Below are 115343 nucleotides of genomic sequence, written 5' to 3'. Positions count from 1 at the left end.
CCTTGTCGGGTAAGTTCCGACCTGCACGAATGGCGTAACGATGGCCACGCTGTCTCCACCCGAGACTCAGTGAAATTGAAATCGCTGTGAAGATGCAGTGTACCCGCGGCTAGACGGAAAGACCCCGTGAACCTTTACTACAGCTTTGCACTGGACTTTGATGATAACTGTGTAGGATAGGTGGGAGGCTATGAAGTGCGGACGCCAGTTCGCATGGAGCCGACCTTGAAATACCACCCTGTTATTATTGAGGTTCTAACTTGGGCCAGTAATCCTGGTTGAGGACAGTGTATGGTGGGTAGTTTGACTGGGGCGGTCTCCTCCCAAAGAGTAACGGAGGAGCACAAAGGTACCCTCGGTACGGTCGGACATCGTACCAAGAGTGTAAAGGCAAAAGGGTGCTTGACTGCGAGAGTGACGGCTCGAGCAGGTACGAAAGTAGGTCTTAGTGATCCGGTGGTTCTGAATGGAAGGGCCATCGCTCAACGGATAAAAGGTACTCCGGGGATAACAGGCTGATACCGCCCAAGAGTTCATATCGACGGCGGTGTTTGGCACCTCGATGTCGGCTCATCACATCCTGGGGCTGAAGCAGGTCCCAAGGGTATGGCTGTTCGCCATTTAAAGTGGTACGCGAGCTGGGTTTAGAACGTCGTGAGACAGTTCGGTCCCTATCTGCCGTGGGCGTAGGAAAATTGAGAGGAGCTGCTCCTAGTACGAGAGGACCGGAGTGGACGAACCTCTGGTGTACCGGTTGTGACGCCAGTTGCATTGCCGGGTAGCTAAGTTCGGACGGGATAACCGCTGAAAGCATCTAAGCGGGAAGCCTCCCTCAAGATGAGTTTTCCCATGAAGCCCGTTGAAGACTACGACGTTGATAGGCGAGGTGTGGAAGCGCAGTAATGTGTGAAGCTAACTCGTACTAATTGGCTGATTGTCTTGACCATATAACCTGAATTGCTTCGGAATATGGCAACAAAAGATTAGAGCCGAAAGGCAACTTGTGTTACCCTTACTTCTTTACCAGCCTGACTGGCAAGACAGTTAATCCTGTCAACCCCAGTTTAGGATAACCAGTTTTCCTGGCGACCATAGCGGTCTGGAACCACCTGACTCCATCTCGAACTCAGAAGTGAAACAGACCCGCGCCGATGATAGTGTGAGGTGTCCTCATGCGAAAGTAGGTCATTGCCAGGGCTTTATTCCAAAGCGGCCTTTGTGCCGCTTTTTTTATTTGTGCTTTTTGAATCGTTTGAATGTTGTTTTGGGAACAATGCGAAGTATTGCATCTGATTATCCATTAAGAGTTCAATCTAGACTCTCACACATGACTGCAAGTACTCGCAAATACCGGTCATTGACTCCAACTGAGATGATATAATCCGGCAATCCACTTGAGTGGGTCGAGATCACTAAGTAACTAATAGTGATCCGCTAAGCTTCATCATCTAAATCAATAAGAACCATTCTCAATTGTAGAATTTGTGGTATGCTAACAACCCTTGAAATATGCCAATATTGTAATAATATTCTTCTCGTAAGTTATAAGTAAATAAAGTAAAATTAATTACCATTACAAGGAAGTAGAGTAGTATGTTAGTTAGTCGAGTTTATGAATTCATTGAAGCTATAAAAAAAATTAAACATAGCTTAGACAATGTAGACAAAGAATTACTGCATGCTTTTCAAGAAAAATTTCCTTCTCGTTTAGACTCTGCTGCAAAAACATTACCAACTTCAGAGTCACTTGTTACTGAAGAAGAAATTCAATGGCTTCAAGAGCGTTTTGCTCAACGTTGGGATGCAATAGCGGATAAACCGGATGACTATACTTTTGATCCTCGAGGAAAAAATGCTCCTTGGGTTTTGCTCGCCAAAGAATTAGCACAATCTCTTAAAAAACCTTATTTAATGATCTTAATACCAAAACTCAGTACTATTGATCCGGAGAAATTTTCTCGTTTAGAGCAGGATCAAGATCCTCGATCTATTTATTTATCTGACGATGGTAAAACCTGGCACAGAATTCAGGGTCTTTTTGAAAGATTGCAACAACCTTCCGCCGTATTTTCGACCTACGACTTGAAGAAAATTAAACCTAGAGCATTAACATTAAGAGAAATGTTTAGAATCCGCTCTAAAAAAGGGGAAGAGTTAGCTAAAGAGATTCATAACGAGACTTATGCAAATTTTTGGGATTATATCATTCGACGTGTTGCTCCGACTTGGCAACAGAAAGGAAAATGCCCGGACCATTTATTGCCACAATTACTAGAAGTAGTCGAGCTCTACTTTAGTGCAAAAGCTAGCAATCAAGATTTGCAGGAATTTAAGAAAAAACTGAAGAACTTGATTATCGATTTAGAAACCTGCCCACTGGAAGATATCAATCATTTCTATGGGATAGAAATTTATGGCAAAGAACATAATCATTATCTTGTCGATGTTTTACTCGATTGCTTTGAGGAATCATGTTCTCTAGAAGAAAAACTTGCAGACGTAGCACGATGGCTTTGTCGCTATGATCCTACGTTAGTGAGTAAATGTAAAAATTTAATACCCGTATACAAAATATTAAAAGTAGGAGAATATTTTGATGTCACGCACTTAAGTCAGCTTCTAGCAAAACTTGATTCGAATGTTGTAGGTATTACACCCAAAGTTCAAGAGCTTATAGCTAAAATTTCTACAACTGGAGTAATCCCTAACGGGGCAATTTCTAAAGAAATTATTCTGGAAATAAGAAAACTTTATGCATTGCGTTGGCAATCGATTAAAGATACACCCAATGACTACTTGAGAAAATCAAACGAGGAAAATCGTTCATGGATTCGATTAGCTCAGTATTTAGCTGGGGCTGGTTATATTGAGCCAAATTATTATAAGTTATTAATTCCAACATTAACTCTTGATATCGATCCTATTACTCGAGAAATTCAAACTAATTATCCATTGACACGTTTTATTTTGTCAGAAGACGAAAAAGAGTTGATTTATTTGCCTAATTGTATAGGACAACACCAATCAAATGGAACCTTTTATCATTTTTCTGGTAATCGATTTCGTACATTAACTAGCAAAGAATTGGAGCGTCTTCCGTTCGCGGAGTCACAATTCTATGAATATTATGCACAATTTATTGCTACTGAAGAAGAATGTTTGCCGATTAAACGGTCAACAGTTATGGCTCTCAAAGATTTAGTCAATGGGACTTTAAATCCTTATGCTTTGCGATTAGGTCATAACATCACAAAAGATCAAGAAAGAATTGCTGAAGAGGCTTATTTTAAATTCTTTGAGGTACTAAATAATTTACCGAGTGATGAATTAGCTAGACTTTATGCGCATACTGTTATTTGGCGAGGACAAAAACGAAGTGTTCATGAGATTCTTAAAGAAGTTCAATTAAACGAAACTCCCAAAAAGTTCGAACATGAGAATACAGGTCGTCCAGACAACCCAGACTCCACTAAAGTAGAGAGTATGATTGAAAGAAATAGCTCAAATCATCAAGAGGTTGTGACAGAACCTAAAGTAGTCATAGCACCGCCAAAACAACGTGAATGTATTGCTCTGGCATCACAGTATTTTCTAAAATTAGTTTGCGACTATGCTCCTGATACACTCTTTACCTCCGATATTCATAATATTTCCTTGGCAGCACTTGAGGAAATGCGACTTTGCTCCGCACAACGAGTCTTTCGTGATTGGGACAATATTGATGATAAAGAAGCAACTAGACGTGCTCTAACCATTCTTGTAGCCTTAATTACCCATAATTTCAGCTACCTGGTTGGGACAAGCACTTCACTACAGTTTTGGGATCAGAAAAACAGCATTACTGCCACTGGCAAAGAGCTTTTTAAAGCATTAGAGTATGCTTTAGAGAATGGAGATTTTAGTAAAATTCGTTTTATCTATACCTATAGAATACGGAATATCGTTGCCAAAGCATTGGCGCAAAAAGATATTATTACCAGTTTTACCCGCTATGAAGACACGTTGGATTGGTTAAAGTCAATCAAAGATGAATCCATGTTTGATCCTAAAAATCAGGTTTACTTTGACCCTGAAATTTTATTAGCAGTGTTAACCCCGTTAGCTGAAAAATTTAATGAAAAATCAAGGCTATTGATCGAGGGATTTCTTGATCAATTAGTGAAGACACGCATGCAGTCGGAAAATCAGTATTTGCAGTGGGTTCGAATTAATGTTGAGTTTAATAAATTACTCAACAACAAGGGATTACCGCTAAAAACTCGCGACTCAATGCTCTCAGCATTAAGATCAAATAACCAGGCTTTAAATAGTAGCGATTTGAATTCAACATTTGTTCGTTTTCTGACCCAGCGCTTGGCAAGTATTGCTATGCGTAAGACAAAACGGCAGGGTATATTTGACACTAACCCAGGGCAATTTGGAGCAAACTATCATCAAGCCAAAGAATACTTTGAACAATATGTTTCCACGGTAGTTGCCAGTGGCACAAATGAACTCAGTATTTCTGAGATAGTGAATCAGTTAAAAACTAAAAGCATGATTATAAGTAACGGGGTAATGATGCAGTATTTAGAGTCTATTACCAAATCTATCCCTATACTGCATTCAGGCCAGGATCTTATGTCCACAGAGCCAGTCACATTAGGGCTAACCCGGTTATTTTAAAAATTGAGTAGTAATTTTAAGAAAATTGTCATAGCGTTTTAAAGGAATCTGGCCAGATTCTAACGCCGAAATTATTGCACAACCAGGTGTATCATGGTGATTACAGTTACGAAATTTGCAATTCTTACTGTAGTGCTTTAGTTCGCGGTAGCCATCAACGATTTCATTCAAAGGCATATGCCATAAACCTAATTCTCGCACTCCAGGTGAGTCAATTAACGCTCCTCCATTTGGAAGATGGTACAACCGAGAGTTGCGGGTAGTATGGCAACCCAATTCAGAGATTAACGAAATCTCAGCAGTTTGAATATTGGCTTCATGCGGCAAGATGCCAGCAATCAACGAAGATTTACCCACACCGGATTGACCGACGAAGACACTGATATGATGATTCAATGCCTCTTGTAACCGTAAATAAGATTCTGAATCATTCTGACAGGTAAATAAGAGTGTATAGCCCAAGGGCTCATAAAATGCTTCTAAGTCCGTGCGAATTGATTTACAAGCCAAGTCGACTTTATTAAGAACGATGCATATTTTTAATTTTAAAGATTCGGCCATGACCAAATAACTATCAAGTAAAGGCCAAGATAATTCAGGTTTGGCAGCAACAACCACCATAATTTGGGTGATATTAGCGGCAATTGGTTTAAAGTCTCCACGTTTATCAGGGCGTCCTAACATAGAATCTCGAGGAAAACGACTAAGTACAACACCTTGACCAGTACCCTCGGGTTGCCAAATGATACGATCACCGGCAACCAAAGAATCAATATTGGGACGAATTGAACAATGAATGCGATTTCCTGAGTTATCTTCAATTTCAGCATGGCGACTAAATCGCGTGAGCACTAAGCCAGTAAGGCAGGATTCATTAGTGATTTCTGCGCTGGAAAGATAGTTTGCCTGTATTTTTTGAATACGTGCTGATTGCTGTTTATTAACTCGCCTTTTACTCATGATTTAAAAATAGTCTATAATTGCCAAGGCTTATACAAGTCTTAAGATTCTTTGTTTAATTTTACCATATAAGCGGAGCTCTTTTATAATTCCTACTAATCAGCAATAAAATCGAGTTCAAGAAATACTAATTATAAGGCGACAAGTTTCATGAAAGTTTACCTGGTTGGAGGAGCTGTACGTGATCAATTACTGGGTTATCCAGTAAAAGAGCGTGATTGGGTGGTTGTTGGTGCAACTCCCGAACAAATGCTTCAACTAGGCTATCAGCAAGTTGGCCGTGATTTCCCTGTATTCTTACACCCTCAAACAAAAGAAGAATATGCGTTGGCTCGAATGGAGCGTAAATCGGCCCCAGGATACTATGGCTTCAAATGCGATTTTAATCCCAATGTTTCTTTAGAAGATGATTTATTGCGTAGGGATTTAACCATTAATGCTATGGCCATGGATACCAATGGCCATTTAATTGATCCTTACAATGGCGAGACTGATTTAAAAGAAAAACTGTTAAGACATGTTTCTCCTGCTTTTATTGAAGATCCAGTACGTGTCCTTCGAGTTGCCCGCTTTGCCGCACGCTATCATCATTTAGGATTTAAATTGGCTGATGAGACAAGAGCTTTGATGTACCTGATGGTAAAACGCGGGGAGTTAAATCATCTGGTCGCTGAACGTGTGTGGCAAGAGTGGTTTCGAAGTTTTGAAGAGAAAAATCCAGAAGTATTCATTAGTACTCTAAGGGCTTGCGGGGCGCTCAAAGTCATTTTGCCTGAACTTGATGTTCTTTTCGGAATACCTGGCCATAAAAAATATCATCCCGAAGTGGATAGTGGCATGCATACACTAATGGTACTCGAAAAAGCGGTCACTCTATCCGCTGATCCAATGGTACGATTTGCGGCACTTGTTCATGATTTAGGAAAAGGAGCTACGCCAATGAACGAGTGGCCACGACAAGTTCAGCATGAAATAAAAGGTGTAGAGATTATCAGGAATTTATGCACTCGTTTGCGAATTCCAGCTGATTATCGTAAGTTTGCAGAAACGGTGTCTCGCTTCCATTTAAATATCCACCGTTTTTTTGAGCTAAGGCCACAGACAAGAATTAAGGTCCTTGAGCAAACCGATGCGTTTAGGCGTCCTCAATTATTTGAAAAACTACTGCTTGTGTGCGAGGCCGATGCGAAAGGACGAGGATCAGCAAAAAATGAGTATAAACAAGCCGAAAATTGGCGCCATTTATTGAAAGAATGTGCGAAAATATCTGCGCAAACATTTATAGCCCAGGGATATGAAGGGGAAGCGATTAAAAAAGCATTGCATCAACAGCGTGTTGCTTGTGCTGAACAATTGGAACTTAAATATGAAGAACAACGATAACTTAATCTGGATTGATTTGGAAATGACTGGTCTTGATCCAGAAAAAGATCACATTATAGAAATTGCAACAATAGTGACAGATCCACACTTAACAATTTTAGGAGAAGGTCCAGTATTTGCTATCCATCAAGAAGAGGCATTACTTGCAGGAATGGATGATTGGAATACGAAACAACATAATCAATCGGGACTGGTTAAGCGCGTTAGAGAATCGTCAATTGATGAAGCGCAAGCTGAGCAGAAAACAATTGAGTTTCTAAAAAAATATGTGGATAAAGGCAAATCGCCAATGTGTGGCAATAGTATTTGTCAGGATAGACGATTTTTATACAAGTACATGCCTGAGTTAGCGGCTTATTTTCATTACCGTAATCTGGATGTGAGTACTTTAAAGGAATTGGTTAAACGTTGGCATCCTAAGTTAATCAATGGGGTAACCAAGGAGTCTAAACATTTAGCGCTTGATGATATTAAAGATTCGATTATCGAACTTGAATACTATCGTCAACATTTTATTAACATACCGAGTAGAGAGTCATGATTGAACGGGAACAGTTAGTATTACCAGAGGGTGCAGATAAATTATTACTTCATTCTTGCTGCGCCCCTTGCTCTGGTGAAGTGATGGAGGCCTTGCTTGCTTCTAAAATTGATTTTTCCATTTTCTTTTACAATCCCAATATTCATCCCGTGCAAGAATATGAAATTCGAAAACAGGAAAACATAGAATTTGCTAAAAAGCATAATATTCCTTTTATTGATGCTGATTACGACAAAGATAATTGGTTTACCCGAATCAAAGGATTAGAGTGGGAACCTGAACGAGGAAAACGCTGCACAGCATGTTTTGACATGCGATTTGAGCGTACGGCTTTATACGCTTATGAACACGGATTTCCAGTAATCAGTAGTTCTTTAGGTATTTCGCGATGGAAAGACATGAATCAAATTAATGATTCTGGTATTCGTGCGGCAAGCCGTTATCCTAATATTGTTTACTGGACTTATAATTGGCGAAAAAACGGTGGATCAGAGCGCATGTACCAGATTGCCAAACGCGAAAATTTTTACAAGCAAGAATACTGTGGTTGTGTTTATTCGTTACGTGATACTAATCTTTGGCGTAAAAAGAATGAGCGAGAAAGGATTAAAATAGGGATAAATTACTATAGTGATGATGAAAACAACGCAACGCAGTCTTCTGATAATCGGGAGTCGGAATGATTTTTCATCAGAATGAGCAGGATGACTGTAACCACGGTCATCACCATGATCATGAACATGGTCATTCGCACCACCATAATATCTCACAATTTAATAGTGCTTTTTTAATTGCGATTATCGCCAATGGATTATTTGTAATCTGTCAGGTGATTTTTGCCTACCTTGCAAATTCGACCAGTTTGTTGGCTGATGCTGTGCATAATTTAGGTGATGTGCTTAGTTTAATTTTGGCCTGGATAGCCAATGGATTATTAAAACGCTTGCCCACTAACCATACCACCTATGGTATGAAAAAAACCTCTATTCTGGCGGCACTGGCAAACGGAGTCTTGTTGGTATTTACTTGCGGTATTATTGCCACCGAAGCAATGTATAAATTGTTTTCACCCACAGAAGTTCATGCCGTTTCTGTCATTATCGTTGCCAGTATAGGTATATTGGTGAATGGGGCGACTGCTGCTTTATTTTTGCGTGGAACAGACGATTTAAACATTCGTGGTGCCTTTCTGCATTTACTCTATGATGCCCTAATCTCTGTTGGTGTAGTCCTTTCAGCGACGATCCTCTACTTCACCGGTTGGTTATGGATTGACCCGGTGGTTGGTTTATTAATTGCCTTTCTAATTCTTAAAGGTACCTGGTCGTTATTTACGGATAGCTTTCATTTAATAATCGATGCAGTACCTCGAGGCATTTCCTGGATGGAAGTACGTGATTCATTGCAAGCTGAGCCGGGTGTTAAAGAAGTACATGACCTACATATATGGGCATTAAGTACTAAAGAGAATGCATTGTCAGTGCATTTATATATGCCAGATACGCCAATGAGTGATGAAGCAAGATTAGCATTGGTTAAGATGTTACGCAAAAAACATCAGATTCATCACGCAACTATTCAAGTAGAAGGTAATCTATCGTTTTGTGAAGATGCCTGTAAACCCATTCTTGATTGAGGATGGGCTTACAGGATTCTATTATTTAATTAAACTTGCAGACTCGTCTTCGGTTAGTTTCTTTTCAAGTCGGTCAGCAGCTACATAACTATCGTGAAGAATATCACGATAGAATGTCCGAGTAGATTCTTTCTGGCCAGTACGAGGGTTATCAAGCGCTTCTCGAGAAAGTTTTTGAATACCATTGTAAAGTACATACTTATCTTGCTCATTTTGATCTACCTTTTTTTCGAAGGCGTCAATTAATTTGTATATTTCAGCTACACGGTGAGGAACTCTTATTGATTTATTATCAATCTGAATGTTAACTCCCCCGCGTAAGAACCCAATTCCTCCTAAATCCCAGGTTGAGGTTTTGATATGGGTTTTTATTGCTTCTAAACCATTTTCATAGCGCTGAGGAGATATACTTTTCTCTTCCTTATAGTACATTTCAAGGGATTTTGGTGCAGTTTGAAGCCGTTGCTCAAAATAGCTGGTTAACTTTGACGAGTTCTTTACAGCCTCTTGTAATGCTCGTTGCGTATTAAGGTGTTTTTCACGATTTTTATTCAATGCTTGTAGCTCAAGATCTCTATTCTCTGCATAAATTTTCTCAATAACCAAGGGATTTAACGTTTTATTGGCTAAATTACTTGCCAGGTTCTCTTTGTAACTGGTTGGATAGTCTTCAGCTACTTCATAAATTAAAGAAAAAATATAACTCACTTCATCATCAAATACATAAGATTGTGGATAAGAGGGTTGTTTATTTTCAAGAAAGAGAACAGCAAACTGTTCATTTTTTTCTTTTTGAAGTTCAGCTTGTGCTACTAGCTCGGCTAAAATATTTCCTAAAAAGTCACCTGCTCCCCCTCTAACAAATGCTTCTCCTTTGGCGCCAAAACATAATTTACTAAGTTTTTTGATTAATTGAGGGAAATTACTATCTCGAAGGCAAATAATTTCTTTGGCTAAATCTTCTCTTTCTTTTTTGGCGAGAGCAGACAGTTGTCCATAAAATGCAGTATCTATTTCTTCTTGTATTAGATAAGCAGCTTTATTTTCCGCTTCTTTAAATTTCTCAATGCTAGGCATTATTAGTCTCAATATAGTCAGTATCAATCTATTATAGGCAATAATGCTTAAGTGAAGATTAACTGTCGTGAGGGTGAACTTATACCGAGCAGAATTTTCTTAAACCGTTCACCCTGTATTCACAGCGCCTACTTCGGGTAGCTTTTTTTCTTTGAAAATGGACCTGCTGCATGAAATTTTGCTCGCAAATTATGTAGGGGCCATCAGTACACTTTATCCGACCTGATCACTTGTGGTGAATGATATATAAGGTAGTGTAAGTCTTATTTAGTTTTCTTGGTTTTTTTATCCAACAAAAAGGTTAGTCCTAACTCTGCCAGATAAGCTACCACACTCATTGTCTTAAGATTTTTTCCCTTCACTGCTTTGGAAGTCATCACACGCCTAATGATAAGCTGGATTAGTTTTAGCCGAATAAGATTAAGTATTGTTCTATAAATCATACAAATTTCCTTTTTTTACTTCTATTTAAAAGTTAGTCGACTAACGAAGGTAAATCAAATAATAGGAATTCTGCATCATCCAGTGATGAAATATTGATGTCCTTATTTAAGATGGCAACCCCGTCACCCGGATACACCTGATAATCATTAAGGATAAGCCTCCCACTTATTAGTTGAAGCCATCCACAGCGATTGTTTATAAATTCGTAATGGATTGAGTGGCTGGTGAAAAGATGGGCGCTGAATATCTTAACATCCTGATTGATTTTTATCATATTATTAAGATTTTCTTTTGACCCAATTAATAGCAATTCATTATGCAACTGCGGGATTGCTTTTTGTTGGTAAGTTGGCTTTAGATTTTTCTTTTCCGGTAAAATCCAAATCTGCAAAAAATGCACACTTTTTTTAAAGGAGTGATTGAATTCACTATGCTCTACCCCTGTGCCGGCAGACATGCATTGAATTTCTCCAGGACGAATAATCGACCCTGTGCCCATGCTATCTTTATGTTCCAGGGAGCCCTTAACAACGTAGGAAATAATTTCCATATCTTTATGAGGATGCCGTCCAAAACCTTTACCGGGTTTAACGGTATCCTCATTAATAACTCTTAGACAACTAAATCCCATGAACTCTGGCTCATAGTATCCGCCGAATGAAAATGTATGAAAGCTATTAAGCCAGTCAATTTTAGTATGTCCTCGAGCACTTCCATTTCTGATGACTATCATAGGAATACACATCTAAGAAAAAATTAATTTAAATATAGTACAACTTAACACGAATTCCTGATTGGCAAACTAAAGCAGTATTCATGCTGCTTTAGTTTGGGAAAAATTAAAGCACCCACTAAACAGAGACTTGATTGATAGTTAGTGTTAACCCTTGTCGATAGGCTTCGCAAGCTCCGGCTTGATCATTCAGCCGTTCCAGTAATTTGCCAAGTTCCAAATAGGATGCTGCTTCTGGGGTTATACTAAGACTTTTTTCAAAATAATGTCGTGCTTTACCCCATAGGTTGTTTCTAAGACTCAAGCGTCCAAGACAAAGGTATAAGGCCGCTGAATCTGGGTTTTTCTTCACCAGCGACTCTGCAAAAATTAACGGCTTATCCCCCAAATTTAATTGACCATAGAGGGTAATTAATTTTTCATCAAATTGTTTTCTCAAACAATGGCGAAGAATGGGTTCAGCTTTCACATCCTCATGCCGTTCAAGCAAAAAATTGCAGTAAATAGCCATAAGTTCAGCATTATCTCGTAAATCTTTAGGTAAACTTGCCACCATCTTGTTGAGAGCTTCTGGTTCTGTAAGCTCCGTCATTGCCTCTAGATAGGCTTGATGACGTAATAAGTCAAATCCCTTTTCTGAAAGCACATGGTTCTTTTTTAATGCTGGCAATAAAGCAATGAGTTGTGGCCAATCTTTAACCTCTTTATAAAGTCGCATTAATAACTTAAGGACATAAGGGTGATTAGGTGCTAAATCTTGTAAATGTCTTAAAGTGGCGAGGGCTTGTTCCCATTGCTTATTGGCCAGCTGCAACTGCGCTTGAGTGAGCTCGACAGCAATTTTAGCATCAGGCATGGATTGCTGGGCTTCGCGTAAATAATCATCACGCAGTTTATTATCACCCATCTCTTGTGCGGCGCGAGCGGCGGTTAGGTAATTTAATAAAGGAGAATCAGTATCAGGAAGTGCCTTGATTAAATGGTTTTTAGCTTGAGCCCAATGCCCCTCACTGAATTCAATCAATCCTCGTTGAGTTTTTGCTTGTGCTTTTTGTACACGACGTTTTGCTTGCCATCGACGAAAAGTTGCGGGACTTTTGCTAATTTTGCTTAAAATTAAAAGAACAGCGTGCAGTATGAAAAAGACTAGAATGAGGCCTAAAATAGCCACCCATAAACTGGTTTCTATTGTCCAGTGGTTAATAGCAATCAATAAATAGCCCGGGTCTCGGTTTAACTGCACACCTATCCATACTGAGACAAGTAAAACTATAAAAATTAGTAGGACACGTATCATTGGGAAAGCTCTCCTTCTTTGAGAGAAGACGCGCTCGATTGGACGTTTTTATTTTTTATCAATTGATTAAGTAAAGGCAATGCCTTATCCAATTTTGGCTTGGCCAGGATTAATTTTTGTTGTTGCAGATTTTGTAACTGTTGAATAATGGCTTGAGTTGCAGGAGCTTTTTCATCAAAAACCCGTTTTATAGTTTTAATGGTCTTCGTTAATGCCAATTGATAGACCTCAGGATTATTTTGTAACAAGGCCCATTCTGCTTCTTCCAAGTTTAAGCGAATGGTCTCTTCTAACAGACTGTGTTGCAATGGAGATAACAAAGGCTCAACGGCTTCATCGTGACGGCGAATGACAATTAAATTTCCCAAAGAGTTAATACTTTCACGTAATTGCTCACGCCATTGTGAAGTTTGCCCTGGCGTTGTCTTAGTTTGGGCCTTCGCTAAGGGCTGTTTTAAAGGTAATGCTGACACGTTATTTTGAATGGCGTCAATTTGACTGAGTAAGCCTGCAATATCTAATTTAGGCTGTGTCTTTAAATGGCTAATTTCTTGCGCAATAGCTTGCCTGATAGCAAAAACAGGCTGTTCAGACAAAGCGGACAGGAGAGCATCTGCTTGTTGTAAAAGACCAATAGTTGTTTGCTGATCATTGCTCCACTGAGCATTCATTTGCGCTAATTCTAAATAGTAGCGCGCCTTTAATAAAAGCCAATCTTCTTTTTGGTATAAACGTTGTTGCATTGCCGTACGTAACTCTTGGTCCAGAGCCTTAAGATGACTTTGCAATTCAGATTGCGATTTATCAAGTGATTCAACACTAGCTCCTATCGATTGTGTATCCAATTGCTGTTGCTTCAGGTTGTTCAATTTTGTGCTTAACGTGTGTGCTTCTTGAGTGGCTTGGGCTGCAAGTTGTTTATTGGTCTGCAATGAATAAACCGCACAGATCAAAGCAATTATCGCGAGTGCAGACGATAAAATAGCAATGGCTAAAAGTAGCTTGGAAAAATGGGGTACAATAGCCGTTTTGGTTTCTACCGAGGGCGCTATTTTCTTAGGGGCATCTGGATTGGGTTTGGGGGACGGCTTTTTAGTTTGTTCTTCTTTATTATTCGCCATGAACTAATCCTTGGTTAAATTGATGCAGACTTTGTAAAATGGTCTCAGGACTACTTACTACAATGTGCTGAATTCCTAATGACGCAGCGGCCTTTGCCAAACGCTCACTAATAACTAAACAAGGCGTATGACAAAGCCAATCATGGGCTGCACGACCAAACATCGTAAAAATATTTTGCATCGCTTGTTGGCTTGTAAACAGTATAATATCCACAGCGTTTTCCTGCCACAATGAAGAAACAAACTGAGGATTAAACTTGGGCATTATCCGTTTATAAACGTTAATTCCAGTGATTTTGGCCCCCCGAGCTGCTAACGTTTGTTCAATATCAACTCTACCTTCTTCTCCTTTAAATAAAAGCACAGTTTTGTGACCTACATCTTGTAAACAATCCAGCAGAAGTAAGGATTCGCTCGTGGATTGTGTTGGAATAAAATCCACAGGAATATTATATGCTTCCAGTGCTGCAGCTGTAGCGTGTCCTACAGCAATGACTTTAAGGGCCTCTGGCCATTTAATGTTATAATTCTTTAATGTGTCAAGTGCATAATTTACCGCATTTGCACTAATAAAAATTGCAAAAACAGCATCATTAAGGGCGGGCCGTGAAAAAGCAACAGGCTCAATCGCTAGAGCAGGACATTCAATCGAGATCCCTCCCGCCTCTACAATTGCCGCACTTAGCGCTTTAGCCTGTGCTAAGGGGCGTGTGTTCAAAACGGACAAACCCTGTAAGCAATAACTCATGATACTTTAGAAAGTAGTTTATTTGCACCCTTGCTAAGCAGCGCTTGGGCGCAATTATCAGCCATGCGCATTGATTCTGATTGACCTCCATGTTGATTATCCTCAATCATAATCGTGCCATCCGTACTCATTACGCGGGCACGTAAGAGTATTTGATCATTAGAGTGTGGTTTGCAATAGACTGCAAGTGGAACATGACAGTTGCCGCCCAACAGAGCATTTACATAGCGTTCTGCCTGAACACAAAGTGCTGAGAGTGTGTCATTTAAAGGGGAAAGATATTGTTGTAAAACGACATCATCCTGTCGGCATTCAATTCCAAGAGCTCCTTGTCCACAAGCCGGCAACATAATATCCTCGCTGAGAATTTCGCTGATGCTATCTTCCATACCCAGGCGCTCAAGTCCTGCAAGTGCAAGTATAATAGCGTCATACTCACCATTTTGTAATTTTTCTAATCGCGTATTCACGTTGCCGCGTAATGGTTTTATGACTAAATCAGGTCGTGCTGCCAATAATTGAGATTGGCGTCTTAAGCTGGTAGTTCCCACGACTGCTTTGTGAGGCAAGTTTTGTAATTTACAATGATTCTTAGAGATAAGCGCATCGGTAGGGCTATGCCGTTTGCTGATTATCGGCAGGCATAGACCTTCGGGAAAAGTAGCCGGCACATCTTTCATAGAATGAACAGCAATGTCTGCCTGTTTATCAAGCAGGGCCTGTTCAAGCTCTTTAACAAAAAGACCTTTGCCTCCTGCAGCCTGAAGCTTATCCTTTAGGAATTTATCACCGGAGGTTAACATGGGTACAAGTTCTACATGCACAGGGTGAATTTCTTGAATTTTTTTGGCAATAAAATTAGCTTGCCATAATGCCAAAGGGCTTTTTCTTGTAGCAATACGTATGGTATCCACTTTAACTTCCAATAATATTTTGCAAATCATAACATTATTCAGGAAGAGGCGAGATACTGCAATTTGAAATCAATGGACTCTTACGATATCGGAAATCCATGCTAGTAATTAAGAGTAATCATGGATGGGCATCTACATATTCAAAAATGTGTTTTGTAAGCTCTCGATTTTTCCCTTCTCTATTTTGGCAACTATCTCTCTATTTTTATTAGCCATGTCAAAATGATCTCCACGATGTATGCTGTATTTCAGAGTTAAGTGATTTAAATTTTATCAACCTGGATCGTGTAATACAAATAAATGATTTCTCTCTCATTTGGAGAATGCTTTCTCTAGCATGTTGTTTTAATACCATTATAAAATGGAACAGATTAAGGGATTAAACAGCAATAAAAATGAAGAATTTCAAAAAAATTGTGAGCTATCTCGATAGTTCTATGCAGCGAAGTTTGTCGAATTCCGCGCATCAACTTGTGGCAGTCGGTGCAATTGCGTTTTTTGGATTTCCGCTATTTTATTGGATTTGGGCCGTACTGTTCCCCCAATATTATGAAACGGTGGGCTTTCGTTTTGTTGGGAGTATGCTTGGTTTAGGGCTTATGTTAACGCCGTACTGGCCCGCTGCATGCAAACCTTATTTACCGGGTTATTGGTTTTTAACCATTCTTTATACACTCTCGTTCTTTTTTGCTTACTCTTTTCTCATGAATCAAGCAAGTGACATATCGGCGATGTCATTGCTCTGCAGTGTCTTTTTATTGGTGTTGCTAGTTGATTTATTGAGCCTTACTGTATTGCTATTGCTAGGATGGGGATTAGCACTTATTTGTTATTATTTAATGTCATCCCAACTTTATTTTGGGAAAGAACATCTTGAAATGGCGATTGTGTTATTTTTTGTCATTATTGCTGGCTCTACAGTAAATTATAAAACAGCAATGCTACAGCAACAGCGTTTAGCGGGTATGGCTGCTGCTGCTGGAATGATCGCGCATGAATTGCGTACACCGTTGCTTGGGATAAAAAGTGGTGCAAAAGCGATGGCTCATTACTTGCCCCATCTATTTAGGGGGTATTACTTAGCCAAAGAGCATGGATTATTAAGTTCTTCAATTAGGGAGACCAGGTTACAGCAATTGGAAGAGGTGAGTGAGCGAATTATCAGCGAAATTAATTATGCAAATACGATAATTGACATGTTATTGGTAAAAGCAGGAAGGGAAAACTCATTACTAAACTGTGCTTTGGAAGTATGTTCGATGGCCGAATGTTTAAAAGAAGCATTGGCCCGTTACCCTTTTAAATCAATGCAAGAACGTTCCTTAGTGAATTCACAGGGTGATTTTATTTTTACAGGTTCAAAATTGTTAATGCAACATATTCTCTTTAATCTTTTAAAGAATGCTTTATATATCATTGCCACGGCACAAAAAGGAGAAATTACCATCTGGACAGAAAATGGCGAGAGATACAATACGCTTTATTTTAAAGATTCTGCTAAGGGAATGTCTTCACAACAACTCTCAAAATTATTTAATCATTTCTATACAACCACCTTCATGGGCACGGGGTTAGGATTATCGTTTTGTAAATTAGTTATGAATCGTTTTGGTGGTGATATTCGTTGCGAATCGGTTGAAGGAAAATACACTCAGTTTGCGCTATTTTTTCCAGTCATTTGAATCTGTTTTATTTGGGAAAATTAGTCACTCATGTTATTTTATATTCAGTATACATCATAGACTCGCAATTCTTTGTAAAAAATAATTTTTAAAACTCAATGTTTTATATTGTTAATCAATGGCTTAGAGTTAACTGCTTAAAAATTCTGTAAGTTTTAGAATGTACTTATCGGTTTTAATGCTTAAGTAAGGCAATGTTTTTGCTATAAGGAAACGAGGCTCAGGAGGAGCTATGCAACATTTTTCAATACCAACCTGCTACTTTCCAAGTACGGCCCTATTTATTGATGATAGCCGTGATTTTTTATTAAATTTTGTGCTTCAGTTAGATGAAGGGCTTGCGTATCGCGTTTTTGATTCTCCATTTGATGCTTTGGATTATATTCATAAAAAAAATTGTGAATTGGTTATGCTCAGTCAGCGTTGTTTAAGCGAGTATACAGAAGCTAACAATTGTCCCTTGACTAATCACACCATCAATCTCAATTTGAGTGCTATTCATGCCGAAATCTATAATCCACGTCGTTTTTCTGAAATTTCAGTAGTGGTTGTTGATTATGCAATGCCTGGTATGGATGGCATCGAGTTTTGTCGTAAAATTGGTAACACAAATATCAAAAAAATTCTGTTGACCGGTCAAGCTGATGAGAAACTCGCAATTGAAGCATTTAACGAAGGACTAATTCATCGTTTTATTCAAAAAAGCGACCCACATGCTGCTGAATTGATTACCAGAAGTATTTATGATTTGCAGCTTCAATATTTTCAGTCAATGTCCGACATGATTGTGCGTATGTTATCTGTAACATCACCAAGCTGTTTGCATGATAACAAATTTGCTGAATTTTTCCGACAACTTCGCTTGGAAAAAGGGATTGTAGAATATTATTTGGCAGACAATTCTGGTAGTTTTCTGTTATTGGATGATGATGCGAATGCTAGTTTTCTTATTGTCAAAAATGAAGCGGACATGCGTTTACATTACGATCTTGCATTAGACAATGGTGCTAGTGAAGACGTTCTTGATCAACTCGCCGGCGCTGAAAAAATCCCTTGTTTTTGGCAGGAAGCAACACGCCCCCCCGAATGGAATGATTGGGCTGCTTGCTTAATACCCGCCCATCGCTTTGTGTCTGAAGAGACTTATTTTTATGCCTATACTCAAGGACCGGCTCTATTTGATGTACATCAGGATAAAATAGTCTCTTATCATCAACATTTAGAAGAAATTGATGCCGAAGAATTGTTACTAACCTAGGAACGTTATAATTTCCACTGTTGTTGTTTTTAAATCCTGCCATTGCGAACTTAGTGAAGCAATCCAGTCAAAGCCCATCAAGCTCGATACTAGATTGCTTCGTGATGCTAGCAAAAACAGTATCTCGCTTTAGGACCCAAACAACTAAAGATTGTGAAATAAAGGAAGATCCCGTCCATGTTTTTTAATAGCCAATAAGCAATCTACTATTTTGCTCAGTTCATCCTGTTGATGATTCGTATTGACCGATAAACGGATAAGAGCATTGTTTTTGGGCGTTGCAGGTGAGCAAAACACCGCTCCATGGATATTTACTTTCTCAAGCTCATTACGTAGCCAAATCGTATTAGCCTCATTACCGGTATGAAGTGGAACAATTTGTGAATCACTTCCTCCCAAATAAAATCCGGCGTTTTCTAAAGATGAACGCAAGAATAGAGCATTAGCGTGTAGTTTTTCACGTCGCCATTCTTCTTTAGCAATGATTGCAATGGATGCATGAAAACCTGCCAAATCATGTGGTAGAAGTGTAGAACTAAAAATAGTTGGCAATGCGGTATAGCGAATTAATTCAATCAAATTGCTGTTGGCAAGAATAATGCCCCCACGCCCTGATAACGCTTTAGCAAGACTGGCAGTAATAATGTCTACGTCGTTTTCTAAACCTAAGGAAGCAACCAAACCGCTGCCTTGGGGTCCATGCGTCCCTAAAGAATGAGACTCATCAACAATCAGCAGGCAATTGTATTTCTTTGCTAATTTTGTATATTCTTTTAGAGGGCTGATGGTGCCGGTTGTGCTATAGATTGAATCGACTGCAATAATTCCAGAACCATACCGCTTCAAACGTTTTTCCAGCGATGCGACTGAATTGTGTTGAAAAGGAATTGGTTTGGCATTCGCAGCTTTGACTCCCTCCCAAAACGACATATGGGCATAAAAATCTAAATAGACTGGCAAATCACGAGGAGCCAGGGCCTGGATTAAACCTATATTCGCACACCAACCCGATTGGGCTAACAAACATGACGGATAGCCAGTGAAATTAGCAAACTTCTGTTCGCAGTCAGCGAGTAAACTATCATCCGTTAAGAAAACAGGCGACTGCATCTGACCATTACCATAAGCCATCATGGCAGCGATTTGTGCCTTTATCAATTTATTATGGCGGCTGATATGTAAATAGTCATTGCTTGTAAGCATCAGCGCATCGGGTGAGGGTGTTTTACCTTTAAGAATATGTTGACCTTGCCAGGATTGTTGAACTCTGCCTTCAAAATATTGCTGCATGGCATGTAGAATGAAAGGAGGAAAATCATCATTGTGTCTATCAGACATTCTTTGGGTACAACTGAAAGCGTGTTGTCTATTGTACTCTACCATCTAGTAGCCAATCCTGCATGCGACCGATGTAATTAAATCGCGGTGGTAACTTTTTATTATTAATATGGTTATAACAAGCTCAGCGTGCGCCGTCAATTCTGTGAAATTTTTATTAAAATTAATGCGGAGAAGATATTTTTTGTAGATGAGCTTTTTACTAGATGAAGCTCTGTGGTAGTTTCCTCAATTTTAGTATGCTGTTTGGATTTACACGAGCTTACTAGTACGAGGAATTAATGGATGAGCAATTATTTTGCAAATAAAGTGATTTGGATTACTGGAGCTTCTTCTGGAATAGGAGAAGCGTTAGCTTTGGCACTTGCTCAAGAAAATACTTGCTTAGTTCTATCTGCTCGTCGTGAAGAGGAGCTGTCTCGTGTTGCAAAAATGTGTCAGGAGAAAAAGGCTGAAACTTTGGTTTTACCCATGGATCTGTCTTCATTCGATACCTTTGAGGCCTGTACACAACTTGTTTTAGAGACATTTAAACGCATCGATATTTTGATACTTAACGCCGGTATTAGTGGTTATGGACGTGTGGTTAAAGTCCCTTTCTGGGCAGAACAAGAATTATTTAATGTTAATTTTTTATCAACGATCGCTTTAACTAAAGCAGTGTTACCCAGTATGTTGGACAATAAAAAAGGGCAAATTATAGCGATCGCGAGTGCCTTGGCGTATATAGAATATCCTGAGCGTGCACCGTATGCCGCGTCTAAACATGCAATGCTTGGCTATTTTCATTCATTAGGATTCGAAGTTGAGGGCCATGGACTGCACGTTGGCGTCGTGTGTCCGGGTTTTGTTAAAACATCTCTTGGTAAAAAAGCATTTAATGAACAAGGCAAACCTTGTAATGTAGAAAATCCAGGGCAAAAAGAAGGTTTGGCTGTCGATGTTTGTGCACAAAAGATAATTAAATCAATCAAAAAAAGGAAGAGAGAAGTTTACATTGGGCGCTATGAGCCTTGGGTAATACGATTACGCCGTCATTTTCCCAGGGTCTATTTTTCGATGCTTTCGTTTATTTGGAGACATTGGCAGAAAAAATTAAAGGAAAAAATCTAACAGTCAAAATTATTTCCATTCAGCAATTTTTCGCATGATAAGCCCTGCACCGTAAAGAACTACCCCTGTTAATAATAAGCATCCAATTCGAACAATTGTCGGTGTTGATGAGGCATCGTAAAGCAGGGCTTTACCCGCCGCAAAGCTTAAAACTAATAATGCAGAACGAGCCATCACTCTGTCTTTACGGTAAAACGCGAAAGAAATGACCAGTATTGCATAAAATAGCCATGAGGCTGAAACAGCAAGTGAACCATAATCAGTCATCAGCCTATAAAGTCCTGTTATTCCTAATAAGTGCGCAGAACCCAGTAATAAATACTCAAACTCTTCCCTATTGAGTGATTTCTTATTATTCAGAAAGAGGAGTGCCCAGATACTAAAAAATGCGGCAAATGAAACAATGAGCCATGATAGGTCAAACCCTGTTAAAAGGTTAGATAGCATACATAAGTATTCAATAGCTAAAATAGCAAAAATGGCTAAGCTTGGGATAAAAAAAGCCCGACTTTTAGTGGTCTGCGGTATCAATAAAGAGCCGAGAAGAATGAGCACAAATAGCCAGGGCCGCACATCAACTGGTAAAAGTTCAAGATAAATGGAATGAAAGGCAACCAGAGTGACAAACGCAAGAATCACTGATTGACTGTTTAAACTCTGCGTCGGGAACCATTTTTTGGCGGAGAGATAAAGGCTTAATAAAAATCCGGCAAACAGTAAAGAAATCCAGGGTGCTAAATGGGGATAACTGCGATCAATAAAATAATATTCCATAACGTAAAAAATAATAAGCACGGGGAAGAAACTCCAGGCTTCAGTTTCGGTGAGATATTGTTTGGTTGTTTGCGTATAAAAATAAGTACCCAGCGAAAATATAAGAAAATGCAAAGCAAGAATCACAGCAATGAGGATATTTGCATCCAAACCAAAACCGACAATACTCGAGGCTAAAATCGCTAAATAGGCGGCGAGCATCGTTAAAGTTCTTGAGTGAACCCAAATTGAAATGGTTGCAAAGGTTAAAGAGCAGACGACAAAATAATACAAGGAAAAAATTGCTGTGGTCTCAAGACCAAGCACAATTGGGGCGATATACGCGCCTACTGCTGTCACAATGGCATATAAGTCATGTTTAATCTTGATGTATAACCAGATGCACAATATTGAAATAAGTACCGTAAGCGCAATAGCTGTTTGAAATAATATTAATGAATAGAGGCGGTACGCAGCAAAAGTAGCGAGGTAAAGAATGATAATACCTGCAGCAGGTAACAGACTCGCATAGCTTCTATCCGTAGGCAAGAGCATATAGCCCGCTCCTATTAACGCAAGGCCAAGCAAATGGGCGAGACCAATTTGTCTGGCAGGTGTTAGCCAGCCAGAATCCATCGTTAATTTAACAATAAAACCAGCAGCTACAATAAAGCAAATAATGGCTATAATTCCTAGCCAATTGCCTGGCTTGACCGCTTGTTTCTCTTTCGGGGGTGTTGTTGCAGTAGAGGGGACTATTTCCGCTGTCCATTGCGATTGATCTGATTCTTTATGTAATTGAGCCTCAAGAGTTGAGACACGAGTCTCAAGTGATTTTAATTGTGCTTCAAGATTCTCTGTATCCATCTTTTCCTCAAAACAACATCGTTAATTAGGACTCAATATCCATAATGGTTTTTTTTTCACACCAGTCTAGGTGTCACAAAATCAAGTTATGGTAAGTGACAAATTAAAAAATGAAAAGATTCATGTGATGCGTTAAAAAAATAAATAATACAATAGACTAACTGGAAATGCGGGTAGCTTGTCGGTATGATTTTTAAATTCAAAGGAAAAAAGGTTAAATTATGCGTCTTAGTGTATTAGTTTTTCTTCTTGTTGGTTTCGCAAACACTTATGCGACTGAAGATTTTGATCGTCAGCAAATTGAGCAACGTATTCAACCTGTCGGGCAGGTGCGATTACAAGAACAAAAAACTACCGCTCCTGCTGTAACTGCAAACCCCGAAGAAACTAAAGCTGATGCGGCCAAAAAAGAGGAACCTCCCGGGCAAGCAATCTATGAAAAGTTCTGTAGTGTTTGCCATCGAGATGGGGTCGCCGGAGCACCTAAAATTCACGATGCCGCAGCTTGGAAGCCTCGTCTAGACGCAAAAAAGCTTGATGGGCTAACTGCTTCCGCAATTAAAGGACTTAATGCTATGCCACCCAAAGGAACTTGCATGGAGTGTAGCGATGCAGATATTAAAAATGCAATTCAATTTATGTTGCCACAATCATGATCAAATTGACGTATAAGCAGCAGCAAATCGCTTTGTTTCTAGTGAGTGCAATCGTCCTTGGTTGTTCATTCTATTTTCAATATGTCAAAGGACTTGTGCCTTGCCCTTTATGTCTAATGCAACGATTCTGTGTTTTTTGGTTAGTAGTAGTCGGTTTTGTTGGCATCTTCTGGAATTCTCTGAAAGCAGTTAAATGGTTGTCAATTCTGCAAATTATAGTTGCTCTTGGCGGGTTATTTTTTGCCACTCGACAGTTATGGTTACAGTCATTGCCGAGTAATCAAACTCCAGCATGTATGCCTGAACTGGGTGTTCTCATTCGTTATTTTCCCTGGAGTGACGTGTTGCATGCTTTATTTTGGGGAGCGGGGGATTGTGCTGAGGTTTCCTGGCGATGGCTTGGATTGTCAATGCCTGCCTGGTCTGCCTTATATTTCTTGTTTATGCTTCTTACCTCAGCATGGAACTTGTGGAAGCTGCCAAAACTAGCGCAGATCTCCACATAATCTATAAATTTACTGGTAAATAAACAACCCCTTGGCTATCATCACATCCCATTAAAGTTTTTGCCAGTCAAGTTATGACAAATCGATTTAGTTGTGAAGTTTTAAAACGTCATGCTCACTCAAAGGCACGGGTAACCCGTGTCAGTACTCCCCATGGCTATTTTATTACTCCTGCTTTTATGCCAGTGGGAACTCGAGCAGGCGTTAACAATATGATGCCTCATGAATTATTACAGGCTGGCAGTCAGATTATTTTGGGAGGTAATACCTATCACATGCTTTGTGCTCCCGGAATGAAAGTTATAGAGGAAGCGGGAGGCATGCATCCTTTTATGGGATGGCATGGGCCAATGCTAACTGATAGCGGGGGTTTTCAGGTATTTAGTTTGTCTAAAAATAAAGAAATTTGTGTTATCGATGAAGAAGGAGCCCATTTTAAGCTGCCAGGTTCTGAACGATTGATTCACATGACTCCTGAAATGTCTCTGGAAACGCAGAAAATCATTGGTGCAGATATCATTATGGCATTTGATCAATGTACCCCTGATCACTGTTCTCGCGATGAAGTGCAACTTATAATGACCCGTACTCATCGATGGTTGAAACAATCCGTTGCCTACCATCAGCAATTTCCCACCTCACGCTATGGTGCCGTGCAAGCCCTATTTGGCATTATTCAAGGTGGTGTATACGAAGATTTACGCCGCGAGAGTGCAGCATTTATTGCTTCCATGAATACAGATGGTCTCGCTATTGGTGGTGAAACAATTGGTTTTAACATGGAAACGACGGTAGAAGTGATTCGTTGGGTGAGAGAGTTTTTACCAGAAAATAAACCTCGCTATACCATGGGTGTTGGTATGTCACCTCAGGATTTACTTGATGTTGTAGCCGAAGGAATTGATATATTCGATTGTGTTGCGCCAACGCGTAATGCTCGCCATGGTGCTCTATATTGTGGTGAAGTAGTCAAGACTGGTAATTGGCTTAAATTTGAAAGTCCTTACGAGAATGAACGTATTCAAATTAAAAAGGCATGTTTTGCACACGATCTACAGCCGATTATGGCAAGTTGTTCTTGCTACACATGCAAGCATTATTCGCGTTCTTTTTTGCACCATTTATGCAAACAGAAATCCAATTTGTTTACCGCATTGGCAAGTATACATAATATCCATGTAATGCATGATGTTTGTGCTAAAATGCGCGATTTAGTCATGGCCTAATTTTAGATACAGGAGATTTTAATGATTGTAATTTCTACTTCAAAAGGTGATATACACTTACAGCTTGATGAAGAAAATACTCCAGAAACTGCGCAAAATTTTCTTAATTATGTGCGAAGTGGATTCTATAACGACACTATTTTCCATCGTGTCATTGATGGTTTCATGATTCAGGGGGGAGGCTTAACTGCTGATATGACGCAAAAACCTACTGAATCTGCCATTAAAAATGAAGCAAAATCCGCAAAACCCAACAAACGAGGCACCATTGCTATGGCTAGAACAATGGATCCTCATTCCGCAACATCACAGTTTTTTATTAACGTTGCTGATAATGCATTCCTCAATTTTACCGGTGAACATGCGCAAGGTTATGGCTATTGTGTTTTCGGAGAAGTTGTGGAAGGGATGGATGTGGTTGATGCGATAGTCAAGGTAAAAACGGGGCAACGCATGGGACATGCGGATGTACCTGTAGAAGCGGTAGTTATTCATGAAATTCGTGAAGTTTAAATTAAACTTCGAAAAAAGGCAGTCAACTGACTGCTTTTTTTAACGACGATGTCGTTTTCTTAAGCTCTTTGAGTAGTCAAATTTTGGCATTTCAATCTGATAAGAAATAGCAATCACCCTTGCCGTAAAAATAGAAATAAGGGTAATAATGACATTGATATTTTTAGGAACATTGAAATGCGCTAGTACAATAAATAATAACGCGCCAGCTAATGCGATCGTGGCATAGAGTTCTCTACGTAAGACCAAGGGTATATCATTGCAAAGAATATCTCGTAGCATCCCCCCACAAATCCCTGTAAGCATACCACTTATAATAGCTATACCCGGGGAGTAGCCATTCGCTAATACTTTTTGAGCACCAATAATCACAAAAGCGGATAAGCCTAACGCGTCTAGAATTAGGAAAACCTTCATAATGCGTACTAAAGAGTGCGCAATAAAGATAGTTAAAAATGCAAAACCAGAGGTATAAAGAATATACTCTGGATGAGCTACCCAAGTGAGAGGATGCGTATTAAAAAGAACATCTCTCACTGTTCCGCCGCCCAGAGCTGCAATGCAAGCAATCAGCATTACACCAAAAAAATCCATTTTTTTCCTTCCAGCAGCAATCGCACCTGTAATTGCTTCTACACAAATGCCCATGATAAAGAGATAATGTAACAACATAATTGTGCACTGCGCTAAAAAAGCGCAATCATACCACTTTTTATCGGTTTGGCGAAATAGCAAGCTTATGCTGGCTTTTAATAATGGTAAGACCCATAATTAACAGGATAGGAGGAGAGCTTTAAATGGGTAATGAACATCACGAACATACATTTCTCGAAGCGGTTGATAGTGACACAAGAGATAATATTTTACGTTTGGATCAAAAGTTAAAAGGATTGCAAGCAGAGATTACAGCAAAAATTGATGCATTGGCTTCCCTAGCGGATGGACCTTCTAATGAACGTAAGCAACAATTACTTACTCTTGCAGATGAAGTAGACAAAGCTATCGTTGGAATTCAGCGGTTAGTTCATTTAGTAATTTCGGATGAATTTTCACCGAGTGAATTTAATGAACTTAATCATGAAAAAATTGAAGCTTTGCGAGAAATGTTTAAGGAAAGTGCTGATAAAATTTCACTTATCAAAGAGAAGTTTTGACCGATAATCATTTCTTTTTTTTACTTGGGCTGACATTGACTCGATTTCGACCCGCAGCTTTCGCTGCATAAAGTGCTTTGTCAGCGGCATTAATTCATTCATCGCCGGTTTGTCCGTCGTAGGGTGAGGTTGCCACACCAAAAGAGGCTGTTACTGAAAGGACTGAGGCCCCATAAATGATTGGAGCGACTGAGAGGGCGCTTCGTAATTGCTCAGCACGCTCAAGGGCCAGATTTTTTTCTACTTTGGGTAGAACTAATAGAAATTCTTCTCCGCCATAATGACAATAGTCATCATTAGGGCAAGCATGTTGCTTTAGCAAATTGCCAAAAATCCGCAATACCTCGTCACCGGCAAGATGTCCGAATTGATCATTAACTTTTTTGAAATGATCAAGATCGCCCATAATAATGCTGATAGGGTAATTATTGTGGTAGGAAAGTATTAATTCCTTATCTAGAGTTTCCTAAGATAGCGGCGATTGTATAGATCTGTTAAGGCATCATGGATAGATTGATCAAATAATCTTTCTTGTAGAGCCTGCAATTCACGTTCTGCACGAATACGCTCGCTTACATCCATTATCAACCCAATTAATACTTTTCTGTTGCTACATCCCAGAGGACCTAGTTGATGAATTTCTTCGGCACTATAACCAAATATTTCATTAAATTTAGCATTGGAATAACTAAATTTATTATTTTCTACAATGACGATGCCTACCAAAGACTGGCTGACTAAACCATGAAATTTTGCTTCAGACTCGCGTAAGGCGCCAGTTATTTTTTTATTTTCATGCAATGCCTCTTCCAATTCAGCAGTACGAGTTCGCACCTGTTCTCTAATTGCAGTCTGAAACAAACTAAAATCTAAGCGAGGTTAACACCCTTAGCGACTCGCAAAACCAATCCGTTCTCAATGGCACAGAAAAAAGTTAAACTGTCGTCCTCATTTGCTTTTTGAATAGAACGAACGTAATTGTGCCTTCGATCATAACTACTGATAAGAAGAAAAGGACTAATTCCATATCTGGCTGCTCAACACCTTTATAAAACTCCCGAACAGCCTCCCTTGCATTTGTTAAGTTAGAGTTAGCCTGACGTATGGAATTTTTGTTTCCCATAGTCTCGACCTATTGAAATAATTTGCTGTACTCTGGAGTATAGATGGATTGTCTTGTAATCGTTCTAAGTGTCTTCCTGTTGCTCAAGATAGGATTCGATGTACCTCTTAGAGCGTTGTTGTATATTTTTAAGGATAAAAAAGGACATGAATAGAAAAAGTACTCTAATTCTCATTTTTGGATTTCTTTTTTCTCAATGGCTATATGGCAGCGCGCCTACACTAACAATTGGACAACAAATCGATACAATTGTTGCGAATAACATGCAACAGCATGGTATTCCTGGATTAGCTATCGCTGTATTGAAAGATGGGAAGCCTTTGTTGATGAAGGGCTATGGTTATGCAGATGTTCAACAAAAACAACTAGTTACCCTCAAAACGCTGTTTGCGATTGGTTCAATTTCTAAAGTACTGACAGCATTTGCATTGATGAGTTTGGTGCAAGAGGGCAAAATTAATCTTGATGATTCAGTACTGAAATATATTCCTAAAGCCCCACCTCAGTGGCAAGCGGTCACGATTCGCCAATTACTTTCGCATACCAGTGGAATCCCACAACATCAAGGGCCACATCTTCCTTGGGGGCAAATATGGACTATGATGGCTAATAAACCTATGGAGTTCACCCCTGGCACAGCAGTGAAATATAATAACTTCGGCTATATTGTGTTGGGAAGAGTTATTGAAAATGTCAGTCAACAGTCACTAGACATTTACTTAAACCAAACCATTTTTACTCCTCTTATAATGAGAAATACAGGTTTTCCTGCTAATTTATTTCCACCCGGACTGGCTACTGGTTATCGCGTTAATGCAGGTGAGGTGCCTATGCCTAATCCTAATAAGAAACCCTGGTTACAAATGTGGAGTTCTGGAGGTATTGTTTCAACAATTAGTGATATGGCCAAATGGGACAGGGCGATGTCAGCGGGTAAAATTTTGAGTGTTTCGAGTTATCGTCAAATGTGGAGTCCGGTATTTTTAAAAAATGGTCAGCCTGCAGGTCATAAGAATTGGGCCTGGTCTTTGGGGTGGCAAGTTTCCTATACTTCAGATGAGTTAGTGGCAGCAAAAAATGGGGCTATAAGAGGGTATAGTAGCTGGATAGTTCGTCATATTGATAATCATCTAAGCATCATTATTTTAACAAATACCAATAAAGTACCTTTAAAACGTATTGCAAGACAAATTTTTAAGCAAATTAAGCTAACAAAAAATTCTGTTAAATGAATAAGTTAATTGAATTAGCTGTAGACATTGAAAAATTTTTCTTTGTACTTGGTTTTATTTTTTTAAACTGCCGGTTATGCTGTGCACCCCTAGGCAGTATTCATGGTGAATTTTGATTTTTTTACTCTTCGTCGCAAGAAATAATGAGGACAGATCATGAATTTTACGTCTTGGTACTATCCTTCTCTTGCCGCTTTATGCCTTTATGGCGCTTGGGGATATTGGGGGACAAGGGCTTCGAATTTTATCAACCCTCTTTCAATTACTTTTTATTCCAGTTTAGGGGTTCTGATTTCAGGTGTTATTGCTTTATTCCTACTGGATTTTAAGCTCGAACTTTCTCCACGAGGAACTCTCTACGGCTTTCTAAATGGATTGGCCAATGGTATTGCCTGTATTTTTTTCATTGCAGCGCTACGCAAGGGGCCAGCTATGCCCGTCGTTTTGATTACCTCCATGTATCCTTTAATTACGCTACTGCTATGCATGCTTTTCTTAAAACAAGGGATCACTTTGAAACAAGGGTTAGGGATGATTTTTGCTATTGCTGCATTGATTTTATTTGCAACAGAGTAGTTGAATTTGAGAAAAAAGTGATTATTGTGTATAATCCAACGCCGAAATGACAGGCAAGATAATCAGGAATTTATTTTAATCTTGCATTGAATTGATCATTTAAAGAAAAAACATTTTAGTATTTCAATTTTTAAAATTTTAGTGCACACTACTGTGAGCCTTAATATGTTGCTTTAAATGATTTTAAGTCCAAACTAACAGAAGGGTCTTTGAATGAAAAAATTAGCAATAGTAATAGGTTGTTTCATGCCTCTATTATCGTTCGCTACTACTGTGGACAGCGACAGAAACTTGGATACCTTCCAGGAATTATGCGCCAAGGAAAAAGATCCCCTTAAACGTCAAAATTATTGCCATATTCTTGATCAACAAAGCCATTCACAAGCGACTCTTGCTGATAACAGCCCAGAAACTATGGTTGTTTAGAATGTAAAAGGCATCTGAATGAAGTAACGTTAGATGCCTTGGCTTAAAGATTGTCATCTATTGTTTTTACCTCTGTAATTGATTTAACTGTATCCAGAATTGCTTGTTTGTTAATGACAGAATCTGCCTGACCTGTTAAATAGACATGTCCGTTTTGCGTTTTTATATCAATAGTCCAAGCAGAAAAATTCTTATCAAGAATATTTTTCCGAATAAGCGTGCCTTTAATTTTTGCCGTTAAGTAGAGGTCGGCTAACGACTGATGGTTATCTTTAACGAAGAGGTTGTCCACATTTACCGCTGTTACACCTGCGGTAGATTCGGCGAGGGTTACGATATTTTCAAAATCTTTATCTGAATCTACTTCGCCTGAGAGGTAAATAGTACCATTAGAAACCTTCATTGTTACTTTGCTCATAGTATTCCTGAATTATCTTAGGTGGCGGCATAACTGGCACCATGTGATGGGGCGTTTGGCTTGCATAAATTTTAGCGAATTTAACAGAGATATTTTGCCAACTGGCTGTTCGAGTTTTGTTAGCAAAAGCCACAAACGTCAAGCTAATGCAAATAATGGCAAGGACAAGTTTAATCGTGATTAATTTATCCATGCTTCTCCTCCATGAGTTAATCCATTAGCCTTATTCCTTTGGCCTAGTGTTTAAGGATAGACAAGAAACCTTAATTCTTCAAATGAGTGGTACAGGCTATTTAGTTTCTCTAGCAAAAAATGTGCTCAGTTTTTCGCTACAATATTCCCCTATTTTATAAAAATCATCGACATGGGTAGTAAATAGCTCTCTTGCTACTAAGCTAGAGGAGTGGCTTGCTAAAGAATAGATAAAAAAAACATCATTTAATTGGGTACTTAAAGAGAGACCAAGGGGGTATTGATGCTTAATTTGCTTAGAATAGTACAATTCATCATAACGCCGCGGAACATAAAGCGTTGGCCATTCATTTTGGGTACATTGACGAAACCAGGTGGGGTGATAGCTTTTGTCAAAATACCACAGTCTATTGCTGAATAGATTGAATTCCAAAGCAGGAGTTGAGGAAAATGTAATGAGTTCCCCCTGCTCGCTAACCCGCGAAATCGCGATATGGTTTATTTCATGAAGCCCCAATACGTCTCTAAAAATGCTAAATAATTCACTTCTAAATGCGAAAAGTAATTCAAGAAATTTGGGATGGGGAGTGACTCGTATGTAATCTTTTTCCATGAGTAGACTTTATGGGGCTCCATGCTAGTAACGAAACTGCTTAACAGAAGAGAGTGCTAAATCAATGATTTGCTTGGATTGTTCTTCATTAGCATTAATCTGGCTAACGTTGTTGATTAAATCTAAAAGAAAATCCGCGACCTCATCTCCCAGGCGGGGAGTATTATATAGATTAGTCGCCTGAGTGAAAATATAGTGTAATAAATTCTTGGAAATAGTAATTTTTTCACTGACGAAACCCGCGTCTCCATGACTGTCCCCAAAAAGTAGCCAGCCGGGAGAAACTTGAAGCTTCGACGCAATTTCTACTAACTTTAAAGGCTCGGGAATAGTTTCTCCGCGTAAATATTTACGACAAATTTGCACGGAATGTCCGGTAATTTCAGCCAGTTTATGAATACATACCCCTGATGTGGAGCGTTGGGAGTTAAAGCCTGCCGCCAACATGGCATCTCGAAGTCGATTAGCAAACTGCTTTGTTAAGTCAACCTTTTCCATTGAAGCCAGCTGTAAAATACTTTTTATAAGTGTAACAAAGGCATCGTATCACTGTAAATAATTATTACTTTTGGAAACTTTAAGTTTCCAATGGAAATTAAAAGTTGACATTTAAGAAAGATTTGTAATAATAATCAAGGAAACACAGACATGTTTCACCTAATACGGTGATTCGAATCTATCTCTGATGGAACAGTGGGTAGACAAGAATCCTGCATGGAAGAAAGTGGTATTGCCGTAGTAGGTCTAACCTCGCAGATCATGGCTTGATCAGATTTATTCTATTCAAGCCATTCCTTGAGTAAAAATCATTAGAATGATCCAGCAATTAAACATTGCTTTGTAATTGCAGCTTTTATATAATCATCGCCTATTCGTTGAAAGAACGAATAATAGGCACGTAGCTCAGTGGTAGAGCACCACCTTGACATGGTGGTGGTCGGTGGTTCGATCCCACTCGTGCCTACCAAGAATTAACCCTGCCAAGCAGGGTTTTTTTTTGTCGCAGAATGACGTCTATATTATAAGGCTAGATATCGATAGCCATTGCAACTATGATTGATAAATTTTATCTGCCTGAGGGATAGAGATAACATGCCAAACATTAAATTGCCTGATGGAAGCGTAAAACATTTTGAACATCCAGTTTCTGTTCATGATGTTGCTCTAAGTATTAGTCCAGGATTAGCCAAAGCAGCCTTAGCTGGTAAAGTTAATAACAAATTGGTTGATACAGGCTACCTTATCCAGGGTGACAGTGATTTGGTTATTATTACCGAGAAACAAGAACCAGAGAGTCTTGAAGTAATACGTCATTCTACTGCTCATTTATTAGCCCAGGCTGTGAAACTTCTGTTCCCAAGCGCCCAAGTGACAATTGGTCCTGTCGTTGAAGATGGTTTTTATTATGATTTTGCCTTTGCTCGTTCATTTACTCCAGAAGATTTGGAACAAATAGAAGCCAAAATGTATGAGTTGGCAAAAGCCGATTATCCTGTTACGCGTCGAGAACTGCCTCGGGATGAAGCGATTGCGTATTTTCGTAGTTTGGGAGAAGAATACAAGGCAAAGATTATTGCTGATATTCCTGAGGGTGAGGTGCTATCTCTTTATAAACAAGGAGACTTTGAAGATCTTTGCCGAGGCCCGCATGTTCCGTCCACAGGCCATTTGAAAGCCTTTAAATTAACCAAGCTAGCGGGTGCTTATTGGCGCGGTGATTCAAATAATGAAATGTTACAGCGTATTTACGGTACGGCTTGGATTGATAAGAAATCACTCGCCGCTTATCTACATCGCTTAGAAGAAGCTGAGAAACGTGATCACCGTAAATTAGGAAAGGCACTGGATCTTTTCCACTTCCAGGAAATTGCTCCAGGTATGGTGTTTTGGCATCCAAAAGGTTGGACGATTTATCAAATTCTCGAGCAGTATATGCGAAGTAGACTGGTTGATTTTGGTTATCAGGAAATTAAAACTCCACAATTAGTTGATAAAGCGTTATGGGAAAAATCAGGGCACTGGGCTAATTTCCGCGAAGAAATGTTTGTCACAGAAACTGAAAATCGTGAGTATGCAGTAAAACCAATGAACTGCCCTTGCCATATTCAAATTTTTAATCAAGGACTAAGAAGCTACCGTGATTTACCAATGCGGTTATCTGAATTTGGTAATTGTCACCGTTGTGAGCCTTCTGGTTCTTTACACGGCTTAATGCGTGTACGCAATATGGTTCAAGATGATGCGCATATTTTTTGTACTGAGGAACAAATTCAATCTGAAGTAGCCATGATGTTGGAATTGGTCCAGTCTGTTTATGCTGATTTTGGTTTTACACAAATAAAATATCGTCTGGCTCTGCGTCCTGAGAAGCGGGTTGGCGGTGATGCTGTTTGGGATAAGGCAGAAAATGCTTTGAAACATGCTATGCTTGGAAGAGGAATTGAATGGGTTGATGCTCCGGGTGAGGGGGCTTTCTACGGTCCCAAAATAGAATGCTCCTTGTCGGATAGTCTTGGTCGAATTTGGCAATGTGGTACTATTCAAGTTGATTTTTCAATGCCAGAGAGATTAGACGCTCAATATGTGGCTGAAGACGGTAGTCGAAAAATCCCCGTGATGTTACATCGAGCAATTTTAGGATCGTTCGAACGTTTTATGGGAATTTTAATCGAGCATTATGCAGGAAAATTCCCATTATGGTTATCGCCAGTCCAGGTAATGGTTCTCACTATTAGTGAAAAACAGCATGATTTTGGCCAAAAAGTAACCCAAATTTTACAAAAGCAGGGTGTTCGCGCAAATTTTGACTTGAGAAATGAAAAAATTGGCTTTAAAATTCGCGAGCATACTTTGCAAAAAGTTCCCTATTTACTGGTTATCGGCGATAAAGAGGTCGAAAATAATTCAGTATCTGTTCGTACACGAGAAGGTGCGGACCTGGGAGTGATGAATATTGATACAATTTGTGATACCTTACAACGCGAAATTAACGCAAAAGGTATTTAACCACTTGGAGGACTGAACTATTAGTGCATCAAATAAGCGTGATAGCGATCGCGCGCGAGTTAATGAACAGATCAATGTACCTGAGGTACGCTTAATTGATGTCGATGGCAATCAGGTGGGAATTGTATCAACGCGAGAAGCTTTGCGTGCGGCAGAAGAAGGGGGATTTGATCTTGTTGAGATTTCACCAACAGCCAAGCCGCCTGTTTGCCGCATTATGGATTATGGTAAATTTCTCTTTGAATTGAGTAAAAAGCAAGCTGAAGCAAAGAAAAAGCAAAAGCAAATTCAAGTTAAAGAGCTGAAATTCCGTCCAACGACGGAAGATGGGGATTATCAGGTCAAGCTACGCAACCTGATTCGTTTCCTAAATCATGGTGACAAGGTCAAAGTAACGCTCCGTTTTCGTGGGCGAGAAATGGCGCATCAAGAAATTGGTATGAAAATCATGGAGCGTCTGCTGCAAGACACAGCTGAATATGGTGTCGTTGAGCAACAAGCGAAACGTGAGGGTCGTCAATTATTGATGGTGTTGGCACCTAAAAAGAAATAGGTCTGTTAATCGTTGGCAAAATAAGCAACTGACCTAAGACCTTGAGTAGTTGTGAATATTGGCATTGGCCAATAGATAGCTACATTTATTGTTAGTAGCAGAACAAATGCGGAGTACTATGTTATGCCTAAATTAAAGTCACATCGTGGAGCGCAAAAACGCTTCCGTAAGACAGCAAGTGGTTCTGTCAAGCGCCGAGGTGCTTATAGAAACCATATCCTCACCAAAAAATCGACTAAACAAAAGCGCCATCTTCGTGTTGGTTCTTGCACGTTGAAAGAATGCGATGCACGTTTAGCTAGACGTATGTTGCACGGTAGTTAAGGGGAGGATTAGAAATGCCAAGAGTTAAACGTGGTGTGACGGCTAAAGCACGTCATAAGAAAATTTTAGATCAAGCCAAAGGTTATTACGGTGCCCGTAGTCGCACCTACCGTGTTGCTAAACAAGCGGTTATCAAAGCAGGTCAATACGCTTATCGTGACCGTCGTCAGAAAAAGCGTCAATTCCGTGCATTGTGGATCACTCGTATCAATGCTCAAGCACGTGAGTGCGGATTATCTTATAGTCGTTTGATTGCTGGCTTGAAAAAAGCTGCGATTGAGTTGGATCGTAAGGTATTAGCGGATATGGCTGTGTATGATAAGCCAGCGTTTGCAGCAATAGCTGAAAAAGCGAAAGCAGCACTTGCATAGTAAGTTAGTATCGTGATAACTAAGAGCTTTAGCAAACCATAATTTAAGCCTTGCAAATTAAGTTAATACAAGTTTGAATTAACCAAAATCCAGGTTTTTATGGTTTGTCCTTTGCTCTAACAAGGAGGCTGTAGCCTCCTTTTCTACATGTAGGTTTAAATCATGCAAGATATCATCCTATTACAGCAACAAGCTGCCGATGCAATTGTACAAGCGAAAGATATTTCTGTTTTAGAAGCAATCCGAGTAGATTACTTGGGAAAAAAAGGACAGCTAACAGAGATTCTGAAAAGCTTGGCGAACTTGTCTGCTGAGGAGAAGCCCAAGGTAGGTCAATTAGTTAACCAAGCTAAACGTGAGATAAGTAATCTCATTGAAGAGAAAATGCTGCAACTTAAAGAAGAGCAATTGCAGAAAAAGCTTGATGCTGAACGCATCGATGTAACCTTGCCTGGACGTCAGGCTAAAAGTGGCTCTTTACACCCTGTTACCCAAGTTAAACAACGAATCACTGATTATTTTAGCCGATTGGGCTTTGATATTGTTACAGGCCCTGAAATCGAAACCGAATTTTATAATTTTGAAGCGTTAAATATCCCAGGTCATCATCCTGCTCGAGCAATGCATGACACTTTTTATTTCGGCGATGGCCGTTTGTTGCGAACCCATACTTCACCTGTGCAAATTAGAGTCATGGAGAATCGCAACCCCCCATTACGTTTAATTGCACCTGGACGTGTTTACCGTTGTGACTCAGACGTCACCCATACTCCAATGTTTCATCAGGTTGAAGGTTTATTAATTGATAAAGAATCTACTCTTTCTGATTTAAAAGGATTATTACAAGATTTCTTTGCCTATTTCTTTGGCCGCGAGCTTGCTTTGCGATTTAGACCTTCTTATTTTCCCTTCACAGAGCCATCTGCAGAAGTGGATATTGAATGTACGCAATGTTTTGGCAAAGGGTGTCGTTCATGCAAGTTTACTGGATGGTTGGAAGTGTTAGGATGTGGCATGGTTCATCCTAATGTATTGCAAGCAGTTAATATTTCTCCTGACGAATATCAAGGCTGGGCTTTTGGTATGGGAATGGACAGACTAGCTATGCTTTACTTCGGCATTGATGACTTGCGCATGATGTTTGAGAATGATGTAACCTTTTTAAAACAGTTTTAATAGATTTGCCATACAGCTAAATGGATCATGGTGTGGAACGTCACCATGACGGCAAGAAATGCGCTCCTATGGTAATTGTCTTTTGATATTAGACGGGTATTTACAATGAAAGTTAGTGAATTATGGTTACGTGAATGGGTCAACCCCTCTTTAGACGAGCAGCAATTGGCAGCACTCTTGACCATGGCAGGTTTAGAGGTCGACGCAGTAAATCCCGTTGCAGGTAAATTTAATAATGTTATCGTAGGGCAAGTAACAAGCACAAAGCCACATCCACAAGCCGATAAATTAACCTTGTGCGAAGTGAATACTGGCACTGGTCAGCCATTAAAAGTCGTCTGTGGTGCCTCTAATGTGCGCCCAGGGTTAAAAGTTGCATTGGCGCAAATCGGAGCGCATTTACCTGGTGATTTAACAATCAAAGAATCCATGCTTAAAGGCGAATTATCACAAGGTATGCTGTGCTCAACAACCGAGTTGGGTTTAACCGAGCAATCGGATGGCATAATGGAGCTAGATGACAATGCGCCCGTTGGGATGGATATAAGAACTTATCTTAATTTAAATGATTGGGTCTTTGATATTGATTTAACACCTAATCGTGCAGATTGTTTTAGCGTATTAGGGGTTGCCCGAGAGGTTGCGGCAATTACTCAAACACCCCTTAAAACAATGCCAAATGAAGTTGTACAACCTGCGTCTGATGAACAGCGCTCTATTAAATTGCAAGCTCCTGAAGCATGTCCACAATATTATGGCCGGGTGATTCGTGATATTAATCCCGAAGCGATTACACCGGTATGGATGATTGAGCGTTTGCGCCGTGCAGGCGTTCGTCCTATACATCCTGTTGTTGATGTGACGAATTATGTCATGCTTGAACTGGGCCAGCCTATGCATGCTTTCGATTTAAATGCGTTGCAAGGAGACATTATTGTTCGAATGGCCAAGGCAAAAGAAACCTTAACTCTGCTTGATGGTCAGGAGGTCGACTTACATGAGCGAGTGTTAGTTATTGCCGATAATCAGCAACCGCTAGCAATGGCAGGCGTTATGGGTGGGGAACATAGTGCTGTTCAAGAGCAAACTACCGCAGTTTTTCTTGAGAGTGCGTTCTTCAGTCCATTAACGATTGCAGGGGTCGCAAGAAGTTATGGCCTATGCACTGACTCGTCTCAGCGTTTTGAGCGCGGGGTTGATCCGCAATTGCAATCTATTGCTTTAGAGAGAGCAACTGCGTTATTGCTTGATATTGTGGGGGGGATTGCAGGGCCTGTATGCTCTGCCTCTAAATCAGAAGCGTTACCTGCACAAAACACCGTTTTATTTAATCCTTCCAGAGTTACACAAGTGACGGGTTTGACAATTGACGATGCGACAATGATTGGCATGCTTGAACGCTTAGGCATGCAAATCGATAAAAGCACAACCCCCTGGAAAGTTAAAATTCCATCACATCGGTTTGATATCAGTCTTGATGTTGATTTGGTGGAAGAAATTGCTCGTCTAAATGGTTATGATCAACTACCAGGCAGTAAAATGATTGCTGCAGTGCAAGCAGGTCGCATAAACCCGACCGAATTACTAGGAGCACGAGTTGCTCAATTATTTATTTCCCGTGGATATCACGAAACAATTAGTTATAGCTTTGTCGATCCTGAATTACAGGAAGCGCTTTATCCACAACAAGCTGCCATGCAATTGCTCAATCCTATCTCTTCTGAATTGTCACAGATGCGTGTTGGAATGTGGCCGGGTTTATTAGCTTCAATGATTTATAATATTCACCGCCAACAAACAGCCATTAAGTTTTTTGAGTCAGGGGTTATTTTTGAGCTTAAAGATGGGGAGTTGCATGAGCATCCTTGCATTGCTGGATTGCTCACTGGTGAATATGGAACATTAAATTGGGGTGAAAAGTCAGGAAAATTTGATTTTTATGATTTAAAAGGTGATCTTGAAGCTCTCTTTGCCTTGTTACAAATAGAGGATGTTAGCTTTACAGCAGCTCAACACGCTGCGTTACATCCTGGTAAATCAGCAAAAATTATAATTGCTAATCAAGAAACAGGCTGGTGTGGGGTCTTACACCCACGTATTGCAGACGCTCTTGATATTCACGATGATGTTGTTATGTTTGAACTGCGCTTAAATCCATTAATCAGCGAAACCACATCTCGGTATCAACAAATATCAAAATTCCCACAAATACGCAGAGATCTTTCTTTGCTGGTGGACAATGAAATTACTGCCGCACAAATTGAGGGTGCCGTGCGTGAAGTTGTTGAGGCGAATTACCTTAAGTCATTTGATGTGTTTGATGTATATATGGGTGAATCTATCCCTGAAGGCAAAAAAAGTCTGGCTATTGCATTGACTTTGCAGGATGATAAACGAACTATGGTCGATACAGAGATCAATACAATAATCAGTGCTATACTCAAAGCACTAAATGAAAAATTTGCCATAATATTGAGGGACTAATCGTGAATGCACTAAGTAAAGCAATGATTGCAGAAACTTTATGTAATGAATTGGGTCTCGGTAAGTCGGACGCCAGAGACATGGTAGAGCAGTTTTTTGAAACATTAAAGCATTCTTTAGAGAATGGTAAGCATGTTAAGTTGTCGGGGTTTGGCAATTTTACCTTGCGTGATAAACCCCAACGTCCGGGAAGAAATCCAAAAACAGGACAGGCTATTCCTGTCGTAGCAAGACGTGTGGTGACTTTTAAACCAGGTCTTAAATTAAAAACCAAGATCGAAGAACGGAGTAAGTAGTTCGTTGGCGCATTATATTAAGCATATTTTTTTATGCACGAATCAAAAGATGGCCGGGAAGCAATGCTGTGCAAATACGGGTGGGGAGCCTTTCTTTGAACATATGAAGGCACGATTATTGGAACTTGATTTGCATGGTCCTGGCAAAATAAGAATAAGTAAGTCAGGATGCCTTGGTCGCTGCAGTGAAGGACCTTGTGTGGTGATTTACCCTGAAGGTATATGGTATACTTACGCGACTATGGCTGATATAGATGAAATAATAGACAGTCATTTGGTAGCTGGTAATACAGTAGAGCATTTGCTAATCCCTGGTTAAGTATCAAAAAAACTTAAATTAGTTGAATGTTTTATTAACTGGTTTAAGCTGAAAGCATTATAGATTGTCCCTCTATATAGATGTTTTTTAGCCTTCCAACTTAAAAAATGCCGAAGAATCTAAAAAGCTTGCAAGAAATTATAGTATTGCACTTGTAGGTTCTTCAGGTTTTAGTTAAAATCGCCCGTCTGATTGAAAGATTACCAATAAAGGCGGTACGGAGTTATTAATGAAAACATTTAGCGCCAAGACACACGAAGTCAAACGCGACTGGTTTGTGATCGATGCTAGCGACAAAGTTTTAGGTCGACTTGCTACTGAGATTGCTCGTCGTTTACGTGGCAAACACAAAGCTGAATATACACCACACGTTGATACAGGTGATTATATTATTGTAACCAATGCGGAAAAAGTAACTGTTACTGGCCGTAAATTCAAAGAAAAGATGTATTATCATCACTCTGGCTTTCCAGGTGGTATAAAAGAAACATCTTTCGATAAGTTGCAAGCAAAGAATCCTGTACGAATTATTGAACTCGCAGTAAAAGGAATGCTTCCCAAGAATCCTTTAGGTCGAGAAATGTATCGTAAACTGAAAGTTTATGCTGGTAATGAGCATCCACATACAGCTCAGCAACCCAAGCAACTTGAGATTGAGGAATAAGTATTATGGCTGAAAAACAGCAATACTACGGCACAGGTCGTAGAAAAAGTTCAACGGCTAGAGTTTTCTTACGTCCAGGTAAAGGCGAAATTAAAATTAATAATCGCACCTTGGAAGAATATTTCGGTCGCGAAACATCATGCATGATTGTACGTCAACCTTTAGAAACTGTTGATGTTCTCGGTAAATTTGATATCTACGCTACTGTTGTTGGTGGTGGAATCTCTGGCCAAGCTGGTGCTATACGTTTAGGTATTGCTCGAGCATTAGTGGCTTATGATGAGATTGATTTAGCTGAAGATGCTGAACCTAGCCAAACTTCATTCCGTAGAAAATTACGTGCACGTGGTTTATTAACTCGCGATTCAAGACGCGTGGAAAGAAAAAAGGTTGGTTTGCACAAAGCACGTCGTGCAACTCAATACTCAAAACGCTAATACGATTTCGATTAGTAAAAGCCCCGCACCAGCGGGGTTTTTTTGTGCGTTTAAAACAGAGATTGCAGGAAAAAGTATGTCGGTTTGTCCATCCTGCATTCACGTTCGTCCTATCCTTGCCCTAGTCTCCTCTACTTGTCCCTCCTCTATATCCTGCTTCCTACTACATGTCTGGTTGTTCTTTCCCCGTATCTTGATTGTTCTTTCCCCGTGTCTTGTCTGTCCTGTCTCGTGTCCTGCTTGTCCATCCTCCATGCGATCCCTACGTGCCTCGGCTTGTCCGAGGCATCCAGAAGCATATACATAAATTTTTCCTATAAATTATCTCACACAGGATTAATATCAACTTACTAAAATATGAACTTAAAATTTAAAACACTAATCAGATGTCTCGAGCAAGCTAGAGACACGTAACATATTTGTTGGTTATTTGGCCTAATCCACCCTGGTTATTTAGATTTTTTTTCGTCAGAAAATAGCCTTTCGTTTTCAAATGCCTAATTCTTTGTTATAACTGAATTAATTTTCTTGTGTTAGCAATTTAGCGGGAATGGAACTAAGGGATGAACCAGGACGATATGAATGTGATTGATGAAAACGATCCCAACCAAAATGATACTCCTACCGAAGAGGAAATTGACGAACAACGGCGTAAATTCTTACTTACAACGACTGGCATTTTAGGTGGTGTTGGTGTTGCTTGTGCATTAACTCCTTTTATTTCTTCATGGTTGCCGAGTGCTCAAGCAGAGGCCGCGGGTGCGCCTGTGCAGGTTGATTTAAGCAAGATGGAGCCAGGCCAACAAGTTACAGTTGAATGGAGGGGTAAGCCGGTATGGATTATCAAGCGCAGTAAAGAAATGTTAGCTACTTTAAAAGGAGCGGAAGAACAACTCCGTGACCCTGAGTCTTTGGTTGAACAACAGCCTGTTTATGCTAAAAATCGCTACCGCTCAATAAATCCTGAATATTTGGTGTTAGTAGGGATTTGTACTCACTTGGGATGTTCCCCAAAATATTTTCCCGAAGTGAATGAGCTTGGCCCAGATTGGGCTGGTGGATTCTATTGCCCATGTCACGGTTCGACCTTTGATTTGGCCGGAAGAGTATTTAAGGGAGTTCCTGCGCCGATTAATTTACAAGTACCACCGTATTACTTTGCGAGTGAACATGTGATTGTAATTGGCGAAGAAAAGAAACAAGGATAATCCAAGATGAGTCGATTGCTAAATTGGATAGATACACGCTTTCCATTAATGAGTACCTGGCGAGAACACCTCAGTGAGTACTATGCACCAAAAAATTTTAATTTTTATTATTTTTTCGGATCACTGGCGCTGCTTGTGTTAGTAAACCAGTTAGTTACCGGTTTATGGCTTACTATGTTTTACACGCCAACTGCCGAGCAGGCGTTTAACTCCATTGAATACATTATGCGAGATGTAAATTTCGGATGGTTATTACGCTATATGCATTCTACCGGTGCGTCAGCCTTTTTTATTGTGATTTATTTGCATATGTTTAGAGCACTGCTTTACGGTTCATATCAGAAACCTAGAGAGCTAATTTGGCTTATCGGTGTAGTAATTTTTCTGTTATTAATGGCTGAGGCTTTTTTTGGTTATCTATTACCCTGGGGACAAATGTCCTTTTGGGGAGCTCAGGTTATCACTTCGCTGTTTGGTGCTATTCCTTGGGTCGGTGATAGTGTTGCAACTTGGTTGCGAGGTGATTTCAACGTGGCAAATGCAACACTACAGCGCTTTTTTGCATTACATGTTGTGGGTGTACCTCTCTTGATGTTGCTACTTGTATTTTTACATTTAGTAGCTTTGCACAAAGTCGGATCAAATAATCCTGAAGGCATAGAAATTAAAAAACATGTCGATGCGAATGGTAGACCACTGGATGGCATCCCCTTTCATCCTTATTACACGGTAAAAGACTTTGTTGGAGTTATCGTTTTTTTAATTATCTTTTTCTCCGTCGTCTTTTTTATACCGGAGATGGGAGGTTATTTTTTAGAGTATGCTAATTTTGTACCCGCAAATCCCATGGTAACTCCTGAACATATCGCTCCGGTATGGTACTTAACACCATTCTACGCCATGCTAAGGGCTATTCCTGACAAACTGTTCGGTGTAATAACAATGGGCGCCGCAATAGTAGTCTTATTCTTTATCCCCTGGCTAGATAAAAGCCCGGTACGTTCAATGCGTTATAAGGGAATTTATTCCAGGTTGGCTTTAGCAGCGTTTGTTATCAGTTTTATTATGCTGGGCTGGCTTGGGACGGTCATTATGACACCCTGGAAGCAGGTGTTGGCGCGTATTTTTACGGCAGTGTATTTTGCTTATTTCGTATTCATGCCGTTTTATACTCGCTATGAAGCTCATAAAATAGTACCTGAGAGGATACCAGCATGACTAGAAAACAGCTTTTATCCTTTCTCATAGGATTCATAATCGTTTCGCTGACGCATGCGTCTACAATGATTGAAATGTTGCCAGTCAATATTGATGTGCGAGATTCGGCAAAATTACAACGTGGGGCGAGAATCTATATGAACTACTGCTCAGGTTGTCATTCGTTACGTTTTATGCGCTATAACCGTATGGCAGAGGATTTAGGTTTAACAACCTTCACAGGTGAAATTGATAGGGATTTATTATTCAATAATCTTGTTTTTACAACCGCAAAAATTCATGATCCAATTCAAATAAGTATGGCAGCCACGGATGCATTGCAATGGTTTGGAATTGTTCCACCTGATTTATCATTAACTGCGCGAGAGCGGGGGCCTGAATGGATTTATACCTATTTAAAAAGCTTTTATGAGGATAAAAAACGCCCCTTCGGTACCAATAATCTGTTAATTCCTGATGTAGCTATGCCAAATATTTTAGAACCGCTACTTGGTCGAGTAATTGCTGTTCGCGAAAAAACGAATCCAAAATCGCCGATAGCTCATTTGCTGTTAATTGAGCCGGGCGAAATGAATCCACGTGAATTCGATAGTATGCTGGAAGATTTGGTCACATTTTTGACTTATGTCGCTGAACCCGTAAAATTAATTCGTTATCGTCTTGGTGTTATTGTAATTGTATTCCTGTGTATTTTTTTTCTGGTTGCTTATCAACTAAAACGAGTCTATTGGAAAAAAATCCATTAAAATTATTAATTTGCAGTGGTATCAAAATAGAACTTAGGTGTAAACACTAAAGCCATGGGTTCTAAAAAACATAACAATTTTCTGAATTAGAAAATTGTCTGAATCTATAATCACAGGGTGGATTTTTGTGGTAAAATAATGCCCTTTGACATACTGCAAGTATGAATTGAACGATTGATGAGGAGTTTGCTGATGGCTATTGTGGCAAAGCGCACGATTATGTCTTTATATTCCGATAATGATGATATTTACAGTCATCAGGTTCGTATAGTTTTAGCAGAGAAGGGAGTGAACGTTGAAATTCTTCATGCTAAACAAGGTGAAGCGCCCAATGATTTGCTAGCAGTTAATCCTTACGGCTCCATTCCTACCCTTTTAGATAGAGAATTAGTTCTGTATGAAGCTCGTATTATCATGGAATATTTAGATGAGCGTTTTCCTCATCCTCCCTTATTACCTGTTTATCCTGTTGCTCGTGCAGAAGCCCGCAAAATGATGCATCGCATTGAACAAGATTGGTACTGTTTATTGCAAAACATTAAAGCAGGTCATGAAATTGAACAATCAAGAGAATACTTACTTGAGAGTCTTACAAGTCTTGAGCCCATTTTTGCTGATAAACCTTATTTCTTAAGTGATGAGTTTTCTCTGCTCGATTGCGCTCTTGCTCCTTTATTGTGGCGCTTACCCCAACTAGGTGTAGAAGTTCCTGCAAAATCCAAAAGCTTGCAAGCTTATATGCAGCGCTTATTTAAACGTGATTCTTTTCAAGCCAGCTTGACTGAGGCTGAGAGGCAATTAAGAGCGGCTTAATGATGAAAATGACCTCGAACAAGCCCTATTTAATTCGTGCTATCTATGACTGGATTGTCGATAATGACTTGACCCCGCATATTTTGGTCAATGCAACTTATCCTGGAGTTCAGGTACCGCAAGAATATGTGAATAATGGACGCATCGTTTTAAACATTTCACCTAAAGCATGTCGTGGATTACATCTTGAGAATGACAGGATCGTATTTACAGCACGTTTTTCAGGTCATAGCATGCAAATTTTTATTGCTCCTGCTGCAGTTTTGGCAGTCTATGCCAAGGAAAATGGTCAGGGAATGGAATTCCCTGAAGAAGCTCATGAGCCTCCTCCACCAGCTTCATCAGGTCCAGAGACAAAAGGAAAAAAACCTGCATTAACCCTTGTAAAAAAAGAATAGAGCTTTGAGCATCGGGAATACATTTAACGAGTAATATAGCATTTAATGTATCCACGAGTACCCAATTACCTACATCAAGGCATTGTTTAGGGAGCATAAAAGCTATGACTACTGCAAAGATTTCTCTGTATCAGGTCAAGCATATTCGGTCATGTGAACAATTAGCCATTACGGATTTAGGTTTATCTGAAGATGAGTTAATGGAGCGTGCGGGTCACAGTGCTTTTCGTACATTAACTAAACTTTACCCCTCTGTACGCAACATTGCTGTGTTTTGTGGTAGTGGTAACAATGCCGGTGACGGATATGTATTAGCACGTTTGGCTCAGGAAAAAGGCTACACAGTAGTTATTCATCAATATAAAACAGTAGAAGAATTACCTCCAGCGGCACGTCATGCTTCATTAACTGCAATTGCTGCTGGCGTTAACTGTCAACCACTGGAAGAAACAATTGATACCGAAGTGGAACTGATTGTTGATGCCTTATTAGGAATCGGTTTGGAAGGAAAAGTTAAGGGTCCTATAGTTACTGCAATTAATCAAATTAATGATTGTGGACTTCCGGTATTGGCTCTTGATATTCCATCCGGTTTGGATGCTGATACTGGCGCTGTATTGGGTGCTTGTGTCAAAGCAACGACAACAATGACGTTCATTGCCCGAAAATTAGGCTTAATGACTTTAGACGGACCGGATTATTGCGGCAAAATTGTTTGTGATAGTTTAGGACTGGAACATTGTTTATCATCGATCCAACCAGCGGTACAAGTATTGAATGAAAGCTTACGTAACACACTTTTGCCTCCTCGCCTAAAAAATTCCCATAAGGGTCATTATGGTCATGTATTAATCATCGGTGGCGGTCATGGTATGCCTGGCTCTGTCTTTTTAACTGCAAACGCGGCCTTGAGAGTTGGGGCGGGTCTGGTAACTATAGCAACGCGCCCAGAACATGCTGGCCATGTTTTACCTGCTCTACCTGAAGCTATGATTTATGGTATTGAAGAAGTCGACGAGGTGCTGCCTTTAATAAGTCGCGCAACAATTTGTGTAATTGGTCCAGGATTGGGTGAAGATGAGTGGGCTCATGCGTTATTTACAAAAGCCCTTACTTCTCAGTTGCCTATGGTGATTGATGCTTCTGCTCTACGTATTTTAGCGAACAATCGCCAACATGATGACAATTGGATATTGACACCACACCCTGGTGAAGCAGCTAGCCTCTTAAGCTGTTCCACTGCCGAAATCCAGAGAGATCGTTACAAAGCTATCAATGAACTTCAAGCCCAGTATGGGGGCAATGTTATTCTAAAAGGAGTTGGAACATTAATCACTACGCACGAATCAGAAACTTATTTGTGCGCAGCTGGAAATCCTGGAATGGCCAGTGCAGGTATGGGCGATGCTTTGAATGGAATTATCGCAGGATTATTCGCCCAGGGTTTATCACTTTCCGACGCAGCCAAATTAGGGGTATGGCTTCATGCTACTGCAGCAGATGCTGCTGCTATTGCAAAAGGCGAACGGGGTCTTTTAGCGAGTGATTTAATGCCGTATATACGTCAACAAGTAAATGCCGTGTCGACAATGGTGAGTGAATGACAACAATTGATGTAGTTCTTCCCGGTGAGTCAGATAGTGAAGTTCTTGCGGCAAAATTGGCGCAAGTACTTACTTCTCCCTTGGTTTTAAGCTTTAGTGGTGAAATTGGCGCCGGTAAAACAACGTTTATCAGAGCAATGCTTCGAGCCCTGGGTATAAAAACTGCGGTAAAAAGTCCTACGTTTTCATTGGTTGAAAGTTATCAATGCAAGGATTTTCAAGTCCATCATTTTGATCTCTATCGTATTCACGAGGAGTCTGAGCTAGAGTATATTGGCTTTAGAGATTATTTTCGCGAAGATTCTATATGTTGCATTGAATGGCCAGAGCATGCCAGGAATTTCTTGAATAAGGTTGATATGAATTTTTCATTTGTGATCCACGGGAGCGGGCGTTTGCTGACAATGAAAGCAGCAAGCCTCGTTGGGGAAAAACTGCTATCTTGTTTTGCGGGTAACCAATGATTATACGCCAGTTCGCATTTTGCTTATTGATGTTAAGCTGTTCAATGGTAATGGCTACTGCGAAGTTACTTTCTATCGACGTGAAGCAACAGGGGGCTAATCCCTCAGTGCTCTTTACACTGAATAAAGCAGTGTCACACAGGGTGTTTACTTTGACAAATCCAAATCGTGTTGTCATTGATTTTGATGATACAGAGCTGGCTTTGAATGTCAATCAAGTCAATCCCGGAAGCCAACTCATTAAATATATTCGTAGCGGTCGTCCAAATGCACACACTTTGCGTTTGGTTTTTGAGGTAAATCAGGTCGTAATGACGCAAACAAAACTTTTACAGCAGGCTGCCAATGCAAAGCATAGTTTTTCTCTAAATTTAACAACTAATGGAAATCTGGTTTCCCATGATTATAATCCAACACCCCATGGTTATAATCCAGTTCCCCATTATTATGATCCCCCCTCTTTGGCATCGGAAAAAAAGGGACAGAAGAAAGGGGCCACGGTAGCTAGAACGCCAGTTTCTATAAAGCATGCGCCCAGAAAAACATTACGAGATGTTATTGTAGTATTAGATCCAGGTCACGGAGGTAAAGATCCGGGAGCCAGTGGTCCAAGAAGAACAGCAGAAAAAAATGTGACGCTGGCTATTGCTCAAAAATTAAAACAAATTATTGATAGACAGCCTGGTATGAAGGCAGTTTTAACCCGTAATGGTGATTATTACATCGAATTACGTGAGCGTTTGAAAATTGCTAGAAAATACAATGGTGATATCTTTATATCGATTCACGCCGATGCCTTCATTAACCAACATTCAAGTGGCGCTTCCGTTTTTGCATTATCCCAATCGGGAGCTACCAGTGAAGCCGCAAGATGGCTTGCGGAGAAAGAAAACTATTCAGAGTTGGGTGGCGTTAATTTATCAGAGCTTGACGATCAAAGTGGTTTGGTGCGAACAGTATTGATTGATTTGTCCCAAACGGCAACCATTGGTGCTAGTCTCCACATGGGTGAGCGCGTACTACGAAATCTCGATAGAATTACGCGTTTACATAACCGTAAAGTGGAACAAGCACGATTTATGGTTTTAAAATCACCAGATATTCCTTCAATTTTAATTGAGACAGGTTTTATTTCTAATCCTCAAGAGGAACGTAACCTGACAAGCCCTGCCTATCAACAACGATTAACTCAAGCTATTTTTGAAGGATTAAAACGCTATTTTTGGGATTATCCACCTCATGGCACACGCATAGAGGCGTTGGCCGGAAATGGAAATATCCATCTGGTTCGACAAGGCGAATCATTACCGCAAATTGCAGCACGATATCATGTTTCCGTCGCTGTATTACAAGCAGCGAATCACTTGCCAGGAAGTGAAGTAAAAGCAGGGCAGCGACTTGTTATTCCTACTGTATGAGAATCCAGCAACTACCAACGGCTTTAGCCAATCAAATTGCAGCGGGTGAGGTCATCGAACGCCCTGCTTCAATTGTGAAAGAGTTATTAGAAAATTCTCTGGATGCCAAGGCTACCCTAATTAATATAGACATTGGCTATGGTGGATTGAATCAAGTCAAAATTAGCGATAATGGTACTGGTATCTTAGCGGATGATTTGCCCTTGGCAATTGCTCCACATGCTACCAGTAAGATAAGTAAGCTTAGTGATTTATATGCCATTATGAGCATGGGATTTCGCGGCGAAGCTTTAGCCAGCATAGCCTCAGTTTCACGCATGATAATTAGTTCGAAACCAGCGGAACAAACGCACGCAATGAAGCTAATTAGTGATGGACAGGGGATTGTTCTGGAGCCTTGTGCAAGAAATCAGGGTACAACAATTGATGTTCGCGACATTTTTTTTAATGCGCCTGTCAGGAAAAAATTTTTAAAAACTGAACGCAGCGAGTTTCAAGCAATAGAAACAGTGGTTAGACGTTTTGCTTTAAGTGCTCCTGAGATAACAATTAATTTAACGCACAATGACAAAAAGATTTTTAGCTTACCGGGTGCGCACTGTCATAAAAGCAGGTTGGCGCGTATTCGAAAAATATTAGGAAAAACATTTGTTGAGCAAGCATATTACATTGATGTAGAGCACGCCGGAATGCGCCTTTGTGGATGGATTGGAAGCGAAAGTTACCAGCGTAGCCAAAACGATAAGCAATGGATTTACATTAACATGCGGATGGTTAAGGACAAACTACTTAATCATGCAATTAAACAAGCGTATGAAGGTGTCCTTCATCCAGGACGCTATCCTTCATGCTTGTTGTATTTAACAATTTCAGCTGAACAAGTCGATGTTAACGTACATCCCACAAAGCATGAAGTACGTTTCCAGCAACCAAGATTGGTTCATGATTTCATTAGCACGCAAATTCAGTATGTTCTTCAAACGTCTAAAAAATCGGATCAATACCCAATATTAGAAGAAAAAAATATTGAGCAATTGCAGGTTAGCGAGCCCTCTCCCTATTTCAGTCCCTCTATCATAGGTAGTGCTATTAAAGAGGATATGAAAGACTGCAGATGGGTTGAGTTAAATAATCATTTCGCTGTAATTTTTTTACAAGAACACCCTTATTTGGTTGATATAGTTTACTTACAACGTCACTGGCTAAAAGCAATGCTATCGGAACTCAACTTACCTCTCGCAAGTCGTCCCTTATTAGTTCCGGTAAGTTACGAGGTGGATAAAATCCATCAGAAGCATTTTATGCAGATTAAAAGTCATTTAGAGCAAGTGGGTATAGAAATTAATCGGGTTGGAGAAAATGTTTTATTTATTAGAAGCTTACCCGTAGTACTTCCGCATCTGGATTTTAAACAATTCCTAAGTGCTATATTTAAAGAACATCAATTTACACAATTAAATCTAATGGAGTTATTGATTAAACATCAAATTTTTGATTTAAGTCATGCTTCACAAGCGGAAAAGGAAACGCTTATTGCCTATATGCATAGTTTGAGTGAAAGCAACGAACGTTATGTGTGGCGCAAACAATTGTCAGTTGAACTTTGTAGGGACTTATTAAATGACTAAGACAATTGTTTGTTTAATGGGACCGACTGCTTCCGGTAAAACAGCCTTGGCTTGTGAGCTGACTAAGACTTTTCCTTTTGAAATCATAAGCGTTGACTCTGCCATGATTTATAGAGAAATGAACATCGGAACGGCCAAACCCAGTGCAGAAGAGCTTCAACTTACTCCCCATTATTTGATTGATATTTTAGATCCAATCGAAAGTTATTCTGCGGCACAGTTCTGTGAGGATGTGGTTGAATTAATTGAGGAAATTTTCCAAAAAGGAAAATTTCCTTTATTAGTCGGTGGCACTATGATGTACTTTAATGCATTACAAAAGGGGTTGTCTGTGCTGCCTCAGGCTGATGAAGCAATTAGAATGGAATTGCTGCAGCAAGCCGAGCGTCACGGTTGGTCGTACCTGCATCAGCAGTTAGAAAAGGTAGATCCCTTATCAGCAAAACGAATTCATCCCAATGACACACAGCGCATTCAAAGAGCGTTGGAAGTTTATCAATTGACTGGTAAACCACTGTCATTTTTTTGGTCTGAGCAAAAAGGAGCAGTAAAATATCATTTTGTTAACCTGATATTATTTCCTGAGCACAGAGAATGGTTGCATGAGCGTATAGCCTTGCGATTTGAACACATGCTAAATAATGATCTTGTCGGAGAAGTAGCACAGCTTCTACAGAAATGGCAGCTACCCCCGACATGTCCATCCATGCGAAGTGTTGGCTATCGTCAGGTAATCAATTATCTGGCCGGAGATTATGATTTTGAAACCTTAAAACATAAAGGTATTGTTGCCACACGCCAATTGGCTAAGCGACAACTCACATGGTTACGATCGTGGTCTGATGGTATCTTTTTTAATTGTGAGGATATGACAACGACAGAACGTGAAATCATGGCGCTTATTAAGGAAATCATGGATAATAAAGGCTAAAATTTTTTAAGATTATGTGAGAGTTTCCAGAGGAATATGATGTCTGAGACCAAGAAAAAACCAGCGAGTACAAAAAAACATTACGTTGTTCATTCACGAGATCTGCCTTTAAGCTGTCCAACGGATGAAATGGAATTGTGGAATGCACATCCGAAAGTTTATTTACCCATTGAAAAAACTGGCTCTGAAATTTGCCCTTATTGCAGTGCGCATTTTGTTTTAAAAGATGATTAAATCAATCTGTGTCGTGCGTTTATCAGCATTAGGAGACGTACTAATGCTGGTTCCCTTAATCCGTACTTTACAAGCCAATTTTCCTAGTGCCACAATTACATGGGTCATTTCTCGTCCTGCCTATGATTTAGTGGAAGGAATGGAAGGTGTGGAATTTATTGTTATCAATAAACCGAATGCTATTAGAGATTACTGGCGATTTAAAAAGGAATTAAAAGCTCGCTCTTTTGACGTCCTATTAGCCGCTCAGGCAAGTTTTCGTGCCAACCTCTTGTACCCTTTAATTCGTGCTTCGCGAAAAATTGGTTATGACACCTATCGAGCTAAAGACGGTCATAAATGGTTTATTAATGAATCTATCAGCGCTGTAAATGGACATACCTTGGATGGTTTTTTACAGTTTGCTACGGCTTTAGGGGTTAAGCAACATGCAGTGCACTGGGATTTACCTATCACTGACGCTGATTATAACTGGGCTCGCCAGCATTTACCCACTGACGGCCCTATTCTTTTGGTCAATCCTGCGGCAAGTAAATTTGAAAGGAGTTGGACTGTTGATCGTTATATTGCGGTGATAAAAGAAGCCCAATCTCGTTGGCAGGCCCAAGTGGTCTTAACAGGAGGACCTGGTTTACTGGACAGAGAACTAGCCAATGAGATCATGAAAGACGTTCATTGCATAGACTTGGTGGGAAAGACTAAGCCTAAGCAACTCTTAGCGGTGATTAGCCAAGCAGATGTATTACTGTGTCCAGATACAGGACCGTCTCATATGGCAGCTGCAGTGGGGACACCAGTCATTGCACTACATGCTGTAACCAATTCCAAAATTTCAGGCCCATATACCTTCAGACATTTGGTAGTGGATTGCTATCCTGAAGCTGTCAAAACCATTCTTAAAAAGAATCATGCTGAGGATGTTTGGGGGGCGAAAGTTCATGGAACAGATGCGATGAAATTAATTCAGGTAGAGGCTGTATTGGCAAAACTAGAATCCGTAATGTCCAACCAGTCTCCAACGTCTCATAACTAGAACGTGAATTTGCAAATTATTAACAATTTTAAAGTTGCCATTCTCCTTATAGTAGATTATTTTTAAATCATAGATAGTATTTCTTGTCCGGCTAACAGGATTTTTCCAGGAGCTAGACTGTAGATGTGGTGAGCAAGCTTATTAAGTTAAGAAGCCTGAAGCATCTCAAGAGGCGTCCATTTTTGTATAATAGAACTGTGACAAGAATACTATCTACCTCTTACTCCTCTGAATCGATTAATAATCCAATAATTGTCTTATTCTATCAATGTATTGTTTTAGTGATCTTTGAGTCAGGATAAATTCTTTTAGCGGCGTGTTAATTTCAAAATATAAAATGTTGGCTAAAAAACCATAGCAACAGGCATCAATACTATGGATATTGTCTCCAAACAAAAAACGATTATTGCCAAGAATGGAATTAAGTACCGTTAAATTTTGTATACCGGCATGATAAATTTGGTCTTGTGAATATCTACCAATTCCTTGGTAGTAATATTTTTCGATATTATAATGTCTCCCATTTTCAAGCGCTTCTTTTGAAAATGAAGGAAATTTTTGCAAAAACTCTGCTTTAAACAAGGGCCAAAAACGCTCATCCTGCCAACGTGAATAGGACATTACCCAATACAAATGGTGATCGAGCATTCGGGTAATCAAAAAATGTAAATTTTTTTGTTCGGTAGTTAAGTCATTATCTATATCAATATCATATTTTTGGCACAGAAATTCAATAATGGTATTGCTGTCGGTAACAGTTTGCCCTTCATCGACGATATAGGGTAATTGGCCACGAGGGGCACTTTTTGTATCGACAACATGCTTAAGTTTATAAGGAATTTGGGTTAATCTTAGAAAAGTATCGACCTTTAAACCATAGGGATTATTATCTGGCACACCAAAAAGCTCAGGATAGGAATACAAAACAAGCATAAAAATTCCTTTTTTGTTTAGGTGATTGCATTAATCTTCATAAGCTTGTTTCAGTGTTTGGATATCAAGCTTGGTCATTTTAAGCAATGCTTTCATTGCCTTTTCCCTTTTTTCGGTGTTTGATGAGCTCATCATTTCTTCCAAAATAAGAGGAACAATCTGCCAGGAAACTCCGAACTTATCTTTAAGCCAACCACACTGCTCGCTTTCTTTATCGTGAGAGAGTCGCTCCCATAATGTATCAATTTCTTCCTGAGTATTGCAATTGACAAGAAACGAAATGGCAGGAGAAAAAGTAAAATAAGGTCCACCATTTAAAGCAACAAATTCCCGTTCTTTCAGTTGAAAACGAATTGTCATAATGGAATTTTTAGGTCTTCCCGAAACCTGAGAGCCTGCATCGCCATAATGACTAATCCCTAAAATTTTTGAATTTTTGAAGATCGAAGTATAAAAATTCACTGCTTCTTCGGCTTGGTCATTAAACCATAAATGAGGAATAATTTTCTGCATGGTCCCTCCTTGCATGATACCGTTATTACAACGAGAAACTAATATCCTATCTCTATTGTTGTTTTTAACTCTTAGAAATCTGCTTCTGGTATATTTAAATCGCTATTTCTTCATAGGCTAAATCAATGTTCTTATCTTTAATAGCTTAAACAGGCATATTACTCTCTACTATCCCATTTTGTTGTTTTGATGTACAATATGCAAAATTTATGACTTATTATTCGTGTGAATCATTCCACTTCTATAAAGACACTCCAATGGGTTAGTAGTCTCTACTTTTTTCAGAGTATTCCTTTTGTAGTTGTAAGCTTAATTAGCACGATAATTTATCAGCAATATAATCTAGGAAATGTCAGTATAGCCTTTTTTACTAGCTTATTGATGATTCCATGGGCTATCAAACCGTTGTTTGCGCCATTCTTAGAGCGATTTGCCAGCAAAAAAAATGTAACAATATTTGCGCAGTTTATATTATCGATACTATTTTTAGCATTAGCTATTAGTGTAACTAGCCCTCATTTTTTGATAGTGAGTTCATGTTGTTTTATCCTGTTGGCGTTTATTTCCTCGACACACGATATTGCCTCTGATGGAGTTTACCTCCTTAATTTAGATGAGGAAAAACAAAAACGCTATGTCGCAGCCCGCAGTTTCTTTTATCAAATGGGACGTTTATTTATAAAAGGTGTATTGTTAGTGGTGATAGGGCAAGTTGCGTTCCATTTTAGAATAAACGTGTGGCAGCTCTTTTTTCTAAGTCTTTTTATTATTGGCGTCTTACTCACTTTCTATCATTCACTAAAATTGCCAGAAAAAGAGCAAGCCCAAGCCACGTCAGCTCATTACGGAGCAATCTTTAAGGAGATAGGGTCGCATGAGGAATTGTACGTGCCTCTGTTGTACATTTTTCTCTATAATTTTATGGATGGTCAATTGCAAAAAATTATTCCTTTATTTCTGCTGGATAAAACTGGTTTGGGTCTTAATTTATCTCAGGTTGGAGAAATTTATGGGATCTATGGAAGTGCGGCATTAATTTCTGGGGTTTTTATTTCAGGCTTTCTACTCACTCGTTTTTCACTCGCTCAATGTCTACGATGTTTGACTCCGTTGTTATTTTTAAGTCCCCTATTATTTTTATTATTAGCCTGGGGAAGAACTAATGAATTATTACTGTATACGGTCTTGATGGGCTATCAATTTATTTTAGGCATTACAAATGGTGCATATATGGGCTATTTGCTCCGACTTGCCAACAAAAGCATGTATCCAATGTCTATGTACACTGTGTGTACTTCAATTATGGCGTTGAGTTATGTTTTTTGGGGAGCAATAAGTGGAATGTTGGAGCAATATTTAGGGTATTCCACATTTTTTACCTATGTGCTAGCCATAAATTGTCTCTTAATTATTATGACTTATCGGATAGTGACTAAAGATGTTTGACTTGTTAGAGCAGTTAGAGCAGAAACTTATAGAGGCAAGGACTCTTAAAGAGTGTGATGAGGTGTTGGAGAACTATTTAAAAACTAAAAGTATAACCATGTTTTCGTTTACTTATTATGCCTATCATCCACACTCTGCCAATAAATTAAAATATGAGATGTGTTCGCAAAATTTTAAAGTCTGGCACCGACATTATTTGGAAGAGCACTATAACGATATTGATAGTACGCTGAATTTTGTCTACACCACTCATTTACCCATCTACTGGAACTTAAAGCAACAATTGGTGCAGGCTAAAAGTGAAGCAGAGCGACGAATGCGTTTGGATTCAATTTCCTTTGGTGTAGAAGCGGGTTTATCAATTCCTATCCATGGTCCTAAAAATAATTTTGCTATTTTATTGTTGGTGCAAATGCAAAAGGAAGAGTGCAGATTAAAGGATGCCAAATTGCAATATGAGTTTTTTATTGCCGCCCATCAATACTATCATCACATACAACCTCATCTTTTGAATGAAGTCAGTGAGGAAGCTACTTTCAATCTAACACCGCGTGAGATTCAATGCTTATTATTAATCGCGAAAGATTATTCGGTTAAACAAATGTCTCAAGCTTTGGAGTTAACTGAAAGAACTATTAATTTTCATATTCAGAAAATTAATAAAAAATTAGGTACCAAAAATAAATATCAATCTCTTGCCAAGGCTCTTCAACACCAATTGCTCATCTTATAGAAATTAATGCCCATGCGTGGCTTGATCATGAGAGCTGACCCTCATTGAGCATGGACCCCGCGGACAAGCCGTGGGGCGTAGGTTATAAAAAAATCATCTGAAGGATATAACTCTTACAAGAACTCTTGTAAAAGAGTAGTATTCATGCCCAACGTCCAGCGGACAAGCCGTGGGGCGTAGGGTTATAAAAAAACATCTGAAAGATATAACTTTTACATGAAGAACTCTTGTAAGAGAGTAGTATCATGCCCAACGTCCCGCGGCTTGTCCGTGGGATCCAACCCTCGCTTCTAGTGCCATGATTCTGTGGCCACAATCGTTGCTTGCTCGCCCCCTGTCAAAAATGACAGTGGTTAAATATGATTCTTAAAAAATAAAATTTAAGCACTTTATTCTGTGAGAGATCATTATGAACACGTTTAAAAATCTTCTGCTGGGTTTCATTACATTGTTATCCCCTTTGGCGAGTCAGGCCGCATTAACACTCTATACAACCAGTTGGTCTATGTATGGCGAAAATGCCTATGAATATGACGGGGCCTACAAAAATGGGCGACCTTATGGTCAGTTAGCCTATGTTTCCAATCCAGACATGGTTGCTCAATTTAATAAAGCAGATGTAGTGGCTTGGTCGTTTTTACAAGTATGGAATAATCATGATCCAAGTCAGGCCCAATACCAAATTCCTGCTGCCTGGAATGGTTTGATGCATTTTGATGATTTATGGGGAGAGCTTCCTTTGGAGGGTTCTTGGATTGCGTCGTTACCACCAGAAACCAAAGATTTTTTAACGTTTTGTCAAATAAGTCCTGGCGCCTGTGCTGCAGTGCAAACCAATGGAAATACCGGGCAAAAAGAATTGTTTGTTTACACCGATCAAAAAGGGGTAGGGCAGCTTAATAGTTTTGGTGCTTTTATCAATTCAAATAAATATAAAGCGAAACGCATCATTGCTGTGGGTGGGGCAAATACCCCAGAGAATAAAGGGGTCAGTACAGCAACCTTTGCAGCAATTTTTGCCAATCAAGAGAAATTTCTAAATCAATTTAAAACATGGATGGATCATTTTAAGAATTTAAAAGGTATTGATTATGATTTTGAGCCTCCCATTGATTTACAAACCGGGGGACAGTTACCGGCTGATGAAAAGACCATAAGTGACTATAAACATCTTTTCGATCTCGTCAAAGCAAGCCGCAATAAATTAGGGAAAGACGCGTATATCTCAGTGACTATTACTGTAAATAAAGAATATCTTGAAAAAATAAATCAATCCGTGGAAGGGGGCTGGTTTAAGCAAATCGCCAATTATGCGGATAGTGTTAATTTAATGACCTATGATTTGCATGGCCCTTGGAGTCAAAGCAGCGATCCCTATACCGCAGTCCATACCTATTTAGTACAGCCTCAAACCAGTCGGAAGGATGAGTTTGGGATAGGCTACGCTACTGATCTCATTACTGCACAAGTTTTGGGTTATGGTATGCCTAAAGAAAAACTGCAGATAGGTATTGCTGCCTATGGACGAGGTTTTTCCGGTGTTCAACCAGGAGAGGACAGTAATTACCCGGGGTTTGAGCAACCGTGGACAGGGGCCAGTCATTTTCCCGCGATCTACAGCAAACAAGACGGTATGTTACCTTATAGTTCTGTGGATAAACTGGTTAATGAATTAAACTATACAATTTATCATATTCAAGCCACTAATGACGAGAATCAGCCATTTATTACGGGTTCGTATCTTTATCATGCTGGAACCCAACAATTTATCGGCTATGAGTCTCCAGAGGTTGTTAAGGAGGTCTGTGAGTTTATTAAGGAAAAACAATTAAAAGGGGCAATTATGTGGAGTGCTGATACAGATCTCCCCGTTTCTAACAGTAAGAGCCTGGTTGCAACCTATAAAAATTCTTGTAACTAAATAGATTGGGAGTGGCAGAGTTTTCTGCCATTCTTATGTTACAACTAATAATCGTTTTAAAATTTGACGGACCACAAATTAGTTTCTATTCAATGACTCCTTATGGATGGAGAGATAGCGTGACAGGGAAGAAAGAGTATTTTAGTGAACAGTTTAATCGTTGGCGTTTGGGTGAAGCGAAGAAGGAAGAAGCCGTTTTGCTCACGGTACTTGAAATTAGCAGTTATTTTGAGACTGGAATTGAAATAGAGCAAATTAAAAAAGATTTTTGCGATACGACCTCATCCAGATACAAAGAATTAGATTGTTTTAAGAAGCGAGAATTGGGTGCTCTAGTATACTGCAAATTTGTTGCACAAGATTATTTACAATCGGTAGACCAGGAAGAAAAAGAACTCCTTGAGTCCATCATAAAAAATATTGAAGGTCTTTATTTACAAAATCGTACTGACACTCAAAAAAAATTAAATTCCCTGACTCAGAATTGCAATATTTGGCTGGATAATTATACAAAAGACAAAGAAGATCCCGCTCAAATAAAAGCCTTATGTAGCTCCCTCTATTTGCTTCTGAAAATATTAGAAATTTTTTTACAAAGCCTTAGCTCCTGGAGTAAGAAATTAGCAGGGTCATTTGTTGATATAGATGCATTAATTAAGGAAATAGGATGTTTGCTGATAAAGACAGAAGTAAAATTTAATCAAATAAAATTACTAAATTCCGCGAAGAATTTATCACCAGTTCCAAAAAACCTGGCAGAATTATTTGATAAATCTTATCTACAGTTGCTTGAAACTAACCCGGTAAATACTCCTGATGCACTGTTAGGAAAAGTATTCTCATTAGAAAATATGGTGTCGCATACTAATAGATTAGGTGCAGTGCTTAAGAAAAGAATGGAAATAAAATCAAGATTGCAAAATGCCCAATCATTATTAATTGCTTTGGAGAACAATGCGCATCGTGCTCTAGGCAGAAAGTATTTTCTTGAATTTATTGAAAAGCATGACAAACATTTTAATGAGTTAATGGAGCATCTTGATAGTGAGGTCAGAGAGATGTTCTTAGAGAGGATTGAGCAATTAAAAAATCCTAATGGATCTCAAAAAATTATTTCGTCAGTTCAATATGGAGCAAGCTGGGCTACTGCCCTACCTACTTCAGCATTACGTCTCGCACTTCCACAAAATTGGCAAGATACTGTCAGTAGTGTTGTTCCAGCAACCTGGGATAGTCAATGCAAAGATCAATTGAAAGGGATAATTGTCGGTGTGTCAAAAGATTTAAAGCAGGATTTAACAGAGGTGGAAAAAGAGGTTACATCATTTAATGATAAGTTCGCTGTGGATAAAACGTCATATGAGCAATTTGTTAAGGAAATTTCTGCTGAGGTTATCGAGACAGTCAGCGTTTCTAGTAACGCACTCTTGCAGAGTATTCAGAGGTATAAAAATTTACTGACATTTGTTTTTGATACGCAAGAAAAATTAAAAGAAATTAAATCACTGGATAATAAAGTCAGCGAATTTTTATACCTCTATGATGGCTTTTGGGTAAAAATTTCTAATTTTTTTGCAAGATTCTGCGCTTTTTTCAAGACTGAAGCGGCTCAGTTAGTCGATAAAGCAAGAGAAATTCAAAATGAATTACGGAGTTTAGAAAAAAAACATCATGATGTTTTCGAAAGAGTATACGAAGAGTACATTAAAGAGCAAGGTACACTTCACCCCCAATTGCAAGCATGCTTCACAAAAAATGCTAAAGCAATTATCAACACCATTGAAATTGATACAAAAGAAACGTTAGCCAATAAAACTATTCATCAATCCTCTGTCGTTATAAACAAAGGATTCTTTAGTGTGAAAAAAAAATCAACGGCTTTGGATAATATACAATGGAATGAACTTAAGACTGAAAGTTTCATGGTTCACTAGAATTAACATGGCATAAGGAAGTAATGTTTTTTGTCCAATTTGTTAATATTTGGTTAATGTTCTTCGGTCATAATAAGAGTCACTTTTTATTTGTGGTGATTTCAATGTCTCTTACTGCTCAACAAATTATTGATTGCCGTAGTAAACCGCTTTCTCAGTCTGAAACGGCTTTTTTTATCGATTGTTTTGCGTCTAAAAAAGATAAACAAGCAGAAAGAGACGAAAAACTTAAAAGTTCTCCGTATTACCAGGAATTATTTGAGACATTTCAATCTCAATTATTAGAGATTGCTGGCATACAATGTGATATTGTCACCCAAAAGGCACATGCGTTAACGCGACATTTTCTTAAAAGAAAGCTTGGGTTAATTATTCCTCCGCCGCGAAATCACTCACCTGAACAGTTGTTTGACCCTCATCATCATTTCAACTCTATCTATGTTCAGCAGCATCCCACACTGCGCTATTTATTACCTGATTTTGGCAAGATATATGTTGCATTGAGAAGTAAAGATAAGCCCTTTGAGATAGAAAACGCAGCGATTCATGAAGATGAAATTAAAGATGTCCAACACCTTGCTAATCCTCCTCGTGCAGTAAAAGATAAGAATAAAACTCAAAAATTTTTTCGAACTGCAGGTTATGTTCGTGGAGGACACCACAGAGCAATTCAAGCTACTTCGACTTCCGTGGATTATTGTGGCATAGAACAGGGTTTTGATAGTAAAGATATTGATAGCTACCTTAGCTTGGCTAAGAATGCTCGCGTTATTCGCTTTCATATGGGTGAAACAATTATACCTGAACAAGGTAAAAGAAATGTTAAAAAGCTATTGACTCATTTAGGAGCAAAATCAGGTCTAGAGGATAAGACAATTCGAATTGGCCATGGCACGCATATGAGCATTGAGAGCATGATAAAATGCGCGCAAAAGGGATACTTCATTGAATGTTGTTTATCAAGTAATAAAGAGACTGGTGTCATTGAAAAAAGACATGATTATCCCCTTGCTGTCATGCTACTTCTTGGGGTTAAAGTCGTTTTAGGTACGGATGGCGGGGAAATTTATTACACAGATTTAAGAAAAGAATATGGCCATGCTGAAGAAATTTTGGCTCGCGTTCAGTTCAAAATCTTAAATAATTCACAGGATACAATGAGTCTCCCAAATGGTGATCGGTTAAAATTCAAACACATTAAGCATTTGTACAATGAAGTTATTTTTGAAGATGAACATCTGATAACTTATGCTGATCTGGGCAAGATATCAGGTATTCAGGATATTTTGAATTTAGGCACCTTATTTACCAATATGAATGACCTGAAGGCAAAAATAGCGACTCCGACAGAAAAATCTGTCCCTGCGGTTCTTAAGGAAAAAATTGCAGATTTAAAAAAGGAAAATTTGACAAAGATGGTCGAACAATTAATTCAAAATATCAGTGAAGGACAAGGTACACGTTGGACGTCTGCGCCATCCTCTACAAAGGTAACTGCACTTAAAGAACTTAAAGTGGAACTTGAAGCCACTAGTGACTGGGATTCTGAGATACAAGCGTATTATATTAATGAAGTTCGAAATATTTGCCAGAGGAAACGCCATGTTCTTCATTTTTGGGCAATACCGGAAAGTGTTTTTGAATTCGAATCCATGTTAACGATGGAAGACAGTACGAAATGTTTAAAATTGCAAGGTTAACCCATTAATAAGGGATTTTTTTGGAACCACTTTTTTTTTCTGCAGGTATAGTTGCTCTAGCTGAGTTTGGTGATAAAACTCAATTGCTCGCTTTTATCTTGGCCACTCGATTTAAACGCCCAATTCCAATTATCTTGGCAATTTTAGCTGCGACATTAGTAAATCATTCTCTCGCGGGTGCATTAGGAGTATGGATAACTTCTGTTTTGGGCCCAGAATATCAGCGCTGGTTGTTAGGATTGTCATTTCTTGCTATGGCTATCTGGATAGTTATTCCAGATAAGCTTGAAAATGATACTACAAGGATAGTCCCGAATTTAGGTGTGTTTGCAGCCACATGGATTAGCTTTTTTTTAGCAGAAATGGGTGATAAAACCCAATTAGCAACGATTGCATTGACTGCCCATTACCAGGCCCCCTTTATGGTTATCATTGGAACAACGTTAGGAATGCTAATTGCCGACGTGCCTGCAGTTTTTCTTGGAGACAAGCTGGCAGAAAAACTGCCCATGACTATTATTCGCATTAGCGCCGCAAGCTTATTTCTATTAATAGCCATTTTAACATTAATTCGGTTTGATAAATTCCTGTTTAGCTAACTGTAATTTCATGAGCATGATATCCCTTTAAAATAGACAGTGCTTCGTCAGCTTGCTTTTTAGAGGTTACTGTAATCCAAAGCACAAAGCCTACAACCCATCCAAAGTCATCTTCCAGGAAATGTTCTTTCTTCGGTGGATTTCTACTTTCTTTAATAATATCTGGATCAACATAAGATTTACCGTATTTTTCAGCGATTTTTGTTGGTGAACCTTGAACGTTGATATCGTGACGAGCAACAGTTTTCTCAGTCAATTTAGTAATTATCTCTTCCAGCACGCTTTCACTGCTGACAATAGCGCTTATCGTTTGATTAGGTAAATTGGTCATGGCACCTCTCCTTTTCACCTAGACTAGTAGTCATTTTTCTATTATTTGCCATTTCTCTGTCAGTTCTATCGAAAGGCTTTATACTTAAATTATAGTAAATGGACATTTAAGCTCGGGAGTTAGCATGGACAACTATACGGTGGAACGCATGAATGAGGCTGATGTCGATTATGCCATAGAATGGGCAGCCAAAGAAGGATGGAACCCAGGATTGCAGGATGCAGCGTGTTTTTACCAGACGGATCCACATGGATTTTTTGTGGGGAAATTAGACGGAAAAATCATCGCTATGGGTTCAGCCGTTGTCTATGATGAACATTTTGCTTTTTGTGGTTTTTATATTGTTGACAAGGAGTTCCGCGGAAAGGGTTATGGATTAGCATTAACCAAAGTTCGTCTAGAGTATGTTGGTGCTCGCAATGCAGGAATAGACGGTGTCGTGAATATGGTGGATAAGTATGCGCGACTTGGTTATCGAATTGCACATAATAATGGACGTTATGTAGGTCTTGCCCCTTTGCACGGTAAACAAAATAATCCTGCTATTGTTCCTTTGACAACATTTGATTTTACCCAACTACTTGAATATGACAGGCTACACTTTCCTGCCTTACGTGAAGCATTTTTAAAATGCTGGATTAATCAATCCGAAGGAGCCAGTCTTGGATATGTTAGCTCTGGCAGACTTGTAGGTTATGGTGTCATGAGAGCTTGTCGCAGTGGATTTAAAATAGGTCCTTTATTTGCTGACTCCCCAGCCATTGCTGAAGAATTATTTTTAAATTTGCTTCAATATGCGAAGGGTAAAGAATTTTATTTGGATATTCCTGAAAATAACCCTCACGCCAAAGCTCTGGTCGAACGCCATCAACTTCGAAAAGTATTTGAAACGGCACGCATGTACTTAAAAGGTGAACCTCATTTACCTATTGAACAAATTTATGGCATCACTACCTTTGAATTAGGATAAATTATGCAGCGGCAACTTGTTGGTTATGGACCCCATTCTCTGCAAATATTTTGGCCTAATCATGCCAAAATAGCAGTGAATTTTGTCTTAAATTACGAAGAAGGCGCTGAGCTGACTCCACTCAATGGCGATAAAGTTTCTGAAGAGTATGGGGGCGAATTTCCTTTCGCTAAAAAGCAAGAGGGTATGCGTAATCTAAGTATGGAGTCTTTGTTTGAGTACGGTAGTCGCACGGGTTTATGGCGTTTAATCCGTTTATTTGACGCAGAGAATATTCCTTTAACCTTTTTTATTACAGGTTTTGCATTAACGTTAAATTCTGAGTTAGCTCTCTATCTTAAGTCGTCACCTCATGAGCTTGCTGGACATGGATGGCGATGGATAGATTATGCACTCATTCCAAAAGAGGAAGAGAAAAATCATATTTTGCAATGTCGCAATACAATAGAGCACTTAACAGGAAACGCTGTTTCGGGCTGGTATACGGGACGACGCAGTGAGAATACAAGAGACCTATTGCTTGAAATCGGTGGCTTTATGTATGACTCAGACAGTTATGCAGACGATTTACCTTATTTTGAAGGTAATCACTTGATTATTCCCTACACCTTGGATTGTAATGATTTTCGTTTCGGTACTTCCCCTGGCTTTAGTCATGGTGAGGCCTTTTTTATGCATCTAAAAAATACCTTCGATTATCTTTATGCAGAACAACGCACGGCAATGATGACGGTTGCTTTACATGCTCGAATGAGTGGTCATCCTGGCCGCTGCATGGCTGTTAAACAATTTATTACTTATCTAAAGCAATTTCCTGATGTGTGGATAACGCGCCGTATTGATATTGCTAATTATTGGCTTAATTTATTTGCAGAATAAAGTCCCGATTGTATCGGGACTTGCGCTTTTAGTTAGTTTTCCACCAAGTCCATATTTGCTGTCAATTGCTCATGAGCTTTACTGTCTATGAGAACACGTTGTGAAAGCTGCAAAAGAATGATGCTAAGAGGCAAAATTAGAATGATGTCTAAGGGGAATTGCAAACCTCCTATTCCTCCAAAAGAGCCTACATAGGAGACACCGAGCATGGAGATCATATAGAAAGCAAACCAATAAAGGCTTGGACTACAGTCTGTTAAACGTCGCTTTTGATAAATAAGATTAATAATAAAACCCAGGAAAAGCGCTAAATTTAATTTCCATAAAATATCAAAACCACACCAATACAACATTAAATTACAAACATAAAACGCGATATGGCAAAAGAACATGCCTGCCCAAAGTTTAAAGGGACGCTCTCGATTAGGCTGCAGTTGACGCATAGCTAATAAACAAATCGGACCAATTCCATAGGATAAGATGCTGCAAGATGAAAGGAAGGCCACCATTTTTTGCCAACCTGGGAAAGGAAGGAAAGAAAGAATCCCCACCAAAAGATTAGCATACAGAGTAATGTAAGGAATTTTATGCCTGTTTAATTTTAAAAAGAATTTAGGCAAATGTTTATTTAACGCCATGCCATAAAGAATACGTGAAGTTGCAGCGGTATAAACCAGGGTGGTGCCAAAAGGGGAGAAGGCTGCATCAAACATCAATAGCATGGCAACAAAGCCTAATCCTACCAGCAAGGTTAATCCCACCAAAGGACCACTATCACCAGGAAAGCTTAATTGTTGCCAACCATGCGTCAGATAGGATTGGGGAATGGCAGCTAAAAAACTGAGCTGCAGCATAAAATAAAGTACAAACCCTACCAGGACAGCGCCAAGGATAGCGATTGGGATATTGCGTTGTGGATTTTGTACTTCACCTGCTAACATCAAACCATTTTGAAAACCTGTGAACGCAAAAGCCACGCCACCTGCCGAAAGTGCTGTAAAAATCTGCACCCAAGCCTCTTTAGTGGTCAAGTTTAAACTAATATTGCTCATTGAGGAGGTGCTGGAAAGCAGTGCAACAATAGCAATGCTGGGCACTAAGAATTTAATAATACTTGCAAATTTATTACACTCTGCCAGCAATTTGATGCCGTAAGAGTTCAGTAATACCACAAACAGCATAATTCCCATGGCCACAACATAGCCAATTCCGGATAAGGTAAATGCGGAGGCATCTTTAACAATTAATGTTGGAAAAAAATGACTGGAATATTGCAAAATGGCTTGAATTTCAATGGGTGTCATGACCACATAAGATAGCCAGGATGTCCAGGCAAACAGAAAGCCAACATCATTCCCATGCGTAAAGCTAGGATAATTGGTCATGCCTCCAGAAATAGGAAACATTGCTCCAAGCTCGCATAAAGGTAAAGCGATAAAGAGCATGAATAAAGCAGCAATAATCCAACTAATGAGTGCATTGCTGCCGGCCATTTGTGCGCTGATAAAGGGACTAAATAGCCAACCTGAGCCAATCATGCCACCTGCAGCTGCAATTAATACATTTGTTCGAGAAATATCACGTTTGAGCATGGCTTTTCCTTGTGGCGAATGCACTGAAAAAATAATTATACACACTTTGAAAATAGTTTTGCGACAATTTAAAAGGGATTCAGTTTTTTATGCCAAGATCTACAATAATCGCTTTCTTCCTGTTAATCAGCTGCATTAATTTGGATTCATGGGCTGATGAATTTAATAAATCAAATTTCCCAGGGATTTTGAAAGTTGAAGGAGCGATTTATAAGGCTGCAGTCAAAAAGGGATTAAATGAATCAGATATTTCTATCAGTTGGCAAAAAATGCCTACAGACGAATATAAAGCCATTATTAAATGTATCAATGCGAATAAATGCGGTGATACCTTCATAGAAATTTTTATTTCCGCCTGAATAGCTGGAAGCAGTCAATATCCATCTACTACTGCTCTGGAAAAAATTGAAAACAATCTATTTAATAATACTTCGTTGAGAGGAAATAAGGGGCTTGGAATAACCAATAAATCGGAGCCTGATTAAACTCTATGTATTGCTTTACCACTTTCGCAAAGACGGGAGATAGAAGAACAGTAGATGGGCATCTACTGTTCTATGGGCAAAACGGCTCAGGGCATTAATTGCCACTACTGTCACTATTACTACCGCCTGATGAAGAGTCACTTGAAGCGCGTAGGAAACCATTCAGCTGCATAGTGCGTGAATTTTGTAGTAATAAAATACTATTCGTTAACAAAATTCGCTCTTCTTGTTGTCGGTTAAGGTACAATTGATAGTTGATCTCGGCAAGTAGAACGGCAATTTCTTTTTGTACTGTTGCTGCTGAAGCATTGTCAAGACCAGATAGCCACTGAGTATTTCCTTGCTGAGTGGTGTTTTGATTGGGATCAAACAGTCTCCAGGTTGCCATGGTGTATTCACTTAAAGCTTGGCTAGTTGGAGGAACATTTTCTTTACCAGGAATGACAATAGGTTGTTGCATTCTTTTTGATAAAATATAGTAGAGATTGCTAATACCTACAGAGGTTTGCGCCGCATAAACTCTTAGATTTATGAGATAGCTTGCCAAAGCAGAACCTGCCTGGAATCTTGATATAAGAGTGCCGCTCGAATTCGTATACTGTTGATATAATTTGTCATAAAAACTACGTGTTGCTAAAGGAATGGGCGCCACCATAGCACTTGCGTAGCGAATGAAATTGTTGGCTTGCTGGGCTGAGGTTTGAGCTGTCAATGGGCCTGTGAGCTGAAAGTCTTGTGGTGGAGAAATTGCTGCAGTAAGTGGTGTGGCTTGTTGGATAGTATTCTCTAATGAATACATAAGAGGAGCAATCAGACTATTGCTGTTTAGCTGTGTGATGGCAGGTAGATTAAAGGCCCCTTTAAAAAAATCATTGGTGCCAGGTAATATGCCACCAAGAACATTTAGCATAACCTGGTTTTCATTTTTTACACCAGCAGGATAAGTACATCCAACCCAATTTTTAGAAGCATTGTCCAGACAATAGGAATAATCAGGTGTCATCAGCATGTTAGCAATGGATTGACTTACAGGATCTTTCTGGAACGTTAATGAATCCGTATTGCTGGTACTTGTTGTACCTGGTTGATCAATTAAGGCTGAAACAGATACATTATTGGAAGGATTGTCGAAGCTGGAAGATACAAAGGTGCTATTCCCGGAATTATTAAGTACAGCCATAGTGTTGTTAGTAGGAACGAAGAAAGGTAAGGAGTTTTCTTGTCCAGTGTTTTGTGTAAGACCTGCCATGTTTACAGGAAGTGCTCCGTACAAGGATTTCACTGTAGGCAGCAATACGTTCTGGAGAGCATTAGTGGTGACTTGAAGCAAGACCTCATTGACTTGGGATGAGGGGGCATCTTTTAAGTTATAACCGAGGTATTTTCCTAAATTAAGTAAATATTCGGAGATTTCATTCATGGTGTCAGTTATCGGATCCAAGGGGTTGACACTACCTACGGATGCGAAACCGGGTGACGCTGATGTAGCCAAAAACAAAACACTGGATAAGGCAACGCGACGACTAAGTACTTTCATTTATTCTTCCCCTTCAAGAGCACGAGCCACAAGTTTTAAACGATACTCAGAAAAAACGCGAGCGAGCAAGCGCAGCCGCTCAAAAACAATATTTCGTTTCAGAAAAAAGCCAGCGGGATCATGGCTGCCTGTGCTGGTTTCTTCTGCGTGAATTAAAATTCGAGATGCACTACCCGGATGAACAGTGTCAATTGCTTGCAAAAGACGCAGGCCTCTCCCTGATTTAATATTACCTACTATACGAATGAAAATATCTTCCTGAGCGAGGGTGCTCATATCGATTTTTTCTATGTCATCTAATTCTCTACCAAGACGGTTTATTGTTTCTTCCAACTCTGGATTTCCATCAAGAGTCCAGTCCTCTACACTTTCCATAAATGTAATAACCCGATAAATCATCGGGTCAACGTATTCAAACCAGTATCTAGAGGATTCTTCATGACTAAGATCGGGCATTTTTTACTCTTTTTTTACGGTATAACTTCGTTGATGGACTGCGATTAATCTAACTACTATAGTATAGTATGAAGAGTAAAAGTCCATTATCAAAAAGTAAATTTTATGAAAATCAAAAAAAGCACTCGACTTGCTAGCATTTTAAAGCGAATTTTTAATGTTCGAGCATGGATTGATTTCGATCGAGTAAGAGCATTTACAGCATATCTTGTGGCTGGTTTTCAAAAAATGTTTATTCCTCAACAGCAAACAGGACAGGGTGAGTCTTTCGAAGCGGCAATTGCCAGAATGAATCTAAGTGAACAGGACTTGCAAGCTAAACAATCTGCCTTATATCGTTTAAGTTTGCTAATGAGTGCGGCTGCTGTGTGTATTTTTGGCTATGCTGTTTACCATTTATTTTATGGTACTTATCGTGCACTAATTGTCAGTTTGGTCTTGGTGTTGGTTGCTTTGGTCTTAGCGTTTCGTTACCACTTTTGGTATTTTCAAATTAAAGAGCGAAAACTTGGGTGCTCAATTAGTGAGTGGTACAGAGAAGGCCTTAAAGGTGATAAGCGATGAATAAAATAGTTTTGATATTGCTGGGTTTGTTAGTTCCAGCTTTGGCTCTTGCATCTGACGGCACTATAACGAATTCTTATTTTAATTTTGCCCCACCGCCGCAAGATTATTCTGTAATTTTTTTAGGCAATATCTTTGGTGTTGTTGATGGTGTTTTACATGGTACCGGCAGTCAGATTATGGGTACGATGTTTGGTGTATTTAACTCCGCTGTCCTTGCTTTAGGTGGTGTTATCATTATGTACACCTTGTTGGTGTCTACAATGAATACAGCACACGAAGGGCAAATGTTGGGGCAGAAATGGTCCTCCATTTGGGTGCCCATGCGTTCTACGCTGGGCCTCGCATTATTAATTCCTAAAGGTTCTGGCTACTGCTTAATGCAGATATTTGTTATGTGGATTGTCATACAAGGGGTAGGAGCTGCGGATAAGGTTTGGCAAGCCGCATTAAGTTATTTGAATCGCGGTGGTCTCATTATTAATACCCAAATGAATCCCCAACAATCTATAAGCGCAGGTAGCAACAATGAAATTGCGACTGGTGCAGGCATTATTTTATCGGGTCAAGTTTGTATGTTAGGACTACAAACTGCTTTGGAAAATCAACGCCAAAATTACCTCAACAGTAAGCAAAATAATTCTGGCGCTTGTTCCGGCACTCCTTCTACTAACATGCAGCACTTTTGTGATACAGCAGTTCCAGATTTTCTAAGTAGTGTGAATGTCGTTGCCAAGCAAAATAGCGCAGCCTCTACTCAAACCCAATATACAGTACCAATGCCTAATTTTACTGATGCTCCTTATTCAGCACTTAATGGAATATGTGGTTCCATTACTTGGAATAAGTTTACAGGGGCTGATAATCTTGTTACCGGTTCATCAAGTAATACAAGCGGTTTCTCAATTAGTCAGAGCGAGTTACAGACCACACAATTTTCACGGGCAATTGCTATCCAGCAAATGTATACTGACCTTTCAATGGTTGCCCAAGTGATGGTTAACAATGATCCTGTATTAAATCCTCAAAATAATAATACTGATAACCAGTCTTCTAATTTCTCAACAAATGCCGTGCAACAATTTGGTGTGCCTTTGGCCGCGAATAATCAGACGGTATGTACGACCCAAGATGTACAAAATCAAAACTGTAAAAACTGGGGTTCTGATCCCACGAGTACAAATACCTCGTCTCCTCTTTTCAATGGTACGGAGTTTCAGGGAGCAGTTTCTGACTATAATGGCATTATGCAGCCTGCATTAAGTCTACAAACTGAAGGTAAAAAAGGTTCTGATGCTGCATCAGAAAGGGCCTTTATTCAAGATGCTAACAACTATGGTTGGATTTTAGCGGGCAGTTACTTTTTCGACCTGGCAAAATTGAACTCCGCGTCCGCTATGGAATCTGCGAATTCGCAGACAGATAGTGGTACTGGTTTAGGTACGCCTCCCAGTGACCAATCTGTTTGTACTCCAACTCCTTCTGGAACTTACTTTAGTACGTCCTGTATGCAAAATGCGTTTGCATCATCCGGTCAATGTGGTGCTAACTATGGGGTTTTATGTGAATGGATGAATGGAGATAATACTTCCGTAAATCAAGTCATTGGTTTACTTGATGGGTCTAATGTTACTTCTAATAAACTTAGTCTCCCTGCTGGCAGCAGTATCTCTACTGTCACCGGGGGGTCTGGTTCAACTGGAGCTCAAACCGGGGCAGTCTCGTCTACGGTTTATGGATTTATTACAAACTCATTAATGGTGAATTTGTCCCAACAACCAGGTCAGACTCCGCCTAAATTTACCATGAAGTTCAATATGAATTTTGACCTTTCAAAATTTAGTTTGCCACATCAAGATTTCCCTTGTGGAAGTATTTTGGGCTTATGTATTGGTAGATTAATGGGTAACATTTTTTATAATCTGATCATAAAGACGATGTTTAATTTCTTCTTGAACATCGTAGGTCAGATTATCAATATGGTTGTCATGGCTTTCCTTTCAGTACCTTTAATGGGTATGGGAGCTATATTCTAGTCAGGAGTGGCTATTATTCAACAACCGTCGGTTAACCCGGTGATAGCGCTCGCGAATATGGGGGTGAATTATATTAACTTTGCCAATGAACTATGGATTATATTATTGACCACAGCAATTACAACGTCATTAATTCCCTTGTTCGGTATATTCATCTTTGCGCTTATCTCCATGGTCTTTCCATTGTTGTTTGCCTGGATGGCAGTCATGTTGAGCATTGGCTTCGTCACGGCTTACTATATTCCATTCTTGCCGTATATGATCTTTACCTTTGGCTCGATTGCCTGGTTGATGGTGGTTATTGAGGCAATGGTTGCGGCACCTATCGTAGCGCTTGGAGTTACTCATCCAGAGGGACATGATGCCTTTGGTAAGGGAGAGCAAGCAATTATGATTCTGCTCAATGTGTTCTTGCGTCCAGCAATGATGATTATTGGTTATATCGCTGCAATAGCCTTAACTTATGTGTCAGTTTGGATAATCAATGCCGGATTTGCAAACGCAATGTCCTTTATTCAGGGTAACTCCAGTGGTTCTACATGGCAATTTAGTGGTTCTGCTCAAGATCTGGTCCAGCAAGCCGGTAATATCGACACCACCCAGGGTTATTCGGGTTGGGCGGGTATTTATGGCTTCTTTTTCTCGATTCTGATTTACACCACGATGTATCTAATTGTCGTACAAAAAGCCTTTACGCTTATCGTAGTTTTGCCTGATAAAGTATTGCGATGGATTGGTGGGCAACCCGAAAGTGTCGGCCAAGAAACTGCCCAATGGGGTGAAGAAGCTAAGGGGCAAGTAGGTAAAGCAGAAAGTGGTACAACCAAGGCTGCTCAACAGATTGATTCGCAATTGTCCGGCTACGGTCAAAAAGGCTTCAACAAAATGCGAGATATGGCCAAAGGTGGCGGTCCTCAAGTTGGCTTGTCAGGTGGGGGTAAAAACCTCAGTGATGGTGGTGACTCCAAGGCAAGTAAAGGGGATAGCTGATACAATTAAATTTGGGGCATTTGCCCCACTTCTTTTTCCTAATTCGTTATAATGTCTTACCTCCAAGACCATAATAAAGATTCGGCGTTTCTAATGTTTTATTCGCCGCCTCCTCAAACAGCTGCACAGCCTTTTTTTTCACAGCACATAAATCTAAACTCATGATATTCGCAGGATGTGAGCCGACCCATATATTATAGGCTGAAGAAAAATGCGGATTAAGGATAATGTTTTTATCTAAACTAAATTTTCTATCCAAGGACTTTTTAGGACTTTCATCAATATAGTCGCAAGTAACCTCTATCGTATTGTTGAGAGCAGAACGAAAGCATTTCACAGCACCTACTATTGCAGAAGAGGGAACTTGATAAGCAATGGCCTCATAGGCATATAAAGGCCATCCTGCATATGTGGTTAATTTTTCATGCTCTACATCATGCTTGGCAAAGAAATGATAAATATTTTTTGCCTGTTTTGCTTGAAAACTATGGAGATCAATAACTAGATTTTTTGTATCAGTAGGTGTTTCGGCGGTTTTAACTAAAATAGGCATCTGGCTATCGATCGTAGAGGGATAGTCGATAGGGGTAGGATCTGGAAGAATAACCGCATATAGATAAGTGTCTTCATCGTTTAATGGAAAAATCGGAGCACTTTCTAATTTTGTGGTCAGGCAGATGCAAGCTTCCGCGTTAGCATCAATAGCCTGGTTATTAATACCACAGTTATTTTTGTAACCTCGATATTTAATCGCTTCAAGCCACCACGAATCATCATAATCTACTCGAGGAGTAAATCCAGTTTTAAATATTTCTTCTGGCGGTCGGCTATCTGAACGAAAATAAATATAAACCACTTTGCTCTCCTGGTAAGCAATTTCATCATCATATATTGCACAATTAAGTCTGGTTGATCAATGTGCTAACAGTGGGTGGTTTTAAGAGTAAATAATGCTTAAAACTTGCTATTACTTCGTGCACAAACGACAAGTTAATCTTTTCTTAAGTATTATCCTTTATAGTGCCAAGAATTTAATCTGTTAGTTTATTGTTATGCCAAGAAATTTGAGGCCAAAAGCTCATAATAAAAATTCACCTTACGACAAAGAAAATGTCTATCAAAAAAAATATTATCGCGAGAAAAGATTAAAGTTGTTCGAAGTACATAAAAAAAAAGAACAGCAGATGATTGATGAGTATATACAAAATCATGATAATTTGCCTCCAACTGGAACTGCACGCGAAATGGGGTATTCCAGCTATGTATTCACCGGTGTGGATTTAGTGACAAACTCTTCTATGATTGATGTTCAAAAATCAACAGATACGACGTTCATTCTTTCTAGGTTGCAGGAAAATGCTCCTAAACTTCCTGTTTCTTGTATTGCTTCTACGGAGCATGTAGTTTGCATGCAAGATCAAGTTGAAGATTTTCAACTGGAGTCACTTCCTGAAAGTAAAAAAGAAGTTAAGTATCAATTACTGATACGTTCAAATTCAAATATTCAACCAACCGATATTGAAAAAGCAACACTCATTGCAGTCATTTGTCTGGATGATGATATTTTGACTGCAGAGGATGTTGTAGTGACCTATGATCAAACCAGGAAATTATATGTTGTGGAGTTGGGAACGCAATTAGCTGATATTCAGCAAGTTATTCGTAATTTACAAGCTCATCCACAATTTCAAATCGAAAATTGTAAATTTGAAGACGTGGGTTTATATCAAGGAATATGTTTACTGAAGCCTGATGCATCTAATCCAATTCATGCTATGGCAAACATTGCTCAAGGTATGTCTGACGATGGTCAACCCGTTAAATTCTTTTTAGAACGAGATGCTGGGAAGACCTCAGGAACAGCAAGGTATCAGGACAATAAATGGACTTTTAATTTATTTAAATCATTACCTACGATGTTTCAAGAAACAGGGTACCCTCTTGATTCTATCGCAGTTAAAATTTTAAAAAATCAATAAACTATCGTTGATATTCTTTAGTGCCGGCGATAATTAATTTATAGGTGCGCTCACTGATCAAGCCTTCCTCGAATTTTGAGCGCGCATCAACTGTCATTAGTTGACCTCGTTGGCGGACCAGCTTACGAGTCATGGACGTCACTTCATTAGGATCGCCCTCGAGTAGAGTATCACGAACTTCTTCATCAAAAACCAGATATTCTCGTAATGCAACGCGCTTACCATCAACTGTGGGTACAAGTTTTTGCCAAATACAAAGCCGAATGGTTTCAAGGATATCGATAGTGCGACCTAAGCGCTCTTCCCCAGCAAACGATGTCACTAAACGTCGCATGGTTTCTGCAACACCCGAAGTATGCAGCGTAGTATAAACCGGATGTCCTGTTAACGCTGCCTCAAGAGCTGCACTGATAGTTTCAGCATCCCGACACTCTCCAACCATGATTAAACGAGGTTTTCGACGCAAGGCATTTCGCACTCCATCAGCAAAATCGGGTAAATGACGTGGAATTTCCGATTGACTCACCACCGCTGAAACTGTTTCAATCTCATCATAAACGAATTCGATCGGTGATTCGTAGGTCAGCACTTTACGGTGTGATTCTTCCTTTTCAATGAGTTCACGAATAATTGATGCAAGCAGTGTAGATTTACCTGAACCTGTGGCTCCTGTAATAAATACAATGCCTTCTTGTGGCGCTATCGCTTCCAGAATATTCTCAGGCAAACCCATGGTTTCTAACTTGGGTGGTGTTGTGGGAATGGTTCTTAAAGTAATCTGGATGGCATCATGTCCCTCAACAAGACAGGAAGTCGCATTCACACGATAACGGTAGCGAACACCACGGTTGGGACGGAACTCATAGTGAGTGTCGATATCTTTCCCAGACAATAGCTGGGTTGTAGCGTTTGGACCATAGATCGAATTGATTAAATCGCCTAACTCAGTGTTCGACAAACGGCGATTGGTAATTTTGTACAAGCGCCCATAAACTTCCGCAAAAATAGGTTCACCGGTTTGAATCGTAATGTCAGAGGCAGAGAGACTTTCTGCATGCTCTAACATTTTATCCATAAACACCGGCGTAAAGCGCGTTGGTTCATCAGGCATTAGGTGAATATTAATACTACTACTCATAGTTTATAATCAAGGTTTCTTATCATTAATGGGAGCGATGACAGGTTGCCACGCTTTACTAGTAATAGTAATTTTAGTGTTTTGTGCCAATTTTTCCATAGTTCTAAATTGTTCTAATGCACCTTCATCTTTGGAAACCGCTGCTATCCACTCCTTGCTATCAACATTCAAGGCAGGTAATGCAGTAATACGTAGGACTCTGTCGTCAATATGCATTTCTGATCCATCACCAGTAATCCCTAAATCAGTATGCGAAACAAAGGGCGGTGATACCATATTCATGGCCAATAACTTACGGTAGAGAATCATTCCAGCATAGTCTTCTTTAATTCTAGCTAAACTTTCTTCGAGAATAATTCCTGCTTGCTCAATACCATTTTGCCAACCTTGTTCCACGTATCGGCACCAAAGCATTCTTTCTTGCTTGGTCTTGGGTAATAATGTCGAATTGGGACAATCAGGTTTCTTATAGTCCATCCACAAATATTGTCGCCAGTTAGGAGGTGTTGTAATAAAGCGAGCTTGTTTGGCGAGTTTATAGGTCCTATCAGAAATACGAATGGTTTGTGTATCTGCCAAATTTAAGGTGTTGCGACCTTCAAGCAACACTGGGGGCAATATGTTATGCTCAAGTACCAATGCATTAAAATCAAAAATAGCGTCTAGATTACGAGCTTGTTTTGTTAACTGCTCGTCTATTAACTTGGCGCGCCAAGCTAAACCGCCCTGGGCTCCCAGACTTAAAGCTGTTTCTTTCAGGGCCATTTCTCGAATTTTTCCGATCGATGCCTTACTACGAGTTTTGGCACTTTTGGTATTGGCCAATGCTTTCAGGCCTGCAAGAGAACCCGTATCAGCTAGGATGACGGTACGATGGCAAGCCGTTAAAAAAATAGAAAATAAAACACAAAGACTAAGAATAAAGTTTCGCATAGCGCAATTCAACAACCTGACTGTTAGGGTAAACATAGATAAAAGCTTTCTTGCCCGCTTGATAATCAATATCACGCAGAATTTCAGCCAAGCTCATATCTTTGGCATTAAGACTAATTAAAACAGGAACAGCGGGTTCCTTCCCTAGCACACGTAAACGAAAATGCGCAGCTCTAGCAATACGTAAGGTCACTTCCTCTATTGGACCTGACCAATCCACTGAGGCACGTGTTTGCAAGTTATAAGCATTAGGAATGGTTAACGTATTATCTTTATTCTTAGGAAGAATAACCTTTTCTACACGTTGCATTTCTAACATGGAATCACTGACTGATGAGGCCGCTTGTGCAAGTTTAATAGTAGCATCATCGCTTGGTGCATTAAGAGGTGGTTTCATATAAATGACGCCACCGCGACATCCTGCCAATAGGATGGAAGCAATAATAAACACAAGGGGTTTGTTAATCATCTTTTTGACTTTATAAACGATATGCACTGCAATGATTGAAACAGGAGCATGACGGCTTGTCAAGGAAAAGAAGGCCTTGGTTAGGATGTTAATTTTTTTCATAGAGGCCATAGATTACTTGTCCCGCTTGTTTGGATTTTTTTTCCGCCCAATGAACTGGGTCAAGCGAAATTTTATCAGGTGATTCAAGATAAACCAAGCCGCCGGGAATAAGTAAATCGGATTGCGATAAGATTTTCAGGCAGTTTGGGAGATAGTTTTTGGCAAACGGTGGATCTAAAAAAATGATATCAAAACGTTCTGTACTGTTTATAAAGTAGTCTTCCGCATTAGCTTGCACAACAGAGAGTGCATTGGAATCGAAGGCGGAGGCTACTTGTTGAAGGTTCGCATAAACTTTTGGCGATGACTCCACAAGCACTACTCGGCTTGCCCCGCGCGAATAGGCTTCAAACCCAAGAGCACCGCTCCCAGCAAAAGCATCAAGACAGCGCGCGCCATGGATATCATGCATTAACCAGTTAAAGAGAGTTTCTTTTACGCGATCAGGTGTTGGACGCAGACCCTCTACGTTGGGAAAAGAGAGTTTTTTGCCACGGTAGCGCCCACCAATAATACGTACAGTTTGTTTCACGCTTTCCCCACAGATATAAGAAGCATTCTGCTAACATCAACTTGCTTTTGAAATGCTTGCTTAATTTGCGCAGTACTTACTGCATTAATTTTTGCAACATAGGTATCAAGATAATCATCGGGTAAATGGAAAAAAGCAATGCGAAGAAGCATACCGGCGATGCTGCTATTGCTAGCGAGTGATAAGGGAAAACTTCCCGTCAAATATTGCTTGGCTGCAACCAGTTCAGCCTCATCAGGGCCATCAGTAATGAATTTAGCGACAGTATCTTCGGTTACTTTCAAAGCAGTAGATGCTTGCTTATTTTGTGTAGCCAAGCTGATAAGAAAAGGACCATCTCCTGGCATAGGGATAAATTGACTGGTTACCCCATAAGTTAAACCACGCTTCTCTCGAACTTCATTGGCTAAACGAGAAACTAGGGCGCCACCTCCTAAAATATAATTCCCTACAGTGAGAGGAAAGTAGTCTGGCGAGTGATGATCGATGCCTATTTGCCCCAATCGAATAATTGTTTGCGAGGAAGGAAAATCAATAACTTCCTTCTCACTCGCTGCAAGCTGAGGCGCTTTGGGAATCATGGGGGCGACTTGCCCTTTGGGCAGTTGCTGAATTATCTTGTCAGCTAATTCATGAGCTTTTTGCTCATCAATAGCTCCCACTATAACGATTACAGCATTTGAACCCACAAAATATCGTTTATAAAAGTCACGCACATGTTGGAGTTCAATGGCATTAACACTCGCTTCTGTACCAAGGACAGGATGGGCATAAGGATGATTTCGATACAATTTGTTAAAAAAAACTAAATTAGCAACATCATCGGGTGATTCCTGATTTTGGGCAATAGCGAGTAATTGCTGACTTTTTTCACGCTGAAATGATTCCTGAGGGAAATCAGGTTTATTGATAATTAACGTAAACGTATCGACGGCTTGTTGAAGCGCTTCAGGTGTGGTTAGGGTCTTTAAACTTAAGATCACCATATCCCGGCTACTATCGCTGCTGTATTGTGCACCGACATTCGCTATTTTTTCGGCAAGCGCAGTGGCATCTAAACCAGCATTTCCTTGGTTGAGTAAGTCAGTGGTTAAAGCACTTAAACCGTATTGCTTACCGTCATAGGCTGAACCTGCTCTAAAAGCAATATTAATATCCAACATCGGCACTTCCTGGGCCTGGTAAAATACTACTTGAGCACCATTGGCTGTTTGCCATTTTTGTGTTTTAAAAGAACCTGCCAACAATGATTGTGAGAAGCAAAAAATTAAGACAGTTGTTAATGTAAGTAATCGTTTCATGCTCTTTCCTCTTGTGGCACAGGAATTAATAAGGCTTCAGTTTCAGCCGTTTCTTTGAGATAACGCTGGGCAACGTCTTGTATTTGTTCAGGGGTAATCTGATTAATTTTATCCGTATACGCATCCGCTATCTGCCAACCTAAACCAATCGTTTCTACCATACCTAATTCCATGGCTTGACCAAAAATTGAATCCTTTTCAAACGTTTTTTGGGCTATAAGCTGAGTTTTAATGCGTTGTAGCTCTTCAGGGCTAACCAATTCATTTTTTAAACGCTCAATCTCTTTCACCATCGCTGTCTTAAGTTCATCAACTGTATGTGTTTGTGACGGGGTTCCAAAAAGAATAAATTGGGTTTGATAGCGAGCATACAAGTTATAATAAGTATCTACACCACTTGCGACATGGCTACCTCGAACGAGATTTTTAGAAAACCTTGCACTCTCTCCTGCATCTAAAATACCAGTGATTAATTCAAGAGCATAGGGCTCCCAACTGTCTTTGGCAGTCTTTACGCTCGGCACAGTATAACCAAACATGAGTAAAGGAAGCTTTGCCGGAGCATAGACTTCTACAGATTTTTTACCGAGAGCTGGAGGTTCTATTTGAAGACGTCGCACATAATCAGTGTGTTTAGTAATTTTACCAAAGTATTGATTAGCTAATTGATGAACTTTCTCTGCATCCACATCACCTACCACCACCAACGTAGCATTGTTAGGGGCGTAAAACCGTTGATACCAGTATTTAAGATCATCAATACTCATTTGATAAAGATCGCTCATCCATCCAATGACCGGATGATGATACGGATCGGTTAAGTGTGCTGCAGCTAAATAGCGTTCAAAGGCCAGAGCTTGAGGATTATCATCAGTGCGTAAGCGACGTTCTTCTCGAATGACCTTAATTTCTTTGGCAAATTCTTCTTTATCTAGCAAAAGATTTTGCATACGGTCAGCTTCTAATTCAAATGCCTTGGGTAATTGCGACGCGGCTACTTTTTCAAAATACGTTGTGTAGTCGAAATTAGTAAAGGCATTTTCTTGCCCACCAATTGCCGCTATAGTTTTTGAAAAAACCCCTAAAGGATAGAGAGGGGTACCTTTAAACATGACATGTTCCAAGGCGTGGGACACACCAGTTAATCCCCCGGGTTCATCTGCTGAGCCAACGTTATACCACATCATAGATACGGCAATCGGCGCTCGATGATCTTCCTTGACGAGGACCTTAAGGCCATTGTCCAAAACAAATTCTCGCACTTGACTTACAGCTTGGCAGGAAAGCGCAGTTAAGAAAATCATTAAAGCGATGCGCATTGGATTAACTCCGAAGCAAAAAAAGTGATAGAATTTCATATTTCCTTAGTTTTGTACACTTATGATTAAATGGTTTAAGCGAAATCAAGATGGAACAGAGTCAGTTTCCAAGACGGCTGAAGAGGTTATTACGCCCGCAGAAATCCTGCCGCCAATAGAAGCTCCTGCCACAGAGACTACATCAAAAGAAAGCTTTTTTGCTCGATTTAAGAAAGGGTTAAGCAAAACACGGCAGCAGTTTGGTGAGGGTATCGGTCGTTTATTGTTAGGCAAAAAAGAAATCGATGCGGCGCTTCTTGAGGATCTGGAGACGCTGCTATTAAGTGCCGATTTAGGGATTGAAACTTCACAAAGTATTTTAAAGCAACTAATCGATGGCCTGGCTAGAAAACAATTAACGGATGGTAATGCTGTTTTCCTGACTCTCAAAAAACGTCTGGAAGACATGCTCATTGCTTGTGAACAACCGTTACAAATTGAAACAGCGGATAAATCTCCTTTTGTTATTTTGACTGTTGGTGTTAATGGCGCAGGAAAAACTACCTCCATTGGTAAAATGGCAAAACAATTTCAGCAGCAAGGGAAGAAAGTTATGTTAGCTGCAGGTGACACCTTTAGAGCTGCTGCCGTCGAGCAATTACAAGTGTGGGGAGAGCGTAATCAAATTCCCGTGATTGCACAGCATACAGGCGCTGACAGTGCTTCTGTTATCTATGATGCTTTACAGGCTGCTAAAGCTCGCGGTATAGATATTTTAATCGCTGATACTGCGGGGCGATTACATACCCAGGGCAATTTAATGGAAGAACTTAAGAAAGTGAAGCGAGTAATGCAAAAATTGGATCCAAAGGCCCCACATGAGGTGATGCTCGTTCTCGATGCCAGCATAGGACAAAATGCCCTTAATCAGGCTCGCCAATTCCATGAAGCTGTTGGCTTAACTGGAATAATGATGACGAAACTGGATGGCACGGCGAAAGGCGGGATATTGTTTGCAATTGCCAATGAGTTAGGCATACCATTTCGTTATCTGGGGATAGGGGAAGGAATTGATGACCTTCGTCCCTTCAATGCATCACAATTTGTTAGAGCAATTTTTAATGATGATCAAGTTTGACCAAGTTACTAAACGTTATCCGGGCGGGTTTGAAGCACTAAGCCAAGTTAATTTTTCACTGCAAAAAGGTGAAATGGCTTTTCTTACAGGGCATTCTGGTGCTGGGAAAAGTACGCTGCTTAAGCTAATCGCCATGCTTGAAGTTCCTTCATCCGGACAGATTGTGATCAATGGTGTCCGCTTAAATCAATTAAAGAAAAACGATATTGCCGCGCACCGTAGCAGTCTTGGAATTACATTCCAATCGCCCAATTTGTTAAACGATCGTACGGTTTTTGATAATGTTGCTTTGCCACTACAAATCCAGGGTCTGACTCCTCCAATGATTACCAAGCGAGTTCATGCTGCTTTAGATATGGTTGGTTTGTTAAATAAGGAAAAAATGCTGCCTGTTCATTTGTCGGGTGGAGAACAGCAACGAGTAGGCATTGCGCGGGCTGTTGTTCACAAACCGGCTTTACTTTTAGCGGATGAACCTACCGGAAACTTAGATCCAAGTTTATCTTCGGAAATTATGAAGTTATTTGAGCAATTTAATCAGGTTGGTGTCAGCATCCTTATTGCTACCCATGATTTAGCGTTAATTGCGGGATTGAAACACCGCATTGTTATGTTAAAAGGGGGTAGAATGTGTTAAAGATTATACGCTCACTTGCTTCCTATCATCTGCAAGCTGCCAGTAACAGCCTTAATTTGCTTTGCCGAAAACCAATGGCAACCATGATGACCGTGATTGTCATTGCGATTACATTAACCCTACCGGCACTATTTTGGGTTTTTAGTGACAATCTTGAGAAAATGACTAATAACTGGCAAAAAGGTGGCCATATTTCACTTTATTTAAAACCTGGATTAACCTCTGCACAAGAAATCGCTGTACTAGAACAGGTGCAAGCTGTCGAAGGCGTTGGTAAAGCAAGTTTGAAAACGCCAGCCGAAGGATTAACGGAATTGCAACAGCAGGAAGGTATGCATGATATTATGCGTTATCTTCCTGAGAATCCTTTACCTGCTGTCATTGAAGTGGTACCGGCTGTTGCTATTAATCAGCCTTTTCAAGTAGAACAATTGTACACCCGTTTACAAGCCTTACCGCAGATTGAGCAAGCTAAATTAGATATGGAATGGTTAACACGGCTGCATGCTATTCTTGGTTTTGCAAATAAGGCAGCTCATGCTGTTATGGCACTTTTAGCGTCAGCTGTAGTGCTTATTATTGGCAATACCTTGCGTTTAGCCATTCATAATCGCCATGAGGAAATACAGGTGCTGAAACTAATAGGGGCTACTGATTCGTTTATTGCACGTCCCTTCTTATATTCCGGTATCTGGTACAGTTTAGCGGGAGCAATACTGGCGGTGCTTTTTGTTAACATTTTTATGCTAAGCTTTGCAGTAGCAATCAAGCAGTTGGCGTCTGCCTACCAAATGAATTACCCTATTATGGGTTTGTCGGTTAAACAAGCTTATTTATTGGTTTTAGTTTCAACGTTACTAGGATGGTTGGGTGCTAGATTATCAGTAAATCGCCAACTTGCTTCAATTGAGCCCTATAATTAGTTATAATAAGGAAGTTTTGCCAAACCTCGTTGATGCATTTTATCGAATATGATGTTGGTAATGGAGGATGTATGAATCAGCAGTTACAGTTAGCGTCATTAAATTTTCCAATTGGCAGCCTTGATGCTTATATTCATCGCGTCAATCAAGTACCAATGCTCTCTGCTGAAGAAGAATATGACTGTGCTGAACGCTTCCAAACAGAAGGTGATTTGGAGGCCGCTCGTTGTTTAGTACTAGCTCATTTACGTTATGTGGTACGTGTTGCGCGTGGTTATCTAGGCTATGGGTTACCGTTAAATGATTTAATCCAGGAAGGTAACATTGGCTTAATGAAGGCAGTAAAGCGCTTCGACCCTAAAATGGGGGTACGCCTCGTTTCTTTTGCTGTGCACTGGATAAAAGCAGAGATTCATGAGTTTGTTCTACGCAATTGGCGTATCGTCAAAATTGCTACCACCAAAGCGCAACGCAAATTATTTTTTAATCTTCGTCATATGAAAAACCGCTTGGGCTGGTTTAGCAAGGAAGAAGTAGATGCTGTTGCCAAAGATTTAGGGGTTAGCCGTGAAGACGTGTTAATCATGGAGCAGCGTTTGAATGCAATGGACGCATCTTACGATGGCCCGGTTTCTGATGATGACGACGAATCGTTTAAATCACCATCAAATTATCTATATGATGCCCACAGTGATCCTGCTCAATTGATTGAAAAAGAAACAAGTAATGAGCATGGACGGGAGCAGTTATTCCTGGCTCTGGAACGATTGGATGAGCGTAGCCAAGATATTTTACAGCAACGTTGGCTAGCAGAAGACAAAGCAACTTTGCATGATTTAGCTGATAAATATGGCGTCTCTGCTGAGCGTGTACGTCAGTTAGAAAAAAATGCAATGAAAAAGCTTCGCCAGTATATGGAAGCCGTTGCCTGAAATCAGGGCGACTCTTATTACGTGCCTGAGCTCTCCCCCTACTTGCCTCGGCTTGTCCGAGGCATCGAGAAAAGGCCAAGATTAATCTTTAGTCTCAGCGTTCCTTTAATCCTCTAACTTCTTTTTGAGTTTAAGTTTTGTATCGTTATCAGCAAAGGCTGCATCAATTGCCATGGCAGTAAAATGGGTCATTTGTTGATCACTGTAACGATAACCTTGTTGTACACGTCGATACTCATTCGCTAAATTAGTGCGGAAAAAAGGAGGATCATCTGAACCTAAGCTGATGGAAATACCCGCATCAAGCAGACGAGGTAAAGGATGATTTAGTAAGTCAGGGAAAAGACCTAAGGCGATGTTGCTGGAAGGGCAAATTTCAAGAGAAATATTTTTATCTTTAAGTAAGGAAATCGTCTCTTGAGAATGAATAGCTTGCACGCCATGTCCAATCCGTTTAATGGGTAAATATTGCATGGCCTCCATCATACCACTGGCGGAAGCGAATTCGCCTGCATGAACGGTACAGTGGAGACCGCCGTCAGCAGCAATTTTGTAGGCTTCGGCAAACAGCTTAGGGGGAAAGTGAATTTCATCACCACCCAACCCAAACCCGACAACACAGGGTATATCTTCTTTAATAGCTTGTTTAGCGACTTTAGTTGCAGATTCAGAGCCAAAATGACGGACAGCAGTAATAATTATACGACCAATGATGTTATATTGTTCCTCTGCATCATCAATGGCTTGCTGGATTGCATTTAAATGTTCTCTAGACGGGATATTGCTTGATTTTTCGGCATGATCAGGAGAGTACATCATTTCAACGTAGAGTGTATTTTCCAAAGCATTCGCTTTTAAATAGTCAAATGTAATATCGTAATAATCCTCAGGATGCTTGATGACTGCGGCAACAGCGTCATAAGCTTTTAAAAAATCAAGGAAATCCTTATAGCGATAGCTTTGTCCATCGGTCGCAATGAGAGAGTCTGGTAAGGAAATATTATTTCGTTTTGCCAGTTTTTTTGCTAACTCTGGTGTAATAGTGCCTTCCAAATGGGTATGTAATTCCGCTTTTTTTATGGTCATAGGAGTTCCTTTCTCGTACTATACTAATTCTTGATGGTAACTTGTTCAAAAACCCGATAAAATTATTTCTTTAGTATAATACGTAAAACAGGATTAATCATGAATAGTAACAATGACATTGATAAAGCCTATGTCAGTCCTTATGATAAATTTTTATATGAGTTTGATGCAAACCATAAAAAATCAGAGTCACAGTTAAAAGAAATAAAAAAGCATCAGCGAATTGCCTATCTTCGTGATAATCCAAACCCGGACGCCGGGGATGGCGAAATTTGGGAAAATTTCTAAGGTCTTGATGTTACAAGGTATTGTGATTTAACTGTTAAATGGGCCATTTTTTGACCCATTTAATTTTCAAAATTAAAGATGAACCTCATTGAATCGCATCTTCAAAAAGTGGCTTAAAATTTAGGTGTTAATTTCTCAGAATTATTTTTTTGTATTTGACGATTAATGTCGTCAATATTAATCACTGATTCCTTGATTTGTTCTTGAATGAAGTTAATTCGTCTTGCCAAGCTTCCTGAAGCATTAATTGGGTTCCCTTGTTCAATTAAGTTATTCCGAAGTGCTGTAAGTAAATCTTGTGGACTATTGTAGGATTTCTTCAGAGTTTCTGACACTGCCTTATGATTATTTCGAAACCAATGACCACAAGCAAATAACTTCGCCGAAGATTGGAGATTTTCAAAAAATCCTGGCTGGCTTGAGAGCTTACTGTAATCTCTTAAGAGGATGAGAGCAGCATCCCGGGGGTTAGAAGAACCTTGAGACCACATTCTTGTGTAGGATGAAGGAAAATCCTGAGAAGTTGGCTGAACAATACCGTGAGGACGTGGTTGAGTCAGTTTTGGGTTTGACTCTTCCAATATATTTTCGAATGATTTGTGTATTAAACCGTACAGGGTTGTCTTTTCCTTTGACTCAGTGTTTACTAATCCAGTTTTGTCAAGAGCAGAAGTCACAATTCTTTCATGTGGAACATCATTTAATTGCAGGGAATTCAATTTATCTTCCGGATTCTCACCTGAACTCATACATAAATCGGCTTTAGTACCTATAATTATCAATTTAGCTTCTGGAGGAGAATAAGCTAAACCTTCCTTAATATCTTTTTCAATTTGTGCATGATCAATGTCTTTAGACAAATCTACACAGTAACAAAGAATATTTGCATTTCTCAAATAAGAGAGTCTAAGAGCTCGAAACCTTTCATCTCCTGCAATATCCCATGTATGAATACTTTTCGACTTAATTTCTCCAATCGGTAAAAAATCAGCACCAATTGTTCTCTTATATTTACTCTCAAATTTACTCTCAGGATTCTTTAGTTTTTTGATAAGCTCTGTTTTACCCGAAGCTTGTGATCCAAAAAAAATTACTTTGATAGGCATTTGGTATTCCTTGTAAAAAATTTAATCATATTATACGATATAATAATTAAGAAACAATTAAGAGCGAAGTTAAAATTTCACGCTGTTTTCAAAAGTTTTTTTAAGTCTAAAAGGAAGGCATCCAAGGGGGGAACTCGGATGACTAACAAGAGCTGCATGGATTAAAATTTTAAGTTGTTAAAGTGTGCGAGTTATTTGATTGATTTAACGATTACGGAGGAAATCCCTGAGAAATAGGCTGTACATTCTTGGGGAGAACAGGTTGGTTGAGTTTTGGATTTGTCATACCTGATATATTTTCGACTGTTTTGTATAGTATGCTGTATAGAGTCTTTTCCTTTGAGTCTGTATTTTTCTCTCATCCAGTTTTATTTAGGGCCGAAGTGACAATTCTTTCGTGTGTAGGAATAGCTTTTAATTGTATGGATTTTAGTTTTTCTTCCGGATTCCCACCTAAACGCTTACATAGATCGGCTTTAGTCCCTATAAGTATCCATTTAGCGTCTTTAGGAGCAACTTCTTTAATATCGTGTTCAATTTTTGCATGATCAATTGTTTTAGATAAATCTACACAGTAACAGAGAATACTCATCGTTCTAAAATAAGATTCTCTAATAGCTCGAAAATTTTCACTTCCTGCTTAATCCCATATTTGCATACTCTCGGACTCATTTTCGCCTATCGTTAAAAAATCAACACCAATTGTTGAACAATATCCGCTATCAAATTCGCTCTCAGGATTCTTTAGTTTTTTGATAAGCTCTGTTTTACCCGAAGCTTGTGATCCAAAAAAAATTACTCTGATAGACATTTGGTGTTTCTTGTAAAAAAATTTATCTTATTATACGTTAAAATAGTGAAGAAATAACTAACAATGAAGTCGAAATTTCGCGCTGTTTTATACAGTTTATTAGGTCCGGAGAAAGGAGGCCACCAAGGACGAGCCTGGAGGCCTAATAAGAATGAATGGATTAAAGTTTAGGTTCTAATTTCTGAGAATTATTTTGTTGTATTTCACGATTGATGTCGTCAAAATTTATCACTGAAATATTGGCTTGTTGTTGAATGAAATCAATTCGTCTTGCCAAGCTTCCTGAAGCATTAATTGGGTTCCCTTGTTCAATTAAGTTATTCCGAAGTGCTTCAAGTAAATCTTGTGGACTATTGTAGGATTTCTTCAGAGTTTCTGACACGGCCTTATGGTTGTTTCGAAACCAATGACCACTAGCAAATAACTTCGCCGAAGATTGGAGATTTTCAAAAAATCCTGGCTTGCTTGAGAGCTTACTGTAATCTCTTAAGAGGATGAGAGCAGCATCCAGGGTGTTAGAAGAACCTTGAGACCACATTCTTGTGTAGGATGAAGGAAAATCCTGAGAACTTGGCTGAACAATACCGTGAGGACGTGGTTGGGTCAGTCTTCGGTTTGACTCTTCCAATATATTTTTGACTGCCTTGTGTATTAAACCGTACAGGCTTGTCTTTCCCTTAGACTCAGTGTTTTTTACTAATCCAGTTTTGTCAAAAGCAGAAGTGACAATTCTTTCATGTGGAACATCATTTAATTGCAGGGAATTCAATTTATCTTCCGGATTCTCACCTGAACGCATACATAAATCGGCTTTAGTACCTATGATTATCAATTTAGCTTCTGGAGCATGGGCTAAACCTTGCTTAATGTCGTTTTCAATTTGTTTTTGATTAATGCCTTTAGACAAATCCACACAGTAACAAACAATATTAGCACCCCTAAAATAAACCGGTCTAAGAAGTTGAAACCTTTCAGCTCCTGCTATATCCCAGATTTGAATCTTCTCGGATTGAATTTCGTCTATTGGTACAAAATCAACACCAATTGTTTCCTGATATTCACTTTCAAACCTGCTCTCAGGCTTCTGAAGTTTTTTGGTTAGCTCTGATTTACCAGAAGCTTCTGGACCAAAAAAGACTATTTTGATTGGCATTTGGTATTCCTTGTAAAGAATTTAATCATATTATACGATAAAATAATTAAGAAACAATTAAGAGCGAAGTCAAATTTCACACTGTTTTCACAAGTTTTTTTTAAGTCTGAAAGGAAGGCATCCAAGGGGTAACTCGGATGCCTAAAAAGCGGTGCATGGATAAAAATTTAAGTTGTTAATGTGTGCGAGTTATTTTCATTGATTTACGATTAATGTCGAGAATCGTAATTATTGACTTCTTGATTTGTTCTTGAATGAAGTTTATCAACCAATAAGGTAATGTAGGACTTTGTACGAAAGAATCGTAAGCAAGGACGCTGCCGGTAATGTTAATATCCATGATGTGAAAATATTACGAATTACAATAAGATTTAAAGCACCAATGCCTCGCGCTAAACCTACTCCCAAAACGGCACCCACCAGGGTTTGGGTTGCTGACACAGGAATACCTGTGCTTGTTGCTACCACGACAGTGGTTGCTGCCGCAAGCGTTGCGGCAAAAGCCCGGCTAGGCGTTAGCGCTGTGATTGAGCTACCAACAGTTTCAATAACCTTTCGTCCATACATTAGAAAGCCAATGATAACTCCTGCACAGCCGAGAAAAATAATCCAGGCAGGATAATTGGCCGCGACTAAGGGTTGGTCTGCATGCATAATAAGGCTGTAAATGATAGTCAAAGGACCCACAGCCAAGGCGACATCATTTGAACCATGTGCAAAAACCATCGCACAAGCAGTTAATCCCATCAACACTGCAAAATATTTTTCAACCTGCAGAAAGCGCTCACGTCGACGAATACGAGGCATTTCTGGAATATGTTTGATAATTATCATGCCAATAATAGTTAAGCTGATACTTGAAGCCAGGGTGACCGCCAAGTCCTGCTTTAAATTCAAGTGAATATCAAAGTGATTTAATCCCTTAAAAACCGTAATAAAGGATAAAATTGAACCCACCAAAAAGAGATAAATAGGGACATACCATTTAGCCTTTTCTAAAGGATCACTTTTTATAAAAATGGTTTGTTGGATACTTAAAAATAAAGCATAGCCGGTAATACCTGCGATAAGGGGAGAAGTAAACCATCCAATAGCAATATGATATACCTGTTGCCAATGAATGGCGTTAGTCCCTAAAACAACGGTTCCAAACCCAACCATAGAACCCACTAAGGCATTCGTAATGGAAACTGGAACGCCCAGGTAGCTTGCCAGGTTCATCCAAACAGTACAAGCAACCAATACTCCCAGCATACCTTCAATAAGAATTAAGGGTTGATTGGATAATTGACTACTGTCGATAATCCCATCGCGCATGGTTTCAGTTACTCCACTGCCGCCAAGGAAGGCGCCTGCAAACTCAAATACAATAGCGATAATCATTGCTTGGCGAACAGTAATTGCCTTAGACCCCATTGTGGTGCTCATAACGTTTGCTAAATCATTAGCGCCTACACCCCAGGTCATAAGGAAACAAAAAGCAACAGCAAGAATAAACAATAAAAAAGGATAATCCATAGGAATTACTACCGGGCAATAAGAATTTGGAGCCGACCACCCACAGTTTGGGCATGATCTGCTAAGTCACCAATCCATTGAACTAATTTATAAAGAAAAACTACTTCGATAGCCGGTAAGTCCTTTTCCAACTCAAAAATACGGTGTCTGATGTCTGCCAGTTTATCATCACTGTCATGTTCAATCTCATCAAGGGTCATAATCATTTCTTCAACAATTTTGACTTCACTACCGCGAAACCCACTTTCAAGCAATTCATCAAGTTCATTAATTGCTTTACAGGCTTGCTTAGACGCATCTAAACAACGATCGAGAAAAGGCATAAATACAGCAACCAGTGCATCAGGAATTATCATTTTTCGGCTAACGATTAATCCCGCGATATCTTGGGCTTTGTTTGCAATGCGATCTTGAGCGCTTAATAGTTCAAGCAAATCAGTACGAGAAACGGGCAAAAATAAACCTGTGGGTAAATGAAGACGCAAATCACGCTTAATAATGTCGGCTTCTTTTTCAATGCTTGAAATTTTTATCTGTACGGCTTCAGCTGTTTTCCAGTCCTGTTGCAATACTGCCTCAAAAAAAGGATGTAGCTGCTTGGCACAGAGGTGTGCTTTACGCATATGCTGTTCAATTGGCCGTATAGGTGAAGGCCCAAACATGTTAAATATGCTGCCCATATGAATTAGATCTTTGAACAAAGATTGGGAGATTATAAACCAAACTTAAGTTTGTACAAGTTGTATTTCCAGCGAATCAAAAAGCGATACCAAGAAAAATTTTTAAGGAATACAAATAGTGCTACACTTTGAATATTAACAAGGAGTGTTAATCATGAGAAAATGGCTTCTATGCTTGTTTTTTATCGCGACAAATGCACTTGCATTACCTTTGATGACTAAAGTAATTCAATTGAATTATCAAAATGCAGACACAGTAATTCAATTGGTGCAGCCTCTGCTACAAGATGGTGAGCAAATTACTGGAAACGGGCAAACACTCGTTGTTAAGGTAACCCCCCAAACACTCACTCAATTACGCGTTTTATTAAATAAAATCGATCAGCCACCGGTAACGTTTGAAATCACAATTTTCCAGGGTGACCCCGATTGGCTAAGCACCCAAAATTCAAACACCATAGTAATAAGTACTTCTTCGCAGCAAAATCAACAACGCCGTCAATCCGTGCAAGTTATGAACGGCCAATCTGCTTTTATTAGTACAGGTCAGGACCAACCTGTTATCAGTTCTGTCGGCATAGGTTGGTGGGGACCTGGAATTAGTTATGATCGTCGCTTGGTTCAAGATGGGTTATTGGTAGAACCAACTCTTCAAGGACAAAAAGTTAAATTAACGGTACGTCGTATTCGTGAGCAAGATAGCCGCGTCAGCAATCAGCAATTTGATCAACAACAAGTCATGACAACTGTCATGGTACCTCTTAATAAATGGGTTTCTTTATCAAGCCCACAGGGTGATGCGCCCGCTGATTCAAACACAGAAGTGATTCGCGCGGGCGATCAGTTTCAACAAAATTCAACATTATATATAAAAGTGAGCATTGTGAAATAAGCCACTTGGCGGAATTCAAGTAAGTTTGCTAGTTTTTAACAAAATAAACATCATTGTTGCTGGCAACTTTTGATTAGTTTGATAAAATTACGAACTTATCGCCCGGCTTGGAGTAATGATGGCAACAACGCTAAATGATGTAACTATTGAAGGAAATACCATTACCCCTTCATTGCAACCGCAACTTTCCTTGAAACTAGAACCAAAAGGCTGGTTAGTTTTATTGGAAAAACTCTTAGATTTAAAAAATGCCGGATTATTAAAGATAGACAATGATTTTGAAAAGGGAATGCTTACCATTATCAGTAAGGTTTCTTCATCAAACGATAATGCAACCACAATTGATAGATATCTGGCTGTACTTAATGCTGAATTCACCCTCTTGAAGAATCAACTACAAACACAAAAGATTGATGTGAGTAATTACACGCAAGCATCCTCGAATAACCAGACAGTATTTCGTATCCCCTCGGGAAAACATTACGACCAATTTATCGAGCAATTAAAAAATCAAGAGCTGTTATCTTTTTTAGCAAAAAAAGAACAAGTAGTTGCAGCGGAAGAAGACAATTTAAATTTTGAACTTTCTCCTTTTTCCATGGTTCCTGTGCCTAAAGGTGGGCGCCATAAAAAGAAGTAGCGTTATTTACTTCTTAAACTTGACAACCTGCCTCTCTGGCAAAACAATAGCTGACAACAAATTTCATTATGCTGTACCCTCCATAGAGTACAGAAATTAGCAGAGAGCAACCATGCAAATAGCCAATATCAAAGGACGTGAAATTCTTGATTCACGCGGTAATCCAACAATTGAAGCTGAAGTTACGCTGTCGAATGGGGAAGTTGGCCGGGCAAGCGTACCCTCTGGTGCCTCCACAGGTAGCCGCGAGGCCTGTGAACTACGAGATAAAGATGACGCTCGCTACGCAGGTAAAGGAGTGAGGCAGGCTGTAACTCATATTAATGATGAAATTAATCAAGCGCTAAAAGGTTTCTCTGTTAGTGAGCAAGACCGGTTGGATGCTCGTTTGTGTGAAATTGATGGCAGCGTGAATAAAGCTCGGCTTGGGGCCAATGCGATTTTAGCTGTTTCGCTCGCGAGTGCCAGAGCCTATGCAAATGCTATCAAAAAGCCCTTGTTCGTTGCTCTGAACCAGGGACAACTGATGTCTATGCCTGTCCCCATGATGAATGTGTTAAATGGGGGAGCACATGCGGATAACAACGTAGATATCCAGGAATTCATGTTGATGCCTATTGGAGCACCAGATTTCCCAACGGCATTGCAAATGGGGGTTGAAATTTTTCATGTCTTAAAGGCTGTATTGAAAAATTTAAACTTGAATACTGCCGTAGGCGATGAGGGGGGATTTGCTCCAAATTTACAATCTAATCAGCAAGCACTGGATCTGCTTGTGGAAGCAACTGAGAAAGCGGGTTTTAAATTAGGCTCAGATATTGTGTTTGCACTCGATGTTGCCGCCTCGGAACTATTTCATAACGGTTGTTACCATCTAACGTCAGAAAATAAACGATTAAGTAGCAAAGAATTGATAGCTTATTATTCGCAATTATTAGCAAATTACCCAATCGTAAGTATTGAGGATGGTCTGGATGAAAATGATTGGGATGGTTGGAAAGAAATAACTACTAGTATGGGTAAACGTATCCAATTGGTTGGGGATGATCTATTTGTCACTAATTCTCATATCTTGCAAGAAGGCATTACCCAAAAAATGGCCAATGCTATATTAATTAAACCAAATCAAATCGGTACGCTCACTGAAACCAGAGAGGCCATTCGGCTTGCTCAGGCTAATGATTATCGATGTGTTATGTCTCATCGCTCTGGTGAAACTGAAGATACTTTTATCGCCGATCTGGCGGTAGCTACGGGGTGTGGTCAAATCAAAACAGGTTCTTTATGCCGCACTGACAGAGTAGCCAAATACAATCAGTTACTGCGTATCAATGAAACGGCACTTCTGCCTTATGCCGGTAAAAATGCTCTCACGACTTTTTTGCAGTAAATTAGCAGGAATCAATATTGGGCCTAAGGATGAGAGCTATATCCTGGCCCAAATTCCTCCTGGGTTACACTCTATTTCCACATAGAGTTAGTTAACTAAACAAATTTTCATCATCAACTATACTTATTCTGATTCCAATGTAAGACAGGTGAGCATTGTGGCCAGAAATATTGAAAAAAGTATGGAGTTACCTCATAAGTCACTGAGTTTAAAGGAAGCCATTGCTAATTTAGCCTATAAATTAGCAGAGGGAACCTCAGTCGCTATAATTGCAATCGTTGAATTTAAAGAACTTATCGAGGGTTTATCAAGTGAAGATTTAAAACATAAAATTTTTGGATTACACATTCTTCAGAAGAATGAACCTCTGTCTTTAGAGGATGTTTTCGTAAAAATAGATAAAGGCTTATGTGTAAAAAGAGCGGCTTCCCATGTCACCAATATTCTTAATAAGAATATAGCCAATGAAATTCTGGAAATTAAATTGGATTCTGCCAAAAGACACAGTGAAACTAATCAATGTTTGGTGCTCTTTACCATTGTGCAGGATGTAAATGAAGGCTTAAAGTTTATAAAAAAATATTTACATCACTTGTCCGAAGAAGAATTATTAAAAGTTGTAAAAGAGAAGAATCATGATAAAAATTCTATAGTGCATATTGCTGCGAGAGATCCTGATGATCATCGACGGGTATTAGAAATATTAACTCTAATAGAGCCAAAACATCGATTAGAGGTTGTTCAGGAGTTAAATTGTAACGGTGATCCTTTAACCCATATATTGGCTGATAGAGACGATAAATATGCCTCCTTTTCAGAAATGTTATCACTTCTTCCTCCTGAAGATAGATTACAAGCAATTAATACAAAAGATCACCTGAGTGGTAATTCAATACTTCATAGTATGGCGATATTATCTATTTCTATTGAAGGCCTAATAATCACACTGGAAAGTCTCCCCAAAGAGGCCCGATTAGAAGCTATTAAAACAAAAAATGATGATGATCTTTCATTGCTGGATATTCTTGTAAAAAACTCAAAAGAGGAATCTCTACAAGTCATTTTAAGTATTGTGCCGGAAGCTAAATCAGAAATAGAGAACTTAAGGCGACAAAAAACAATTAATGCTTCGGAGTATTCGGCATCGTTTATTAATACTATGACTAAAGCAAATGCGGAGGCTGAGGACGCTATACCCAATAAAAAATCAACTGGCACTGATAACGAAACGAAGAAACAATGGGTTATGCCGCAAAAAAAGAAATGAGTAGAGTTTTTTGTCCAAAAATTAAGTTTGAATACCTATTCGTTCATGACCTTTGCCATTGCGGAATAATGATTCGCAAAGAAGCTTGAGATGTATATAATAGGAGAAAACTTCTACTCAACTTTCCTTCATGCGAACAATCATTGTTATCTTGCTATTAGCATTAATCGGCCTGCAATACAAATTGTGGTTGGGGGATGGTAGTGTCTCTCAATGGATTAATCTTGAAAAAAAAATGGAAGCTCAATCAGAGGAAAATGATAAACTTCTTTCCAGAAATCGAGCAATGGAAGCTGATATTCTAGAATTAAAAAGTGGTGATCAGGCATTAGAAGAGCAAGCTCGCTATGAATTGGGTATGGTGAAGGAAGGTGAAGTATACTATCAATTTGTTGATTAGGTTGTTATCTTCAAACCTCTTTTGCATAATGAACAATGCAAAACTCTCCCCTCAATCTTCTCTATAGACAATTATAAACGGTTAAGTTGCAACAATGAGTATCACAGAGCTACCTGAGGAAATAATTTTAATGTGTTTAAGTTATCTCTCAATTGAAGAGTTAGCTAAAATGCTTGTGGTATCCAAATTTTTTTTATTCTTTGCTGAAGACAACGGTTTATGGAAACGATTTGTCTCACCTTCTTCAACTGAACTGGGAGGTACCGCAAAGCCAGGTTTCTTCAAAACTAAATTTAAAGAACAGGTGAATTCATTATTGCCCATACTTCGGTCAAAGGTTATTTCCAGAGAGTTGAGTTATCTGGATGCGGAAAAAATAACCGCAAGAGTTAACAATGCATTAGCGTTTAAAGAAATCTCAATTGGATTCTTTCAAGATCATAACGGAGATGTAGTTAGAGGTATTTTTAGCAAAACCTTACAAGAATTCACAATTAATACCTATATATTTTCAGATCATGAAGATAAAGGAATAAAAGAGAAAACTCTCTCGATGTATCTTTTTGCTACCAATTCTTCGCGACCCTTGGAAGAATTATGCAAAAGCTATCCCGGGAATCTTATCTTTGTTGTAACTAATGACAGTCGCTTAGTAAAAATCACTGCAAATTACCCAGAACTTATCAAGTACTATATCACCGATACTCCTATCAATGAAACCATATCTATCTGCTCAATCCATCCGTTAGTTATTGACGACTTGAAGATATGGCAGAAGCAAATTCCTTCTTTGTTGCAGCGGGTAGAACTCTCTAAACAAGAACTGGGATTTTTGACAACTTCGAATAAAGAGTTTGAGGATTATAACCCCCTTGGACTCTAAGTCTCTTCTACCGATTCTGTTATATTTAGTTATCCACAAATTTGGTGGATAACTATGTGAACAGTTTCGTGATAGCAAATTGAAAGCCAAATGATTTTTAAAAACAAGGCAGAGCTTTTACAATTCGGGTAAAATCACAGAATTATTTCGTAAACAGGACTTAATCATGAGTGGTTTACCCAAATGCCCGCGGTGCAATTCAGAATACACTTATGAAGATGGTGAGGTTTTTATTTGCCCAGAATGTGCGCATGAGTGGAACAAAGAGGCTGCTGAGAGTAGCTCGGATAACGCTCGAGTTATTAAGGATGCCAATGGAAATCTCCTACAAGATGGCGATACCGTTACAGTGATTAAAGATCTGAAGGTTAAAGGCTCTTCTTTAGTTGTGAAGGTAGGTACCAAAGTGAAAAACATTAGATTGGTTGAAGGTGATCATGACATCGATTGCAAAATTGACGGTATTGGGCCCATGAAATTGAAGTCGCAGTTTGTGAAAAAAATATAGCTAACCTGCTTTTCAAAACCTGGTTCATCACAATTTAGATTGTGATGAACTCAATATTGTCATTGGGCGGTTTATCTGCCCACAAACTTAAAACATAACCACCGCCACCTGAGCCTGTCGGTTTTACCGCTAAAGCACCTGCATTTAGAAGTTTCTGCATATGTTGTTGCAAGTTTTCACTGACAAGTCCCCAAGCGTTAAAGCAATTTGCAGCATCCTGAATAGCCTCTGTCAAGATCTTTAATGAAATGGGTAAGTCATTCTCCAAAGCGAACTGAGCTTTCTTGACACATTCTTCCATCTGGCTATCTATCTCTTTTGCTTTTGCTGCATCAGTATCCCAAAACACCTGAACTTGATGAATGCAATGTGAAGTAACACCAATTTGTCCACAAGAGGAGAGAAACCAGTTAGGTTTCCAGACCTGTTGGATTGGTATTCTCGAGCCTTGGTTAAAATAAATACCAGTGTCTGCGGCAACACCGGCAATATCAAGGCCACTACTCTTGCCATGAAATAAATTCTCAAGACTTTTGGCAAAATTATCAATCTCTTGATTATCCAACCTATGTTGGGCTGCAAACCAGCGGGCCATTGCGACGCAAAGCGCAGCGGAAGCTCCCATGCCCACTCCGATAGGAATATCATTATGTAAATGAAAATGACCGCTTAAATTATTTAACGATTGACCAAGTAATTGTTGACCGTGCTCTAAAACACTCCAGAAAAGTAAATGGATATCTGTACTGTTTTGTCCCACATAGTCAGCACTAAGTTTGGAAGTAGACTTTTTATAACTTAAGGTTAATTTTTTTTCAGCGATAGGAAAGACAAGCGCCCCTCGGCCTCGCAATACGGCATGTTCTCCGGCAAGAATCCATTTACCGTGCGTTGTTGTTTGAAAATCATAAGACATCATAATTACCAACTAACTGATCGCGTTTAAATTGTAATGCCATTTCGCTTTGATCAAGACGATAAAGCAGGTGAATATTAGGACCCGCATCCATGGTAACTATAGGTCCATCACCTTCACGTTGCCATAAATCCTGAATACTGCGCAACGCTTTGTGTGTATTGTCAGTCATATAAGAGAACGGTTCGGCACATGTCATGAATAATTGGTGCATATCCTGGAATTCACGCCAGCAAATTTGATATGCGCTTTTCCAATCTTCTGATTCAAGTGCCGTAAGTAAAACTTTCAGGTTCTCAGCAGCTCGTTGAGTGCGGGTAGGGTAATGAGAACTGGTTTTAACGCGGCGATGTGCTTCTTTTGAGGAAACTTTTTTCTCATCGTGACTAATGATAATCACCTGATGTTCCAATTCCTCGTAAGGGAATTTAACGGAAGAAACGTGATCATTTTGCCAAAGGGCCCAGGGACCAAAAAAAGAGCGACAAGAGGAACCAGAACCTAGACGACTCCACTGGGCTTGTATTTCTATTGCAGGTAAAGGTTTATGGGTTAATTCGCTAAGAGCAAGAGTTGCGCATTTTGTAAGCGCTGCAAAACTGGATGCTGAGCTTGCTAAACCGCTACTGTGAGGAAAATTATTAGAAGAGCGCACTATAAAAGCGCCTGTATAATTAAAATACCCTTTAAGACGGGCAAGATGTTCTAGAAAACGGCTTTGTGCTGCTTGTGACAAGGTAAATGTTCCTGCGCCGGGAATTTCTAAGGGTTCCCAAAAATCCTTTTTCCCTTGTGTGGCTTCAAGAACCACGCTGCTTAATAAATGATTTAAGGTATACGATAAAGAGGGATTATCCGGGATATTATTGGCTTCGTCCTTTTTACCCATGTATTTAATTAATGCAATATTGGATGGTGCTTGAGAGAACCACTGCATAATTACTATCTCCTCTAGGTATATACCTTTTTATTATTACGAATTGTTGCATTCGATATAAAACTTACAATTATATCTATACCCTATCAATGACCTGGAGCATCATTCCATAAAATTTTATGAAGCTGCAATTGAAATCTGACAGGTAATTTGTCTTTAACTATCCAATCAGCAAGCTGAGTTGGATTCAATTGATGCCAGCTTGGAGAAAAAAGAATTTGCACACGCTGAGATAAATTATATTCCTTCATGATTTGGCATGCCCATTCGTAATCTTCACGACTACATAAAACAAACTTTATCTGATCGTTTGGTTTTAAGTAGATTAAATTATTAAATAAATTTTTATCGCTTTCTTTTGAGTCAGGTGTTTTTAAATCCATCACAATCACGACACGTTCATCAACCTGACTAAGATCACGAGCACCACTCGTTTCTAAAGAAACATTGTAGCCTGCATCACATAATTCTCTGAGAAGAGTGATGCAACCAGGCTGTGCCAACGGTTCACCACCGGTGACGCAAACGTAATTACATTCATAGGAGGCGACTTGATCCAAAATAGTACTAACTGGAGTAATATTCCCACCACTGAAAGCATATGCTGTATCGCAATACTGACAGCGTAGAGGGCAACCTGTTAAACGAATGAAAACCGTGGGCAAGCCCACGGTAACTGATTCACCTTGTAACGAATGAAAGATTTCAGTGATGCGTAATTGGGTACTACTATGTTTCATGAAACGCCTAAAGTCTCCAATTTTGTTGCAGCCAACTGTGCAGTGGGTGTATCGGGATAATTTCTCAAAACTTCTTGTAGACGCATTCTTGCATCTTCAATTTTACCTGAAGCTGCTAATGCATAGCCTATCTTTAATGTACTTGCTGCAGCTTTACTGGAAGAAGGAAATTTCTTTAACACAATCTCAAAATGCTCAATCGCTTGTGCATAATTGTTCTTAACTAAATATAGCTCTCCTAACCAATATTGTGCATTGGCGGTATAACCACCTTGTGGATATTGAACGACGAAACGTTGCATTGCTTTTAAAGCATCATCAAAACGCTTATTTTTAACTAAATCATAAGCCGCCATATAACTGATCTGTTCGTCTGCCGGGTTCCCACGAGCTGCTGTATTTATTGGAGCAGTAACAACATTTTCGGTTGTTGTTTTAGATTTTTCTGGCGTTTCTAACGGGGGTGAAACGTGAGTTTCATTAGGACCTATGGACAACTCAGTGGGTTTCTCTTCAGGCATTGTTGGTGTTACTTGAGCAGATTTGCCTGGAGTATTAGTAGTATTATTTCGTAACCGGGCATCTAAGTCTTTATAAAAAGCTAACTGTTGCTGTTGTAGTAGTTTCAAATCATGGGCTTGTACTTCTAGCTGCCCTCGCAATTCCTGAAGTTCTTGCCGCATTCCTTGCAATTTATCAAGTAACCCTGCATTAGCATTGTTACTATCGCGATTATCTTGCGCAAGAGCAATCTCTTCCTCATTGTCAGTATCTTCCAATTGAGCTTTGGCAACAGGCTGTTCAATAACAGCCTGTTGATCGTCCAAAATCGCAAAATTCTCACTATCATCAACTACAGGTGCTTCGGCAAAAACCTGGAACGGAACAGTCCAGGAGAAGCATAAGCAAAGTAGAAGGCGATGGAATTTTATCATCGGGTAGCCTCATAAGTTAGCTCGACACGACGATTTTGCATATGAGAAGCCTCGTCATGACCGAAATTAGCGGGACGCTCCTTACCATAACTTACAACTCGAATTTGGTCTCTACCCACACCCGCCATATGCATTAATTCAGCAACGGTGTCAGCACGACGCTCACCAAGAGCAATGTTGTACTCACGGCTACCACGTTCGTCGGTGTGACCAGCGATTAAAACGCGTGCACCAGGATGAGTTTTTAAATATTCTGATTGTGCGTTAAGAGAAGCAGTGTACTTAGGATTAAAAGAACTATCGTCATAAGAGAATAAATAAATTTGATTATGGGGGGCTTGAGTCGTATAAGATTCACCAGGTTCTTGTCCAGCGAAACGACCTAATTGTCCCAGACCATGGGCTGATGCTCCACCAGTACCACCCATGCCATCAGCACTACCAGGGGTTTTTGAACAGGATGCGAGCAGCACCATGCTGGCGGCAACAAGTCCCAACTTACAAAACGATCTGGCTTTCATCCTTTTATTCTCCTTCTTATTCGAATTACTAATAGTTAAATCGCCACAATGGCGGCTCATTGTACAATTGTTTTCTGTGTTTCGCTACTGTGGTGTATTTAGATAAAAATGATTGTTAACCTGGGCTCCCGATGTGGTTTATTACAAATTTGGTGAGCTCGGTAGTAAACAATAGTGTTGCCTGATTTGCTGCGACCACGCCACCATAGGGAGTATCTGCGGGACAAGGCACAATGTGACTAAATATGCGTGAAGCAATCACCTGACTGTCTTCTACCCGCACCAATACAGATTTAACCACAAAATGAACAGTACTAGGTTTTGTTAAAAAGCTTTGTTGAAGTTCAATTAACTGAGTATCGATCCGATATTCGGCAACTTCGGCGCCAGGGCTTGAGGCAACCACATGAAAATAGCCGCTACGTTGAAAACTTTGAACAATTAAAGGTAACAACATTTCTGCAGGTTGATCCACCCAGGCACTATGGACAAAGGGAGTTAACTCATAAGTCTTTACTGTATATAACATGCTCTCATCTTGATACCCAGCCACTGCATCGGGGGTATTTACAAAAATGGAGTGTCTTGATGGTGACTTAGAGAACTGTTTCGTACTAAACGCCCCTAACTTGTATTGATTCGTAATAAGTGGCTTCACTGAACACCCAGATAAGAGCACGAGGATTAGTATTACCAGACTATATTTTTTCACGATTACTCTCCTGGCCCTGGTTTGGGTGGTTTAGTACCACGAATCAGAACGGAAGGGTTCTGGCGCATTTGGGCACTAATCTTTTCAAGATTGGCAGCGATAACATCAAGTCGACGAAGTAAAACCACCGCTGGAGGTACTGCTTGCTGCGAGATTTTGTTAATGGCTAATTTTCCTGCCTGCATGGTATCCGCTATTTCCTCTCCAGCATGGCTCACTGAGTTGGCCATTGTATTAAATTTTTGTACCCCAACTTTCAAATCAGCAACGACTGTTGGAAATTCTTTACTCACTTTTGCAGCATTGTTCAAGAAAATATCAGCACTTTGTAAACTTTGATGAATATGTTCACTGTCTTTAGCAATAACATCGGTTACTGTTTTAAAATTAGCAAGCGTTCTTTTAATGTATTCAGCATTTTCTTTGTCGAATATTCTGCTGACCTCAACGCTGACTTTGTTTACATTCTCAGAAACCTCTTTAAGAACACTATCGAGTTGGTGAAATAACGAAGGCTTAGAGGGGATAATAGGATAGCGATGATTCGGGGTTTTTCGTAAAGGGGTTAAGTCAGATGAACTTGCAGAAAGTCCGACATACGTCGTACCGGTAATTCCTTGTGAAATTAAGGTGGCACTAGTGCTAGTAGTAATGGGGGTTCCCTCTTCAATACTCAGTAAAAGTTTCACTTGCTGAGGATCTTGTTGATTAAGTTCGATTTTTTTAACAAATCCGACCTGAACGCCATTAAATTTTACAACGGCTTCATTACTTAAACCGGATACGGCTTCATGCATGTAGACTTCAAACGTTTGATATTTTTTTTGTTCAAAGCCAACAGATAGCCACAAGCCTGACGCAAGCAGGCCTGCTATAAGAATAAGAACAATAATCCCGACAACTGTGTAGTTGGTTTTTGCTTCCAAAAAGCACACTCCCGTGGTTATATTTCTTCAGTTTAAAGTTTACTGAAGTATTCAGCAATTAAAGGATGTTTGTTTTGCATCAGCTTATCAAGTGGTCCAATATCCAATATCTTACCTTCACCGACAAAGGCTACACGATCTGTGGTTCGTTTTAAGGATTCAATATCATGGCTAATCATGACAATCGTCAAGCTTAGCGTCTCTCTTAAAAAAAGAATAAGATCGTCAAACTGCCGCGCACTTCGCGGATCAAGTCCCGTTGTGGGTTCATCCAAAAATAATAATTCAGGATCCATAGCAATTGCTCGTGCTGCTGCAGCACGTCGTTGCATACCACCACTTAACTCGGATGGAAATTTGCCGGCAGCTTCTTTAGGCAAGCCCACTAAAGAAATTTTAAGCATGCCTAACTCTTCCATGAAATTTTCCTCAAGTTCGGTAAATTCTCGCATAGGAAAGGTTATATTTTCTAATACCGTCATTGCCGAAAAAAGGGCACTATGCTGAAATAACATTCCCCAACGTCGTCTTAGCGCATTGGCCTGATTACCCTGAAGACTCGATATATCCTGGCCAAACACTTTCAGAGTACCAGCAGTGGGTTTTAGCAACATGAGCAGGCTGCGTAAAATGGTCGTTTTTCCACTACCACTTCCGCCAATAATTGCCAGGATTTCTCCTTTCTCGACGGTGAGATTAACATCTGAGTGGACCCACTGGCCACCCAGACAATTTTTTAACCCCGTAATCTCAATAACTGGTTCACTCATTTTATAAATCCAACCAGCTATAAATAATGGAATAGGCTGCGTCAGCAATAATAATCAAAAATAAGGCTTGAACGACACTCTTGGTAGTCTGACTACCTATTGTGTCTGCTTCTACTCGAAAGCCCTGAAAACAACCGACCAAAGAAATTAGTAAGGCAAAGGCTGGCGCTTTGTATAACCCTAACATGAGTTGGTCAATCCCGACTGTATCTTTCAACCGCAACATAAAATCGGAGTAGCTAACATTGAGCATCCATTTTGACATATATAAGGAACCTAAAATACTAAACATATCAGCCCAAAAAATTAGCAAAGGAAACACAAACAGTAAGGCAATGACTTTAGGCATGACAAGAAGTTCAGTTGGAGAAAGCCCCATGGTTTTAAGCGCATCCACTTCCTCATTGATTTTCATGCTACCAATTTGCGCTGTAAATGCCGAACTCGTTCGTCCTGCAACGATGATCGCGGTAATAAGAGGGCCAAATTCTCTAAAAATTGCAAGACCAGACAGGTAGGCAATAAAAATATTGGCACCATAGGTTTGCAGTTGTAATCCCATTTGATAAGCCAACACAATACCAATTAAAAATGCAAGTAATCCTACAATGGGCAATGCCTGGATGCCTGCTGAATCAATATTGGAGATAATACTTGGGAGTTGAAAACGTCGCCAATTGCCGAAGGCTTCGAAAATTTTAGAACTTAAATCACCAATTAAAATGATAAAACCATCAAGCTGTTTAATTTTATTGATAGTTTCTTCACCTATGCGTGCTAAAAAATTTTGCTTGGTGGGAGGCGGTGGTTTGTAATCCAGGGTGTCTTGTTTTTTTTCAACAAGGTCCAATAACGCCTGTTGCTCTTCGTGAAATTTAACGAGCTCAACGTCTTTACCTTTTGTTTTTAATGTATTAATGCATTGTAAAAGTGTTAAAGCACCAGCACTATCAAATTGAGTCAGTCGCTCTCCATTAAAGGCTAATTTGTCAGCTCTAGGGAGTTCTTCAGTATAAAAACGCTTTAATAAGCCATCCAAGTGAAGTACGGACCAAGATCCCTCGCACTGATAGGTGTTATTTTCCTTATCAAAAATTAATTGGGCTGAAGGATTTACCTTAGTCATAATTTGCTATCATCTTAAGAAATAGCCTAGCATAATACGAATTTTCATCCGTCGCAAAATACTTAATAACGTGTTCAATATAAAACGACTACAATCTTTTTTCTGGGAAATCGATCCAGGCTATTTTCGTTTAAAGCATGCTACGAAAACAATAGTCGCTATTCTTATCACGTTATTGCTCGTTAACAACGAATCGATGGCCACAAAAGCGATGGCAGGCGTTTCATGCGCCATGTCAATACAAGGTTCTTTTGCTAAACATTATTTCTGGCGGATAGGGCAGATTATTTTCTTTGATCTTCTGTATTTCGCCTCGTTTAGTTTAGGACTTCTCATTCGCGATTCGGCTAATTTAAAAGCAATTGCCTTAGTCCTTTTAGGATTTGCTGTGAACTACATCCGTCGTTTCGGATTGCAAACAAGTATAGCACCTTTGATGATTTGGCTATTATGCTTTATGGCAACCATCTTGCCTTTTAATTCGTCGGCTGAAGCATGGACTCATATTCATGGCTTAATAATTGGTTTGGTTGTTTCTGCATTGATAATGTTGGTTATTTTTCCTGAAAACTACAGGCGTTTATATATTCATAATTCCAATCGCTTTTTTAAAAGTTTAGCGCAAGGATTCAACGAAGTGAGACGATATCTTTTGCGCGCAAATTCCCCCATAGATTTTCAACGTCTTACCTTTGTGCGTACTAAAGATAGTCTCAATCGATTATTGGAAAGTAATCAAAGCATTGATCAGAGTGACATATTTGATGAGCAACAAGAAAATTTGATCAGTGAGTTAATGATTTGTGAGTATGCTTTAGCTCAAGCTTATATCATTATGATCGATGCTTATCGAAATTTGAGAATTCATAATCATTTTTTATCGAAAGAGGTGAGGCTAAGTTTAAGTGTTATCAATAAACAACTCTCACGCTGGTTTTATTCGGCACAAATGGATAAATCTTATAAAGTCAGTGCTAAAAAAATTGAAGTTTCTTTTGATAAATTCATGCAAAAAGTGAATGAGGAACAAATTACTGAACCTAATTTAGTGATAGCCGTCTTAAATTTAAATTTAAGTTTACGTTTTATTGTGCAACAATTTGACAAACTGTTGGATTCCAGTCATGCAAATTAGAAATACCACAAGAATGGCGTTTCAGGCGGCGATAGCTATAGCTATCGCCGAGTTAATCCACAGACAATTTAATTTAGAGCATGGCTACTGGGCTACCTTAACAGCGATGGCATTAACTGCTCAAACCTGGGGGGAAAGTGTAAAACGCTCCATTGAACGGGTTCTTATGACAGTTTTGGGAGGAATTAGCGGAACATGTTTATATTTTATTATTCCTCCTAATGAAATTCTCATTATGAGTATTTTATTGACGTTTATTTTTTTAACTGTTTATTTGATTCAGATTAATAACTTGATTGCTGTTTTTACCCTGACGGGTTTTGTGGTTTTTTTCTTTGCCTTACTGGGCGATTGGAATTTTCTTTTGTTAAAAGAACGTATTGAAGAAACTGCTCTTGGCGCTTTAATAGCCGTATTAGTGGGTTTTTTCTTCTTTCCCGTAAGAACCAATGTCAAAGAAATTTTTATTCTCTACTTAGAAAAAATGGACAAAAGTATCAGTTCAATGCTTGACGAATCTCCTCAACAACAACTGGTTATTAAACAAGAGTTGCTCATGGAGTTTCAGAAAATACGCAAACAAGTCTTATCCATTCGTTATGAAGTTCTTTTTCACCGCTTGAATATGAGGGATTTTAATGTTTTTCTGACACAAGTTTTATTTTGTACACAATATATAGCTAATTTGATTGAAGCTTATCGGTGGTTATGGACCTCTTTAAGTACAGAGGATAAAAAAAATATTAAGGTTGCTATCCATACAACAAAACATAATATTCAAACCCTGATTAAACTTTTAAGTAATGCTAAACCTAATGAAATGATTTCAGCACAGAGTTTGCTTGATATTCTTACTAAAGCAATTGCTATGCATCCTAAGCGTTTTTCGGCATTGGAAGACAAAGCTCTGGGGTTTTTCAATTTAATGTATTTTTTTGCTCGACTTAATACGCGCTTACAGGAATCTTATACCTTATTATTGCAAGTGGGGGATTAAGTAAAAGTATTGTTCCTAGTAGAGATTAAACTATGTTAAAATCTTTACCATTTTTATAATGCAGTATTAGGGTATGCAAGACAACTACAGCCAATTTGAGAAACGCAAACAAGATCATATTGCTCTTGCTTTAATGGACGCTAATCAAGCTAGCGAATTAAATGTTCTGGATAGCATTTCTCTCACTCATGAAGCCTTACCTGACTTGGATTTTGATGAAATTTCTATCTCCAGCCAGCGATTTGAACAAAACATTGATACCCCTTTCCTGGTTAGCTCGATGACTGCAGGTCATCGGGATGCAATTAACATTAATCGGAATTTAATTGCTGCTTGCTCTCAAAGTAAATGGGCTATGGGAGTTGGCTCTCAGCGTCGTGAATTAACCGATGAAGACGCAGCTTCTGAATGGAAAGAGTTGCGAAAAAATTTTCCTAATGTCACCCTGTTTAGCAATTTAGGGATTGCACAGATTATTAATGTTCCAATCACAACCTTGCAGCGTCTAACAGATGCATTGCAAGCGCAGGCTTTAATTGTTCATTGTAATCCTCTCCAGGAAGCAATTCAGCCTGAAGGTACCCCTTCGTTTAAAGGCTGTTGGGATGCTCTTGCCAAATTGGTTGAAAAATTACCAATACCCATCATTGTAAAAGAAACAGGATGTGGCTTTTCACAGCCCACTCTACAACGCTTAAATGACATAGGCGTTGCAGCTGTTGATGTCAGTGGCGTAGGTGGCACGCATTGGGGGCGAATTGAGGGGCATCGTGCTGTTGAAGGTAGCGTTCAGCAACGTGCTGCGGTTAGTTTTCGGAATTGGGGAATAGATACTGTACAGAGTGTTGAAAATGCTGTAGCGCTGTCCCCTCGTTTTGAGGTTTGGGGTTCAGGTGGTGTGCGTCATGGGTTAGATGCTGCGAAACTATTCGCATTGGGTGCAAGCACTGTGGGTTTTGCAAAACCCATGCTGGATGCTGCATTACAAAATGCAGAGAGGGTGTATGCTCTCATGAACACCATTGAATATGAACTAAAGGTCGCTATGTTTTGTACAGGCAGTCGCGTACTCACTGAGCTTAAGGAGAAGGCATGCCGTTAAGTAACAATGCCAGTCAATTATTTCAGGGTTTTTCCAAATTAGCACGTGAAGAGCGTTTTCAGCGCTTACTGGAGTTGGGTGCTTTAACCCCTGAAGATATTCAATTTCTACGCAATGGTGGTGTACAAGAGACAGCTCTTGCAGATAAATTGATTGAGAATGTTATTGGCTATTTTCAACTTCCTTTAGGCGTGGCAACTAATTTTTGCATTGATGGAGAAGACTATGTTGTTCCTCTAGCGGTGGAGGAAACATCTATCATTGCGGCTTTATCTAAAACGGCCAAATGGATAAGACAACACGGCGAGATTAAAACCTGGGTGACTGGCGACTGTATTCTAGGCCAAATTCAAATGGCAAAAGTAACTGACTTTGCCAGATTATCCAGCATTTTTAGTGAGAATAAGCAATTTTTACTCGAAAAAGCGAATGTAGAAGTCGCGTCAACCATGGTTAAGCGAGGGGGGGGCGTTATGGATTTGCAATTACGCCATATACCTCGTCATGATGGCGGCGATATGGCAGTTATTCATGTGACTATGAATACTTGCGATGCCATGGGCGCTAATATCATTAACCAGGTCCTGGAGTTTTTAAAAATACCTATTGAAAATATCACTGGTGAACAAGTCACCATGTGTATTTTATCGAATTTAAATGATGAGAAGCTGACTACGGCAAAAGTAACGATTCGAAATGTAGAGCCTGAGTTAGGTGAACGTCTACAGGAAGCTTCTTTATTTGCTGAAATAGACTCTTATCGTGCTGCAACGCATAACAAAGGGGTAATGAATGGGATAGACCCAGTCCTAATTGCTACTGGGAACGATTGGCGAGCTGTGGAAGCGGGTATTCATGCTTATGCAAGTCGCTCTGGACATTATCAAGCAATTACGCGTTGGCGTTATCAGGAAGGGGTACTGATTGGCGAATTAACAGCACCTATTATTGTAGGAACTGTAGGGGGGGTAACGGCGTTGCATCCTACTGCAAAACTCTGTTTACGCATGATGGGTATCCAATCCGCTAATCATTTGTCCCGAGTATTGGCAGCAGTAGGTCTAGTACAAAATCTAGGAGCAATTAGAGCCCTATGTACTGAAGGAATTATTCAAGGCCACATGAAATTGCATATCGATAATTTGTTGTTGGTGGCGGGAGCTACCGATCACGAAGTGCCTGTATTGAAAGAGCGTTTGCAAAGTTGGTTAATTGCTAACAAACGAATTAGTGTCAATAATGCTTGTGAACTTTTAACTGAAATCAGACGAGCGCAAACCACATCATGAAATGGCGTATTCCAGCAAAAACATTTTTACTTGGTGAATATGCAGCAGTTGCTGGTGGTTCAGCGATTATATTAACTACAGCGCCGTGTTTTGAGTTAGCTATTGCTACAGATAGTTTAATGCATGGTATTCACCCCGATTCTCCTGCAGGACAATGGTGGTTACATCATCGTACTCCTATGCAAGGATTATTGTGGCGTGATCCATATGAAGGGAAAGGAGGCTTAGGGGCCTCAAGTGCCCAGTTTATTGGTGCTTATTTGGCCAGCTGTCATCTTTTGCATATTAAACCTAACATGGACGCGTTGCTTGATACCTATTACCAATTTGCTTGGCGAGGCGAGGGATTAAGGCCAAGTGGATATGACGTACTGGCTCAACTACAAAACCGTTGTGTTTATATCAATCGCCAGAATAATAGTATTGAATCCTATGATTGGGGCTTTAAAGACATTGCTTTTTTATTGCTGCACAGTGGGCAAAAGCTAGCCACTCATTATCATTTGCAGCGTACAACCCTACCTAATTCCATTAATGAGCTGTCTGCCATTTCTGAACAGGCTAAAAGAGCTTTTGAACAAACCAATAGCAATGAATTGGTAGATGCGATCAACAATTACCAGCAACATTTAAACAATTGCAATCTCATTGCCCCGCACAGTTTGCGACATATCCAAGCGTTAAAAATGCAAGAAGATGTACTCGCGGCGAAAGGGTGTGGTGCATTGGGTGCTGACGTGCTGTTACTTGTTGTGCCTAAAATGGGGCTAAAAACAAAAATCAGTAATTTAACCGCTGATGGTTGGACAATTTTGGCAAGCAGTGACGACTTATATACTGGTCGAGCACTCATGAAAAATAAAAGACAGAAAACACTTGAAATTTTACCTTAATCGGGTATCATTCCAGCCTCTTTAGGGCCGTTAGCTCAGTCGGTAGAGCAGGAGGCTTTTAACCTCTGTGTCATAGGTTCGAATCCTATACGGCCCACCATTTCTGGCCTATGCTGTTTAAGTCCAGACAGCACTGTGGCAATACCAACGGTTCTTTGCTGTCCCTCATTGCGCTCGTAGCTCAGCTGGATAGAGTACTTGGCTTCGAACCAAGGTGTCGGGGGTTCGAGTCCCTCCGAGCGCGCCATTTAATCGTTTTAAAATCAAATAGTTAGCTCTTAATTTTTAAATTAACCTACTGCCCTAATTTCACACTGTGGGGATTTTGTGGGGATAGTGTGGGTTCCACCTTGTTTTACTCTCAGAATAGTAAGCTCTTTACTTTCTCGTCGGCTTTGAATAATTAAATTTGCAGCCTCCAATAAATTGCTCAACTCAGCCTGAGAATAATGAGTAGTAATCCTGCCAGAACGATGCCCCAACAGATCCTGTCTATCCTCATAACTTACACCAGCTGCTCGAAGTCTTCTTCCAAAAGTGTGTTTTAAATCATGAACTCTCAGATCACTGAGATTTGCTTTTTTACGCGCATTTCGCCAAGCTGTATTGTTCATGCGTGTAATTGGCTTTCCATTGTAAGAAAACACAAACTCAGAATGAATACCTCTAACCTCCTCAATGACTGCTTTAGCTTCATCATTAAGGATAACCAGCCGATCTTCCCCATTTTTTACCAGCTGTCTTAATTCACCATCCCTATTAATATGGCTAGGAATAATGAAAACGCTCGTATTTAAACTTGGAACACGTTTTTCCCATTCCCAACGTAATTGACATACTTCTTGCTCTCGGCATCCTGTATTAACTTTAAAACGTGCCATTTGATTTAAATGAACTGGCAACGCTTCTAAGAACCTTGATTCCTCTGACCAAGATAAAGGAAATGGTGCTCGTGCATCTTTAACTGGCAATAATTTAATCTTAGGAGCAACCAGAAGCCACGTTAAACTATTCTCATCAATCCACTCAGTTGCTGCAATGTTTAAAATATGCCGAACTAACTCCAGTGTATTATTAATTGATTTCGTTTTAAGTTTCGCTTCCTGTTTTGCTTTTATAAATGATTGCAACGTTCCTATATGCACTTGCTCCAAGGTCAAATCACCAATAAACGGGCAAATAGACTTTAGAAGTATTGCATCGGTATCAATGCTGGCCTTATGTTGATTTTCATTTAAAAATCGCACCGCAGCTTCTTTAAAACTGCGTTTTGGCCTTACTCCATATATCGTTGCCTGTCTAATCTCTTCGATCCGCCTGGCTAAGTATTGCTCCGCTTCCTGGAGCGACTTTGTGCCAGTGCTTTCTCGAATGCGATGTCCAAGGACTTGCTTTTCGATATGCCAAACTTGGCCTCTTTTAAATAGTCCTGTTGTTTGTTTACGTCCCATGGCTTTGTACTCCTTTGCTCTTTGCCGCCTGGACGCCCACTACACTGCTTATATTGATCTACCCAAGCATCAAGGTCAAGTCGATCAAACGCTACGCCTTGTTTGCCTATAGGAATTTCTATAAGATTAGGTCTTACGAAAGTATTAAATCGATTTCTGTCCATGCCAATATACTTGGGGACGTCTTTCAAACGGATAAGTCGAGGTAGTAAAGCGATAGTAGACATATTAAAAACCAAAAAACACGATTTGTTATTTTATTTAAACATATCGTGTTTTTTGGTTCAATTGTTTTCTTTAATTTTTTGAAAAATAATTTATTTGGAATACCTACTATTCATCATTGTCCCACTGTAATGCAAACTCGTGTAACTTATTTTGCAATACAGCTTTACTAATTAATTTGGTTTCTTACTCTGCAGTTAACGTTGGAGAAGCATGTCTATTCATCGCATATGAACAACCTCTTCATCCTTCGTTTTGCAAATTAATATACCAATCGTTGGATTTTCATGTGCTTTTTTATGTTTTTATCCAATACTTCTAAATAAAATTGTAATTGCCCTAAATGCGAAGGACTAAATTCTGTGCACTTTAATTCTATTGCAATCATACAGTTAAGCGCTCGATGAAAAAGTAATAAATCCACACGAAAATCTTTCATTCCTACTTGCAAAGGGTATTCCTCTCCAATCAAACTAAAATCTGGGCCAAGTTCAAGTAGAAATTTTTTTAAGTTTGCGACCAAGGCTCGTCTTAAATCTTTTTCTTTGTGATCATCAGGTAAATTTAAAAATTCAAAAACATAACTGTCTTTAAACCTCCCCTTGCTATCAGGTAATTCTGTCAGCACTGCTGACAGTTTTTGATCGGCAAGCACCGTTCTTTCAAATGTTCCGGCGTTTATTAACCTTGAAAAATCGCGTTCAGAGTATGATGTTTGGCGGCTAAACGCAGATAAAACTCTTTTTCTTCAATAGACTTTGTTTTAGACAAAATGTGCAAATGATTTGTCCACGTAATTTCTGTCAGCACTACCGACAGTTCTGTATTCTCATGATAAGTCTCGTAAAATTGATTCATTCTCCGTATATTACGCGCTGAAAACCCCTTAATTGTTGGTAGCTCTATTGATATATAGTCCGCTAGCTCTTCTACAATACCCTTGCCCCAACCATCATGTGTTATCTTATTAGATACATATTGTCCGATAGACCAATACAACTGAATAAGAGTTTTATTGACTTGTTGCCAAACTCTGGATTTAGCCTCAGTAATCATTTGATGCACTTTAGCAAAGTCTGCCTGGTTGCTTTCTTTTAATTCTTTGGCCACTTATAAAATTCCTAAAAAATTATTAAATTGACATACTTAATACATCTGTTGGATGAGAGAACAAGCTACCCTCACAAACTACTTTCGCACCATGCTTTTCATATAATCGATTTAAATTAGGCCTTAACGTATCTAACAAAATCAAATCCGAACCTGCCGCAGCTGCTAACCGTTTTGCTTCTTCAATAATCTGCTTGCCAAACCCTAGCCCTCGATAATTTTTATCTACATAGACATACATTAGTTCACGTGCACTCAACCCACGTGGGTTAGGAAACTCATGTTCCAATAGAGCAAACATCGCTACAGGTTGTCCTGCATAAGTGCCAATGTAGACATCATGACTCAACGCATGCATTACACCTTCACGATATTCAACCCCTTTGTTTCGTATGTATCCCCATTCATCTTCAGCCCATTTGGCTGCAAGGGGGATATATTCCATACAATTACTTAATCGTGTAAAAGTAAGTTTGTGCTTTGTTAAAGCAGAACTAAACAATAACATTACAAATACCTCATTTTAATAGGCTAAAGCAGATTCCAAAAGTATCAATTTTCTTCGACCTTGTTCACAAACCATTATGGAGGCTAATCCTATGATTGCGCCAAACATAAAATACCAAGCGGGTGAAATAAAATTACTTGTTGTATTCACCAGCCACATCATCACTATAGGTGTAGTACCACCAAACAATGAAATACCTACATTAAAAGCAACTCCAAACCCACTATAACGATATTGATGAGGGAATAGAGAAACCATATATGCGTTGAGTGGTGCATAAGTAATGGCAATCAAAATAGACATAAAAATCAATCCTATTGCTATCAAAACAACATTACCGGTGGCAAGTAGGTAAAAAATGGGAATACTCAAAAGTAACATGGCCACCATACCTAATCGAATTACCTTTATCAGCCCAATTCTTTCTGCTAACAAAGCAATAAATGGTTCAAGTGTGGCGTCAACTGCTAAAGCCAGAGTGATAATTAAGGTAGCTAAACCAAGTGAAATATGAAAATAGCTATGCAGGTACGTAGCGGTAAACACATAAGTTCCAAAAGTCATGATACTCACCAACCATGCTATCCCTATAATACCAGCTACTGCCAGAGGCGCTTCTTTTAGCGCCGCCAGAAAAGGCAAACGTCGTTTATCATGTTGCGCAATATGTTCATATTCAGGCGTTTCAGCAACATGGGTTCGTAAATAAAAAATCAAAATACCAGCAATCAAAGCCAATCCAAAACCGATTCGCCATCCCCAGTCTGGCATAAATGAAGCCGTAAAGAATGAAGCTGCCAGGCCAGCCATTATCAAACCAGTACTGTAAGCTGAGCTGGTTAAACAACCATAAAATGCTTTTTTCTCAGGCTTAGCATGTTCAACAAGAAAAATAGCAGATCCAGTAAATTCACTACTTGCGACAAAACCTTGAATTACCCTTAACAAAGTAATAAGAAGAGGTGCTGCGATTCCAATATATTGGTAAGAAGGAACGACGCTTATTAGAGCTGTAGGAATAGCCATAGCTAGAATACTGAGAGTTAAAGCACGTTTTCTTCCGAACTGATCACCAATATAGCCAAAAAATAGTGAACCTATTGGGGCTAATAAGTAACCAACGGCAAATACACCAAAAGCACTTAAAAGCGAAGCAAATTGATTGTCGTTAGGAAAATAAGTCGCTGCAATAATTGGCGCGAAATAGCCAAAAAGCGCAAAGTCATACCATTGTAATGCAGTACCAGAAACGCCAGCGAATAATGCTTTACTCGAAGAGGATATGTTCATCAGCAACTCCTATGCTCAACATTAATACCCATTTGGTCACACTTAAAAATTTGCCAGTCTAATAAAGCGACCCCACCAATTTTTTTATAAAAATGCCTGGCTTCTCGGTTATTTCGAGATACCCACCACTCTATTCTTGAACAGTTATGAGCAGCTGCTTTACATGCAACATACTTGAATAAAGCACAACCAATTCCTTGACGCCGATACGGAGGAGAAACATATAAATTCTCAATATAAATTCCCCGCGTTACATTGACACAAATGTTATTTTGGGTGTAATTAAACATCACCAAACCACAAATTTTTTCTTCCACCAAACCCACACCAACGAAATGATTAGGCTCATTACAAAAAAGAAGTTCACCAAGCTGTGATTCCGTTATTTTAATTTTATCCAGAATGTTCTCATACTTTGCCAGTTCCAGGATTGTTGCATAAATTTGATTCAAATGCTCGAATTTTGCTTGAATTATTGTCACCATAGGATATCTTAATAAGGGTTGTAAATAATGTGATCATAAAATATGAACAAGGATATAGTACTTATTCCTGGAGCGTTAGCAACTCCAAAGATCTGGAAGCAACAAGAACTTTTTCTTCAGCAGAACAAAAAATTAAGGTACGTTGATGTGCTTGACAGCGATTCGATTGAAGAAATTGCTAATCGTTTCATTCCACAGGCCCCTAAAAAATTTACTTTAATTGGGTTTTCTATGGGGGGGTATATTGCCCTTGAATTGTACCGGCATATTCCAAATAGCATAGAGAAGCTTGTGTTAATTAATTCTGCGGCCAAATTAGTATCTGAAAAAGGTCGATTAGAGCGTGAACGCTCACTTGATATAATGAGTAAAGGAAAATTTGATTTCTTAATCAAGCTCATATTTAAAAATTCAATTTTTGATAAACAAAAACATAAGGAGTTATTGCCTCTAGCCCAAGAAATGGCAATGGAAGTTGGGGTCGAGAATTATAAAAATCAACTCAACGCCACTTTAAGTAAACCAGATCATTCAACTTTATTACCTTTAATTGAATGTCCGACACTATTAATAGCCAGTAAAGAGGATAATGTCATGCCTCCAGAGCGTTCAGAACATATGGCAAAGAATATAAAACACTCCAAACTCATTTGTATTGAGCAATGTGGCCACATGGCTATGTTGGAGCAACCGGAAAAAATAAACCAAATATTAAACGATTGGCTGTAAGTACTACTGCTGTTACAGGTATAGCAATGCATAGCGTTGATGAAGATGGAACTATTTGTGTTAACATAAATGATTATAATGAGTTATCAGACTCAATTCGGTTTCGTGCTAAAATTGATCACTTAACTGAGAAATTAAATTGCCCAAAAGAAATATCTAATTTTTCCATTTCAATGCTTTTTCACGGCGGTCAACGATATTACATTTCCAATCTATATCTTTGGGCTATTCCGTATAGAACTGAAGGATTGTATCGTGGAGATGTTGATCACGACCGCAGTACTTACAACGGCAAAGAGTTTTTTATTCAGCGAGATATAAAGTATGATGCGATGCAAATTCCCATTATTCAAATATTGGAAGCCCGTTACAGATTAAACACCACATTCGCTATGATTCGTCAATGCGATGAATGTGATTTAATTGTAGAGGC

120 protein-coding genes, 3 tRNA genes, 2 rRNA genes and 3 pseudogenes (2 of these 128 cut by a window edge) are annotated in these 115343 nt (G+C 39.4%); 75 read left to right on the top strand and 53 right to left on the bottom strand.

The window, feature by feature from the left end; genetic code table 11:
- The 3 genes from LHA_RS12940 to LHA_RS12930 form a co-directional block, all read left to right on the top strand.
- Positions 1 to 947 (top strand): 23S ribosomal RNA (locus LHA_RS12940) (it extends 1948 nt beyond the left edge of the window).
- 134 nt (positions 948 to 1081) lie between these two features.
- Positions 1082 to 1197, top strand: a 5S ribosomal RNA gene (gene rrf, locus LHA_RS12935).
- 396 nt (positions 1198 to 1593) lie between these two features.
- Entirely contained in the window at positions 1594 to 4665 is a 3072-nt protein-coding gene (locus tag LHA_RS12930) for a hypothetical protein (RefSeq protein ID WP_045106913.1), read from the top strand.
- Here the strand turns inward: LHA_RS12930 and rsgA are convergent.
- Positions 4657 to 5625: a ribosome small subunit-dependent GTPase A gene (gene rsgA / locus LHA_RS12925; protein WP_045106912.1), complete on the bottom strand. Its 969-nt coding sequence runs from the start codon at positions 5623 to 5625 to the stop codon at positions 4657 to 4659. The two genes, LHA_RS12930 and rsgA, sit on opposite strands and share 9 nt — an antisense overlap.
- Positions 5626 to 5775: 150 nt before the next feature.
- On the opposite strand from rsgA, the gene LHA_RS12920 reads away from it, so the two are divergent.
- Genes LHA_RS12920 through LHA_RS12905 form a run of 4 tightly spaced genes read left to right on the top strand, consistent with a single transcriptional unit; the run spans position 5776 to position 9185 of the window.
- Complete coding sequence (locus LHA_RS12920) at positions 5776 to 7008, top strand: multifunctional CCA addition/repair protein (RefSeq protein ID WP_045106911.1); 1233 nt, start codon at positions 5776 to 5778, stop codon at positions 7006 to 7008.
- Entirely contained in the window at positions 6992 to 7549 is a 558-nt protein-coding gene (orn, locus tag LHA_RS12915; protein WP_045106910.1) for an oligoribonuclease, read from the top strand. The genes LHA_RS12920 and orn overlap by 17 nt, the downstream gene beginning before the upstream one ends.
- Complete coding sequence (locus LHA_RS12910; RefSeq protein WP_045106909.1) at positions 7546 to 8232, top strand: epoxyqueuosine reductase QueH; 687 nt, start codon at positions 7546 to 7548, stop codon at positions 8230 to 8232. Before orn ends, LHA_RS12910 begins: the two co-directional genes overlap by 4 nt.
- A complete protein-coding gene (locus LHA_RS12905) occupies positions 8229 to 9185 on the top strand; it encodes a cation diffusion facilitator family transporter (protein ID WP_045106908.1) in 957 nt (318 codons plus the stop codon). Before LHA_RS12910 ends, LHA_RS12905 begins: the two co-directional genes overlap by 4 nt.
- Before the next feature lie 21 nt (positions 9186 to 9206).
- On the opposite strand, the gene LHA_RS12900 is transcribed toward LHA_RS12905, so the two are convergent.
- The 7 genes from LHA_RS12900 to hemC all read right to left on the bottom strand — a co-directional run bounded on the left by LHA_RS12900 (position 9207) and on the right by hemC (position 15549).
- Positions 9207 to 10262 (bottom strand): hypothetical protein, encoded by a 1056-nt coding sequence (locus LHA_RS12900; protein WP_045106907.1) that lies wholly within the window; start codon positions 10260 to 10262, stop codon positions 9207 to 9209.
- Between the two features lie 263 nt (positions 10263 to 10525).
- On the bottom strand, positions 10526 to 10705 hold the full coding sequence (locus LHA_RS12895) for a hypothetical protein (protein WP_045106906.1): 180 nt from the start codon (positions 10703 to 10705) through the stop codon (positions 10526 to 10528).
- Positions 10706 to 10737: 32 nt separating this feature from the next.
- A complete protein-coding gene (locus tag LHA_RS12890) occupies positions 10738 to 11439 on the bottom strand; it encodes a pirin family protein (RefSeq protein WP_045106905.1) in 702 nt (233 codons plus the stop codon).
- 118 nt (positions 11440 to 11557) lie between these two features.
- On the bottom strand, positions 11558 to 12736 hold the full coding sequence (locus LHA_RS12885; RefSeq protein ID WP_045106904.1) for a heme biosynthesis protein HemY: 1179 nt from the start codon (positions 12734 to 12736) through the stop codon (positions 11558 to 11560).
- The gene (locus LHA_RS12880; RefSeq protein WP_045106903.1) at positions 12733 to 13857 is read right to left on the bottom strand and encodes a uroporphyrinogen-III C-methyltransferase; all 1125 of its coding nucleotides are present in this window, start codon (positions 13855 to 13857) and stop codon (positions 12733 to 12735) included. Before LHA_RS12880 ends, LHA_RS12885 begins: the two co-directional genes overlap by 4 nt.
- Entirely contained in the window at positions 13847 to 14605 is a 759-nt protein-coding gene (locus tag LHA_RS12875) for a uroporphyrinogen-III synthase (protein WP_045106902.1), read from the bottom strand. The genes LHA_RS12880 and LHA_RS12875 overlap by 11 nt, the downstream gene beginning before the upstream one ends.
- Positions 14602 to 15549 carry a hydroxymethylbilane synthase gene (gene hemC / locus LHA_RS12870; protein ID WP_045106901.1) on the bottom strand — a complete coding sequence of 316 codons (948 nt, stop codon included), beginning with the start codon at positions 15547 to 15549 and terminating at the stop codon, positions 14602 to 14604. The genes LHA_RS12875 and hemC overlap by 4 nt, the downstream gene beginning before the upstream one ends.
- Positions 15550 to 15914: 365 nt before the next feature.
- Between hemC and LHA_RS12865 the strand changes: the two genes are divergently transcribed.
- Both LHA_RS12865 and LHA_RS12860 read left to right on the top strand, forming a co-directional pair.
- A complete protein-coding gene (locus LHA_RS12865; protein WP_045106900.1) occupies positions 15915 to 17201 on the top strand; it encodes a sensor histidine kinase in 1287 nt (428 codons plus the stop codon).
- A gap of 232 nt (positions 17202 to 17433) precedes the next feature.
- Entirely contained in the window at positions 17434 to 18459 is a 1026-nt protein-coding gene (locus tag LHA_RS12860; RefSeq protein WP_045106899.1) for a response regulator, read from the top strand.
- A 144-nt stretch (positions 18460 to 18603) separates the two neighbouring features.
- Here the strand turns inward: LHA_RS12860 and cqsA are convergent, their stop codons facing one another.
- Positions 18604 to 19797: an alpha-hydroxyketone-type quorum-sensing autoinducer synthase gene (gene cqsA / locus LHA_RS12855; protein WP_231861925.1), complete on the bottom strand. Its 1194-nt coding sequence runs from the start codon at positions 19795 to 19797 to the stop codon at positions 18604 to 18606.
- 285 nt (positions 19798 to 20082) lie between these two features.
- On the opposite strand from cqsA, the gene LHA_RS12850 reads away from it, so the two are divergent.
- The gene (locus LHA_RS12850; RefSeq protein ID WP_045106897.1) at positions 20083 to 20910 is read left to right on the top strand and encodes an SDR family oxidoreductase; all 828 of its coding nucleotides are present in this window, start codon (positions 20083 to 20085) and stop codon (positions 20908 to 20910) included.
- A 9-nt stretch (positions 20911 to 20919) separates the two neighbouring features.
- Here the strand turns inward: LHA_RS12850 and LHA_RS12845 are convergent, their stop codons facing one another.
- Positions 20920 to 22530, bottom strand: coding sequence for a DUF2339 domain-containing protein (locus tag LHA_RS12845; RefSeq protein WP_045106896.1), 1611 nt, complete (start codon positions 22528 to 22530; stop codon positions 20920 to 20922).
- A 221-nt stretch (positions 22531 to 22751) separates the two neighbouring features.
- Here LHA_RS12845 and LHA_RS12840 point away from each other — a divergent pair, with 221 nt between their 5' ends.
- The 4 genes from LHA_RS12840 (at position 22752) to LHA_RS12825 (ending at position 25431) form a co-directional block, all read left to right on the top strand.
- A complete protein-coding gene (locus tag LHA_RS12840; protein ID WP_045106895.1) occupies positions 22752 to 23186 on the top strand; it encodes a c-type cytochrome in 435 nt (144 codons plus the stop codon).
- Complete coding sequence (locus LHA_RS12835) at positions 23183 to 23692, top strand: disulfide bond formation protein B (RefSeq protein ID WP_045106894.1); 510 nt, start codon at positions 23183 to 23185, stop codon at positions 23690 to 23692. The genes LHA_RS12840 and LHA_RS12835 overlap by 4 nt, the downstream gene beginning before the upstream one ends.
- A 74-nt stretch (positions 23693 to 23766) precedes the next feature.
- A complete protein-coding gene (gene tgt / locus LHA_RS12830) occupies positions 23767 to 24918 on the top strand; it encodes a tRNA guanosine(34) transglycosylase Tgt (RefSeq protein WP_045106893.1) in 1152 nt (383 codons plus the stop codon).
- Between the two features lie 21 nt (positions 24919 to 24939).
- The gene (locus LHA_RS12825; protein WP_045106892.1) at positions 24940 to 25431 is read left to right on the top strand and encodes a peptidylprolyl isomerase; all 492 of its coding nucleotides are present in this window, start codon (positions 24940 to 24942) and stop codon (positions 25429 to 25431) included.
- 39 nt (positions 25432 to 25470) lie between these two features.
- On the opposite strand, the gene LHA_RS12820 is transcribed toward LHA_RS12825, so the two are convergent.
- Positions 25471 to 26103, bottom strand: a complete 633-nt coding sequence (locus LHA_RS12820) for a trimeric intracellular cation channel family protein (RefSeq protein WP_045106891.1) — start codon at positions 26101 to 26103, stop codon at positions 25471 to 25473.
- A 125-nt stretch (positions 26104 to 26228) separates the two neighbouring features.
- On the opposite strand from LHA_RS12820, the gene LHA_RS12815 reads away from it, so the two are divergent.
- Positions 26229 to 26585, top strand: a complete 357-nt coding sequence (locus LHA_RS12815) for a hypothetical protein (RefSeq protein ID WP_045106890.1) — start codon at positions 26229 to 26231, stop codon at positions 26583 to 26585.
- Positions 26586 to 26679: 94 nt separating this feature from the next.
- On the opposite strand, the gene LHA_RS12810 is transcribed toward LHA_RS12815, so the two are convergent.
- The gene (locus tag LHA_RS12810; protein WP_045106889.1) at positions 26680 to 26991 is read right to left on the bottom strand and encodes a GGDEF domain-containing protein; all 312 of its coding nucleotides are present in this window, start codon (positions 26989 to 26991) and stop codon (positions 26680 to 26682) included.
- Between the two features lie 50 nt (positions 26992 to 27041).
- The gene (locus LHA_RS12805; protein ID WP_045106888.1) at positions 27042 to 27419 is read right to left on the bottom strand and encodes a PAS domain S-box protein; all 378 of its coding nucleotides are present in this window, start codon (positions 27417 to 27419) and stop codon (positions 27042 to 27044) included.
- Between the two features lie 435 nt (positions 27420 to 27854).
- Here LHA_RS12805 and LHA_RS12795 point away from each other — a divergent pair, with 435 nt between their 5' ends.
- The 3 genes from LHA_RS12795 to LHA_RS12785 all read left to right on the top strand — a co-directional run bounded on the left by LHA_RS12795 (position 27855) and on the right by LHA_RS12785 (position 29942).
- Positions 27855 to 28940, top strand: coding sequence for a serine hydrolase domain-containing protein (locus LHA_RS12795; protein ID WP_045106886.1), 1086 nt, complete (start codon positions 27855 to 27857; stop codon positions 28938 to 28940).
- A 156-nt stretch (positions 28941 to 29096) separates the two neighbouring features.
- On the top strand, positions 29097 to 29516 hold the full coding sequence (locus LHA_RS12790; RefSeq protein WP_045106885.1) for an EamA family transporter: 420 nt from the start codon (positions 29097 to 29099) through the stop codon (positions 29514 to 29516).
- Positions 29517 to 29729: 213 nt separating this feature from the next.
- Positions 29730 to 29942: a hypothetical protein gene (locus tag LHA_RS12785; RefSeq protein ID WP_045106884.1), complete on the top strand. Its 213-nt coding sequence runs from the start codon at positions 29730 to 29732 to the stop codon at positions 29940 to 29942.
- Positions 29943 to 29985: 43 nt separating this feature from the next.
- On the opposite strand, the gene LHA_RS12780 is transcribed toward LHA_RS12785, so the two are convergent.
- The 4 genes from LHA_RS12780 to LHA_RS12765 all read right to left on the bottom strand — a co-directional run bounded on the left by LHA_RS12780 (position 29986) and on the right by LHA_RS12765 (position 31663).
- Complete coding sequence (locus LHA_RS12780) at positions 29986 to 30360, bottom strand: BON domain-containing protein (protein ID WP_082060351.1); 375 nt, start codon at positions 30358 to 30360, stop codon at positions 29986 to 29988.
- Complete coding sequence (locus tag LHA_RS12775; protein WP_045106882.1) at positions 30332 to 30553, bottom strand: hypothetical protein; 222 nt, start codon at positions 30551 to 30553, stop codon at positions 30332 to 30334. Before LHA_RS12775 ends, LHA_RS12780 begins: the two co-directional genes overlap by 29 nt.
- A 96-nt stretch (positions 30554 to 30649) precedes the next feature.
- Positions 30650 to 31165, bottom strand: coding sequence for a hypothetical protein (locus LHA_RS12770; RefSeq protein WP_045106881.1), 516 nt, complete (start codon positions 31163 to 31165; stop codon positions 30650 to 30652).
- 24 nt (positions 31166 to 31189) lie between these two features.
- On the bottom strand, positions 31190 to 31663 hold the full coding sequence (locus LHA_RS12765; RefSeq protein WP_045106880.1) for a helix-turn-helix domain-containing protein: 474 nt from the start codon (positions 31661 to 31663) through the stop codon (positions 31190 to 31192).
- Between the two features lie 394 nt (positions 31664 to 32057).
- On the opposite strand from LHA_RS12765, the gene LHA_RS12760 reads away from it, so the two are divergent.
- From LHA_RS12760 to LHA_RS12655, 23 genes are all read left to right on the top strand, one after another.
- A tRNA-Val gene (locus tag LHA_RS12760) sits at positions 32058 to 32132 on the top strand.
- Between the two features lie 125 nt (positions 32133 to 32257).
- Positions 32258 to 34171, top strand: a complete 1914-nt coding sequence (gene thrS, locus LHA_RS12755; RefSeq protein WP_045106879.1) for a threonine--tRNA ligase — start codon at positions 32258 to 32260, stop codon at positions 34169 to 34171.
- Positions 34172 to 34190: 19 nt separating this feature from the next.
- On the top strand, positions 34191 to 34724 hold the full coding sequence (infC, locus tag LHA_RS12750; RefSeq protein WP_045106878.1) for a translation initiation factor IF-3: 534 nt from the start codon (positions 34191 to 34193) through the stop codon (positions 34722 to 34724).
- A gap of 123 nt (positions 34725 to 34847) precedes the next feature.
- Positions 34848 to 35048 carry a 50S ribosomal protein L35 gene (gene rpmI / locus LHA_RS16660; RefSeq protein ID WP_082060350.1) on the top strand — a complete coding sequence of 67 codons (201 nt, stop codon included), beginning with the start codon at positions 34848 to 34850 and terminating at the stop codon, positions 35046 to 35048.
- Positions 35049 to 35062: 14 nt separating this feature from the next.
- Positions 35063 to 35419, top strand: coding sequence for a 50S ribosomal protein L20 (gene rplT / locus LHA_RS12745; RefSeq protein ID WP_045106877.1), 357 nt, complete (start codon positions 35063 to 35065; stop codon positions 35417 to 35419).
- A 162-nt stretch (positions 35420 to 35581) separates the two neighbouring features.
- Positions 35582 to 36595, top strand: coding sequence for a phenylalanine--tRNA ligase subunit alpha (pheS, locus tag LHA_RS12740; protein WP_045106876.1), 1014 nt, complete (start codon positions 35582 to 35584; stop codon positions 36593 to 36595).
- A gap of 105 nt (positions 36596 to 36700) precedes the next feature.
- The gene (gene pheT / locus LHA_RS12735; protein ID WP_045106875.1) at positions 36701 to 39079 is read left to right on the top strand and encodes a phenylalanine--tRNA ligase subunit beta; all 2379 of its coding nucleotides are present in this window, start codon (positions 36701 to 36703) and stop codon (positions 39077 to 39079) included.
- Positions 39080 to 39081: 2 nt separating this feature from the next.
- Entirely contained in the window at positions 39082 to 39375 is a 294-nt protein-coding gene (locus LHA_RS12730) for an integration host factor subunit alpha (RefSeq protein ID WP_082060349.1), read from the top strand.
- 49 nt (positions 39376 to 39424) lie between these two features.
- On the top strand, positions 39425 to 39694 hold the full coding sequence (locus LHA_RS12725) for a (2Fe-2S) ferredoxin domain-containing protein (protein WP_172480832.1): 270 nt from the start codon (positions 39425 to 39427) through the stop codon (positions 39692 to 39694).
- Positions 39695 to 39923: 229 nt separating this feature from the next.
- Positions 39924 to 40358 carry a 50S ribosomal protein L13 gene (gene rplM, locus LHA_RS12720; RefSeq protein ID WP_045106873.1) on the top strand — a complete coding sequence of 145 codons (435 nt, stop codon included), beginning with the start codon at positions 39924 to 39926 and terminating at the stop codon, positions 40356 to 40358.
- A 5-nt stretch (positions 40359 to 40363) separates the two neighbouring features.
- Positions 40364 to 40795 (top strand): 30S ribosomal protein S9, encoded by a 432-nt coding sequence (gene rpsI, locus LHA_RS12715; RefSeq protein ID WP_045106872.1) that lies wholly within the window; start codon positions 40364 to 40366, stop codon positions 40793 to 40795.
- Positions 40796 to 41373: 578 nt separating this feature from the next.
- Complete coding sequence (gene petA, locus LHA_RS12710) at positions 41374 to 42003, top strand: ubiquinol-cytochrome c reductase iron-sulfur subunit (protein ID WP_045107585.1); 630 nt, start codon at positions 41374 to 41376, stop codon at positions 42001 to 42003.
- Positions 42004 to 42009: 6 nt separating this feature from the next.
- Entirely contained in the window at positions 42010 to 43221 is a 1212-nt protein-coding gene (locus tag LHA_RS12705) for a cytochrome b (protein WP_045106871.1), read from the top strand.
- The gene (locus LHA_RS12700) at positions 43218 to 43967 is read left to right on the top strand and encodes a cytochrome c1 (protein WP_045106870.1); all 750 of its coding nucleotides are present in this window, start codon (positions 43218 to 43220) and stop codon (positions 43965 to 43967) included. Before LHA_RS12705 ends, LHA_RS12700 begins: the two co-directional genes overlap by 4 nt.
- A 192-nt stretch (positions 43968 to 44159) precedes the next feature.
- Positions 44160 to 44780, top strand: coding sequence for a stringent starvation protein SspA (sspA, locus tag LHA_RS12695; RefSeq protein WP_045106869.1), 621 nt, complete (start codon positions 44160 to 44162; stop codon positions 44778 to 44780).
- 2 nt (positions 44781 to 44782) lie between these two features.
- The gene (locus tag LHA_RS12690; protein ID WP_045107584.1) at positions 44783 to 45178 is read left to right on the top strand and encodes a ClpXP protease specificity-enhancing factor; all 396 of its coding nucleotides are present in this window, start codon (positions 44783 to 44785) and stop codon (positions 45176 to 45178) included.
- Between the two features lie 104 nt (positions 45179 to 45282).
- Positions 45283 to 46782, top strand: a complete 1500-nt coding sequence (locus LHA_RS12685; protein ID WP_045106868.1) for a bifunctional ADP-dependent NAD(P)H-hydrate dehydratase/NAD(P)H-hydrate epimerase — start codon at positions 45283 to 45285, stop codon at positions 46780 to 46782.
- Positions 46779 to 47246 carry a tRNA (adenosine(37)-N6)-threonylcarbamoyltransferase complex ATPase subunit type 1 TsaE gene (gene tsaE, locus LHA_RS12680; RefSeq protein WP_045106867.1) on the top strand — a complete coding sequence of 156 codons (468 nt, stop codon included), beginning with the start codon at positions 46779 to 46781 and terminating at the stop codon, positions 47244 to 47246. The genes LHA_RS12685 and tsaE overlap by 4 nt, the downstream gene beginning before the upstream one ends.
- Positions 47243 to 48664: an N-acetylmuramoyl-L-alanine amidase gene (locus tag LHA_RS12675; protein ID WP_045106866.1), complete on the top strand. Its 1422-nt coding sequence runs from the start codon at positions 47243 to 47245 to the stop codon at positions 48662 to 48664. The genes tsaE and LHA_RS12675 overlap by 4 nt, the downstream gene beginning before the upstream one ends.
- A complete protein-coding gene (mutL, locus tag LHA_RS12670) occupies positions 48661 to 50292 on the top strand; it encodes a DNA mismatch repair endonuclease MutL (protein ID WP_045106865.1) in 1632 nt (543 codons plus the stop codon). Before LHA_RS12675 ends, mutL begins: the two co-directional genes overlap by 4 nt.
- Complete coding sequence (gene miaA, locus LHA_RS12665) at positions 50285 to 51223, top strand: tRNA (adenosine(37)-N6)-dimethylallyltransferase MiaA (protein ID WP_045106864.1); 939 nt, start codon at positions 50285 to 50287, stop codon at positions 51221 to 51223. The genes mutL and miaA overlap by 8 nt, the downstream gene beginning before the upstream one ends.
- 39 nt (positions 51224 to 51262) lie before the next feature.
- Positions 51263 to 51457 carry a zinc-finger domain-containing protein gene (locus tag LHA_RS12660; RefSeq protein WP_045106863.1) on the top strand — a complete coding sequence of 65 codons (195 nt, stop codon included), beginning with the start codon at positions 51263 to 51265 and terminating at the stop codon, positions 51455 to 51457.
- Positions 51450 to 52490, top strand: a complete 1041-nt coding sequence (locus tag LHA_RS12655; RefSeq protein WP_045106862.1) for a glycosyltransferase family 9 protein — start codon at positions 51450 to 51452, stop codon at positions 52488 to 52490. The genes LHA_RS12660 and LHA_RS12655 overlap by 8 nt, the downstream gene beginning before the upstream one ends.
- 237 nt (positions 52491 to 52727) lie before the next feature.
- Here LHA_RS12655 and LHA_RS12650 read toward each other — a convergent pair whose 3' ends face one another.
- Both LHA_RS12650 and LHA_RS12645 read right to left on the bottom strand, forming a co-directional pair.
- A complete protein-coding gene (locus LHA_RS12650) occupies positions 52728 to 53423 on the bottom strand; it encodes a glutathione S-transferase family protein (RefSeq protein WP_045106861.1) in 696 nt (231 codons plus the stop codon).
- A gap of 30 nt (positions 53424 to 53453) precedes the next feature.
- On the bottom strand, positions 53454 to 53936 hold the full coding sequence (locus LHA_RS12645) for a VOC family protein (protein ID WP_045106860.1): 483 nt from the start codon (positions 53934 to 53936) through the stop codon (positions 53454 to 53456).
- Positions 53937 to 54161: 225 nt separating this feature from the next.
- Here LHA_RS12645 and LHA_RS12640 point away from each other — a divergent pair, with 225 nt between their 5' ends.
- The 6 genes from LHA_RS12640 (at position 54162) to LHA_RS12615 (ending at position 62269) form a co-directional block, all read left to right on the top strand.
- Positions 54162 to 55382 (top strand): MFS transporter, encoded by a 1221-nt coding sequence (locus LHA_RS12640; protein ID WP_045106859.1) that lies wholly within the window; start codon positions 54162 to 54164, stop codon positions 55380 to 55382.
- Positions 55375 to 56115 (top strand): helix-turn-helix transcriptional regulator, encoded by a 741-nt coding sequence (locus tag LHA_RS12635; RefSeq protein ID WP_045106858.1) that lies wholly within the window; start codon positions 55375 to 55377, stop codon positions 56113 to 56115. The genes LHA_RS12640 and LHA_RS12635 overlap by 8 nt, the downstream gene beginning before the upstream one ends.
- Before the next feature lie 409 nt (positions 56116 to 56524).
- On the top strand, positions 56525 to 58036 hold the full coding sequence (locus LHA_RS12630) for a glycosyl hydrolase family 18 protein (protein WP_045106857.1): 1512 nt from the start codon (positions 56525 to 56527) through the stop codon (positions 58034 to 58036).
- Positions 58037 to 58071: 35 nt separating this feature from the next.
- Positions 58072 to 59970 (top strand): hypothetical protein, encoded by a 1899-nt coding sequence (locus LHA_RS12625; protein ID WP_231861924.1) that lies wholly within the window; start codon positions 58072 to 58074, stop codon positions 59968 to 59970.
- A gap of 104 nt (positions 59971 to 60074) precedes the next feature.
- Entirely contained in the window at positions 60075 to 61670 is a 1596-nt protein-coding gene (locus LHA_RS12620; protein WP_158644249.1) for an amidohydrolase family protein, read from the top strand.
- A 20-nt stretch (positions 61671 to 61690) separates the two neighbouring features.
- Positions 61691 to 62269, top strand: a complete 579-nt coding sequence (locus tag LHA_RS12615; RefSeq protein WP_045106854.1) for a TMEM165/GDT1 family protein — start codon at positions 61691 to 61693, stop codon at positions 62267 to 62269.
- Here the strand turns inward: LHA_RS12615 and LHA_RS12610 are convergent.
- Entirely contained in the window at positions 62262 to 62600 is a 339-nt protein-coding gene (locus LHA_RS12610) for a hypothetical protein (RefSeq protein WP_045106853.1), read from the bottom strand. The two genes, LHA_RS12615 and LHA_RS12610, sit on opposite strands and share 8 nt — an antisense overlap.
- Before the next feature lie 124 nt (positions 62601 to 62724).
- Here LHA_RS12610 and LHA_RS12605 point away from each other — a divergent pair, with 124 nt between their 5' ends.
- Positions 62725 to 63570 carry a GNAT family N-acetyltransferase gene (locus LHA_RS12605; RefSeq protein WP_045106852.1) on the top strand — a complete coding sequence of 282 codons (846 nt, stop codon included), beginning with the start codon at positions 62725 to 62727 and terminating at the stop codon, positions 63568 to 63570.
- A gap of 3 nt (positions 63571 to 63573) precedes the next feature.
- Entirely contained in the window at positions 63574 to 64449 is an 876-nt protein-coding gene (locus tag LHA_RS12600) for a polysaccharide deacetylase family protein (protein ID WP_045106851.1), read from the top strand.
- A gap of 32 nt (positions 64450 to 64481) precedes the next feature.
- On the opposite strand, the gene LHA_RS12595 is transcribed toward LHA_RS12600, so the two are convergent.
- Positions 64482 to 66041, bottom strand: a complete 1560-nt coding sequence (locus tag LHA_RS12595; protein WP_045106850.1) for an APC family permease — start codon at positions 66039 to 66041, stop codon at positions 64482 to 64484.
- Between the two features lie 89 nt (positions 66042 to 66130).
- Here LHA_RS12595 and LHA_RS12590 point away from each other — a divergent pair, with 89 nt between their 5' ends.
- Positions 66131 to 66400 carry a hypothetical protein gene (locus tag LHA_RS12590; RefSeq protein ID WP_045106849.1) on the top strand — a complete coding sequence of 90 codons (270 nt, stop codon included), beginning with the start codon at positions 66131 to 66133 and terminating at the stop codon, positions 66398 to 66400.
- Positions 66401 to 66620: 220 nt separating this feature from the next.
- Here the strand turns inward: LHA_RS12590 and icmX are convergent, their stop codons facing one another.
- Both icmX and icmW read right to left on the bottom strand, forming a co-directional pair.
- Complete coding sequence (gene icmX, locus LHA_RS12585) at positions 66621 to 68063, bottom strand: type IVB secretion system protein IcmX (protein ID WP_045106848.1); 1443 nt, start codon at positions 68061 to 68063, stop codon at positions 66621 to 66623.
- Complete coding sequence (icmW, locus tag LHA_RS12580) at positions 68064 to 68519, bottom strand: type IVB secretion system protein IcmW (RefSeq protein WP_045106847.1); 456 nt, start codon at positions 68517 to 68519, stop codon at positions 68064 to 68066.
- A gap of 105 nt (positions 68520 to 68624) precedes the next feature.
- Here icmW and icmV point away from each other — a divergent pair, with 105 nt between their 5' ends.
- From icmV to LHA_RS17410, 3 genes are read left to right on the top strand one after another with little or no spacing between them, the layout of a single operon-like run.
- Positions 68625 to 69083 (top strand): type IVB secretion system protein IcmV, encoded by a 459-nt coding sequence (icmV, locus tag LHA_RS12575; protein ID WP_045106846.1) that lies wholly within the window; start codon positions 68625 to 68627, stop codon positions 69081 to 69083.
- A complete protein-coding gene (gene dotA / locus LHA_RS12570) occupies positions 69080 to 71119 on the top strand; it encodes a type IVB secretion system protein DotA (RefSeq protein WP_052673721.1) in 2040 nt (679 codons plus the stop codon). The genes icmV and dotA overlap by 4 nt, the downstream gene beginning before the upstream one ends.
- Positions 71120 to 71125: 6 nt before the next feature.
- Positions 71126 to 72109 carry a DotA/TraY family protein gene (locus tag LHA_RS17410; RefSeq protein WP_331709211.1) on the top strand — a complete coding sequence of 328 codons (984 nt, stop codon included), beginning with the start codon at positions 71126 to 71128 and terminating at the stop codon, positions 72107 to 72109.
- Between the two features lie 46 nt (positions 72110 to 72155).
- Here the strand turns inward: LHA_RS17410 and LHA_RS12565 are convergent, their stop codons facing one another.
- Positions 72156 to 72965, bottom strand: coding sequence for a hypothetical protein (locus tag LHA_RS12565; protein ID WP_052673719.1), 810 nt, complete (start codon positions 72963 to 72965; stop codon positions 72156 to 72158).
- A gap of 196 nt (positions 72966 to 73161) precedes the next feature.
- On the opposite strand from LHA_RS12565, the gene LHA_RS12560 reads away from it, so the two are divergent.
- A complete protein-coding gene (locus LHA_RS12560; RefSeq protein ID WP_045106844.1) occupies positions 73162 to 74088 on the top strand; it encodes a hypothetical protein in 927 nt (308 codons plus the stop codon).
- A 1-nt stretch (position 74089) separates the two neighbouring features.
- On the opposite strand, the gene dotB is transcribed toward LHA_RS12560, so the two are convergent.
- Genes dotB through LHA_RS12530 form a run of 6 tightly spaced genes read right to left on the bottom strand, consistent with a single transcriptional unit; the run spans position 74090 to position 79882 of the window.
- Positions 74090 to 75199, bottom strand: coding sequence for a Dot/Icm type IV secretion system ATPase DotB (gene dotB / locus LHA_RS12555; RefSeq protein WP_045106843.1), 1110 nt, complete (start codon positions 75197 to 75199; stop codon positions 74090 to 74092).
- A gap of 36 nt (positions 75200 to 75235) precedes the next feature.
- Positions 75236 to 76159, bottom strand: coding sequence for a type IV secretion system DotC family protein (locus LHA_RS12550; RefSeq protein WP_045106842.1), 924 nt, complete (start codon positions 76157 to 76159; stop codon positions 75236 to 75238).
- Positions 76140 to 76730, bottom strand: coding sequence for a type IVB secretion system lipoprotein DotD (gene dotD / locus LHA_RS12545; RefSeq protein WP_231861923.1), 591 nt, complete (start codon positions 76728 to 76730; stop codon positions 76140 to 76142). Before dotD ends, LHA_RS12550 begins: the two co-directional genes overlap by 20 nt.
- Positions 76717 to 77262, bottom strand: coding sequence for a 16S rRNA (guanine(966)-N(2))-methyltransferase RsmD (gene rsmD, locus LHA_RS12540; RefSeq protein WP_045106841.1), 546 nt, complete (start codon positions 77260 to 77262; stop codon positions 76717 to 76719). The genes dotD and rsmD overlap by 14 nt, the downstream gene beginning before the upstream one ends.
- Positions 77259 to 78563 carry a M16 family metallopeptidase gene (locus LHA_RS12535; RefSeq protein ID WP_045106840.1) on the bottom strand — a complete coding sequence of 435 codons (1305 nt, stop codon included), beginning with the start codon at positions 78561 to 78563 and terminating at the stop codon, positions 77259 to 77261. The genes rsmD and LHA_RS12535 overlap by 4 nt, the downstream gene beginning before the upstream one ends.
- Positions 78560 to 79882, bottom strand: a complete 1323-nt coding sequence (locus tag LHA_RS12530) for a M16 family metallopeptidase (protein ID WP_045107582.1) — start codon at positions 79880 to 79882, stop codon at positions 78560 to 78562. Before LHA_RS12530 ends, LHA_RS12535 begins: the two co-directional genes overlap by 4 nt.
- 61 nt (positions 79883 to 79943) lie before the next feature.
- On the opposite strand from LHA_RS12530, the gene ftsY reads away from it, so the two are divergent.
- The 4 genes from ftsY (at position 79944) to rpoH (ending at position 83491) form a co-directional block, all read left to right on the top strand.
- Positions 79944 to 80999, top strand: coding sequence for a signal recognition particle-docking protein FtsY (gene ftsY, locus LHA_RS12525; protein ID WP_045106839.1), 1056 nt, complete (start codon positions 79944 to 79946; stop codon positions 80997 to 80999).
- On the top strand, positions 80986 to 81636 hold the full coding sequence (gene ftsE, locus LHA_RS12520) for a cell division ATP-binding protein FtsE (RefSeq protein ID WP_045107581.1): 651 nt from the start codon (positions 80986 to 80988) through the stop codon (positions 81634 to 81636). The genes ftsY and ftsE overlap by 14 nt, the downstream gene beginning before the upstream one ends.
- Positions 81630 to 82559, top strand: coding sequence for a permease-like cell division protein FtsX (gene ftsX, locus LHA_RS12515; protein ID WP_045106838.1), 930 nt, complete (start codon positions 81630 to 81632; stop codon positions 82557 to 82559). The genes ftsE and ftsX overlap by 7 nt, the downstream gene beginning before the upstream one ends.
- A 71-nt stretch (positions 82560 to 82630) precedes the next feature.
- Entirely contained in the window at positions 82631 to 83491 is an 861-nt protein-coding gene (rpoH, locus tag LHA_RS12510; RefSeq protein ID WP_045106837.1) for an RNA polymerase sigma factor RpoH, read from the top strand.
- Between the two features lie 105 nt (positions 83492 to 83596).
- Here rpoH and LHA_RS12505 read toward each other — a convergent pair whose 3' ends face one another.
- The gene (locus LHA_RS12505; protein ID WP_045106836.1) at positions 83597 to 84577 is read right to left on the bottom strand and encodes an adenosine deaminase; all 981 of its coding nucleotides are present in this window, start codon (positions 84575 to 84577) and stop codon (positions 83597 to 83599) included.
- Positions 84578 to 84676: 99 nt separating this feature from the next.
- On the opposite strand from LHA_RS12505, the gene LHA_RS12500 reads away from it, so the two are divergent.
- Entirely contained in the window at positions 84677 to 84865 is a 189-nt protein-coding gene (locus tag LHA_RS12500; protein WP_045106835.1) for a CBU_0585 family protein, read from the top strand.
- A 113-nt stretch (positions 84866 to 84978) separates the two neighbouring features.
- Here LHA_RS12500 and LHA_RS12495 read toward each other — a convergent pair whose 3' ends face one another.
- From LHA_RS12495 to LHA_RS12475, 6 genes and pseudogenes are all read right to left on the bottom strand, one after another.
- The gene (locus LHA_RS12495; protein WP_045106834.1) at positions 84979 to 85971 is read right to left on the bottom strand and encodes an ADP-ribosylation factor-like protein; all 993 of its coding nucleotides are present in this window, start codon (positions 85969 to 85971) and stop codon (positions 84979 to 84981) included.
- A 358-nt stretch (positions 85972 to 86329) separates the two neighbouring features.
- Positions 86330 to 86599 (bottom strand): annotated as a pseudogene (locus tag LHA_RS12490) (hypothetical protein); the annotation flags it as partial.
- 12 nt (positions 86600 to 86611) lie between these two features.
- Entirely contained in the window at positions 86612 to 86782 is a 171-nt protein-coding gene (locus tag LHA_RS16990; protein WP_156413567.1) for a P-loop NTPase family protein, read from the bottom strand.
- Between the two features lie 160 nt (positions 86783 to 86942).
- Positions 86943 to 87935: a GTP-binding protein gene (locus LHA_RS12485; RefSeq protein ID WP_045106832.1), complete on the bottom strand. Its 993-nt coding sequence runs from the start codon at positions 87933 to 87935 to the stop codon at positions 86943 to 86945.
- A gap of 264 nt (positions 87936 to 88199) precedes the next feature.
- Complete coding sequence (locus LHA_RS12480) at positions 88200 to 89453, bottom strand: inorganic phosphate transporter (protein WP_045106831.1); 1254 nt, start codon at positions 89451 to 89453, stop codon at positions 88200 to 88202.
- An 8-nt stretch (positions 89454 to 89461) separates the two neighbouring features.
- Positions 89462 to 90133, bottom strand: a complete 672-nt coding sequence (locus tag LHA_RS12475; protein WP_045106830.1) for a TIGR00153 family protein — start codon at positions 90131 to 90133, stop codon at positions 89462 to 89464.
- A 151-nt stretch (positions 90134 to 90284) separates the two neighbouring features.
- On the opposite strand from LHA_RS12475, the gene LHA_RS12470 reads away from it, so the two are divergent.
- The 7 genes from LHA_RS12470 (at position 90285) to LHA_RS12440 (ending at position 96113) form a co-directional block, all read left to right on the top strand.
- Entirely contained in the window at positions 90285 to 91025 is a 741-nt protein-coding gene (locus tag LHA_RS12470; protein WP_045107580.1) for a secretin N-terminal domain-containing protein, read from the top strand.
- 118 nt (positions 91026 to 91143) lie between these two features.
- Entirely contained in the window at positions 91144 to 91665 is a 522-nt protein-coding gene (locus tag LHA_RS12465; protein WP_045106829.1) for a hypothetical protein, read from the top strand.
- A 112-nt stretch (positions 91666 to 91777) separates the two neighbouring features.
- On the top strand, positions 91778 to 93055 hold the full coding sequence (gene eno, locus LHA_RS12460) for a phosphopyruvate hydratase (protein WP_045106828.1): 1278 nt from the start codon (positions 91778 to 91780) through the stop codon (positions 93053 to 93055).
- 157 nt (positions 93056 to 93212) lie between these two features.
- Positions 93213 to 94322 (top strand): hypothetical protein, encoded by a 1110-nt coding sequence (locus LHA_RS12455; RefSeq protein WP_045106827.1) that lies wholly within the window; start codon positions 93213 to 93215, stop codon positions 94320 to 94322.
- A 130-nt stretch (positions 94323 to 94452) separates the two neighbouring features.
- The gene (gene ftsB / locus LHA_RS12450; RefSeq protein WP_045106826.1) at positions 94453 to 94722 is read left to right on the top strand and encodes a cell division protein FtsB; all 270 of its coding nucleotides are present in this window, start codon (positions 94453 to 94455) and stop codon (positions 94720 to 94722) included.
- A 94-nt stretch (positions 94723 to 94816) separates the two neighbouring features.
- Positions 94817 to 95605, top strand: coding sequence for an F-box protein (locus LHA_RS12445; protein WP_115678766.1), 789 nt, complete (start codon positions 94817 to 94819; stop codon positions 95603 to 95605).
- Between the two features lie 166 nt (positions 95606 to 95771).
- Positions 95772 to 96113, top strand: a complete 342-nt coding sequence (locus LHA_RS12440; RefSeq protein WP_045106824.1) for a zinc ribbon domain-containing protein YjdM — start codon at positions 95772 to 95774, stop codon at positions 96111 to 96113.
- Positions 96114 to 96147: 34 nt separating this feature from the next.
- Here LHA_RS12440 and LHA_RS12435 read toward each other — a convergent pair whose 3' ends face one another.
- The 10 genes and pseudogenes from LHA_RS12435 to LHA_RS12395 all read right to left on the bottom strand — a co-directional run bounded on the left by LHA_RS12435 (position 96148) and on the right by LHA_RS12395 (position 103696).
- Positions 96148 to 97029 (bottom strand): mevalonate kinase family protein, encoded by an 882-nt coding sequence (locus tag LHA_RS12435; RefSeq protein ID WP_045106823.1) that lies wholly within the window; start codon positions 97027 to 97029, stop codon positions 96148 to 96150.
- Positions 97019 to 97369 (bottom strand): annotated as a pseudogene (locus LHA_RS17690) (diphosphomevalonate decarboxylase); the annotation flags it as partial. The pseudogene LHA_RS17690 and the gene LHA_RS12435, both read right to left, overlap by 11 nt.
- 114 nt (positions 97370 to 97483) lie before the next feature.
- A pseudogene (locus tag LHA_RS17685) lies at positions 97484 to 97966 on the bottom strand (GHMP family kinase ATP-binding protein); the annotation flags it as partial.
- 86 nt (positions 97967 to 98052) lie between these two features.
- Positions 98053 to 98706, bottom strand: coding sequence for a 7-carboxy-7-deazaguanine synthase QueE (gene queE / locus LHA_RS12425; RefSeq protein WP_045106821.1), 654 nt, complete (start codon positions 98704 to 98706; stop codon positions 98053 to 98055).
- Entirely contained in the window at positions 98703 to 99641 is a 939-nt protein-coding gene (gene ybgF, locus LHA_RS12420; protein ID WP_045106820.1) for a tol-pal system protein YbgF, read from the bottom strand. The genes queE and ybgF overlap by 4 nt, the downstream gene beginning before the upstream one ends.
- Positions 99638 to 100162 (bottom strand): peptidoglycan-associated lipoprotein Pal, encoded by a 525-nt coding sequence (gene pal, locus LHA_RS12415; RefSeq protein ID WP_045106819.1) that lies wholly within the window; start codon positions 100160 to 100162, stop codon positions 99638 to 99640. The genes ybgF and pal overlap by 4 nt, the downstream gene beginning before the upstream one ends.
- Positions 100163 to 100277: 115 nt before the next feature.
- Positions 100278 to 100874: an ABC-type transport auxiliary lipoprotein family protein gene (locus LHA_RS12410; protein WP_045106818.1), complete on the bottom strand. Its 597-nt coding sequence runs from the start codon at positions 100872 to 100874 to the stop codon at positions 100278 to 100280.
- 2 nt (positions 100875 to 100876) lie between these two features.
- Positions 100877 to 101800: an MlaD family protein gene (locus tag LHA_RS12405; RefSeq protein WP_045106817.1), complete on the bottom strand. Its 924-nt coding sequence runs from the start codon at positions 101798 to 101800 to the stop codon at positions 100877 to 100879.
- 32 nt (positions 101801 to 101832) lie between these two features.
- Entirely contained in the window at positions 101833 to 102570 is a 738-nt protein-coding gene (locus LHA_RS12400) for an ABC transporter ATP-binding protein (protein ID WP_045106816.1), read from the bottom strand.
- A 1-nt stretch (position 102571) separates the two neighbouring features.
- Positions 102572 to 103696: an MlaE family ABC transporter permease gene (locus LHA_RS12395; RefSeq protein WP_045106815.1), complete on the bottom strand. Its 1125-nt coding sequence runs from the start codon at positions 103694 to 103696 to the stop codon at positions 102572 to 102574.
- Positions 103697 to 103766: 70 nt separating this feature from the next.
- On the opposite strand from LHA_RS12395, the gene LHA_RS12390 reads away from it, so the two are divergent.
- From LHA_RS12390 to LHA_RS12360, 7 genes are all read left to right on the top strand, one after another.
- Entirely contained in the window at positions 103767 to 104831 is a 1065-nt protein-coding gene (locus LHA_RS12390) for an aromatic acid exporter family protein (RefSeq protein WP_147292362.1), read from the top strand.
- Entirely contained in the window at positions 104821 to 105828 is a 1008-nt protein-coding gene (locus LHA_RS12385) for an FUSC family protein (RefSeq protein WP_045106813.1), read from the top strand. The genes LHA_RS12390 and LHA_RS12385 overlap by 11 nt, the downstream gene beginning before the upstream one ends.
- Positions 105829 to 105901: 73 nt before the next feature.
- The gene (gene fni / locus LHA_RS12380; RefSeq protein ID WP_045106812.1) at positions 105902 to 106930 is read left to right on the top strand and encodes a type 2 isopentenyl-diphosphate Delta-isomerase; all 1029 of its coding nucleotides are present in this window, start codon (positions 105902 to 105904) and stop codon (positions 106928 to 106930) included.
- A complete protein-coding gene (locus LHA_RS12375; RefSeq protein WP_045106811.1) occupies positions 106921 to 108219 on the top strand; it encodes a hydroxymethylglutaryl-CoA reductase, degradative in 1299 nt (432 codons plus the stop codon). The genes fni and LHA_RS12375 overlap by 10 nt, the downstream gene beginning before the upstream one ends.
- Positions 108216 to 109112 carry a mevalonate kinase family protein gene (locus LHA_RS12370; RefSeq protein ID WP_045106810.1) on the top strand — a complete coding sequence of 299 codons (897 nt, stop codon included), beginning with the start codon at positions 108216 to 108218 and terminating at the stop codon, positions 109110 to 109112. Before LHA_RS12375 ends, LHA_RS12370 begins: the two co-directional genes overlap by 4 nt.
- 24 nt (positions 109113 to 109136) lie before the next feature.
- Positions 109137 to 109212: transfer RNA gene (locus LHA_RS12365), tRNA-Lys, on the top strand.
- A 70-nt stretch (positions 109213 to 109282) separates the two neighbouring features.
- Positions 109283 to 109359: transfer RNA gene (locus LHA_RS12360), tRNA-Arg, on the top strand.
- Between the two features lie 43 nt (positions 109360 to 109402).
- Here LHA_RS12360 and LHA_RS12355 read toward each other — a convergent pair.
- The 6 genes from LHA_RS12355 to LHA_RS12335 form a co-directional block, all read right to left on the bottom strand.
- A complete protein-coding gene (locus LHA_RS12355) occupies positions 109403 to 110563 on the bottom strand; it encodes a tyrosine-type recombinase/integrase (protein WP_045106809.1) in 1161 nt (386 codons plus the stop codon).
- A 487-nt stretch (positions 110564 to 111050) separates the two neighbouring features.
- Positions 111051 to 111443 carry a PDDEXK nuclease domain-containing protein gene (locus LHA_RS17405; protein ID WP_231861922.1) on the bottom strand — a complete coding sequence of 131 codons (393 nt, stop codon included), beginning with the start codon at positions 111441 to 111443 and terminating at the stop codon, positions 111051 to 111053.
- Positions 111444 to 111469: 26 nt separating this feature from the next.
- Positions 111470 to 111898: a DUF1016 N-terminal domain-containing protein gene (locus LHA_RS17400; protein WP_231861921.1), complete on the bottom strand. Its 429-nt coding sequence runs from the start codon at positions 111896 to 111898 to the stop codon at positions 111470 to 111472.
- A 22-nt stretch (positions 111899 to 111920) separates the two neighbouring features.
- A complete protein-coding gene (locus tag LHA_RS12345; RefSeq protein WP_045106808.1) occupies positions 111921 to 112406 on the bottom strand; it encodes a GNAT family N-acetyltransferase in 486 nt (161 codons plus the stop codon).
- Positions 112407 to 112421: 15 nt separating this feature from the next.
- Positions 112422 to 113696, bottom strand: a complete 1275-nt coding sequence (locus tag LHA_RS12340) for an MFS transporter (protein WP_045106807.1) — start codon at positions 113694 to 113696, stop codon at positions 112422 to 112424.
- Positions 113696 to 114181 (bottom strand): GNAT family N-acetyltransferase, encoded by a 486-nt coding sequence (locus tag LHA_RS12335; protein WP_231861920.1) that lies wholly within the window; start codon positions 114179 to 114181, stop codon positions 113696 to 113698. The genes LHA_RS12340 and LHA_RS12335 overlap by 1 nt, the downstream gene beginning before the upstream one ends.
- A gap of 42 nt (positions 114182 to 114223) precedes the next feature.
- Here LHA_RS12335 and LHA_RS12330 point away from each other — a divergent pair, with 42 nt between their 5' ends.
- Both LHA_RS12330 and LHA_RS12325 read left to right on the top strand, forming a co-directional pair.
- The gene (locus LHA_RS12330; RefSeq protein WP_045106806.1) at positions 114224 to 114910 is read left to right on the top strand and encodes an alpha/beta fold hydrolase; all 687 of its coding nucleotides are present in this window, start codon (positions 114224 to 114226) and stop codon (positions 114908 to 114910) included.
- Positions 114844 to 115343, top strand: partial view of a helix-turn-helix transcriptional regulator gene (locus tag LHA_RS12325; RefSeq protein ID WP_231861919.1) — the 5' portion only. Its footprint extends 397 nt past the window's final position; 500 of the gene's 897 nt are visible here — the first part of the coding sequence; it begins with the start codon at positions 114844 to 114846; the stop codon falls past the right edge of the window. Before LHA_RS12330 ends, LHA_RS12325 begins: the two co-directional genes overlap by 67 nt.

Source organism: Legionella hackeliae (genome assembly GCF_000953655.1).
Lineage (GTDB): Bacteria > Pseudomonadota > Gammaproteobacteria > Legionellales > Legionellaceae > Tatlockia > Tatlockia hackeliae.
This window is presented reverse-complemented; position numbering and strand designations above follow the sequence as displayed.

Coding starts and splice junctions, on each gene's coding strand:
- LHA_RS12895 (WP_045106906.1), bottom strand. CDS start 10,705: ATGATTTATAGAACAATACTTAATCTTATTCGGCTAAAACTAATCCAG.
- LHA_RS12655 (WP_045106862.1), top strand. CDS start 51,450: ATGATTAAATCAATCTGTGTCGTGCGTTTATCAGCATTAGGAGACGTA.
- LHA_RS12840 (WP_045106895.1), top strand. CDS start 22,752: ATGCGTCTTAGTGTATTAGTTTTTCTTCTTGTTGGTTTCGCAAACACT.
- LHA_RS12705 (WP_045106871.1), top strand. CDS start 42,010: ATGAGTCGATTGCTAAATTGGATAGATACACGCTTTCCATTAATGAGT.
- LHA_RS16990 (WP_156413567.1), bottom strand. CDS start 86,782: ATGTCTATCAGAGTAATTTTTTTTGGATCACAAGCTTCGGGTAAAACA.
- dotA (WP_052673721.1), top strand. CDS start 69,080: ATGAATAAAATAGTTTTGATATTGCTGGGTTTGTTAGTTCCAGCTTTG.
- LHA_RS12905 (WP_045106908.1), top strand. CDS start 8,229: ATGATTTTTCATCAGAATGAGCAGGATGACTGTAACCACGGTCATCAC.
- LHA_RS12370 (WP_045106810.1), top strand. CDS start 108,216: ATGAAATGGCGTATTCCAGCAAAAACATTTTTACTTGGTGAATATGCA.
- LHA_RS12480 (WP_045106831.1), bottom strand. CDS start 89,453: ATGGATTATCCTTTTTTATTGTTTATTCTTGCTGTTGCTTTTTGTTTC.
- LHA_RS12845 (WP_045106896.1), bottom strand. CDS start 22,530: ATGGATACAGAGAATCTTGAAGCACAATTAAAATCACTTGAGACTCGT.
- LHA_RS12625 (WP_231861924.1), top strand. CDS start 58,072: ATGTTACAACTAATAATCGTTTTAAAATTTGACGGACCACAAATTAGT.
- LHA_RS12620 (WP_158644249.1), top strand. CDS start 60,075: ATGTCTCTTACTGCTCAACAAATTATTGATTGCCGTAGTAAACCGCTT.
- LHA_RS12780 (WP_082060351.1), bottom strand. CDS start 30,360: ATGAGCAAAGTAACAATGAAGGTTTCTAATGGTACTATTTACCTCTCA.
- LHA_RS12790 (WP_045106885.1), top strand. CDS start 29,097: ATGAATTTTACGTCTTGGTACTATCCTTCTCTTGCCGCTTTATGCCTT.
- LHA_RS12650 (WP_045106861.1), bottom strand. CDS start 53,423: ATGCTTGTTTTGTATTCCTATCCTGAGCTTTTTGGTGTGCCAGATAAT.
- LHA_RS12340 (WP_045106807.1), bottom strand. CDS start 113,696: ATGAACATATCCTCTTCGAGTAAAGCATTATTCGCTGGCGTTTCTGGT.
- rplT (WP_045106877.1), top strand. CDS start 35,063: ATGCCAAGAGTTAAACGTGGTGTGACGGCTAAAGCACGTCATAAGAAA.
- LHA_RS12880 (WP_045106903.1), bottom strand. CDS start 13,857: ATGGCGAATAATAAAGAAGAACAAACTAAAAAGCCGTCCCCCAAACCC.
- LHA_RS12445 (WP_115678766.1), top strand. CDS start 94,817: ATGAGTATCACAGAGCTACCTGAGGAAATAATTTTAATGTGTTTAAGT.
- LHA_RS12395 (WP_045106815.1), bottom strand. CDS start 103,696: ATGACTAAGGTAAATCCTTCAGCCCAATTAATTTTTGATAAGGAAAAT.
- ftsY (WP_045106839.1), top strand. CDS start 79,944: ATGATTAAATGGTTTAAGCGAAATCAAGATGGAACAGAGTCAGTTTCC.
- pheT (WP_045106875.1), top strand. CDS start 36,701: ATGAAAGTTAGTGAATTATGGTTACGTGAATGGGTCAACCCCTCTTTA.
- LHA_RS12775 (WP_045106882.1), bottom strand. CDS start 30,553: ATGGATAAATTAATCACGATTAAACTTGTCCTTGCCATTATTTGCATT.
- LHA_RS12435 (WP_045106823.1), bottom strand. CDS start 97,029: ATGTCTTATGATTTTCAAACAACAACGCACGGTAAATGGATTCTTGCC.
- LHA_RS12865 (WP_045106900.1), top strand. CDS start 15,915: ATGAAGAATTTCAAAAAAATTGTGAGCTATCTCGATAGTTCTATGCAG.
- LHA_RS12810 (WP_045106889.1), bottom strand. CDS start 26,991: ATGGGCGATCTTGATCATTTCAAAAAAGTTAATGATCAATTCGGACAT.
- fni (WP_045106812.1), top strand. CDS start 105,902: ATGCAAGACAACTACAGCCAATTTGAGAAACGCAAACAAGATCATATT.
- LHA_RS12885 (WP_045106904.1), bottom strand. CDS start 12,736: ATGATACGTGTCCTACTAATTTTTATAGTTTTACTTGTCTCAGTATGG.
- LHA_RS12335 (WP_231861920.1), bottom strand. CDS start 114,181: ATGGTGACAATAATTCAAGCAAAATTCGAGCATTTGAATCAAATTTAT.
- ybgF (WP_045106820.1), bottom strand. CDS start 99,641: ATGATAAAATTCCATCGCCTTCTACTTTGCTTATGCTTCTCCTGGACT.
- LHA_RS12465 (WP_045106829.1), top strand. CDS start 91,144: ATGGCAACAACGCTAAATGATGTAACTATTGAAGGAAATACCATTACC.
- LHA_RS12385 (WP_045106813.1), top strand. CDS start 104,821: ATGCAAATTAGAAATACCACAAGAATGGCGTTTCAGGCGGCGATAGCT.
- ftsB (WP_045106826.1), top strand. CDS start 94,453: ATGCGAACAATCATTGTTATCTTGCTATTAGCATTAATCGGCCTGCAA.
- icmV (WP_045106846.1), top strand. CDS start 68,625: ATGAAAATCAAAAAAAGCACTCGACTTGCTAGCATTTTAAAGCGAATT.
- LHA_RS12690 (WP_045107584.1), top strand. CDS start 44,783: ATGAAAATGACCTCGAACAAGCCCTATTTAATTCGTGCTATCTATGAC.
- tsaE (WP_045106867.1), top strand. CDS start 46,779: ATGACAACAATTGATGTAGTTCTTCCCGGTGAGTCAGATAGTGAAGTT.
- eno (WP_045106828.1), top strand. CDS start 91,778: ATGCAAATAGCCAATATCAAAGGACGTGAAATTCTTGATTCACGCGGT.
- LHA_RS12860 (WP_045106899.1), top strand. CDS start 17,434: ATGCAACATTTTTCAATACCAACCTGCTACTTTCCAAGTACGGCCCTA.
- LHA_RS12900 (WP_045106907.1), bottom strand. CDS start 10,262: ATGCCTAGCATTGAGAAATTTAAAGAAGCGGAAAATAAAGCTGCTTAT.
- sspA (WP_045106869.1), top strand. CDS start 44,160: ATGGCTATTGTGGCAAAGCGCACGATTATGTCTTTATATTCCGATAAT.
- LHA_RS12910 (WP_045106909.1), top strand. CDS start 7,546: ATGATTGAACGGGAACAGTTAGTATTACCAGAGGGTGCAGATAAATTA.
- tgt (WP_045106893.1), top strand. CDS start 23,767: ATGACAAATCGATTTAGTTGTGAAGTTTTAAAACGTCATGCTCACTCA.
- LHA_RS12675 (WP_045106866.1), top strand. CDS start 47,243: ATGATTATACGCCAGTTCGCATTTTGCTTATTGATGTTAAGCTGTTCA.
- rpsI (WP_045106872.1), top strand. CDS start 40,364: ATGGCTGAAAAACAGCAATACTACGGCACAGGTCGTAGAAAAAGTTCA.
- thrS (WP_045106879.1), top strand. CDS start 32,258: ATGCCAAACATTAAATTGCCTGATGGAAGCGTAAAACATTTTGAACAT.
- icmW (WP_045106847.1), bottom strand. CDS start 68,519: ATGCCCGATCTTAGTCATGAAGAATCCTCTAGATACTGGTTTGAATAC.
- LHA_RS12795 (WP_045106886.1), top strand. CDS start 27,855: ATGAATAGAAAAAGTACTCTAATTCTCATTTTTGGATTTCTTTTTTCT.
- LHA_RS12890 (WP_045106905.1), bottom strand. CDS start 11,439: ATGATAGTCATCAGAAATGGAAGTGCTCGAGGACATACTAAAATTGAC.
- LHA_RS12440 (WP_045106824.1), top strand. CDS start 95,772: ATGAGTGGTTTACCCAAATGCCCGCGGTGCAATTCAGAATACACTTAT.
- LHA_RS12835 (WP_045106894.1), top strand. CDS start 23,183: ATGATCAAATTGACGTATAAGCAGCAGCAAATCGCTTTGTTTCTAGTG.
- LHA_RS12825 (WP_045106892.1), top strand. CDS start 24,940: ATGATTGTAATTTCTACTTCAAAAGGTGATATACACTTACAGCTTGAT.
- LHA_RS12875 (WP_045106902.1), bottom strand. CDS start 14,605: ATGAGTTATTGCTTACAGGGTTTGTCCGTTTTGAACACACGCCCCTTA.
- LHA_RS12500 (WP_045106835.1), top strand. CDS start 84,677: ATGAATAGTAACAATGACATTGATAAAGCCTATGTCAGTCCTTATGAT.
- LHA_RS12355 (WP_045106809.1), bottom strand. CDS start 110,563: ATGGGACGTAAACAAACAACAGGACTATTTAAAAGAGGCCAAGTTTGG.
- LHA_RS12920 (WP_045106911.1), top strand. CDS start 5,776: ATGAAAGTTTACCTGGTTGGAGGAGCTGTACGTGATCAATTACTGGGT.
- orn (WP_045106910.1), top strand. CDS start 6,992: ATGAAGAACAACGATAACTTAATCTGGATTGATTTGGAAATGACTGGT.
- LHA_RS12725 (WP_172480832.1), top strand. CDS start 39,425: ATGGCCGGGAAGCAATGCTGTGCAAATACGGGTGGGGAGCCTTTCTTT.
- dotD (WP_231861923.1), bottom strand. CDS start 76,730: ATGAAAAAAATTAACATCCTAACCAAGGCCTTCTTTTCCTTGACAAGC.
- cqsA (WP_231861925.1), bottom strand. CDS start 19,797: ATGTCTGATAGACACAATGATGATTTTCCTCCTTTCATTCTACATGCC.
- petA (WP_045107585.1), top strand. CDS start 41,374: ATGAATGTGATTGATGAAAACGATCCCAACCAAAATGATACTCCTACC.
- LHA_RS12850 (WP_045106897.1), top strand. CDS start 20,083: ATGAGCAATTATTTTGCAAATAAAGTGATTTGGATTACTGGAGCTTCT.
- LHA_RS12560 (WP_045106844.1), top strand. CDS start 73,162: ATGCCAAGAAATTTGAGGCCAAAAGCTCATAATAAAAATTCACCTTAC.
- ftsE (WP_045107581.1), top strand. CDS start 80,986: ATGATCAAGTTTGACCAAGTTACTAAACGTTATCCGGGCGGGTTTGAA.
- LHA_RS12630 (WP_045106857.1), top strand. CDS start 56,525: ATGAACACGTTTAAAAATCTTCTGCTGGGTTTCATTACATTGTTATCC.
- rpoH (WP_045106837.1), top strand. CDS start 82,631: ATGAATCAGCAGTTACAGTTAGCGTCATTAAATTTTCCAATTGGCAGC.
- dotB (WP_045106843.1), bottom strand. CDS start 75,199: ATGCCTGATGAACCAACGCGCTTTACGCCGGTGTTTATGGATAAAATG.
- queE (WP_045106821.1), bottom strand. CDS start 98,706: ATGAAACATAGTAGTACCCAATTACGCATCACTGAAATCTTTCATTCG.
- LHA_RS12605 (WP_045106852.1), top strand. CDS start 62,725: ATGGACAACTATACGGTGGAACGCATGAATGAGGCTGATGTCGATTAT.
- LHA_RS12685 (WP_045106868.1), top strand. CDS start 45,283: ATGACTACTGCAAAGATTTCTCTGTATCAGGTCAAGCATATTCGGTCA.
- LHA_RS12330 (WP_045106806.1), top strand. CDS start 114,224: ATGAACAAGGATATAGTACTTATTCCTGGAGCGTTAGCAACTCCAAAG.
- LHA_RS12550 (WP_045106842.1), bottom strand. CDS start 76,159: ATGCGAAACTTTATTCTTAGTCTTTGTGTTTTATTTTCTATTTTTTTA.
- LHA_RS12495 (WP_045106834.1), bottom strand. CDS start 85,971: ATGCCTATCAAAGTAATTTTTTTTGGATCACAAGCTTCGGGTAAAACA.
- hemC (WP_045106901.1), bottom strand. CDS start 15,549: ATGATTTGCAAAATATTATTGGAAGTTAAAGTGGATACCATACGTATT.
- LHA_RS12815 (WP_045106890.1), top strand. CDS start 26,229: ATGGGTAATGAACATCACGAACATACATTTCTCGAAGCGGTTGATAGT.
- LHA_RS12770 (WP_045106881.1), bottom strand. CDS start 31,165: ATGGAAAAAGATTACATACGAGTCACTCCCCATCCCAAATTTCTTGAA.
- LHA_RS12600 (WP_045106851.1), top strand. CDS start 63,574: ATGCAGCGGCAACTTGTTGGTTATGGACCCCATTCTCTGCAAATATTT.
- LHA_RS12700 (WP_045106870.1), top strand. CDS start 43,218: ATGACTAGAAAACAGCTTTTATCCTTTCTCATAGGATTCATAATCGTT.
- rpmI (WP_082060350.1), top strand. CDS start 34,848: ATGCCTAAATTAAAGTCACATCGTGGAGCGCAAAAACGCTTCCGTAAG.
- LHA_RS12765 (WP_045106880.1), bottom strand. CDS start 31,663: ATGGAAAAGGTTGACTTAACAAAGCAGTTTGCTAATCGACTTCGAGAT.
- LHA_RS12785 (WP_045106884.1), top strand. CDS start 29,730: ATGAAAAAATTAGCAATAGTAATAGGTTGTTTCATGCCTCTATTATCG.
- rsgA (WP_045106912.1), bottom strand. CDS start 5,625: ATGAGTAAAAGGCGAGTTAATAAACAGCAATCAGCACGTATTCAAAAA.
- pheS (WP_045106876.1), top strand. CDS start 35,582: ATGCAAGATATCATCCTATTACAGCAACAAGCTGCCGATGCAATTGTA.
- LHA_RS12530 (WP_045107582.1), bottom strand. CDS start 79,882: ATGCGCATCGCTTTAATGATTTTCTTAACTGCGCTTTCCTGCCAAGCT.
- LHA_RS12505 (WP_045106836.1), bottom strand. CDS start 84,577: ATGACCATAAAAAAAGCGGAATTACATACCCATTTGGAAGGCACTATT.
- LHA_RS12375 (WP_045106811.1), top strand. CDS start 106,921: ATGCCGTTAAGTAACAATGCCAGTCAATTATTTCAGGGTTTTTCCAAA.
- icmX (WP_045106848.1), bottom strand. CDS start 68,063: ATGAAAGTACTTAGTCGTCGCGTTGCCTTATCCAGTGTTTTGTTTTTG.
- LHA_RS12610 (WP_045106853.1), bottom strand. CDS start 62,600: ATGACCAATTTACCTAATCAAACGATAAGCGCTATTGTCAGCAGTGAA.
- LHA_RS12595 (WP_045106850.1), bottom strand. CDS start 66,041: ATGCTCAAACGTGATATTTCTCGAACAAATGTATTAATTGCAGCTGCA.
- LHA_RS12660 (WP_045106863.1), top strand. CDS start 51,263: ATGTCTGAGACCAAGAAAAAACCAGCGAGTACAAAAAAACATTACGTT.
- LHA_RS12345 (WP_045106808.1), bottom strand. CDS start 112,406: ATGTTATTGTTTAGTTCTGCTTTAACAAAGCACAAACTTACTTTTACA.
- LHA_RS12820 (WP_045106891.1), bottom strand. CDS start 26,103: ATGTTGTTACATTATCTCTTTATCATGGGCATTTGTGTAGAAGCAATT.
- mutL (WP_045106865.1), top strand. CDS start 48,661: ATGAGAATCCAGCAACTACCAACGGCTTTAGCCAATCAAATTGCAGCG.
- LHA_RS12400 (WP_045106816.1), bottom strand. CDS start 102,570: ATGAGTGAACCAGTTATTGAGATTACGGGGTTAAAAAATTGTCTGGGT.
- LHA_RS12475 (WP_045106830.1), bottom strand. CDS start 90,133: ATGGGCAGCATATTTAACATGTTTGGGCCTTCACCTATACGGCCAATT.
- miaA (WP_045106864.1), top strand. CDS start 50,285: ATGACTAAGACAATTGTTTGTTTAATGGGACCGACTGCTTCCGGTAAA.
- LHA_RS12535 (WP_045106840.1), bottom strand. CDS start 78,563: ATGAAACGATTACTTACATTAACAACTGTCTTAATTTTTTGCTTCTCA.
- LHA_RS12635 (WP_045106858.1), top strand. CDS start 55,375: ATGTTTGACTTGTTAGAGCAGTTAGAGCAGAAACTTATAGAGGCAAGG.
- rplM (WP_045106873.1), top strand. CDS start 39,924: ATGAAAACATTTAGCGCCAAGACACACGAAGTCAAACGCGACTGGTTT.
- pal (WP_045106819.1), bottom strand. CDS start 100,162: ATGAAAGCCAGATCGTTTTGTAAGTTGGGACTTGTTGCCGCCAGCATG.
- LHA_RS12645 (WP_045106860.1), bottom strand. CDS start 53,936: ATGCAGAAAATTATTCCTCATTTATGGTTTAATGACCAAGCCGAAGAA.
- LHA_RS12590 (WP_045106849.1), top strand. CDS start 66,131: ATGCCAAGATCTACAATAATCGCTTTCTTCCTGTTAATCAGCTGCATT.
- LHA_RS12485 (WP_045106832.1), bottom strand. CDS start 87,935: ATGCCAATCAAAATAGTCTTTTTTGGTCCAGAAGCTTCTGGTAAATCA.
- LHA_RS12930 (WP_045106913.1), top strand. CDS start 1,594: ATGTTAGTTAGTCGAGTTTATGAATTCATTGAAGCTATAAAAAAAATT.